The following is a 115343-nucleotide window of genomic DNA, read 5'->3' on the forward strand; positions in this document are numbered from 1 at the left end:
CATCACACCGAGGCAAAAATTACATCAACATAAATTAAATAATTCTACTGCCAACTGCTATTAAAAATGGGGTGATTACCCTTGCACCTAGGTTGACTAAAAAAAATGAAGCCAGCCGCGTTTTAATGGATTTGGACAATTCGATAAAAGTCACCTTAGATGCCTTGATTGGCATTGCGTATGTTGACGACAGGCAAGTTAAACACATCACGGCTGAGTATGGTCCACCCGAAAAGGATGGTGCTTTGCATGTAACGATCAAGGAGCTCGCATGACCTTTCTATTCGGCTTGATTATGGGCGCAGCAGCTGGGGCTTGTGTCACTGTGGTGGCTTTGTTTCTCAATGATTCAACAGGAAGGTGGGATTAATGCATTTCAAAAGTCCGGAACATGCAATCAGGGTTGCGTATTTCATCTTGGCCACACGAATTGAGCCCAGCACTTCCCTTCAAAAACTCATCAAGGAATACGAGGAAATGACCGGTGAACGAATCCCCCACTCCACCGATATGACACCACACGACTGGCGTGTACAGGTGGTTTGGATCATAAACCTAACCAAGCGGTTGATCGGGCACAAGATTGGTTTTCATGTTCTGCAGGGAATCCATGGCGATATTATGAATGCTGAGGTCCGGCAGAGTTTGTTTGAGGTTTCACATTGGCTGAACCCCGCCCGTGATTCCAGGGAGCGATTGATCACCGACCTGATCACGACACATATTTTGCGTGGCCGGCCAACGCAGCAGTTCATTGCTGATCAGTTTGGAGTAGACAGGCAGGTTATCAAGCGATTAGTACGTAAGTATCGGGACATGATCGAGATCGAGCAGGATCACGTTGAAAACATACTCTGGGATGAGTATAAAACGGCTGGTTTGATCGTAGGTACATGAAGGTACATGTATTGACATAGCGACCCAAACATAGTACATTTCAGCTATGTTTGACATTAGAGCGTCAATAGAAAACGAAGCCCGCATATCGCGGGCTTTTTTATTGCTTATTGAATTTAGAAGAATAGGCTAAGCCAATTGTATAGGCTAAGCCAATTGTCCCATTGTTCAGATAGTGTGATAAAAATTTCATATATCGTTAATGTAATTTTGATTTTTTTAAAAAAGAAAAAAACATAACGCACTAATTCCATTAATTTTTTCAAAATAACCATAAAGATAGAATTCCTCTTTTATTAGAATTGTTGTGTAGAGCAATATTGCTTCTACCTATTTATTTATATAAACGCTTAAAGTTCCTAAAATTTCACTATGACCGCCACAAAAGACAAGGCAACCGCCGCGTCAGGCGGCCTGACTCCAAAGCAAAAACGCTTTGTTGAGGAGTATTTAATTGACCTGAATGCAACGGCCGCATTCCGTCGTGCCGGTTATGTTGCAACTGGAAATGCAGCGGAAGTTAATGCCTCCCGCCTGCTAAGAAATGCTAAGGTTGCAACTGCAATTGCCCAGGCGCAGAGCAAGCGTTCAGTCCGCACTGAAATCACCCAGGATATGGTTCTGAAGGAATTGGCCAAGATCGGTTTTAGCGATATTCGAAAAGTCATTCGCTGGGGCAACACAACGGTTCGCAAAGCAGTCAACACGGAAGGTGAGGAAGTTGAAGAGCCTTACCATGGCATTGCGTTAATTGATTCCAGTGAAATTGATGATGCAACCGCAGCGGCCATTGCTGAGGTATCTGAAGGTCGTGAAGGTCTTAAAGTAAAATTGCATGACAAGAAAGGCGCATTGGTTGACATTGGGCGCCACCTTGGCATGTTTACGGATCGTGTTGATCACACCAGCAGTGACGGCAGCATGAGCCCGAAATCTTTTTCTGAAATGTATGGCGAGCCTAAACCCGAATCTTCTTGATTTTTGGTTCAAAGATGGGATTGCGTCCGATAAAAACTTCAGAAAGGCCAGGCACCGTGTTTTGTATGGTGGCCGAGCATCATCAAAATCTTGGGAATTTGCTGGGCAGGCAGCGGGTATTGCCAATCGATGCATGCTCAGAATGCTGTGTGTTCGCAGATATCAAAACAAAATCAAAGAATCGGTTTACACCCTGATTGCCTCACAAATTGAGAACTTCGGGTTTAAGGGTTTTGATATCCGGGCCAGTGATATTAAGCACAAAAATGGCAGTGAATTTGTTTTTTATGGCATCGAGCGCAACACCGATGAAATCAAGTCGTTTGAAGGCGCTGATATCCTTTGGATTGAAGAAGCCCACAACCTGACAAAAGAACAATGGGAAATTCTAAAACCCACGATCCGGAAAGAAGGATCTGAAATCTGGCTTAGCTTCAATCCGAAATTGGCATCAGATTTTGTGTATCAACGTTTTGTCGTTAACCCGCCTGCAAGCACCATTATTCGGCTCATTAACTACACTGAAAACCCCTTTATCTCAAAAACCGCACTGGCTGATATTGAGGATTTAAAACAGGAAGATTACGAAACCTATGAGCATGTTTATCTGGGTGTGCCAAAAACAGATGATGAATTTGCAATCATCAAGCGTAGCTGGGTTGAGGCAGCGGTTGATGCACACCTCAAGCTTGGCATTGATTTATCAGGGGCAAGAACCGTTGGTTATGACGTAGCGGACAGCGGCGAAGATAAAAATGCAACAACCGTCTTTGATGGCGCCATAGCGCGGGAAATTGACGAATGGAAAGCGCCAGAAGATGAACTGGTAACCTCAGCATTAAGGGCCTGGGGAAAAGTGGGAAATGGCCGGCTTGTGTACGACTCTATTGGTGTTGGTGCACATGTAGGCAGTACCCTCAAAGAGAAAAAAATTTATTCGAGATACTACAAGTTCAATGCAGCTGGTGCCGTTGTTAATCCGGATAAGGAATACGCCCCCAAAATCACCAACGCTGAAAAGTTTGAAAACCTTAAGGCGCAGGCCTGGCAGGATGTAGCCGACAGGCTTCGAAACACGTTCAATGCAGTGAATAAAGGGATGAAATACCCGGAGAGCGAGTTAATCAGCATATCGTCTGAAATAAAACTTCTTGAACGCCTTAAAACTGAGCTTTGCACACCCAATAAATCCATCTCAAAACGAGGCCTGGACATGGTTGAAAGCAAACAGGATTTACGAAAAAGAGAAATCAAGTCCCCAAACCTTGCTGATTCCTTTGTGATGGGAGCATGTCCGCATTTGGCTGTAGATAGCAAACTTGATAGATTCCTGACAATGGCAGAATAATGACAACACGATTCAATACCGATGGTTATCTGGAAGCCGTTATTGGCCAGCGCGGCCTGTCCGGCACCAACCCGATAAGTGCGACCATGCTCTACGCAAAAGGCGGCCTGTTTGGGGCGGTGGTTGATAAACCGGCCGAAACCGCCATGTCAAAAGGCATTAAGGTTCAAGGCGATACGGATAAGGTGATTGATGCTGAGCTTGACCGGCTGAAAGTAATTTCAGCGATTACCGAAGCGCTATGCTGGACCCGGCTATTTGGCGGTGCGGCCATTATTCCAATCATGGACGATGGCCTGTTAAACACCCCTATCAACTATGACAGTATCGGACAGATTGCCGAACTGAAGGTGTTTGATATTGAGCAAATCAGCGCACTGCCTGCCAAATACATGGATCCCAAAAAGGCTAATTTCGGCATGCCGATTTATTACGAGATCGATGTTGGTAACGGGGCCCGTTTTGTTTGCCACGAATCCCGCCTGATTGAAATTAGCGGCGATATCCTTCCTCGAAGCTACCGGCAATCATCTGCCCTGCTCCCATGGGCTGGCCGATCTGCGGTTGATGAAGCCTATCGGATGATCCTGGATTACCTTGAATCGCTGGCAATGGCCAAAAACATTCTGAAGCGCAAACAGCAAGGCGTACACCAAATGGTGGGGCTGGCTGAGGCAATCAAAGAGGGAATGGAGGCCACAGTACAAAAACGGGTCGGCTTGGTTGACCAGGCACGCGGTATCTTGAATACCGTTGTGGTTGATAAGGAAGATGCCTTTACAGTCCAGGATTCAAGCCTATCCGGCATCAAAGAAGTGATCCATGAATTCCAGGTGGCGCTATCTGCCAGCACCAGCATACCGGTTACCATTTTGTTTGGGCGTTCGCCTGGTGGGTTAAATGCAACTGGCGAAGCTGATTTTGATACCTATCACGATATGGTGGAAGGCATTCGCAAGAACAAGGCCCAGCCCGTCCTTGAGCGATTGATCTCACTGATCTTGGCGCAAAAGTCCCTCCCCCAGAAAAAACCGGATGACTGGTTCATTGTCTGGCCATCGCTTAAGCAGTTGTCGGAAAAAGAAACCGCAGAGGTTGAGAAAACCCGTGCGGCCACCCTTCTGGACAAGATAAATGCCCTGGACAGGGCCGTTGGTACCGGTGCCCTGTCTGAGCGCCAGGCATTGGAATACCTGGAATCGGAAGCACTGTTCGGGCTGGAACCACCAGGCCAATCAGGAGCCGGAGCAAGCAAGTATGCCAGCCAGACGTAATAAACCCGGCAAGCCACGCAAATGGCTGTACCCGCACGCTATTGAGCGCGAGTATGAGCGCCTTCTGAATGAATATGCCCTGCTCTTAACGCAGCTGGTGACTGAACATATTGTGTCGCAGGTTGAGCAATTTCGCATGGATGGCATTGAAGACATCCCGGAATCCACAGGCTGGTACGAAAGGATCCGGCAAGCGTTTATGACCACCTCCGTGCTTTTTATTCCAACCACGGAACGCATCATCAGACTGATTGCGGACGTAGCCAGGCAAGTATCCGCCTTCAATAAACGGCAGTTTCACCAGGTTATCCGTTCCGCCTATGGCGTGGACATTTTCAAGACCGAGCCCTGGTTAAAAGATGTACTGGATATTTATGAGGCAAACAACATCAAGTTGATCCGCTCCATCCCACAGCAGTATCTGGATAGCCTGAACGGAAAAGTAGTCAATGCCGTTCGTACCGGTATGCCGCCCAAAGATCTGGCCAAGTACATCAAGAAGACCTATAAGGTACCCGCCAACAGAGCCAAGCTTATTGCCCGTGACCAGATTGCAAAGCTGAACGGCCAACTGACCAAAGAGCGGCAAACCCGAATTGGGGTTACCGAATACCGGTGGAGAGGCATGCTTGATGAACGTGAACGTGATGAGCATGAAGAACGTGAAGGGCAGGTATTCAAATGGGACGATCCCCCGGAAGATGGGCACCCAGGCGAGCCCATTCAGTGCCGATGTTATGCCGAAGCCGTACTGCCTGGGTTGGATGACCTTGATGCGCTGATTGTTCATTAGGATACGTTATGAGTTCCACACTAACACAAGAAAATTTGAAGCAATTACTTCACTATGATCCAAAGAGCGGTGTCTTCATATGGACTAATGTTTCACTTAAAAAATCTTATTTAAAGGGATGTCGGGCGGGCCGCCTATGTAAGCGCACAGGATATCGTAGGGTTCAAATTAACAAAGCAAGTTATCAGGCACACCGTCTTGCTTGGTTATACGTATATGGTGAATGGCCAAAGCAACTTATTGACCACATTGACGGAAATAGAGACAACAATGCTATTGCCAATCTCCGTGATGTCTCGGCAAGGTGTAATCTGCAGAACCAGAAAAAAGCGCAAAACGATAGCAAAACAGGTTTTCTTGGTGTGCATAGAGGTAAAGGCAGGTCAAGATACTATGCAATGATTGCGATTAATCGGCGCAATATATATCTTGGGACTTTTGATTGCCCACAGGAAGCACACGAGGCATATTTAACAGCCAAACGCCAATTACATGAAGGATGCACAATCTAATGAACGTAAACCGATTTGATCGCATTCCCATACGCGCAATCACTACGCCAGAAGGTTTTATTGAAGACTCCCCGATTCTTTCCAGGACGGGGGTTTTTTTATACCGAGATGGTGCTGGGAGAGTGCGGCGTGAGTTTAGGCCTCCGGAAGAAGTGTTTTCGCAAGATCACTTAACCAGCCTGAAAGGAAAGCCAATAACCAATGGGCATCCTGGTGCTGTCACCGCACAAAATGCAAAAGCCCACACCGTTGGCACCGTGCTGACTCCCGGACGTCAAGACGGCGATGACCTACGTGCAGATATTGTCATTCATGACACGTCCCCAATCGCAGAGGGTAAAAAAGAACTTTCACTAGGGTATACCGTTGATTTAGATGAAACCCCTGGCGAATTTAACGGCGAACGTTATGACGCCATACAAAGAAACTTGCGCGTGAATCATCTCGCGCTTGTGGAACGAGGTAGAGCAGGCAATGCTCGCCTATCACTAGATGCGGCGGATGCCGTAACAACTGAGGAAACCACCATGCCAATGGAAAAAGTGCGCCTCGATTCAGGCATCAGTTATGACGCTGCCCCTGAAGTGGCACAAGAGTTAAACCGAGTACGTCAGGATGCGGCCACCGCACGTGCTGATGCAGATAAACAGGCCGCCCGTGCGGATGCTGCTGAAGCTGAAGTAAAACAGCTGAAAGAACAGGCCGAAAAAATGCGAGAAGATGCCATTGCAAACGTCCGTGCCCGCATGGATCTGGAGGCCAAGGCTGCCAGTCATGGCGTAGCCGTTAAGCAGGATCAGTCAGACCGTGACATTCAGGTAGCGGTCATTACGGCTATCCGCGGTGATGGCGTTGATTTGGCCAACAAGTCTGATGATTATGTCTTGGCCGCTTTTGATCTGGCCGTTGCAGATAAAAAAGTACGCCAGGATACCGTCGGGCAACAACGCACCAGCATGACACCCACATCACCGGCAGGCATTAACCAGGACGGCAAACCCCTTCCTTCTGCCGCTTCCAATGACGCCCGGGCCCGCATGATTGCAGCCCAACGCGGCGCCTAATCACCCAATATAAGGAATTTCTCATCATGTATGAAGATCAAATGGATATTGCCTTTGCCGGCATGAAAGCGGATGCCGGTGATGACCGGGTTGAATCGTTTCCGGTCGGAGCGGCCACATTGGCTTTTGGGGTTGTAACGGGAACAGACGCAAATGGCTTACTGGTTGCAGGCCCAGGCACCAAAGTACGCGGCATCACTCTTCACAGCCACGCTGTGCCTGGCGACACGTATGTAAAAACAGAATGCGCATCAGTGATGACCCGTGGCCTTGTCTGGGCACGCGTAACCACTTCTGGGGCAGTCACTGATGGCGGCGCCGTCAAATTTGCGGCAGATGGCACGGTTGCAAACGCAGGAGCCAATACGTTGAATAACGCAGTTTTCCGCAGTACAAAAGTAAGTACTGCGGCCTTTGGCGATATCGCTCTTGTCGAACTGCACAGCCCGTTCTCTGAAGTCACTGGCGCTTAAACCCGCTTCAACAATCAATCGCACATAACCCGCCAAGGCGGGTTTTTTATTTGCAAAAGGAAAAATCATGCCACATATGCACTACGATGAGGCGGACGCAATCGCTGTTGTCTCGTTTGCCCATAGTCAAAATGTCGCAATCCGGGAAGACCAGGGCGTTTTTGCTGCCCGTGAACTGGATTACGTTAAATCACGCACCTATGACCGTAAACTGCCACCAATGAACGGACTGGCACTGGTACCGCGTGCTTCTGACGCCCCCGAGTGGGCAGAAACCATTACCTACAAGTCCTATGACCATGTAGGTATCGCCAAAATCATTGCGAACTATGCCGACGACCTGCCCCGTGCTGATGTGTCCGGTAAGGAAACCACCGTTCCAGTTCGTACCATCGGTGACTCCTATGGTTACAACATCAACGAACTGAACGCATCCATTGCGCTGGGGGCCCGCTTGCCTGAACGCAAGGCATTTGCGGCCCGTCGTGCGGTAGAAGTTAAACTGAATCAGATCGCCATGGTGGGCGATGTGAATCATGGCCTGTATGGCATTACCAACCACCCTAATATCGGCTCAACAACGGGTGTTACCGGTGACTGGTCTGCAGTGGCCACTACAGCGGCACAAATCGTTGCTGACGTGGACATCATGTGGAATGCCGTACGCACCCAAAGCAAGGGTGTTCACACCCCTACCCGCCTGGCCATCCCCTCTTCTGCCTTTGCGGCCATGAACAGCAAGTATGTGGCTGATACGGGTGGAAAATCTGCCTATGACGTGGTACGTGCCAAATACCCCGGCTTGCAAATTATGGACTTGCCTGAGCTTGAATTGGTGGACGGTGACACATTATCCATTATTGGCGAGTTCAGCGAAGAAAACGCCAATCTGGAAGAAGTCATGCCGTTTAACCAGCTGCCAGCCCAGGCACGCAATCTGGAGCTGGTGGTGCCGTGTTATGCCCGATCAGGTGGTGTGTCCGTACATTACCCGCTTGCCTTTACAAAAGTAGTCGGCCTGTAAGGAGAACCCATGAAAGTCACCAACCCAAATCCTTGCCTGGTTAATGTCGCTGATGCAAATGGCAAATTTGTGCGCATTGGCCCTAACCAGACCGTTGATGTTGATGAAAAAGCCGTTGCGGCTCTTTTAAAGAATGGCACGCTGGTCATGGCTGAGTCGGCCAATGTTGACGAATCAGTGCCCGATAAACCGGCAACCAAAAGCACCACCCGCAAATAAGGGGATCCCAAATGCAAGATGAAACCAAAGTGGCTGCGCTTATATCGTTATTGAACTTCTTGGCGCCCGCCGTCAATGAAGCAACGGACGATGATAAGAAAATGGCGCTAAACCTTGCATTTGGATTCAGGCCCACCTGTTTGCCGGAAGATAAACAGGATGCCGCGCAGGTTTACTACGCAGGCGCTCTGCTCTATGGCATCCAGCAGCAGAAAAAAAGCAGCGCAAACGGTGGCATTACAACCGGTGTGCTTAAGCGGGAAAAAGAAGGCGACCTTGAACGCGAGTACGCGGTTGCGGCTGACCTGAACACCGGCCCGGGGCGGGATCCTTTTGGCTATATGGATCAATTCGAAAAGCTGGACAATATCTGTAAACGGATGGGGTCCATTACGGTCGGTAAACATACCGGCTGTTGCACCGGCCCGTGGGGATTGTAATGGCTGATATTAAAGTGACTGACCTCGGATTTGAAAAAATCATTGCCAATGACAGCAAACTGGCCGGCAACGGCGTGAAGTTTGGTATTCAGGCAGGGCAAGGTGATCAGGAAGAAGAAGGAGTTCATAAAGGTGCGGACATTTTGGATATTGCCATTTATAACGAGTTTGGTACCGAGCATATTCCCGCCCGCCCGTTTATGAAAGACTTTGCCAACAAAAACGAACATGTTTTGCTTAAGGCGATGGACAGGCAGGCCAAAAATGTATTTGCCGGAATGCCTGTTGCAACGGCATTGGCTGATTTGGGTGAGTTTGCCCAGAAGCACCAAAAAAACCATATAAGGAAAGCATCCCGCTGGGCCGAAGCCAATGCACCCTCCACGATCAGGCAAAAAGGATCCAGCAAGCCGCTGATTGATACGGGAGCGTTAGTCAATGCCGTTCGCTACGAGGTGCTGAAATGAGTTCATTTCGCAAGCCTCAGGCTTTCAAACGAAAATCCGCTGGCCAGTATGTAGACGGTGCCTGGCAAGAAGGCGCGGAATACGATTTGACGGGCATCACTGCCAGCATTCAGCCGGCCAAAAAAGAAGATTACGACCAGATGGAAGCCTTGCCGGAAGGTCGCCGTGTGGAAGCCATGGTCCGAATCTATACCAGTGCAGAACTGAACGTGGCAGGCAGTGATACCAGTAATGGCGACATTCTGCTCTGGCGCGGTAGCCGTTATTTGGTTCGCGATGTATCTACCTGGCAAAGCGATGTCATCAATCATTACCGATACCTGGCAGTAAGGATATAGCATGGATATTAGGAAGGAGTTTCAGAAGTTCTTTTCTGCGTTAACGAATGCCCAAGTCATTCTTGCTTATGAGAACGGTCCCCGCCCTGCTTTACCCTACATCATGCTGCATGTGGATCTGGCCAATCCTCTACCGGTGCACATCAGCAGGATCCAGCCGGATGGCCAAAGAAATATCCATGCTTACAGAAATGCCCGGCTACAGCTGCAGTGCTATGGCCCAGGCAGTTGGGAAATCATGGAAGCGCTTTCAATGGCCATCCATACCGAAGCGGCAAATACTTTGGCATCAGCAAAGAATATTGCCATTAACGGGCAGGCACAGCTACAAAACATACCCGTGCTTCGCTCTGCCACCGAATACGAGCCTCGCGCGGTGCTTGACATCGATGCGGCCTATACAGGCGGCATCACTGAAACGGTGGATTACTTTGATGAAGTTCGCGGCACCAGTGACTTTTCACTGAAGAATACGCCACAGGATCCACAGCCATTTATGGCCAAGACTGAATACTAAAACCATTTTTGTGCTGGCTAGGGTAACTCCCGAAAGCAAGCGTGTATACCTGAGCTTGTTTGCCATCACATCGTTTTTCTTGGCAGCCTTAAATCGGTAGGTACCGAGCCTGTGAAGGTGGATGAGCTTTGAAAAGTCCGGGGCTGCTCCATTGTGGGGCGGCCCTTTTCTTTTCGGAGATTGAAATGAATTCATTAACCATCTCAAGTATCTCAATTCGACAGGACGGCGCAGGACGGTTTTGCTTGAATGATCTTCATCGCGCTGCAGTAGAGCGTGGCAAAGCCACTGTTTCTCATCGTCCGGGTACTTTCATGAAGCGGCCCGAGACTGGACGACTGGTTGCTGCTCTGAAAAAGCGATGCACCCCGCAGTGCATCGACCCGGTGATGACTATCAAGGGTGGCCCGGCAGCGTCCCAAGGGACATTTGTATCGAAGCCGCTGGTGTACGCGTACGCCATGTGGATAGATGCCGACTTCCATCTGGACGTTATTGAAGCCTTCGATTCCATTCAGGTCAATACCATGGGCCTGTATCAGCAGCTGCAGGCGTTGATTGCCGAGGAAGTCTCTACGCAAGTTCGCGCATCCTTTGGTTCTCGCTTAATGCTTGAAAGAAAAAAAGCAATTCCTGAATTTAAGAAACGCAGAGAGCGAATAGAGACTGAATTACAGCCAGTACTTAATTTTCACTAACCCGCCCGCTTCGGCGGGTTTTTCATTTTAGGAGCCACCACAATGGCACAACTTGACCGCATCGTGAATGTGCAGGTTTCCCTGCGCACCACGGCAATCACCGAACGCAGTTTTTCAGACCTGCTAATTGTAGGCACACACACCCTGGCTGCCGGCCGTGTCCTGGTCATTACTGAAGCAGATGAACTGCTTGACCTTGGCTTGCCATCCACCAGCGCACTTTATAAAGCGTCAAGCGCTGTGTTTAAACAGATTCCGTCCATTAACCGTGTTTATATCGGCAAGCGTCAATTAAACACCGTCACCATCAACGTGACTTCGGCCGCTACCTCAACCTACCAGATTAATATCCTTTATCGAAACGAGGCCACAGGTGCTGTTCAAACAGGCCCAGCATCCTATATTGGCACCGATCTGGATAGTACCGAGGATATTGCTACCGGCCTTGTGTCCGCCATTAATGCCTTGAACATCGGCGTTACCGCCAGTGCCACCGGTTCCTCTATTGAAATTGATAACGATATCGCTGGGGCTGATCTTGGCGTCACCGTGGAAGGCAATCTTGCCATTGTTTACCAGGAAAGCACGGAAGCCATTCCTGAAACACTGGCCGCCATCAAACGCGAAAATCATGACTGGTATGGCATTGCACTAACCTCACACGAAGAAAGTGATGTCTTGGCCGCTGCCGAATGGGCAGAGACCAACGAAAGCATGTTCTTTACGTCCAGCAACCAGGCCAGCATTCTGGATAGTGCCGTTATGACCGACATCGGCTCAAAACTCAAGGCCAAACAATATTTCCGGACGGCCACTTGGTACCACTTGGCTGAAGATGAATACATTGAAGCGGCAGTCCCCGGGCATTGCTTCACGTTCTACCCTGGTGGTGAAACCTGGGCCAATAAACGCCTGGCAGGCATTACCAGCGATGCACTGGCTGAAGCACAATCCATTACCTGCAATACAAAGAACGTAAACACGTTTGAGCCCTTCCGGAATTTTGCCATTACACAGTACGGCAAGGTTGCGGCAGGCGAATGGATTGATGTGATCCGGTTCCGTGACTGGCTGGTAGAGCAGATAAAGATCAACGTGGTGTCCGCCATCATCAATGCCGATGGAAAAGTTCCCTATACCGATGATGGCATTCAAATCATCGTCAACGCCATGCGGGTACCGCTTGAGCTCGGTATTGACCGTGGCGGCATTGCTCCCGAAGAGCTTGATGAAACAGGCAGGGTCATCCCTTCATACACGATCAGCGCCCCCTTGGCCGCCAATATCCCGGCAAATGACAAAGCCAACCGCGTACTGCGTGATGTGAAGTTCACCGCTCGCCTGGCTGGGGCCATTCATGCGACGGAAATAAAAGGCTCATTATCTTACAACCTCTCGTAATTGATTAAAAAGGACATAGAGCATGAGAACTTATGCTGCCGCCGAGGTGAAAACCACCTTCGGCCCACACAGTGTCACTGGCACAAACGACGGTGATTTCATCAATATTGAACCCATTTCAGACGGTATCGTTTCTCAAGCCGGCGCCGATGGTGAAGTGGTCCGCTCCATGAGTGCCGATCAACGCTGTCGCGTCACCATCACGGTGCAACAAGGGTCACCCTCCAACGATTTCTTTTCAGGTGCCTATCACGCTGACCGCGTCTCCGGTGGCCGGGCTGTCTTGCCACTGATCATTCGTGACTTGCGCGGCACGACCGTATTTGCAGCCGCAAAGGCCTGGGTCACCAAGTTGCCCAACTCAGGGTTTGCCAAAGAAGCGGGTAGCCGCGAGTGGGTTCTGGAAACAGACCGGGCTGATTATCATGTAGGAGGTAATGAATAATGCGCACAACCGAATTTCAAATCAAAGACGTTACCTTTTATGTTGATAAATTCCGGGCACGCCAGGGCTTTATCATTCTGGGCGACCTGCAAAAAGAACTGATGCCAATTTTAGGCGGTTTTTTCAATCAGGAAGAAGGTGGTGATGAGTTGCAAGCCTTTGTGGCGGCATCATCCGGCATTGACAGCCGATTGCTTGAAAAGTGGATGGATATCCTGATTACACCCGATACGGTCAGTTATGAAAAGCCAGGGCAACGTCCGCAGAAAATCAGCAAACAGAACTTTGACGATGCCTTCGAAGACTTTACCGATATTGCCCAGCTGTTATTTGAAATCATCAAATTGAACTTTGCCGGCCCTTTAGTGCAATGGCTCGGCCATATTGGACCGGGCCTGAATATGAAGGCGGAAAACTTATTGGGCAATTTCGCGAAGAGTTAGAGATCGAGGCCATTGTTTTTCGTGCTGCCTCTTCCAAATACACCACCTTAGGCGAAATCAACCGGGGCGAAATCAGCATGGAAGACATTCTGATGATCAATGCCCTGCTTGACCATCAATATGCGGCAGAAACTGAAGCAATGAGGATTAATAAATAATGGCTACCATTCGTGAACTGGTTACCGTCCTGAAATATCACGTTGATAAGTCTGGGCTCAACCAGTATAAAACCCAGGCTGTTGCTGCTGCTCGCCAAGTAAAATCGGCTATTCGTACAGCATCCGCTGCAGGCAAAGGTGGTTTCCAAGGCTTGTTCCTGGGTATTCGTGATGCTGTCCGCGAGCAGCGCACATTTATACGTGATCAGGCCAAGCTTTTAAGGCAATCACGTGAAGTAGGCGGTCAATTCAGTGCTATGGCCGGTTATATCCGGGCCGCCTTTGCGGGAATTGGGCTGGCCAGCTTTACCAATGCCGCAGACGCGGTGGCCGGCTCCGAGGCACAAATTGATCTGTTTGCCCAAAATCCCGGCAATAAAAAGCAAATCCGTGACCAGATCTTCAAAAATTCTCAGGCCGCAGGATCTGATTATATTGCCGGCCTGGATATGTTCGGGTCTATCGCCCGTAACCGGTCTACGCTGGGGTTGAGCGATCAGGATGCGATCAAACTGGCAGACCTGACGGGTAAAGCGGTTGCACTTACCAGCAAAGGAGCCGCCCAGGACTCTGCTGCCATCCTGCAGTTTTCGCAAGCCTTGGGGGCTGGCCTGCTTCAAGGTGACGAGTTGAGTTCCATTCTCGAGAACTCTGGTGGCCTGGCACTTGCCATTGCCGATGCATTTGGCGTAAGCGTTACCCAATTAAAACAAATGGGTAAAGAAGGCAAGCTGACCTCCAAAGCGATGGCGCAAGGCCTTCTAAAGCAAGCCTCAAGCATCGAAGAACGATTTGCCAAAATCCCAAAAACATTTGGCAAGGGCTTCACGATCATTAAGAATAGCTTTTTAAAGCTTTCGGCAGACATCAATGAATCTACTGGAGCTGCAGAGGGGTTCTTTAAAGTCAGTCAGCTGATTGCCGAAAACATGACGCAGATTGTGAAGACGCTGGGTGCGTTAGGCGCGATATGGGCAGTCCACCGGACAAAAAATGCACTCATCGCCATGCGCACTGTTACCGATGAAATTGATGGCAAGATCGTCAAAACCATCATGAATTGGAGAACCTTTGCCCAAGTAACCGCAAAAAACCTGTTGCCACTTTTGAAGGTAGCAGCGGTTCTTACTGCTCTTTATTTAGTCGGTCAGGATATATACGGCTGGTTAAACGGAATGGACTCTGCCACAGAGAGTCTGATTGGGCCAGCATCCGAATGGAAATCGCAAATTGATGCTATAGCCGAAGTATTTGGCAAAATAAAAAAACTTATTACAGGCAATGCTAATGACCTTGGTGAATGGATAACTAAATGGGGGGTCATCTTAACTGCTGGTTATGGGCTATATATGATCCTAAGCCCAATCCGTCGACTGCTTTGGAATATTACCAAGGTTGTTATCCCCATGATGTGGCGTGCATTTGCAATGCATCCTATAGGTCGGATCATCATGTTAATTGGCCTGATAGCCAGTGCTGTTTGGTGGGTTTATGAAAACTGGGACCTAGTAAAACTAAAAATAGCAGAAGGCTGGGATTGGATTAAAAACAAGGTTAATGGAATATGGGACAGTGTCATTAAGTATTTTACTGACAAATGGGAGTCTGCCATTAACAAGGTGAAACAAGCCATGGCTTTCCTGAACCCCTTTGAAGATACAGAAGGAGGCCTGATCCCCACCGTTGCTGAAGGCGGCCAACGTAACCTGAGAATCCAACAAGCCAGGAATATGAAACGGGCAGGCAATGGGTCGGCTCCTGATGTCACCGTTAACCAAACAAACCATATCACCACTAATGGCACCCCGGAAGCGACCGGAAATGCCATTGGCCGTGCAACTGGCCGCGCACTTTCAAAAGGAAGCGGTTCTTTTGGTACCGTGGAGGCAGCGCCATGAGTTTTGTTTCACTTGTCTTCAATCTTGGGGTAACCCGCTCCATGATTGGGGCCATAGAACTGGACGCCATGACCAATGAGCGTATCGAACTGAAAAGCCAGGCCACCAAGTATTACGTGGAGGAAGGCGCCCCTATTTCGGATCACGTCATCATTGAAAATGAATCGCTGTCCATTAATGGCGTCATTTCCACGGCCAGCCTAACGCTTTTCGGGGAAGGCAAATCCAGGCTGATTGCCACAGTTGATGCTTTACGCCAGATTAAGGACGAACGCCTTCCGGTTGTTATTACGACTGGCCTGGGCATGTATAGCGATATGGTAATGGAAGGTTGCACCATTGACCGCGGTACCCCGTTACAGGAAATAACCCTCAGCTGTTCATTTGTCAAAATCCGTAAAGCACGGAAACGAACCACCGATGTGCCAGAAGTGACGGCTTCGGGTACCGCCAAGGGAAAGGCAGGCGCAACTAAAACCAAAGCAGGTAAGGTATCCAGCAAATCAGGTGTTGGTAATGATGCTGGGCAAAACGGAAATACCGAGATATCGGAAAGACAAAAAACCGACCTTAAGAAGATATTAACAAAATGAACATTATCCCCGTCATTGATGCCAACGACAGCCTGCTTGAGGCCGAACTGGATGGCCGCACTTATTTCCTGAATCTGAGCTGGAATAGCGAAGCCCGGTTATGGACGCTCTCCATTGAAAATGCAGATAATGAGTTAATCATATCCAGCATTTTATTGTCACCCAACACACCCCTGCTTAAGCCTTACCGCCATTTATCAGTACCAGCCGGAGAGATGGTGGCCATCCTGGAAAACAACAACACGATGATAGGCAGGCAGGACTTTGTTACCGGTATTGCCAAACTTGTTTATGTGAGTGTCGACGATGCGCTTTGATCGTGTTTACCGGCTGATCATTGGGCCATCAGGCAAAAAAGGCATTGAAATTGCCACGCCTTTCAGAATGACCTTTGATATCAGCAAGGACACCAAGGAAGAGCCCAATACAACCACCATACGCGTGTTTAACCTGAAAGAAGATACCCGTCGGGAGATTCAGCAGCCGGATAATGTGGCTGTTCTTTATGCCGGTTACGGGGAAGAGGATGGGCCTTTGCTTCTGGCCGCTGGCGCGGTGTCATTTGCCTACACCTACCAGGACGGCCCCGACATTGTGACCGAACTGGAAGTGAAGGACGGATATGTTGAGGCGCGCGATACGGTTGTCAGCCTGGGCTATGGGTCTGGCGCGAAGGCGCATGACATCATTCGGGATATTGCTGGCCAAATGGGCTTGCCGCTGGTAATGGAAGATTCCGTGCTTAACCGCCAGTGGAAAAACGGATTCAGCTTTTACGGTGCCGCCCGCACGGCTTTGCATAAAGTTGTCCAGGGTACCGGTCTTGAATGGTCGGTTCAAAACCAGCAATTGCAAATCGTTGACAAGCTGGGCGTAACCAAACGCCAGGCCATAGTGTTGGCATCCGATAGCGGCTTGATTGGCTATCCTGAGCGAACACAAAAAGGCGCCCGGGAGAAGGCCGAGGTCAAGGATGGCAAAAGCAGTCAGCGTAAAAAGCTGGTCAGTGCCGAGCAGCAAACCGATGGCTGGCGGGTACGCTCGCTTTTACTGCCGCAGGTTAACCCTGCCGACCTGATTAAGGTTGAAAGCAAGTTCCTGAACGGATACTTCCGGATTCAGTCCCTTCAGCATACCGGTGATACGGATGCGGGTGACTGGATGACCGATTTACAACTGATTGAGCGTTAACCATGAATGTGACCCAATTGCGTGAACTGATCGCCACCGAACTGAGCGATGTTCATACGAGTCTGCCAGGCATGGTGATTTCATATGACGGTAACCGGGCGGTCGTTAAACCTGCCCTGCCCAAGCAGCTGGCATCTGGTGATGTGCTGCAGGCGCCCCAGATTGTAAACGTACCGGTTTGCTTCCCGGTAGGCGATGCCGGCAAGGCACAGATCACCGTGCCACTCAAAGGCGGGGATCCTGTGTTGCTGCACTTTTCTGAACGCGCCTTGGAATCATGGCTGTCAGGATCCGATGATGCACCTGATGATCCGCGCCAGTTTGACCTGACCGATGCCTTTGCCAGCCCCGTGATGCGCTTTGCTACTGCGGATACTGAAAACGTCTGCATTATGTATGGTGCGGGAACCATTAAACTGGCTCCCTCTGGAGACCTTACCATCACGGTACCCACCATGGCGGTAACCGCAGACCAGACCACGTTTGACAGTCCGGTTACCGTTAACGGTCCATTGGTTTATACAAACGGCATTTCCGGCACCGGTGGTGCTGGGTCTACCATGACGATTACCGGCAATGTTGATATTGACGGTGAAGTAAACATCGATGGTGGCAGCCTGACCCACAACGGCAAAAACATCGGTTCCGATCATACGCATAATGGCGTTGTGGCCGGTGGTGATGAAACAGGAGAACCGGTATGAGCCTGGACTTGAAGCTGGACCCACGCACGCATGACCTATTCCTGAACCGGCATGCAGACATGCAATGGATTGATGGTGCGGAAAGAATTGCCCAACAAATTGAAGTCTCATTAAAAACGCTTTTGGGGGAATGGTTTCTGAATACGGATTTTGGTGTGCCCTATTTTGAAAACATCCTGGTTAAAAACCCCATTCGGTCCTCAATCGAATCCATCCTGCGCGCCAAGATCAAGGATGTGCCGGGGGTCAGAAATGTCACCCGCATGGAAGTCGACATTGACCGCAAAGCGCGTCTTTTGCGCGTAGATTTTGATGCAGACACGGTCGAGGGTCTGATTCGAATCACATTACCCATTTAATAAAAGGTTAAAAATGGCTTACGGTGTAACCAAAGACGGGTTTGTTCGCCCTCGCCTGCCTGAAATCCGGCAGATGATTATTGATAACCTGAAAGAGCGCCTGCGTGCAAAAAACTTAAGTGACGATATTGAAACACGCCCCGATAGCGTAACGGGGTTAATGATTGATACCTTTGCCGAGCGTGAAGCCGCCATTTGGGAAATGGGTGAAGGTGTTTACTTTGCCATGTACCCTGGCAGTGCCTACGGTGTCAGCCTTGATCGGGCGGCCTCGTTCACGGGCGTCAAGCGACTGCAGGCAGAACGCTCACGCGCATATGTTGTCGCTTATGGCACGATTGGCACCACCATTCCGGCAGGGTCACGCATAGCCCATGCATCCACACAAACCTTGTGGCAGACAAAGTTTTCCGCAATCATCAACCTGTTGAATGCCAGCGACTTAACCGTTGTGCCTGTTGTGCAAAATTCAGCACTCTACTCTGTGACCATCGATAACATTTCGTATGAATACACTTCTGGTGCCACTGCAACGCTAACCGATATTCTTGCCGGCCTGACGGCTGCAATGGGCACCAATGCCATTGTTACGAACAACGGTGCTTCGCTTCGGATAAGGCCCGTTAATGCACAAATTTTCAGCGTTATCCTGACAGATAACCTTGCCGTCAACCGCATTGGTTCAGCGATCCAGGCCGAATCAGTAGACGTGTCAACAGAAGGCGCCGCAGTCGGTACTCTAAACAACATTGTCACCCTGATTGATGGCTGGGAGTCGGTCACCAATATGGAAGAGGCTTCCCCGGGTCGACTGGCCGAAACGGACGACGAATTGCGTGCCCGATATGACCAGGGTGTTTTTCGGCTTGGCGCAGGCACTTTGCCCAGCATTGCCCCCAATATCCGTGAAAACGTGCCCAACGTGACGGCCGTCAAGGTCTTTGAAAACAATACCGATGCTGTTGATGCTTCTGGCAGACCGCCCCACTCATTGCATGTGGTTGTGGACGGTGGCATTGATCTGGATATTGCCAAGGAAATATATCGAATCAAGGCGGCTGGCATTGATACCCATGGCGCCATTGAAAAATCTTTTATCAGTGTCGAAGGTGAACAGACTATCCGATTTGATCGCCCCTATAAGGTTTACGTTTGGATTAAGGCCGTTGTGACCATTCAAACCGGTGAGGGTAACATTTTCCCGTTTGACGGGTTTCAGCGAATCACACAATCCCTGCTGATTACAGGCATCAACCATGATATTGGCCAGGATGTGATTTTGCAAAAATTCTATTCAGGGGTTTATCAAACAAACGGTATTGCCAGCATTGATTTAACAATGGCCCACTCTTCAGACCCTGACTTTATTCCTGCCCCAGAAGACTACACGGCCAACAACATTGTGATTGAGGAATATGAGGTTGCCGTGTTCAGCATGTCACGAATTGAGGTTAACTGATGGATCTGGAACAAAACCATGCCGATATTGCCTGGGGGCATTTCACGGGGCAATTTCAAAAAAGCCCACGGTTAGAGTCATTTGTTAAATCGCTGTATCAGCCCATTGGCCCGGAAATGCTGTTAACGGTATTCAATGACCGATGGCTGGACACGGCTGAAGGCGCCCAGCTGGACGGCATTGGCCAGATCGTGGGCATGCCCCGCAAAATAGACAATACTTTTCTGATCAAGTTCTTTGGCTTTGACTCCCAGCCCAATAGCGGCACCTTTGGGGAAGCCCGACTGCGCCGTGAAGGTGAAGCCACCATGGGCGGCTCGGCAGTCTTGATGGATCCGGAATACAGAAAAATCCTGTACTGGAAAATTGCCGTGAATAACGGCCGTGGCACTGCACCAGAAATTGCAGCGGCAGTTAAAGCCATCTTTGATGCAACCTGGTGTTCTATTGTTGATGCCGGAAATGCAAAAATCCAGATCGTGTTCAATGTTACGCCCAATACCAACCCTGCTTTCCTGGTCACGCCACTCATGTGGATCCCGAAGGCGGCCGGCATTGGTGTTGAGCTCTTAATCACAGACGAAGAAAAACCCTTCGGCTTTCGTCATCAAAATCTATACGGTTTTGGCGAAGGCGTCATTCTACAAGGATTCACCACCTATGGCTGATGTATCATTTTTTCCCAGTTTTACCTATAAATGGGCACAGACCGGACAATTGGTTCCAATGGATGATACCCAGTACAAACTGGGCTGGGCCTATATTGGTACCACACACCCATCTGTTGAGCAGTTCAACAAGGTCTTTCAGATTGCTGATGAGAAAAGCAATTTCCTTTATCGACAAATTAAAAATGCCGTGGAAAGCAAAGGTTTGTCGATGTCGGCAAACAATGACCTTTCACTTCGTGACGCCCTGAATGCCATGATGCCTATTGGCATGCCATTGCCTTGGCCAAATGCAAACCCGCCGGCTGGTTTTATTTTGATGTCTGGCCAAAGCATCAATGCATCACAATATCCGGTGCTATTCGGGCTTTATGGGGCAACCTTGCCGGATCTGCGAGAGCGCTTCATTCGCGGCGCCTCACCTTCCATTAGCCCGCTGACGTTGCAAGAGGATACGATTAAATCGCATAAACACGAGGCATCCACTGCTTCTGCCGGGAGTCATAACCACAGTGGGTCTACATCAAGTAATGGCCTGCATAATCACGCTGCACGCACAGGCGATGCGGGTATAAACCAAGGCAGCGGTAATTTCACCATTACGTATGACGGAGCACCAAGCGGTGGTGAACGCAGGGATACAACGGTATCAAGAACAGAATGGGCAGCGCACAGCCACGGTGTTTCCGTCGACAATGCCGGCAACCACAATCACACGCTAAGCATCAACAGTGCCGGAGCGCATAGCCACGAAGTAACCGTTAACGAAACCGGATCAACCGAGACGAGGCCCAAGGCAATCGCTTTTTATTATGTCTGCAGTGCCGGATAGACCCATTCAACCTCTTTAATGATTACCCATACTGCCCATTAAGGGCTGTTTTTTTATGGAAGCAAAAAATGACGTTCTTCAATGAATTTGGAAAAAAATGGGCCAGCGAAGGTAGTGTTGAGCCTATTTCTGAGACACAGAAAAAATCAGGTTGGGATTTCTTGGGATCCGTGCCCCCTATTTCCGGGCAGTTCAACCTGGTACAGCAAAATACAGATGAAAAGATTAACTATCTTTTTAATTTGATTAATTCTTTCGTGATCAGCCGAGGCGGTACGCTCAATGCCGTTAGCACCAATCCGTTACGAGACATCCTTAACAATCTGTTGATGGCCGTTCAAGGTGGCCACGTTGGCTATGCCACCAAAGATGGCATGCTGCTGGATACCACACAGGAAGAAAGAACCATTGCCGAGGTTTTAAGCGATCCGGTTGCTGAGAATAACGGATTTTACCTGTGGCTTTCTGGTGAGTGGGTTAAACAGATTGGGCCCTGGGGATTGGCCATGGCTGCCACAGATGCGTCCAGGATTGCGGCTGAAGAAGCTGCAGCGGATGCAGATGCTGCCAAAACTGAGGCGCAGACCGCTGCGGGGCTGGCTGTTGATGCGCAGGCCGATATTCAGACTAATTGGCAGGGGAAGCTTGATACAGCGGCACAGCAGGCGGAAACGGCAACGACACAGGCAGGGATTGCGACTGATAAAGCAGCTGAGGCTTCAGGAAGTGCCTTATCTGCGAATGCAGCAAAGACGGCGGCTGAAGCTGCCCGTGATGCTGCTTTCGTTAATGCTGATGTATATCCAACTGTTGCAGAGGGACGTGCTGCTGTGGCTGATGGTGAGCAGTATCAGGTTGTCTCGGCTGACGGAGTGGAGTTAATACGTTATCAAAGAGTGAATGCCGGTTGGAGCCAAGAAGTAGCAAGATTGCAAATCAAGTATGTTGACAGCTCTTTAAAGGCAGACCTTCAATCCCCTTTGGTTATTGACTTAGCGGCCAAAGAAATAAGCCTCCCAAGCGGGACGTCCTATATTTACACCGCAGTTGGGAGGTTGGCTGTTACTGGCCCCCTGGTTGTTAGCTATACATCAGAGAATCAGGCTTTCGTACTTTACAATAAAACAACACAAGAGCTTAGTTCTGTTCCTTTTTCGGGATTAGCTCCAGCTCTGAACAGTAAAAATTACTACTTACTTTTTCAACTTTCGGCAGACAGACAAGAGGTTTATGGTTTTACCGGTCAAGTGAATTTTGTGGGTGGGCCAGAGGTAGTGCAATCCGCAAAAACAAACTATTCTTTAGCTTTAACAGAAGCAAGCAATCTAAACTTCGATTTTATTAACAATAAAATTATTGTTTCTGGCAATATATGGATTCAATACGATGGCGGCCGAATTCAGGTTTCCTCGCAAGAAGTAGAATTGGATCCCGGTAGGGTCAAAAGTTTTTCTTATGTTTTGTTGGTTAATCCATCCAATGGAGAGTTGATAGTTAAGTCGATTGCTGCTCCATTTTCAGCTCCTAAAGATTATATTTTGATAGGGGCATACGATGAAACAAACATGGTTTTTTGGGGTTTGGATCATTTTAGTGTTAATGGTGAGCCACATAATCAGAACAACATTAATCCAGAAATTGAGATTAGTAACTTCTTGAGTAAGAAAGGTTTTGCTACCCTCATACCACGGCAACCAGGAAACATCAATTATTCATCAACAGATAATACTCTAACTTTTACTGGTACTGTTTATGTTCTAACAGAAAGAGGCCTTTATACTGTCAATACGCCAGTTACCTTTAATTTACCTGAAAACCGAGCTTATAGAATTGAGTTCAATGAAACAAGTAAAGACATTAGATGCGTGGATAATGTCCCTAGAGAAGATGGTTGGTTAATTTGCGGAGCGATCAATAAAACTTGGAGCGGAATAACGACAAATGCGTTCAGCGGTTATCTTGTCGATGGTGCTGCACCAGGCACTAGCACTAGCGCAAAGACCAACTACTCTTTAATGCTAACCAAGTCATCAACTCTTAATTTTGACTTCAATAATAATAAGATCGTAGTTAGCGGAAATTTATGGATTCAATACGATGGCGGCCGAATTCAGGTTGCAGCTCAAGAGATTGCATTAGATCCAGCTCGGAGTAAGTCATTTGCTCAGCTTTTATTAGTCAATCCGACTGACAGCACTATGTATGTAAAATCCCAAGCCGCGCCATACACTGTGCCAAAAGATCACTTGCAAGTGGGTGCATATTTTGAAAGAGACATGCTCTTTTTTGGTCTTGATCATTTTAGTGTTAATGGAGTCCCATTTCAGAAAGCAGGCGCGGTACGCCCTTGTTTTGGGTGGGATACTCAAAATTCAGTTGATCTAAATGTGTCAGATAGTTTTACGCCAAGTGATGATATACATCTAGGGAATCTAACAAGCACAATTGTTTATGACTGGTTTGATGAATTGATGGCACAGCATCCGGAGTATATTACCCGAACTTTTCATGGGAATGATGCAAGCGACTTGTATCCTATTTATTCATATCGATTTAAACCTAAAAAACCAAGCCTAGCATCGAATACTGAGGATACTAAAATACCTAAAACAATGCTGATTACACTACATAACGAGAAAATAAATCAAGTTGGTTTGTATATTCTCATGCGTGAAATTTGTAATAATTGGCAAAGCAGTGAAGCTTTAGAAAGTATGCGTCACGGCATGGAATTTGTCGTAATGCCTCTTGTGAATCCATGGGGCCTAAATCATGGTTCTAGAACAAACGTCAATCAGGTTGATATCAATCGTAATTTTCCTGTGGGCTGGATTCCGTTGGGAGAACCCGGTGATTACTTTTACTCCAGCACAGCAGCATTAACTGAACCTGAGGCTCAGTACGCATGGCAAGTGATTCAAGATGAAAAACCAGATATCTATATTGATATCCATTCTTATGGAAGTTGGAACAATGAAGGACGATCGATTTGGATTCCAACACTAAATGAAAAAGCTCGTGTTGCTGCAACAGCAGCTATCCTTAAAATCTACGCACAATACAAGAAAAAATATCCTTGGATTGTTGATGTAGATAAATTTGCGAATATCAGTAACGATGCAATTCTCGGTGGTGGTATTTCCGCCAAATCCGGTACTAGTTTCGGTGCTATAGGAGGAACATTTGAAACAGCGTGGAACTTGAAGAATGAGCCATCTGGCTTAACAGGCCATCCAACTGCAATCAACTTGACGGCCGATTTACTTGGTACTTATATTCTTCAATGCTTGGCTGTAATTATTGATAGTGATTAATAACTCGAAAAGCACATCCAACCCTGATCTTTAATTAGATCGGCGGTTTTTTTACGTCCAAAGGAAACGTATGGATCAAGAAACAAAAGTAGCAGCAACAAAAATGAGTATCGCAAGCCTTATGGCGCTGACATCAAAAATGACATTAAACGAATGGGTGGCACTGGCCACCCTTATTTATGTCCTGATGCAGGCCGGACTACTGGTGCCTAAATATTGGGCAATTTTTAAACGATTTTTCACACGGAATGAACAGCCATGCTCAAAAAACGATTAATTGCATTAATAGCAGCCGGTGCCGGTGCGGTAACCATTGCCACTGTTGCGGTCAGTGATTTTGAGGGGCGTAGCAATAAAGCATACCGTGATGTAGTCGGGATTCCGACTATCTGTGACGGCTATACGCATGGCGTCAAAATGGGCGACTACAAGACTGACGCTGAATGCGATGCCTTATTGCGCAAAGAATTACAGGCTTCATTTAGTGTCGTTGACTCTGCCGTCAAGGTATCGATATCAGAACCGACCAAGGCCGCACTGGCAAGCTTTGTTTACAACGTAGGAGCCGGTGCATTCAGATCATCCACGCTGCTTAAAAAACTCAATTCAGGTGACCGTATAGGCGCCTGCAATGAATTAAAGCGCTGGGTTTATGCTGGTGGGAAAAAATGGAACGGATTAATCAAGCGGCGTGACGCGGAGAACTGGTTATGTTTGCAATGAATAAGTATCTGGTTCTGGCTGCCGGTGTACTGACTTTGATCGTGACCGGCTGGGGGTACGGGCAGTATAAGTATGGCCAGGGCAAAACAGCCGCAAAACAGGAGCAGGAAGTTATCAACCTGCGAGCATACAAACAGGCTGCCGATGATCTCCTTGCCGCCAGCCAAGCCGCACAAGGCGCTATGGCAGCCACTCAGGCTAAATTCAACTCTTTTACTGAAGCATATCAAAATGAAATGCGTGCCAATCCTCTTGATTGCATCGGCACTGATGGCCGGTTGCGCTCCATCCTCGAACTTTACCCGTCCACCACTACCGGGCAACCTCGTTGAATGCATCGAGCCAAAGCCGCCAATTGATGCTGCTTATGATTCGGTGGCACTGGCTCTGGGGGATGCTGTTACCAGGTTCTATGAATGCAAGACAAAACACGATGCAGTCGTGTCTGGATGGTAAGTTAATTGGTTTGTTGTGAAATTGACACAAGAAAACCAATCCAACTCAAAATTACTTCATTATTTTGTTTGGAATATCTTGCCCTGACAAACCAGATTTTGAACTAAAAGCGAACGTCAAATTTATCGTTTATCCAGTACTGTATACACCACTGGATATTGGACACTGTCCAATATAACTGCCTTATTTATCAGTGATGACAATAAAAAAGCCGCTATAAAAGCGGCTAATTTATTGAATACAAAGCGTTTTATTGGTCCCCCCGACTGGACTCGAACCAGTGACCAAAGGATTATGAGTCCTCTGCTCTAACCAACTGAGCTACAGGGGGACAAGCAAAGGATTATGAGTCCTTTTAGCTTACTTTTGCATCAACTTCCCCGAATGACTTATCACATTCAGAAAAATCAGTATTAAACCACACTTATTACTGATTTTCAAGGAAGCTTTTAAGTTTATCAGCCCGACTTGGGTGACGCAACTTCCTTAAGGCTTTTGCCTCAATCTGACGAATACGCTCACGAGTAACGTCAAATTGCTTACCCACCTCTTCAAGCGTCTGATCTGAACTGATTCCAATACCAAAACGCATCCTTAACACTTTTGCTTCGCGTGGTGTCAACGAATCAAGAACTTCCTTAAAGGCATCGCGCATTGAACCATATAACGCTGAATCGGAAGGAGCCAAGGTTGCACCGTCCTCAATGAAATCACCCAGGTGAGAATCATCATCATCACCAATAGGCGTTTCCATGGAAATGGGCTCTTTGGCAATTTTAAGGATCTTGCGAATTTTATCCTCTGGCATATCCATTTTCTGGGCCAAGGTTGCCGGATCGGGTTCTACACCAGTCTCTTGCAAAATCTGACGATTGATACGATTCATTTTATTGATGGTTTCAATCATATGAACCGGGATACGGATCGTACGGGCCTGGTCTGCGATAGAACGGGTAATTGCCTGGCGAATCCACCATGTAGCATAGGTAGAAAACTTATAGCCACGGCGATACTCGAATTTATCAACGGCTTTCATAAGACCAATATTGCCCTCCTGGATAAGATCCAGGAATTGCAGGCCGCGGTTGGTATATTTCTTGGCAATTGAAATCACCAGACGCAAGTTGGCCTCGATCATTTCACGCTTGGCTTTCTTGGCCTTGGCTTCACCTGTAACCATGCGCTTGTTAACTTCTTTCAGATCCTTGATTGGCAGGATAACGGCCGTTTCAAGGTCGATAAGTTTTTGCTGGATCTCGTGGATATCAGGAATTGACCGCTCTAGCGTAGCTGCATAAGCAGGTTTTTTTGCCACTTCCTGGTGAACCCAATCAAGATTGGTTTCATTACCCGGAAACACCTTGATAAAATAAGCACGTGGCATACCTACACGATCAATACAAGTGTGCAAAATGGTGCGTTCAAGGGCGCGAACCTCTTCAACCTGCGTGCGCAGGGAGTCAGCCAAACGTTCTACCATTTTAGCGGTAAAGCGCACCCCGATCAGCTCATCAAGGATAGCCTGCTTGGCTTCCATATACGCGGGCGATTTGTAACCTCCCTCTTCGTAGATGGTTTTCATTTTGCCAAACCAGTGTTCAACGATGTCGAATTTGGCCAACGCCTCATCACGCAAAGTCTCAATCTGCCTGCTGCTCATACCACCCGCTGGCACGTCTTCCTCGTTTTCCTCGACCACCCCTGAGCCTGCGTACTCTTCACCATCCTCAGACAGCAAGCCATCAACGACCTCATCAATTTGAGCCTGGCCATCACGGACGCGCTGGATATGATTCAGGATTTCCTTGATCGTTGTGGGACAAGCGGCAATTGCCATGACCATATGCTTAAGGCCATCTTCAATTCGCTTGGCGATTTCAATCTCACCTTCTCTGGTCAGCAGCTCTACCGTTCCCATTTCCCGCATATACATACGAACAGGATCAGTCGTACGACCAAAGTCGGAGTCAACCGTAGTTAATGCCGCTTCCGCCTCATCTTCAACATCATCATCTGCTGAGGCCATGGTCGCGTTGTCGTTCAAGAGCAACGCCTCGGCATCTGGCGCCTGGTCATAGACAGAAATACCCATATCACCGAAGGTGCTGATAATGCCGTCGATTGCTTCGGCATCGACCAGATCATCGGGTAATTGGTCATTGATTTCACTGTAGGTCAGGTAGCCGCGATCCTTACCCAGCTTGATAAGTTGCTTGAGTCGGTTACGGCGAGCCTCAAGTTCTTCTGCAGAAAAAGGCCCACGCGCTCCACCCGTAACAACGTCTTTGGCGTCTTTACCACGTTTTCCACGTTTTACAGGCTTAAGCTCAGGAACATCTTCCGCTTCTTCATCACCCGTATCAAGAAAATCATCCTCGTCATTTTTGGGTTTTGATGGGCGCCCAGGCTTACGGCCACTTGAAGCCGATGCCTTGGTTCTTTTACCTGAGAGTTCGTCATCATCCAGAAAATCGTCATCAAAATCATTCAGCGAATCATCTGTGTCAAGATTTTTACTGGAAACACGAGTCTTTGTCGTTGTGTCTTTAATTGATTTAGCCACCGTATTACTTGCTGCCTTATTAACTACTTTTGAAGATAGGGATGCATCATCCTGAAGCCGCTGTTCTGATGGGACATTTGCCTGCTTCACGGACTTGGATGCTGAAGATTCTGGTTTGATTATGCTTTTTGTGTCAAGCTTTGCCTTGGTTGAACTCTTGCTTACCGTTTTTGTTGCTGTTTTTTTTACTGCTGTCTTGGTAGAAGTTGGCTTACTACTGTCTTTGATCATTTTAGATTCCGAAAGTGACAAAACAACCACAAAACAACACTAACTTATGAATTTTTTATAAAAAAAGCTATAAATTAGAATTGGCGAAAAAGCATGAACAACCGTATATTGTACATCATTTATCGTTTTACCACACGACCCAATAATAAAATACGTTTATTCAATGCCTTGTAACGTTGGCGTGCCAATTCGGAATTCAATCCTTCCCGAACCAGCTTAGCCTGTTCATTGCGTAAGGCCTCCATTTCAATGCGCTGTAAAGCGTCATTCCACTCATCAACCGGATGCGGCAACTCTTCCATATCCATGATTTCCACTGAAATGGAAGACAAAAAGGCATGCAGGTCTGAGCCTTCGTCAGCAGCCTGCAACAACGCTCCCATATGCCTTGCACCACTTGAAATAGCCAATGAAATAAACTCACGTACCAGTCCTAGATGGGGGCTATGACTTAAAACTTCAAGTTGCTGATCTGCAATTTGATCCACCAACGCAGGATGCATGGCCAATAATCGCAACAATCTTTTAGCCAAAGGCGTTACCTGCTTGCCAGAATTATTTTTGGCATTACTGGCAAAAGGCTTTGTTTTCTTAGGCTGCGCCAGAGAAAAGTCTTCAAATGGCACCGCATCATCAGTATGGAACCCATCAAAAACAAAGGGATCAAACGAAGGCAGGACTGAACCAGAAGGCATGACAGGATTATGCACAGCAGCCTGAGGCTGCATCACCAATGAAGTACGCGCTGCCACTTCTGCCTGGTAAAGCGCAAGATCTTTAAGCAACTCTTCGGAAGTGAGCGAAACAAGCCTGGCGAAATCATGCCCTATCTGGGTTTTAATACCAGACTCGGGGATTTGCACCATCAAAGGCCTTGCCTCATGCAAACATGCCGCCCTGCCCTCTGCCTCATTTAAGGGATGGCGCTCTGCCAGTGTTTGCAACATAAATGAAGACAAGGCCATGGATTCCTGCACTTTTTCCCGGAAAACATCAGCACCAAATTCTCGAATATAAGAATCAGGATCATGCTCAGCCGGCAAAAACAAAAACCGGATGGAAACGTCATCGCGCAACAACGGCAGACAGGTTTGCAGTGCTCGCCAGGCTGCCTTCTTGCCCGCATTATCACCATCAAAGCTGAAAACAATCCGATCACTTGCCCGAATCAGCTTCTGAATATGCTGAGGCGTAGTTGCCGTACCCAGGGTAGCCACCGCATTATGCATACCCTGCTCTGACAGGCCAACCACATCCATGTAACCCTCAACCACCAGAACAAATCCTTCCGCACGGATTCCCTGACGGTTTTCCCACAAGCCGTATAATTCCTGGCCCTTGGAAAAAACAGGCGTTTCAGGTGAATTAAGGTATTTGGGCTCACCCTTGCCAATGATACGCCCACCAAAGCCAATCAATTTCCCTTTTGCATTGAAAATAGGAAACATGATCCGCTCACGAAAGCGATCGTAACGACGTCCGTCTTCTGACTCAATAACGAGACCGGACTCAAGCAAAATCGGCGCTTCGTAATTGGCAAAAACCGCTTTAAGCCCCTGCCGGTTAGTACCGGACCATCCCAAGCCGAAACGCTTGGCCGTTTGACCGCTTAGACCACGTTGTTTTAAATAGGCAATAGCCTGGGGGCTGCTTTTTAGCTGAGACAAGTAAAAGCCATGCGCCTTCTCCAGCACTTGCTGATGCAGCATGGTTTCTGTCTGTTTTTGTTTGACTTGCTTTTGCTGGAAAGCCGTACGCTGTTCTTCGGGCACAACAAGGCCCACCGAACCTGCAAGGGATCGGACCGCTTCCGGAAAGCTGGCGCCGGTATGTTCAATAAGGAAAGAAATGGCGGTACCATGAGCCCCGCAACCAAAACAATGATAAAACTGCTTGGTGGGACTGACCGTAAATGAAGGAGATTTTTCGTTATGAAAGGGGCACAGACCAAGTAAATTGGCCCCGCCCTTTCTTAACTGAACATACTTGCCAACCACATCGACGATATCGACACGGGCCAGCAAATCCTGAATAAAACTTTCAGGAATCAATATAAGCGTGGAGGCAGTTGCTGACTACGAATGCGTTTGTAGTGACGCTTAACAGCAGCGGCGTGTTTACGCTTGCGCTCTGCTGTTGGTTTCTCGTAGAATTCGCGTGAACGCAATTCTGTCAATAAACCGGTTTTTTCAATAGTGCGCTTGAAGCGACGCAATGCAGCCTCGAATGGCTCATTCTCTTTTAATCTTACTTGTGGCATGTATATGAAAGCAATTAAGCTCAGTTAATGGTAAATAAAAATTAGCCCGGTAAATAAATAAAATCACATAACGCTTGTTGACCAGCTATGCCAAGTTTGGGATTTCGCTGTATCAACTTCACGCCATGGTTATGATCTTATCTATTCCCAACTAAAACCTTGCGTTTCATTAGCCTTGCCGTTTTCCGGCTAGACCAACTAAAAACTGAAGTAATCCAGGATTATAACATAAATTAGTTATTTTCCACACCTTTTCTAACCCAAGCTTCCAATTGGTGTGGCCTTAAACTGTCATAATCCTCGAAAGGCTGGTGAATCCAGGGGTTTGTAGGCAATTTATCAACATAGTAGTCGGGTTCAACCTTAGCGTGACCTTTCCACCACAAAACCGCCGAACGCAATTCGATAATGCTGGGAAACTGCTTTAGCAAATGCTCTTGCACCTTGCTAAAAGTAAGCCCCGTGTCCACCATATCATCCACCAGCAAAACACGCCCCTCAAGGGTGCCTTTCGTGATGGTGATAAATTGGGCGATATCCAGCTGCCCCTGAACCGTACCAGCAGCCTCGCGGTAACTGCTGGTGGCCAAAATACCCAAAGGAACATCAAACACACGGGAAAGCACATCACCCACGCGTACACCACCGCGAGCAAGACAAACAATACTATCAAATTTCCAGCCTGATTTGTATACAATCAGACCCAGCCTTTCAACCAGGTGATGATACTCATCCCAACTGACCCATAAATCGCTATCTGTACTTGCTGGCAATGACATATATTCACCTGTATTGGTTAGTCCTGGAATGGGTGACGACGAAGAATGGTTTCCATACGATCGGGACCGGTTGAAATCATATCAATAGGCACTTCGCAAATCTCAGCAACACGATCAAGGAAACGACGGGCATTTTCAGGCAACTGCCCGTACTCTTTGACACCAACTGTTGAGTCATTCCAGCCCGGCATCATTTCAATGACAGGCTCAGCCTTGGCAACTTTATGCGCTCCGTAAGGAAGGAGATCCACTCTTTGGCCATCAATATGATAGCCCACACACAAACCAATGCTTTCGATACCATCAAGAACATCAAGTTTGGTAACGCATAAACCGGATATACCGTTAACAATAACCGAACGCTTGAGGGCTGCCCCGTCAAACCAGCCACAACGGCGTGGACGACCGGTTACCGCACCAAATTCGTTACCGACTTTGGCAATGTGGGCACCTATCTCATTATTAAGTTCGGTTGGGAAAGGACCTGAACCCACACGGGTTGTGTATGCTTTGGTAATACCCAGAACATAATTCAGGCGTTGCGGACCCACACCCGCCCCCGCTGAGGCTGCACCAGCCAGACAGTTGCTGCTGGTAACAAAAGGATAAGTACCATGATCAATATCCAGCAAGGCACCTTGAGCACCTTCAAACAGCAGCCTTTGGCCTTCTTTTTGAGCCTGATACAGCAAAGCAGAAACATCCGCAACCATTGGCTCGATAATGGGAGCCAGGGCCATGGCCTGTGCCTTGACCTCATCAAAAGAGATCGGCTCCGCACCCAGATGCTGGGTCAGAATGAAGTTATGATATTCAAGCACCTCGTGCAATTTTGCATCGAACAGGGCAGGATTATAAAGATCCTGTACACGCAATGCACGACGGGCAACTTTGTCCTCATACGCAGGACCGATACCACGGCCGGTTGTGCCAATCTTGTTCTCGCCTTTTTTCGCTTCACGTGCCTGATCAACAGCAACGTGATAAGGCAGGATCAGGGGACATGCTTCTGAAATTTTCAGGCGTGAACGAACATCCAGACCTGCGCTTTCCAACTCTTCGATTTCTTTTAGCAAAGCCTCGGGAGACAGCACGACACCATTACCGATATAACACGTAACGCTGGGATGCATAATGCCGGATGGAATCAGACGCAAAACAGTTTTTTTACCATTAATCCACAAGGTATGACCTGCATTGTGACCACCCTGGAAACGCACAACGCCTTGCGCAGATTCGGCCAGCCAGTCAACAATTTTTCCCTTGCCTTCATCACCCCATTGGGTACCGATAACAACTACGTTCTTGCTCATATTAAATCATATAAATAAAAATACATCGTTCGTCACTTGCCGGCAAAAATGCCCCGGTCAAGACCTGATTTTACTGAATACTTTCCAGTACCCAGTCGCCCTCACTATAGACCAACTCACTTTCAAAAATGAATTCATCAATACTTTGCGTGCTATTTGGAAAAATCTGTACTACCACATGCCCCTGATTGCGCAATTCACGAATCCGATCAACCAGATTCACATCGAGCCCCCACGGTGCCTTGATGGCCCTTGAAGGCTGCGCAGGTGAAAGACCCGCTGAAACCTTGCGCAAGTCGAGACTGAAGCCGGTTGCAGGACGCGCCCTGCCAAAAACCTTACCTACGTTATCATAACGACCACCGCGCACGATGGCATCATGCCAGCCTGGTGCAAAAATAGCAAAACTGACGCCCGAGTGATAATCGTAACCACGAACATCAGCCAAATCAATACCCACACAAGCATTATCCAGAGCACCGACCAGCTCACGCAAAGACTCTAAAGCCTGACGAATACCCGGCAAATCAGGCAACCTTTCCTGGGCCTCATCGAGCACATTGATGGAGCCATACAGGCTTGGCAACAAGATCAGCGCATTGGCAATATCTTGTGGTACATCCTGACATCCATCAAGCAGTTCTTTCAGGCTTGGTACATCCTTGTCGTTAAGCAAAGAGAAGATCTCGCTGGCACGCTCGGCAAGTGATGGCACGGAATCCACCAGAACACGGGAAACATTGGGATGATTCAGATCTATGCGCGGCTTTTTGACACCAGCCATTTCAAGGCTTTCAAGGGCCAACTGAATAATTTGCAAATCCGCCTCGAAGCCGGCGTGACCATAAATTTCCGCCCCAATTTGCAGCAGTTCGCGATCAGACAGCAAACCGGATGGGCGCGCATGAATGACGCTGCCGCAATAACAAAGGCGTGTAACACCCTCACGATTCAGTAAATGCGCATCAATGCGGGTTACCTGCGGCGTCATGTCTGCCCGCAAACCCATGGTGCGGCCAGACAGCTGGTCTACCAATTTACAGGTACGCAATTGCAAATCAAGACCCTTTGCAGCCAAGAGTGAATCGGTATATTCAATTAACGGCGGCGCAACCATTTCAAAACCGTAGGTACGGTAAAGATCTAGTAATTTACGTCGCAGCTCTTCAATACGCCGCGCCTCTGCCGGGAGAATATCCGACAAGTGTTCGGGCAATAACCAGTTACTTGTTGTCATGGCAATTTATCAAATAAAAATGCGGCTCATTGCGTAAGCAATGCGAGCCGCATTTAGGAATAGTTTCTGAACTTACACGGCATTGTACAACTAATTAAGCATAAGTTCAGCAAATAAACCCGTTTTTCAATTTATTGTGTGCTGGTCGACACATTTCCATCTGCTTGCTTGAAGAAACGGAAGAAATCAGAGTTTGGATCAACAACCAATAAATCCTTTTTGGAGCCGAAAATGGATTTATAGGCATTCATGCTATTGAAAAAACTGTAGAAATCAGAATTCTTTCCATAAGCATCAGCGTAAATTCTGGCTGCCTCGGCATCCCCCTCACCACGAATGGCCTGGGCCTTGGCATTAGCCTGTGCAAGCTCTTCCTGAACCTTACGATCAGCCTCGGCACGAATTCTCTCGCTTTCCGCAGCACCATTGGCCCGCAAGCTGTTTGCCTCTTGCTTGCGCTCTGCCTGCATCCTTGAATACACGGAGTCAGACACCTCCTGCGAAAACTCAATACGTTTCAGGCGAACATCAACCACCTGAATCCCCAAAGGCTTGGCACGCTCTTCCACATTATTCAGGATCTCGGCCATTACCACATCACGCTCCTGAGATATAACAGCGCGAACCGTACGGGTGTTGACTGATGCGTTCAGGGCATCGCGAATTTGCGCGCCCAGACGATTCTGGGCCGCATAAGTGCTGTCACCAAAAGACACATAGAACTGCAACGGATTTGAAATACGCCACTTGATATAAGAATCGATGATCAGGTTTTTCTTTTCCGAAGTCTGAATTCTTTCGGTATCTCCGGACTCGATAGTCTGGATCCTTTTATCAAGATAAACCACATTTTCCAGTGGTGTTGGAAGCTTGAAATAAAGACCGGGTTCCTGGATGGTGCGTTGCCATTCACCCAACTTGAACACCAGTGCATAGTTTCGCTCGGAAACAATAAAAATGGATGACGACAACAAAAGAGCCGCCACAAAAAGCACGATACCTACGACAGTATTACGATTCATTTTACCTACCTCCTAGCGACGATCGAAGTTATCACGGGATAAACGATTCCGTGATGCTGCACTGACATCATTGCCAGAGACTGACGCGGGATTGCTGGAGGAAGTAACAGCACTGGATGGCACCGATGTTGCAGCTGGCGCCGATGTTGCACTGGATGTTTGCTCAATCAATTTGTCGATAGGCAGATACATCATATTATTGCCGCCCTCAGTGTCTACCATCACTTTGGAGGCATTTTTAAAGACATCTTCCAAGGTGGAAATATACATGCGTTCACGTGTAATTTCCGGTGCTTTCGCGTATTCCTTTTCTATGCTTTCAAAACGGGCTGCCTGACCCTGGGCCTGACCAACCACTGTTGCACGGTAACCTTCCGCATCTTGCAGCATACGTGAGGCCTGACCACGTGCCTCGGGTATAACCTTGCTGGCATAGGCGTTACCTTCGTTTTTCTGCCGTTCGTTATCCTGCCCTGCCTTGATGGCATCCTCGAATGCGGCCTGAACCTGCTCGGGAGGCTGCACGTTTTGAATCGCCACCGTGGTGACCTCTATGCCAGACTGGTAACGATCAAGAATTTGCTGCATTAACCTCATGACATCCATGGCGGCTGCTGTACGGCTTTCATACAGGATTTTATTCATTGACTGCTTGCCAACCACTTCACGCATGGCCGTTTCTGCCGCCTGACGCACCGATTCATCCGGAGAAACCAGACGGAAAATATAGTCAGCAGCAGGGCTGTATTCACCGGTCTCAAGTGGCATTTCCGCCTTGAGACGATACTGGACATCAAACTGCACATCAACGATATTTTCGTCTTCAGTCAGCATCAAGGCCTCGGGCAAAACCTTATTGCGTGAATTGTCGCGATAACCCACCGAGAAAGAACGGACACTCGCGATATCAACCAATTCAACGTTTTGCACAGGCCGGGGAATATGCCATTGGAAGCCAGGCTGAACCGTTTTAAGGTATTTTCCAAATTGCGTGACCACCCCTACCTGACCTTCCCGAACGATATAAAAACCGCTGGCCAGCCAAAGCAACAAGGCAACAATGACAATAAAAACAATACCAAATTTGGCCGCTTTGGGAGAAGGATTGAAGCCACCGGCACGAGGGGGCTTGCCAAAGCCTCCACCACCGCCTTTTTTATTACCAAACACGCTCTTGATCCGATTATTGAAATCCGCCCATACCTGATCAAGATCAGGTGGTCCGTCACCCTGATTGGTGGGACGTTTTGGCGGTTCATTCTGGCCTGAACCATTTTGATTACCACGACCCCAACCCGGATCGTTCAAGTTAAATATTTTTGAGACTCGCAACATTATTTCCTATTATTTCTTTGGCTTCAGCGATTGCCCCGCGCAATCCGTCCAAGCCGGTTCGATCTAATGCACTGACAAAAACGCGGACTATTCTGCCCTCTTCGTTTCGTTCAATTTTTGGTTCATAGCCCACAGCATCGATCTTATTGTAAACAAGAATACATGGTATGTCTTTAGCACCGATCTCTTCAAGCACTTTATTCACTTCCAGAATCTGCTCTTCACGTTGCGGACTGGAGGCATCAATAACATGCAATAGCAAATCAGCCTGAACCGTTTCTTCAAGGGTTGCCTTGAAAGCGGCAATCAGGGTGGTGGGCAGATCACGAATGAAACCTACCGTATCCGAAACAACCACCTGACCGGCGCCTTCAATCCATATCCTTCTTGTCGTTGTATCAAGGGTGGCAAACAATTGGTCTGCCGCATAGGCACCAGCACGGGTCAGGGCATTGAACAACGTTGACTTGCCCGCGTTGGTATACCCCACCAGGGAAACTGACATGGTCCCCCCCCTGGCCCTTGAACGACGCTGCGTGGTGCGTTGCCGCTCGACCTTGCTTAGCCGCTCCCGCAGTACCTTGACCTTGTCCCCAATCATCCGCTTGTCCATTTCAAGCTGGGCCTCACCCGGACCACGCATGCCTATACCCCCCCGCTGACGTTCCAGGTGGGTCCACATCCGTGTGAGCCGGGTCATGAGATGTTGTAATTGCGCCAGCTCCACCTGAAGTTTACCTTCATGGCTTTTGGCACGCAGGGCAAATATATCAAGAATAAGTGCCACCCGATCAACGACTCTTAAATTAAATGCCCGCTCGAGATTTCGCTGCTGGGCCGGGCTAAGCGCCTGATCGAACAAAATGATATCCACATCAGAAGACTGGGCCAGCTGAACAGCCTCTTCCAGTTTTCCTGAACCAATAAAATAAGCCGCATCGGGTTTGTCACGTTTGGCGACAACAGTGGCAACAACTTCTGCCCCTGCACCTTTAGCCAGCATTTCAAACTCTTCGGCATGTGCCTGATAATCGGGTTTACCGAAATTTACACTGATAATTAATGCGCGCATACACCCCTAAAAAGGAAAATGCCCGCACAGGCTAACCTGGCGGGCCATGTTTCCGCGAAAAGATTTTTATTCTTATTCAGCAGGAACATCAACCTGAAAACTGACAGCACGAGCTGGAACAACAGTGGAAATCGCGTGTTTGTAAACCATTTGGGTAACGGTGTTTCTTAGTAAAACCACATATTGGTCGAAAGATTCGATTTGTCCTTGTAATTTGATCCCGTTGACCAGATAAATTGATACGGGTACATGCTCTTTACGCAGTGCATTCAAGAAAGGATCTTGTAGTGATTGCCCTTTAGTGCTCATTGGCGAGGCTCCATTTTAATGTTATTAATAGGTGAATTTTATAAAAATAGTACTTTACCGACATTTTAAACAACTTACCACCTAATAAGTAAATTCCCATATTTTCGGTAATTTTTTTATTCAGAACCAATATTAGTTGAAGTTAATATTTCAGACAATGTTTTTATTAATACTTCACATTGTTTTCGGGTTCCTATGGTAATTCTCAGGTACTGGGAAATACGACTCTGGTCAAAATGACGAACCAAAACAAGATGCTGGCGCAACTGGGCACTTAATACCGCAGCATCAATCCGGGGATGCGAAACAAACACAAAATTGGTCTTTGAAGGCAAAACCACAAATCCCAAACCGGCAAGTTCCTGACTGACAAATTCACGTGAGGTGATGATCTCTTGCCGGGTTTGCTCAAAATAAGCATCGTCCTCAAAGGCGGCAATCGCCCCTACTTGGGCCAGTCTGTCCAGCGGGTAAGAGTTAAAACTGTTCTTAACCCTGACCAATGCCTGCAACAAATGGGGCTGCGCCATGGCAAACCCGACCCGCAAACCTGCCAATGAACGTGATTTTGACAAAGTTTGCAACACAATCAGGTTATCGTATTTTTCCAATAAGCTAACGGCTGAATCCGCACCGAAATCAACATAAGCTTCATCAATGGCCACCACAATATCAGGTTGCGCCTGCAATAACTGCTCTATTTGTTCCAGGCTGACTGCAATCCCCGTAGGTGCATTCGGATTGGGAAAAATAATACCGCAAACTTCTTCGGAAGAAGCATTGATATAGTCATTAATATCAATTTCAAATTGACTGTTTAATGCAACAGCTTCAAAATCGAGGTCATACAATTTGGCATACACCCGATAAAAACTGTAGGTTATATCCGGGAACAGGATTTTCTTGCCCTTGTGTTTGAACAAGGCATGAAACAAATGTGCCAGCACTTCATCTGAACCATTACCCGGAAAGACAAAGTCAGCAGGAATATCGTAGTAACGACCGATTACCTCACGCAATCTATCTGATTCGGGATCTGGATACAAACGCAGATTTTCCTCGACTTCCTGCCGAATCGCGTCAATAACTACCGGAGAGGGATCGAACGGTGATTCATTGGTATTGAGCTTGATGTACTCACCGTCTTTAGGCTGCTCTCCCGGAACATAAGGCTTCAGTTCCTGAACGAAATCACTCCAGAATTTACTCACGCTTTACTCCGCCTGTTTATATGGGTTTTTAGAAGACTTGAATTCTATTCGCAAAGGTGTTCCCGACAAATTGAAAGCCTTGCGCATTCTGGATTCCAGATAGCGCTTGTATGAATCGGGCACGGCATCAAGAGCATTACCATGAACAATGATAAGCGGCGGGTTTTGTCCACCCTGATGCGCATAACGCATTTTAGGCCTGAAAATCCCTTTGCGAGGGGGCTGCTGTTGCTCTACTGCCGCATGCAGTTCCCGGGTCAGTTTGGGTGTTGACAGCTTGATGAAAGCGGCCGCATGGGCCTCGTTGACCGATTTAAGGACCGCATTGACACCCTGCCCTTTAAGAGCAGAAATCGTATGCATTTTGGCAAACGACAAGAACCGCAATTTGCGCTCAAACTCCCGCTGTATCCATTCACGCTTGTCGGCATCAAGACCATCCCACTTGTTGATGGCCACCACCAGCGCACGACCCGATTCGAGAATGAAACCGGCAATATGGGCATCCTGTTCGGAAATTTCAGTCTGGGCATCAAGCATTAACAGAACGACGTTACTGGCTTCAATAGCCTGCAATGTTTTAATGACGGAAAATTTTTCAACCGACTCAAATACTTTGCCACGCTTACGCAAACCAGCCGTATCAATCAAGGTATATTTTTTGCCATTACGCTCAAAATCAATCTCAATGGCATCCCGTGTAGTACCCGGCATATCGAAAGCGATGACCCGTTCTTCACCCATCAATGTATTGATGAGGGTGGATTTACCTACATTGGGGCGACCGACAATGGCAAGCTTGATCCGATGATCGGTAAAGACTTCCTCTTCCTCGGTAGCAGACTCATCCTGCCCCAGTTCAGGCTCGGGAACCTCGACATCATCCTCTGCAGGAACGGCCTGAATATAAGGATTATCAAGCTGGGACAGCGCCTCTTCGATCAGGGCAACAACACCGTCACCGTGTGCCGATGAAATGGGATGAGGAGTCCCCAGGCCAAGCTCGTGGAACTCGGCACTGGCTTGTCCACTGTTCATACCCTCGGCTTTATTCACCGCAAGCACTACCTTGGGACCGGCACGACGCAACATGCGCGCTATTTCATGATCATGCGCATTGACACCGGCACGGGCATCCACCAGAAAAATAACCACGTCGGATTCGGCAATTGCCTGCTCGGTTTGACGTGCCATTTCCTTCAGAATACCAGTCTTGGCCACCGGCTCAAAACCCCCGGTATCAATGACAAGAAAAGGATAATCACCCACACGACCTTCACCATAATGACGATCACGGGTAAGGCCGGAATAATCGGCAACCAACGCAGCCCTTGAACGGGTCAAGCGATTGAAAAGCGTTGATTTGCCAACATTAGGTCGCCCCACCAGGGCAACAACGGGTTTAAACTGAATTCTGTTCACTTAACACCAAGCATGACTAAATTACCGGAACCATTTTGCACCAAAATGCCGATATTGGTTGCCGTCACGGGAGAAACGATGGACTGCCCGCTACCTGCGGAAACACGCCCAAGAAGGGTACCATCGGCGGCCGAATAGAAGTGTACATAGCCTTCGTAATCACCCGTGGCAACCACGTTGCCATAAACGACAGGATTGGTCAAACCGCGATTGGTTAATGTTTGATCTGTCCATAACTCCTGACCATTCGTAATATTATAGGCACGCACTTCACCATGCACACTGGCTGCATACAAAGAATTACCGGCAGCGCCTACACCCACAGCACTTGAAAACGGTTGGTTCCAGACTGGCTGTGCACCATTGGCAGAAATGGCATAGCATCCCACACGCCCCTGGTATGTGGCAATACACAAACCATTACCCGACAGCAAAGGTTGTCCCACCACATCAGTCACACTGTCAAGATCGGTTGGCCCCTGTATAGTCGCCGCCAGAATATCCCAACGAGGTGTACCGGTTTGCAAATCCAAAGAGACCAGTCTTCCGGTTGGAACACCCACCAGCACCTGATTGCCATCAATCAGCATACGTGAGTTTGCCTTGAGCGCCATTTCCGGATTCGTTCTGAGATAGCTCCATTGCAGCTCGCCATTTTGCGCATTGAAGGCCTGCACGCGATAGTCATCGGCACGCACAATCACCAAACCACCCCCAATAGCTGGAGGAGTTGAGGCAATGGTAGAGGCATTGGCTGTCCAGAGTTCTTTACCCGATGCATCCAGGGCAATGACTTTTCCTTTTGTGGTGGTCACAACTGCAATATTGCCATCGCTACCCACACCGGCAGCCAACTCCTCGTCCAGTTTTGTTCTCCACTGGATTGACCCATTGGAGAGGTTTGCCTTGACAACAGAGCCATCCGGAGTGGCCGCATAAACCGAATTCCCCACCAAGGCAGGCGCAAAACCATAACCACTGCCTGAGCCGACATTGGCCGACCAAACGGTAAAGCCAGTAACTTGTTGTTGATATTCCGTAAGCGCTACCGGCTCAAAACGCGACTCGTTGCTAAAGAGGGAGCACCCCCCTGTTGCAGCGACGGCAAGCGCAAGCATAGAACCTGACAAAATACGATGACACGTTTTTTTCATAAATTATTCCCCACCCAGCACACTTAATTTTAATTCAACTGCACGAACAAATTCGGCGGCCAGATCTGGCTGCTCAAGCGCGGCTTTCCATTGTTGTACAGCCTCTTTTGTTTTCCCCTGCGCCACCAGAACATCACCGGTACGATCCAGGAATACGGCCTTGAAAGCCTCTGGCGGATTGGCCAACTGCAATAAGGCAGCATCGTACTTTTCCTGATCTGCCAACAGGGATGCCATTCTTAAACGGGCAACCGGAACCAGATCCGGAAAGGTTTCGGCCTGCCCAATCAGCCATTCAAGCTGGGCTTGGGCAGCTTCAGGCTGCTTGTTATTTGCCAGAAAACTGGCTGCCAGCAACACCGCCCTGCCTGCATAAGGTGTTTTGGCATAATCTTTCTGTAAAATCGCACTGGCCTCATGCACCCGGGTCGCCGCTGCCTTGTCGTCATTGACCAATGCACTTTGTATAACCTCAAAATATCCCAAGGCCTGCCTGGACTGGTTCGATTGGTACCATTGCCAGCCATACCAGGCCAAAAAAGCCAGCATGATGACTGTAACCAGCGACATAATAGGCGTACCCCAACGATCCCACCAGGATCTCAGGGCATCAATTTTTTCCTGTTCTTCTAAGTCAAAAGCCATACTTCTGTTTAAACCCTATTTTTTAATTCATTAATGAATGCTGCCACAGGTACTGTCACCTGAGGTGCAATATTACCACCTTCAGCAGCGCGCAACGATTTAATGCCAATAGTACCGCTTTTCACTTCATCTTCACCCAGAATGGCAGCAAGCCGTGCCCCACTGTTATCCGCGCGTTTGAACTGTGCCTTGAAGGAGGCGGCACCGGCATGCACAATGACACGAATCCCCTCATCGCGGCATTGCTCGGCCAACACCTGGGCATGGCGTGAAGCCTCTGGTCCCTGGTGAATGAAATATACATCACATTCAGCCGGTTTAACCAGTTCTTTATCCTGTATCACCAGTGCCAGCAAACGCTCGATACCAATGCCAAAACCGATGGCAGGAGCAGGCTTGCCACCGAGCAAGGACAACAGGCCGTCATATCGACCACCACCGCATACGGTCCCCTGGGCGCCCAGACGATCGGTGACCCATTCAAAAACCGTCAGGTTATAGTAATCAAGACCACGCACCAGACGCGGATTAATAGTGTAAGCAATACCTGCCTCATCAAGGCGGGCCCGTATTTCATTGAAATGGGCCAAGGACTCTTCTTTCAAAAAATCAAACAGCTTGGGCGCATTATTGGCCATGTCCTGCATGACTGGATTCTTGGTATCGAGTACACGTAAAGGATTGCTGTACATGCGACGCAAACCGTCCTCATCCAGCAATTCCTTATGTTTTTCCAGGTGAGCAACCAAGGCCTCCCTGTGCGCCTGACGCTCTTCGGGCTGACCCAAAGAGTTCAATTCAAGACGAACATCGGTCAGGCCAAGGATTTTCCACAAACGGGCCAACATGATGATTTGCTCGGCATCAATATCGGGGCCTGCATAGCCCATAGCTTCTACGGAAACCTGGTGAAACTGGCGATAACGACCCTTTTGCGGACGCTCATGACGAAAAACCGGACCCATTGAAAAAAGGCGTTGGGGCGCATCATAAAGCAAGTTATGTTCAATCACCGCACGTACGATACCTGCCGTAAACTCGGGCCGCATCGTCAGCATTTCACCCACATCGGTTTTATCTTTTGACATGCTGAAGGTATACATTTCCTTCTCAACGATGTCGGTCACTTCACCAATTCCACGGGCAAACAAACGCGTTTGCTCAAGAATGGGGGTACGGATATTGTTATAACCATATTGAGCCAACCATTCACGAATGGTTGCTTCCAGTTTTTCCCAAAGCCAGCTTTCAGCCGGCAAAATATCATTCATTCCACGTATTGCAGAAACTTTTTGGAATGTTTTAGTCATACAAACGGATCTCTTTATTCAGATAATTTATTTTTTTTACTGTACGCTTTATGAACGGACACCGTAGCGACGTTCTACATAGTTACGGACAATTTCATGAAACTCGGCTGCAATATTATCACCCTTAAGGGTTACTGTGCGTTCTCCATCGATAAAAACCGGTGCGGAAGGCACTTCACCGGTACCGGGCAGACTGATGCCAATATCAGCATGACGACTTTCACCTGGGCCATTCACCACACACCCCATCACGGCCACGTTCATATTCTCAACTCCGGGATACCTGGTTTTCCAGACCGGCATTTGATCACGCAAATAAGACTGGATGCTATCGGCCAGTTCCTGGAATACCGTACTGCTGGTACGGCCACAACCGGGACATGCGACCACCATGGGCGTAAAAGCCCGCAACCCCAGACTTTGCAGTATTTCCTGGGCCACAACCACCTCTTTACAACGATCACCGCCCGGTTCTGGTGTTAGCGAAATACGAATGGTATCGCCAATTCCTTCCTGCATGAGCACGGCCAAAGCTGCTGTTGAGGCCACAATACCTTTGCTGCCCATACCGGCTTCCGTAAGACCCAGGTGCAAGGGGTAATTGCAACGCCCGGCCAGATTCCGGTAAACGGAAATCAGATCCTGAACATGACTGACCTTGCAGGAAAGGATAATCGCATCTCCAGGCATGCCCAGCTGCTCGGCCCGCTGTGCATTACTGATGGCCGAAACAACCAATGCCTCACGCATGAGGGATTGCGCATCCCATGGCTCGGGCTTGGCATTGTTCTCATCCATCATGCGGGCCATTAATTCGTGATCGAGGCTACCCCAGTTCACGCCGATACGAACCGGTTTTTCATATTTACAGGCAACTTCGATCATTTGGGCAAAATTATCATCGCGTTTTTTGCCGCCCCCCATATTACCGGGGTTGATGCGATACTTGGACAGCGCCTGTGCACACTCGGGATATTGGGTTAACAATTTATGGCCGTTGTAATGAAAATCCCCCACCAACGGCACCAGCACACCCATTTTATCAAGTTGTTCACGAATGGCTGGCACGGCCTGTGCTGCCTCGGGGGTGTTGACGGTAATACGCACCATCTCGGAACCCGCCAAGGCGAGTTCTTTAACCTGAATAGCTGTGGCAATGTGATCGGCCGTGTCGGTATTGGTCATTGACTGAACAACAATAGGCGCACTGGAGCCAATGGGCACAACCGTAGAACCCCAGGCAACATTAACCAGACGGGTCTGATGACGGACAGCGGGTCCGACAGGAAATGGATTTTGGCAAATGGACATGATTAACTAAATAAATTCCTGAGATTTTCCAAACCGATTTCTTCAAGCGTAAACCATTCACGGCTATATCCATAAACAGCGATAACAACCAGGATCAGGAAGATGATAAAGATCCATGTTCCCGTACCCGAACGCCTTGACTCATACCCTTCATGGGTGCTGAAATCGGTCGTTGACTGTAGGCTTGTCACTTCCTGCTTATTGACATTGGCACCACTTTGCCTTGCCAGAAGATCAAGCATTTGTTGCTCATCTTCCCCAAGAAAACGAGCATATTTGCGCACCAAACCTTTTAACACAAAACCTTGCGGCAACGCAGACCAGTTCTGCGCCTCTAGCGAAATGATTTGAGCCGATGAAAATTTAATCTGATTCGAAACATCGTTGACTGACAGCCCTTTTCTTTCTCTCCGTCCTTTTAACAACAAACCCAGGTTTTTATCTTCCAGGGAATCTGAACCGGACACATCACTCGCACCTGAATTCAATTGAGTCACTACTGCACCTCGATAATGGGAATGGATTTTCTGGCCTGCATAAGCGCGCTGATTTTGGTTTTATCCTTGACATCGCCAGCCAGCTGACCACAGGCAGCATCAATATCATCACCCCTGGTCTTACGCACGGTTGTAATGACCCCGGCATCCATCAAGATACTGGCGAATATACGCACCCGGGCAGATTTTGAGCGCTTCAGCCCCGATTCAGGAAACGGATTAAAAGGGATGAGATTCAATTTGCAACGAACCTGCCTGGTGATTTCAATCAACTGGCGCGCATGCTCATCAGTGTCATTGACACCATCAAGCATGACATACTCAAAAGTGATGAAATCACGAGGGGCAAATTCCAGATAACGGTTGCATGAAGCAATCAATTCGGCCAACGGGTATTTTTTGTTTAATGGTACCAATTGGTCACGCAAGGCATCATTGGGAGCATGAAGCGAAACCGCCAGTGCCACAGGACAGTCCTGGGACAAGCGATCCATCATGGGAACCACACCGGATGTTGATACGGTGACACGACGGCGTGACAAACCATAAGCATTGTCGTCAAGCATAATCTGAAGGGCCGGAACGACCTGATCATAATTAAGCAAAGGTTCTCCCATGCCCATCATGACAACATTGCTGATGACTCGTGAAATTTCTTCAGGGGCTTCTGCATTACCGATACGGGCAGACTGCAGGTCTTGCTGGATAACGCGGCGGGCGTGCCATAACTGGCCAATAATTTCTGCCGTGCTTAAGTTGCGGTTAAAACCCTGATGCCCGGTGGAACAAAACCGGCAGGCAACCGTACAACCAGCCTGACTTGAAATGCACAAGGTACCACGATCATCCTCAGGAATAAATACCGTTTCAATAGCATTATTATTACCCACATCGAACAACCATTTACGGGTGCCATCAGAGGATATTTTTTGCGTAATGACCGGTGGTGCCTGAACGCAACAGGAGCCGGCAAGCCGGGAACGGAAATCTTTGGCAAGATCACTCATTTGCCCGAACTCGCTGACTCCACGCTGGTGAACCCAGCGCTGAAGCTGCTTTGCACGAAAGGGCTTACTCCCCCACTGACCCACCAGGTCAATGAGGGCATCGGTCGGGACGCCCAGGAGATTAATGTGGTCGGTCATGGAGTAAGCCTTATTCAATATCAAAACTCTATATCTTAAAATTACCGATTACTTGCCAAAGAAATAGGCAATTTCAACAGCTGCTGTTTCAGGCGCGTCTGAACCATGAACCGCGTTTGCATCGATACTGTCGGCAAAGTCGGCACGAATGGTACCTGGCTCTGCTTTTTTAGGATCGGTAGCACCCATCAGGTCACGGTTTTTCTGGATGGCGTTTTCGCCTTCCAGGACCTGAATAAATACAGGACCGGAAATCATGAAGCCAACCAGATCATTGAAGAAAGGACGCTCTTTGTGAACAGCGTAAAAACCTTCGGCTTCTTCACGGGTCAATTGTTGCATACGTGCCTCAACAACTTTCAAACCTGCTTTTTCAAAGCGGGTAATGATCTCGCCAATCACGTTTTTTGCAACCGCATCGGGTTTGATAATAGACAATGTGCGTTCTACAGCCATTTAATACTCCAAAATTTCAATAAAAACAATAACTTCAAGTAAGTTTTACTCAACTTGGCATTTTAACATGCAAAAAGTACCTTCTACACCTTAAAATAAGGGTTTTCGCGAACAAAACAACCAAACCGTCGGAATCAGAATCAGAATGAACCAAGAATCTAACATTATTGACACCAAAGAGCTCTCCAAAAGCTTCGAGCCCAAAGAGCTGGAGGCCCGCTGGTATGAAGAGTGGAACAAACAAGGCATTTTCGCTGCAGGACAATATACAACAACCGCCTCGGAAGAATGTGGTCAGCCATTTACCATTCAATTCCCGCCACCAAACGTGACCGGCACCCTGCATATGGGCCACGCTTTCAACCAAACCATCATGGACGGCTTGGTTCGCTACCATCGCATGCTGGGCAATGATACCGTTTTTGTACCGGGCACCGACCATGCCGGTATTGCCACGCAAATCGTGGTTGAGCGCCAGCTGGATGCACAAAAGATTTCCCGTCACGACCTTGGTCGTGAAAAATTTCTTGAAAAGGTCTGGGAATGGAAAGAGCTTTCAGGCAATACCATTACCAGCCAGGTTCGCCGCCTGGGTGCCTCGGCCGATTGGCCACGCGAATATTTCACCATGGACGAACAAATGTCCAAAGGTGTGATTGAAACCTTTGTACGCCTGCATGAACAGGGCCTTATTTATCGTGGCAAACGTCTGGTCAACTGGGATCCGGTTCTGGGCACGGCAGTTTCCGACCTTGAAGTTGAAAGCTGCGAAGAACAAGGAAGTCTGTGGCATATTCGCTACCCGCTCAGCAAACCGTCCGGTGAACTTACCCATTTAACCGTGGCCACCACCCGTCCCGAAACCATGCTGGGTGACGTTGCGGTAATGGTACACCCCGAAGACGAACGCTACGCGCACCTGATTGGCCAAACCGTTATCCTGCCACTGGTCAATCGTGAAATCCCCATTATTGCCGATGACTATGTAGACCGGGAATTTGGCACCGGCGTGGTTAAAGTAACCCCTGCCCACGACTTCAATGACTATGCGGTCGGGCAACGCCACGGCCTGTCTTTTTCCAGTATTCTTACGCTTGATGCCAAAATTGTTGATGATGCGCCCGAAGCCTACCGTGGCATGGATCGCTTCGAAGCCCGCGAAAAAATCGTGGCTGACCTTCAGGCCCTGGATTTACTGGAAAGCGTCAAGCCCCATACCTTAATGGTGCCTCGTGGCGACCGCACCAAAACCGTTATCGAACCCATGCTGACCGACCAATGGTTTGTGGCCATGAGCAAGCCTGCGCCTGAAGGCACTTACAACCCCGGCAAAAGCATTACCGAAACCGCCCTGGACGTTGTGCGTTCGGGTGAAATCAAGTTTTACCCCGAAAACTGGACCAATACCTATTACCAGTGGCTGGAAAACATTCAGGATTGGTGCATTTCCCGTCAACTATGGTGGGGCCACCAAATTCCCGCCTGGTACAGCGAAGACGGGCAGATTTTTGTTGCCCGCAATGAAGAGGAAGCGATTCAGAAGGCTCGCGCAGCCGGTGTCAACGGCCCCTTGCGCCGTGATGAAGACGTCCTGGATACCTGGTTTTCTTCTGCACTGGTTCCCTTTACCACCATGGGCTGGCCCGAAGAAACTCCCGACTACAAGCGCTACCTGCCCTCCAGCGTACTGGTAACAGGTTTTGACATTATTTTCTTCTGGGTTGCCCGCATGATCATGATGAGCATGCACCTGACCGGCCAGATTCCGTTCAAGTTTGTTTATGTACACGGCCTTATCCTTGATGCCAACGGCCAGAAAATGAGCAAATCCAAAGGCAATACACTTGATCCGGTTGACCTGATTGACGGCATTGAGCTTGAACCCCTGGTAGCCAAGCGCACCAGTGGCCTGATGAACCCCAAACAAGCCGCGAAAATCGAAAAAGAAACCCGCAAGGAATTTCCTGACGGCATTGAGGCATACGGCGCCGATGCCCTGCGCTTTACCATGGCCGCTTACGCCACGCTTGGCCGCAACATGAACTTTGATCTCAAGCGCTGTGGAGGTTATCGCAATTTCTGCAACAAGCTATGGAATGCCTCCCGTTTTGTACTCATGAACGTGGAAGGTCATGATCTGTCTGGCAAGGACGGCGTTGAACTCTCTTTTGCCGATCACTGGATTCTTTCCCAGTTGCAAAGAACACTGGCCGAAGCAGAGAAAGGCTTCAAGGATTTCCGCTTCGACAACATCGCCAACGCCATTTACCACTTTGTCTGGGATGAATACTGCGACTGGTATGTGGAACTGGCCAAGGTCCAAATCCAGCAAGGCACACCCGCCCAACAATGCGGTACCCGTCAAACCCTGATCAACGTTCTGGAAACCATCTTGCGTCTGGCCCATCCCATTATTCCGTTCATTACCGAGGAGTTGTGGCAAAAAGTGGCCCTGATCGCTGGTAAACGCAAGGCGAATGAAACCACTTCCATCAGCATACAACCTTATCCCCTTCCAGACTCCCAACAGATTCACGAGCAAGCCGAAGCCTCATTGAAGCAATTAAAGGCACAGGTAGAAGCCGTTCGTGCCCTGCGTGGTGAAATGAACCTGTCTCCTGCACAGAAAGTACCCCTGTACGCCCAGGGAAATGCCTCTTTACTTGCCCGCAATGCTCCTTATTTGCAGGCACTGGGCAAATTAAGCCAGGTTGATATCGTTAATGAACTGCCCGATTTGGGAGCACCAGTACAAATTCTTGAAGACACTCACCTGATGCTCAACGTTGAGATTGATGTTGAAGCGGAGCTGGCGCGTCTGGACAAAGAGGCCAAACGTCTGGAAAACGAAATCGCAAAAGCCAATGGCAAATTGGGGAATGAGAAATTCGTGGCCCGCGCCCCTGCTGCTGTCATTGAGCAGGAAAAAGAAAGGCTGGCCAACTTTAGCGAACTGTTGACCAAAATCAACGAGCAAAAAAATCGTCTCGCAAAATAAAACCACACTCAATAGAATGCCCGTCAGGGCATTCTATCCTGACTTTTATATACCCTTAAACAAAAACCCCAGGAAACCGAAGGATGTCCGGTTTCCTGGGGCCAATTCAATAAAAAACAATAGCCTGTTAATGTTTACAGCTTATTAGTTTTGGCTTTTCGCAAATCTTTCCGCACTGGCCACGATTTCGGCTTTGGCGGCCTCAACACCGTCCCAACCTTTAACCTTGACCCACTTGCCTGGCTCCAGATCTTTGTAGTGCTCAAAGAAATGCTGGATACGCTTGAGTTCTTCTTCAGGCAAGTCTTCAGGAGACTTGATATTACGATAAACCGGATAGAGTTTGTCTACGGGAACAGCCAGCAATTTAGCATCACCACCGCCTTCATCATCCATGTGCAAAACGCCAATGGTACGGCATTTGATAACGGCACCTACCTGAATCGGGAAAGGCGTCATGACAAGCACGTCAACCGGATCACCATCATCAGAAATGGTTTGTGGGATATAGCCATAGTTGCATGGATAATGCATAGCCGTCATCATGAAGCGATCAACAAACACAGCGCCTGTGTCTTTATCCACTTCATATTTTACTGGGTCGGCATTCATTGGAATTTCAATAACCACGTTGAATTCATCTGGTAATTTTGAACCTGCTGGCACACGATCTAAACTCATAAAATGACCTTTAAAGATTAAAAGAAATATTAACTATTTTCTACCTTGTTTTTCGGCTTCATAACCCGGTATGGGTGCAGTATCAAAATACTCATCCGCCTGATAATCGTCATTGGCATCTGCCGAAACTTTTGTTGACATTAGACGATCATCCAGGTTATCAAGCTTTTTCCTGTCGGGCGGACCATCCGGATCTTCGGTAGTATCGGCCGCCGGTAGAATACTATCATTATTTAATACAGGTAATGCCGACGTAGCCGCTGAAGCAATACGCCAATGCTTAATGGCATCCTGGGCGCGCCCAAGACGGTCATACAACGTTCCCAGCAATGCATGGGTCTGGGCTTCTTCACGCGACACCCCAACCTCTTGGCCAGCCTCTGTGGCAGCCATTTCACTGCGAATAGCCAGACTGCGTGTGAGGTAGCGTTCAGCCTGCCCCCACAACTGCCCCTTCAGGCACAAATAACCAAGTGCCGTTAACAACTCAGGATTGTTCCCATCCTTTTTCAGCCAGCCCTGCGCCATCGCCAATCGTTCCTGAACCGACCCACCTGCAGTTTGCACATACATTTTAAGCAAGCGGGCATCTTTTGTAACAGCCCAGGCCTCTTCAAGCACCTTGCCTGCATTTTTATTATCACCACCGGCCTCAAAGCGTGCAGCGGCCGCCATTGCGACCAAGGGCATTGTTTTCTCATCACCACTCAGGCTTTTCCAGACATATTGCCACTCTTCAGGAGCTGCATGATTAATTCTGCCCGCTGCCGCATGCTCTATCAGCCTGAGTGCCTCAAAACGGTCAACCCGACCTTTTTTAAGCATAATCCGGGCCAGGGGCAACAGCTTTTCATTACTACCTGTTTGCTTGTAAGCACGTAACAACAGTTTCTGGATATGTTCCTGGTTACTGCCATTGGCCGTATCCAACGCCTCCAATAATGCCTGTGCCTGTCTGGACTCTCCCTGATCCAGCAGCAACTCGGCCTTGACCGTAGCAGTTGCTTCGGCAAGACGGGGAAAATGCCTGGACTTGTTTTCAGCCAGCAACAAGAGTTTATCGCGTTGCTCATGGTGTCCGGACATGTGAGCCGCCTTGGCCGCAGCCAGGCTGGCAATGGCCTGGCGCGAAGGATTATGGCTATGATTAAAGAGGCGGGTGAAATCTTTTTCAGCGGAGTCAGCCCGACCCTCAATCAACTCAAGCCACCCCTTTTCAAGCAGAGTGACATCTTTACTGGTATGGCGCCTAACCCGCCATTGCTTGAAACTGGTTGGTGAATTGCTTAAGGTGGCTATCAAGCGAACCAGCAAATAAACAAACACAAAAGCGATAATCAGCAGAAAAACGCCGGTAGTCAGGGAAACCGTACGACGCTCATCACCGGTTACAAGCATAAAATAGCCGCTTGAATCTTTGATAATCAGTGCAAAACCCACAGCAAGCGCGAGCAGCACAAGTAATTTTAAACCTGTCCTCATGGCTTACTCCTGCGGGTTGCCCAGATTGATGATCTGGTTTCTGGTTTCCTCAATGGCTTTCACACTATGAGTAATTTGTGGCAATTGAGGCCTCACAGGGGTTGCCAATAAGGTACGGGTCAACTCAAGTGCCTGACGTGTGGCGGGTGCATCCTGGTTATAGTATTTAAGCAAGCCTGCCTGTACTGACTCAAGAGAGCTGGTCCAGATTCCCTGCTGGGCATTCAGCAACCCCTGCTGTGCAAATCGCAAATCGAGCTTGAGATTGTTCTTAAGCGCGGCAGCCTGTCCTGCCGAAATCAGGGCAACCGTTGGATCATCAAGTTTTTCAACCCGAACCAGTCCTCCCAAATCTGATTTCAGCAGACCCAGAGCCTGTGAAGGCCAGGACTGGATCTCGTCCCAGGCTTTTTCATACCAGCTCAAATCCTGGCTGACACTGGTCTGAACCTCAGCCTCACTGGAAACAGCATGTGTTTGCACCGGCAAGACGGTTGACAAATGATCAACCCGATCGGGTGAAATGAGCGGTGCCTGATCGAGCAACTCGATTAACTTGCCCACTTCCTTGAAAAGCGTATCCGTATTCATGATTGGCGCTGATTTAAGCATCACGATATCGGAAGAAACGGCACCGGCAAGCCCAGCCAGAATGGGACTGTTTGCACGCAATATGGTTTGCTGCGCCATTTCCAATGCACGAATGGCATTGGGTAAGTTACCGGCAATGCTTAACTCGTTATCAGCCGATTGCACCAAGCGGGAAACATCATTGACAACGAACAGGCTAACATCAACGTCTGCCCGGTTCAGTCGTTGTTCCAGCAATTCGGCATACTGCGCCTGCATTTGCTGCAACTCGGTTTTCAGCTGATTAATCTGTTCAGTTTGCCGGTCAAGTTGTGCCTTAAGTCCGTCATCCTGCTCACTTTCATTGCCGGCCTTTGCATCTGCATGAACCACCTCCGTTTCATTGACCGCTGATACGGCCGTAGCGGCATCGCTTTGAGCTGCATGTTGCGCCGTTTCAGCCGAGGCACTTTCTTCTGCTGAATCAATGGATTTTACCTGCTGCGACGTACTTGACTCATTTGTTACCACCTCTTCAGCGCCTGACGGAGACTGAGGAGCAACACCATCTTGTGTGGACACAGATTCAGTCTGTGTCGCTACCACGGAATTGCTTACGCTATCAGCCTGCCCTGGACTTTTTTCTGCCTGGTTAGCGTCTGATTGCGCTTCGGGTGTTGACGCTGTGGAAACGGATCCAGACTGATCGGAAAGTGCTGCTGTACGCGAAGCGGAGTTACCTTTTGACCACTTGCTGCCGATTTGGGATTGCTGGGTCATGTAAACGGCCCCACCCACTACAGCCGCCAGCACAACGGCCGCCGTACCAAACACTTTTTTATTAATACCAGACTTTTGACCTGAGGTTGAAGCCGATGACGCAGACTTCTCAGCAGAGATAGATGGTTCATGCCCGACGTCGTCGGAGGCAACCACAGGCGTTACATTATCTGTCTGATTATTATGTTGATTTTCTTCTGGCGTATTCAATGCTTTAGGGTCTGAAGATTGAATACTTTCCTGTTTTTTTTCATCCATGCTTTTTGATCCCTTGCTGAGATTATGGTTTTTAGAATGTAAATGATGGCGTGCTTGCTTCTTTTTCATAATCGCATTGTAGTGGAAGATGACGGCAATTTTACTTAAGAAGTGGTTAACATCTCAAATATTGACTCATCACTTGGTTGACATATATTAATGACAACCCTCTTTTCAGGCAAATTTTCCTGAAACGCCCCCCCTTTTAAATGCGCCTGAATCCGAGCGCCAATTCTTGGATGAGTAACCAAAAAATGGTGTCTCAGGCAATATTGAACAAGCTGATATCGTTTTAGCTCATCAAATATGCTATCGACACTTTCCTTACTGGTTAACAACCAGCTTATTGGCTTACTGGATTGCAACAGCGATATCATTGCTTTACTTTCAGATGGCGTCCATACCCGGGGCTTTCTTTCATACACCGGCAAAAAATCAACCTGTACCTTAGCAGCCCGCAACTGTTCAGCAAGCCACTGACGACCGCTCTGACCACGAACCACCAGAACCCGGTTAAACTTCTCAAGACCTATTTTAAGCAATTCATCAAAAAAAGCTTCCGAATCCTGATTTTCAGCATTGGGAGCCGGATGAATGATTCGACTGGCAGAAACACCCAGCTTTTGCAAAACATTGGCCGTTGCCATGCCAACAGCACCTGCATAAAGACCCGCCGGCCAGGAGCGGTGATGTTGTGCCAGCATTTCAAAAAAGACCTGCACCGCATAGCCGCTAACAAAAAACACCAGATGATAGGCAGCAAGATTGGGAAGCTCCCCTGCCCTTAAAGACAAGGGAAAGCGTTCAATGGCGGGAAGTTCTGTAACCTGATAACCCGCCGCGGCAAGCAATGATTGTAATGATGCGTTTTTTCCTGCCGGGCGGGTAAGAATAATATGTCTGTTCATGTTTTCTTGCCAATCAAGAGTCAAGAAAACACAATTAATTATTCAACAATGCAGCTAAAATTTTATCAGCGCCAGCCTGATGTAACTCTTTGGCCACATCCAGTCCCAGCTGCCCTGCCAGCTCAATCGGACCCGTGCTTTGCGCACGCAATACCCGGGTACCATCCGGCAAAGCGACAAACGCCTGAATGGTAAGATTTTGGCCAGTGATAACGGCATGCGCAGCCAAAGGCACCTGGCAAGACCCCCCCAGGAATGATGAGACGGCCCTTTCTGCCGTTACACATGCCAGCGTTTCCGGACAAGACAGGGGTTGTAAAGCTGCCAGCACATCGGAACGGGATTCCAGAATCTCGATACCGAGCGCTCCCTGCCCGGCTGCCGGCAGACTATCCTCTATGGACAGAAAACTGCGGATTCTTTCAGGCAGACCAAGACGCTGCAAGCCAGCTGCCGCCAGGATAATTGCATCGTATTCGCCGTTATCCAGCTTGCCCAGACGAGTATCAAGATTGCCACGCAACGGCTTTACAACCAGATGCGGGAAATTGGCCCTGATTTGCGACTCACGACGCAGGCTGGAAGTGCCCACTACTGCACCTTCGGGCAAGTCGGCCAGCTTTGCATATTTATTGGATACAAATGCGTCACGTGGGTCTGCACGGTCCATGACAACCGCCAGCTGAAATGGCGAGCCAAGATCCATAGGTACATCTTTAAGGGAATGTACGGCCAGATCGGCCCGACCATCAAGCAAGGCAGTTTCAAGCTCCTTGACGAACAGCCCCTTGCCACCCACTTTTGACAGGGTGCGATCAAGAATCTGGTCGCCCCTGGTGGTCATAGTCAGTAGTTCAACACGGCAAGCGGGATACAATGCCTGCAACTTAGCCTGTACAAACTCGGCCTGCCATAAAGCCAGACGACTGGCACGAGTAGCGATAATCAATTTTTCAGGATGTACTGACATTGCTGATTCCTATTTAAAATAATTGGCAAGGACAGCAATAACAATACCGATAACCGCAAGGGCAAACAAAAGTTGCAACAGGGTAAATTTAGGTTTTTGTGACATGTTTTTAACTGACTATCCTTAAAATAAATACGTACTTATTCAGCCTTTTCAGATGATGCATCAGCCTTTCGCATGGCAATAAGCTTACCAACGATCATGACCAGCAATGCACAACCGATCTGGGCAGTATACTTGATTGTGGCCGAAGATTCGGCACCACCGAGGAAGGTATTTTGAATATACATATCACTCACAAACATGCCACCAGCCAACCAGCCCAGCAAGCCGGCACCAAACATAATAACCAGCGGGAATTTGTCAATAATTTTCAGGACGATTGTACTGCCCCAGATAATAACAGGCACACTGACCAGCAAACCGAAAATCACATAAGCGGTCTGGTGATCGGCATGAGCATTGGTGGCAGCACCGGCAATGGCAATGACGTTATCAAGACTCATGACAAAGTCTGCGATCAGAATGGTTTTAACCGCACCCCATACACTGCTGCTGGCCTGGATACCTTCACCGTGATCATCTTCGGGAATAAGCAGTTTGATACCGATCCACACTAGCAAAGCACCACCAACAAGCCTGAGAAATGGCACTTTCAACATTTCCATGGCAAATAAAATAAGGACCACACGCATGCCAATCGCGCCTACCGTACCCCAAAGAATACCTTTGATGCGCTGCGCCTTTTGCAGGTTTCGACAAGCCAGGGCGATAATAATGGCATTATCTCCGCCCAAAAGAATGTCGATCAGAATTATTTGGCCAATCGCGGACCAATGGATCTGTTGAAAAAACTCTAACATTTTTTTACCTATTGTCTTGTTAAGAACACAATTGATGGACGGCAAGAACGTGACGACCCGCCCAAAACAGCCTTAATGGCCAAATGCTGCCCCGTATTGAATCATGTATTGACTGCGTTTCCAAGGAAAACAGCAAATTATAATTCAGTTCAAGGTAGTTTTAATTTTGAATTGAAAAAGCCAACCTTATAAGCCCGGCAAACCAGCCTGTGTACAAACCGGATCTTCTCCTGCCAGGATGACAAGTACCTGCTTACTATAGCGGCCTTTACAGCAAGTAAAAAACCGCCCATCAAAAATATTGATCGTGGCGGTTTTTTGTTGCGCTAAGACATATTACAGAATGGATTTCAGCAATTTGCCCATTTCAGAAGGATTGCGGGTTGTACGAATGCCACAAGCTTCCATTACTTCAAGTTTGGCATCTGCCGTATCGGCACCACCGGAAATCAGGGCACCAGCGTGACCCATGCGTTTTCCTGGAGGCGCTGTAACGCCAGCAATAAAGCCAACGATTGGTTTATTCATATTGTCTTTGGCCCACAATGCAGCATTAACTTCATCGGGTCCACCAATTTCACCAATCATGATAACCGCTTCAGTTTCAGGGTCATCGTTAAACATTTTCAGGATATCGATGTGCTTCAGGCCATTGATGGGGTCACCACCAATACCGACCGCTGCAGACTGGCCCATACCCAATTCGGAAACCTGTGCAACGGCTTCATAGGTTAATGTACCGGAACGGCTAACAATACCGATTTTACCTTTACGGTGAATGTGGCCAGGCATAATACCAATCTTGATTTCATCAGGAATGGTCAAGCCCGGGCAGTTAGGGCCCAACAACAGGGTTTTCTTGTTTTCAGCGCGCATGCGGTTGCGTAGTTCAAGCATGTCACGAACAGGAATACCCTCGGTGATGCAAATAGCCAGATCCAGGTCGGCTTCGGCAGCCTCCCAGATGGCGGCGGCGGCACCTGCGGGTGGAACATAAATAACGGAAACAGTAGCGCCGGTTTCTTCCTTGGCTTCTTTAACGGAAGCGTAGATGGGAACACCCTCGAAATCTTCGCCGGCACGTTTGGGGTTTACACCAGCGACAAAGGCTTCTTTACCATTACCATATTCACGGCACATACGTGTGTGAAACTGACCGGTTTTACCTGTAATACCCTGGGTAATGACTTTTGTGTCTTTATTGATAAGAATAGACATTGATGAGTTCCTTACTTACTTGGCAGCTTCAACAACTTTGGTTGCTGCTTCGGCCATTGTGTCAGCACTGATAATAGGCAGACCTGAATCTTTCAGCATTTGCTTGCCCAGTTCCTCGTTGGTTCCTTTCATGCGAACAACCAGAGGCACATTCAGGTTTACCGCACGGCATGCGGCAATAACGCCTTCAGCGATCACATCACAACGCATGATACCGCCAAAGATATTAACCAGAATTGCTTTCACGCCTTCGTTTTTCAGCATGATCTTGAACGCTTCGGTTACTTTTTCTGCCGTAGCACCACCGCCCACGTCAAGGAAGTTTGCGGGTTCGCCACCAAACAGCTTGATGGTATCCATGGTCGCCATGGCCAGACCGGCACCGTTTACCAGGCAACCGATATTGCCGTCGAGCTGAATGTAAGCCAGATCAAACTTGCTGGCTTCGATTTCAGCCGGATCTTCCTCATCAAGATCGCGGTAAGCCACGATTTCAGGCTGACGAAACAAGGCGTTTGAATCGAAATTGAATTTGGCATCCAGGGCAATGATATCGCCTGAACCGGTCAGGATCAGGGGGTTGATTTCTGCCAGGGATGCATCGGTTTCGCAATACACTTTGTACAGTTTCTGGAACTCGGCTGCCGCTTTGCCCACAGACTCTTCTGGCACACCAATCCCACGCGCCAATTCTGCTGCTTCCTCATCGGTCAGACCGGTAGCGGGATCAACAAATACTTTCAGGATTTTCTCAGGCGTTTTCTCGGCAACTTCTTCAACATCCATGCCGCCTTCGCTGGAAGCCATTACACAAACACGTTGGGTAGCACGATCGGTAACGATACCCACGTAGTATTCTTTTTTAATGTCAGCCCCCTCTTCAATCAGAAGACGGTTGACTTTTTGACCTTCCGGGCCAGTCTGGTGTGTAACCAGTTGCATACCCAAAATTTCAGAAGATAACTGACGCACCTCATCGATGGAACGGGCCAGCTTAACGCCACCACCTTTACCACGGCCACCAGCGTGGATTTGAGCTTTCACAACCCAAACCGGGCCGCCCAGTGTTTCTGCCGCCTTAACAGCCTCGTCAACAGAGAATGCGGGAATACCGCGAGGTACGGTAACGCCAAACTTCCTTAGAAGTTCTTTACCTTGATACTCATGGATCTTCATGTATTACCTATATAGATGTAGGAAAAAATAAAATACCCCGCTTGCGCAGGGGACCACCATCAATTGATCTTGCCCGTTTCCCGATTTTCATTGACGTACCACTCGGGATAAAACTCTTTTACCACAGGTGAAGTTAAAGCCAGGGCATGACAACCTTCAAGCTGGAAAGGCTTTTTACCCGACTGTGCTTCTTTCCGATTACGGGACACCGACAGACTTTGAACAAAAACCGTGGGTAATAGTACAACAAGTTCGGACATATGAGTACAACCAGACGTTCGGGAAAAGCGTTCCTTGACCGCATTACGAAAATTTCTTAGTAAATGCAAGCCAATCAGGCCCTTGTAAGCCTTTTCAATTGCCGAACAGTTTTGCTCATAAGGTGCATCATCATAATGTGCCCGGGCATCACGCACTTCTCCATCTTCCGAGACCAGAAGGCAGATTGTCATGTTATGCACTGGAGAACCCGCCACTTTGATACTGCCATTGCGTTTGGGAAAATCGTAAGCCTTGACATCAAGCAGGGTTGCTTCCAGCTCCCACAAACCATCCTCCCTTAAAAAGGAATTCATTTCTATTTTTCGAGTGTGAATAGGTTTGCGGCTTACGGAGGAATCAAACGACATTATGGACGAATTCAAGAACAATTGATGAATGATTGCGGAAAGTATAACTTACCCGTAAATTATCATACATGAATTCTTAAATTCGTCGTTTATTTCTAGGGTTTACCCTAATTAAAACCAAATTAATAATCTATTGCAACCTTAATACCTTGGCAGCCTCAACCATTTTTTCCAGTGCCGCACGGGTTTCCGGCCAGTCCCTTGTCTTCAGGCCACAATCAGGGTTGACCCACAAACGCGCCCTGTCTATTTTTTCCGAGGCCTTTTGCATTAATTGAATCATCCAGTCCGTATCGGGAATATTGGGAGAATGAATATCATAAACACCCGGACCAATTTCATTGGGGTAATGAAACTGCTCAAAGGCAAGTAGCAACTCCATATTGGAACGGGAGGTTTCGATGGTGATCACATCGGCATCCATCGCCGCAATGGCTTCAATAATGTCATTAAATTCCGAATAACACATATGCGTATGGATTTGCGTCGCATCCCGAACACCAGAAACAGACAGCCGAAACGCATCAACCGCCCAAGCCAGGTAAGCCTGCCACTTGCACTTGCGCAATGGCAGCCCTTCGCGAAACGCGGGCTCATCAATCTGGATAATATGAATACCCGCCTTTTCAAGATCCAGGATTTCCTCACGTAATACCAAGGCCAGCTGGCGACATGTTTGTTCTCTTGGCTGATCATCACGCACAAATGACCATTGCAGCAACGTGACAGGACCAGTCAACATACCTTTCATGGGTTTGTTCGTTAGGGATTGAGCATAAGCCGTCCATTCAACCGTCATTGGCATAACCCGGGCCACATCACCATAAATAAGCGGTGGTTTTACACAGCGTGAACCATAACTTTGTACCCAGCCATTTTCGGTAAAGGCATAGCCGGCCAGAAGCTCACCAAAATACTCAACCATATCATTGCGTTCAGGCTCTCCATGAACCAGGACATCCAGCCCGACCTCTTCCTGGAAAGCCACCACTTTAGCAATCTCTTCCTTGATGGCTGCCTCATATTTTACATCGCTCAACCCACCCTGCTTCCAATCACGACGTAATGCCCTGATGTCTGCCGTTTGCGGAAAAGAACCGATCGTGGTGGTTGGGAACAAAGGCAAGCCCAATGCAGCCCGCTGTTTTTTCATGCGCTCATTAAAAGGCGTCCGGTCACGGCTAATTGACACGGATTGAGCCAGTTGCTGCTGCACCGCCGGGTTATGAATTCGCCTGGATGTTTTCCTGTTTTCAAGCGCCTGATGTTGCCTGGCCAGAAACGCTTCAATCGCGGGCGTTTGGCGCTTATCCAGAACCGCCGCCAGAGCGTTTAATTCTTCAAGTTTCTGGCGTGCAAAAGATAGCCAGGATTTCAGTTCGTCATCAAGCTTTTTTTCAGAAGCCAGATCCACCGGCACATGCAATAAAGAGCAAGACGGCGCCAGCCATAAATTTTCACCCAACTTTTCTTTTAGCGGCTGTAAACGGACTGCAGCGGCATCAAGATCAGTACGCCAGATATCACGGCCGCTGACAATCCCCGCCGACAGAACCTGCCCTGGCTGAAGAATATCCGCAATGGCTTGCAAATCGTCATTGCCACGGACCAGATCCACATGCAAACCGTCAACCGGCAAGTGGCCGGCCAGGGCCAGATTGTCATCCAGACTCTCAAAATAAGTGGCTAGCAGAATCCTCAGTTTTTGTTGCACCAATTTCGCATAAACGAGTTTGAAGGCATCTTTCCAGGCCTGAGGCAACTCCAGCGTCAGGATAGGCTCATCAATCTGCACCCATTCAACACCCTGCTCTTGCAAGCGTGTCAGCACTTTTTCGTAAACCTCCAGCAAAGCGGGAATCAAGGCCAGCTTGCGCTCATCACTGGCGCCATTGTTGAAGTCCTCTCCTTTGCTTAACCACAAATAGCTTAGCAAACCCGGAATAACCGGCTTGACCTGATGTCCTGCGGCAAGGGCCTCGTCAACCTGATCAAACAGGGAGCTGCGGGCAATGCGGAACGTCTGCCCTGCTTCCAGTTCGGGGACGATATAGTGATAGTTGGTATCAAACCACTTGGTCATTTCGCATGCTGCGGTGGGCTCTCCGGTAGGCGCTCTGCCCCGCGCCATTCTGAATAAAGTATCCAGCCCGGTTTCCTGCTGGGCATCTTGTGCAAAACGGGCAGGAACGGCACCAATCAATGTGCTCCACTCCAGAATCTGGTCATACCAGGAAAAATCGCCCACTGGCAATAAGGATACACCGGCATCCGCCTGCTGCTGCCAATGTTTTTTTCTTAGTCCAAACCCAACCGCCTCAAGTTCCTGGGCATTGATTTGTCCGCGCCAGTATTGTTCCAGCGCTTTTTTCAATTCCCTTTGGACACCAATCCTGGGGAAACCCAAGTTATGAATAATAGTCATATAAATCCTAAATAGCATGAATGTTTATCAAGTATCTGGATTTTGCCTTACAATTAACATGAATATATCTCTAAATTCTTAAAATAACATGAGAGTTTTTAATATTAATGCATAAGCAATTGATTTATTTACTTATTTTTAATTGCATAAACGAATAGTCTTGTTTGAAAAAATCGACACATGCTTGAAATAAAACATCTGGAAACGCTAACCGCAATTCGTAATTTTGGCAATCTCCAAGAGGCGGCTGACCATCTTTCAGTCACCCAATCCGCCCTGTCACACCAGTTGCGCGACCTTGAAAACAGGCTGGGCACAACGGTCCTGAACCGACGAACCCGGCCGGCCAGATTAACCACCGCCGGATTACGTATACTTGCGCTGGCCGATGATATTTTGCCAAAGGTAAAATCTACTGAAAGGGAATTGCAAAAACTGGCCGCAGGCAATACCGGCAGACTGCATCTGGCCATTGAATGCCATTCCTGCTTTGAGTGGCTTATGCCCGCTCTTGATGCATACAGGCAACAATGGCCCCACATTTCACTGGATTTGTCAGCGGCATTTTCTTTTGCCCCTTTTCCTGCCCTGCGGCGGGGTGACCTGGATCTGGTCATCACTTCAGACCCTGTGCGCTCGGAAAACATTGATTACCTCCCGCTTTTCAAGTATGAACTGGTGGTTGCCGTCTCTGCAGACAATCCGCTTTCAAAAAAGCGATACATCAGGCCACAAGACCTGGCCGACCAGATATTAATTACTTATCCGGTTGAAAAAAACCGGCTGGATATTTACCATACTTTTCTTGACCCCGCCGACGTAGAGCCCGCTGCCACCAGAACCGCAGAATTAACGCCTATGATTATCCAGCTGGTGAACAGTAACCGGGGCGTTGCCGCCCTACCTAACTGGACATTGAGCGATTATGTCAGGCAGGAATGGCTTAAGACTTGCCATTTAGGTGACCCACCAGGCATTTGGCAAACATTGTATGCCGCCGTACGCAGCGAAGACACTAATGCTGCTTATATCCAGGCTTTTTTAACATTAGCCAGGGAAATATGCTTTAAAAACCTATCAGGCATTAGAACCTAATAGATTCAGTTTGAAATTTTGTGGTCACAATGGTAAGTTATACCTATTATAAATAATAGAAAGATCTCTTGACGATGTAAAAGGTATCCATTTCCAGTATTACACAGTGCCTTTCATCTCTTTAGGCTCTGTGCTCTTTAATTCGTTGTTTTCTTTATCTACGCTAAAGGAAAGCTCATGAAACACCAGGAGTTAACAGAAGCAGCACATTCAAAAACAATCAATAACAAGTCATGCGAATACCTTAGTCAACTATTGGCCAGCGCAAACATAACCATAAACGGGAAAAATTCATGGGATATCCAGATTCATGACCCCAAAGCGGCCGACCTGATTCTGGCACAAGGTAGCAAAGGACTGGGCGAAAGCTATATGGCAGGCATGTGGGATTGCCAGCGAATTGACGAACTGATCTGTCTGATCCTGCATAGCAAACTGGATGCCAAAATAAAAAGCTTAAGTACCTTATGGTACAGTTTGCGTGCCCAAATCCTTAACCATCAAACCCGTACCCGCGCATGGGAAGTAGGCGAAACCCACTATGACATAGGCAATGATTTTTTTGCCAAAATGCTGGACCCCTACATGACTTATACCTGCGGCTACTGGGACAAGGCCAACAATCTGAACGACGCCCAATTGGCAAAACTGGATCTGGTTTGCCAAAAGCTGGATTTGAAACCCGGTATGCACGTTCTGGATATTGGTTGCGGATGGGGCAGTTTCATGCGCTATGCCGCAGAAAATTATGGTGTTACCTGTACAGGGGTCACCATTTCGAAAGAACAGGCGGAGTATGGCCAGCAATTATGCCAGGGATTGCCCGTTACGTTTCGGCTGGAAGACTACCGCGACCTGAATGAACAATATGATGCCATTGTCAGTCTGGGCATGTTCGAACATGTTGGACGTAAAAACTACCGTACCTATTTTGAGGTAGCCCGTCGCAACCTGAAAGAAGACGGTCTTTTTCTGCTGCATACCATTGGCGGGCAAATCCGGGACCATCACCCCGATCCATGGATTGACAAGTATATTTTCCCCAATGGAGAAGTGCCTGTGCTTGGACAGATCTCCGACTCACTGGAGTCCCTGTTCGTGATAGAAGATGTTCACAATTTTGGGGCGGATTACGATAAAACACTCATGGCATGGCATGCCAACTTCGAAAAACACTGGCATGAATTCAAAGACCAGTATTCCCAGCGTTTTTATCGCATGTGGCGTTATTATTTATTGGTTTGTGCCGGCTCATTCCGGGCACGTTCGAATCAATTATGGCAGATTGTGCTGTCACCGGAAGGCGTCAAAGGAGGTTACCGCCGACCCAGGTTATAAACCACCTGAGGCCGGCAATAACCGGTCACGCCCATTTCTCAGGACTCAAATACCGCGATGGATTCCACATGCGCGGTATGCGGGAACATATTGATAACCCCCGCTGATACCAGCCGGTAAGCACCATTTTCAACCAGCACGCCTGCATCCCTGGCCAGGGTGGCAGGGTTACAGGACACATAAACGATACGTTTGGGTCTTTCATGTGACTCAAGCTGCACCAGTGCCCTGGCAACCTCCAACGCCCCCTCGCGGGGTGGATCAATAAGCATACGGTCAAAATAACCCAAGTTACGCAACCATTGAACATCCACCTCAAACAGGTTAAGGGTTGAAAAACTGGTTTTACTTTCCAGACCATGGTCTTTTGCGGCTTCAAGCGCCCTGTCTGTCAAGGTTTTGCTACCCTCGATACCCACCACTTCTTTGGCTTGGGTTGCCAAAGGTAAGGTAAAGTTACCCAATCCGCAAAACAAATCAACCACCCTGTCCCGGGATTGCACATTTAGCAAATTAAGTGCCCTGGCAATAAGAGCCCTGTTAATCTGATGGTTAACCTGGGTAAAGTCGGTAGGCTTATAAGCCATACGCAGACCAAATTGCGGAAGGGTATAAGCCAATTTACCGGCATCTTTTTCATGTAAGGGCTTAACCGTTTCAGGCCCTTTCGATTGAACCCACCAGATAATATTATGTTTATCCGCAAACTCATCCAGCAAGGCTAAATCATTACCGTTGAACGGGTCCATGTGCCGTATGGTTAACACGGTCGTACCATCACCAATCGCCACTTCAATCTGAGGCACCCGCTCACGCACACTTAAACTGCCAACAAGCACGCGTAATGGTACCAGCAAATCAGAGACATGTTTCGGCAAAATATGGCATTCGGTCATATCCGCCACATAACCGCTTTTGCGCTCATGAAACCCAACCAGAACCGTGCTTTTTTTTCTGACATAACGCACCGATAAGCGCGCACGGTAACGATACCCCCAATCGGGCCCGTGCATGGGTGCCAGCACCTGTGGAATTTTAAGTTTTGAGATATGCTGGAAACAATCTTCCAGGGCACGTTGCTTGACAGCAACCTGCGTGGACGTATCAAGGTGCTGCATGGCACAGCCACCGCACATGCCAAAATTGGGACAACGGGGCTTGACCCTTAAGCTGGACGCTTTCAAGATCCGCTCCGTGCGCGCAATTTCATAAGAGGGTTTCTTTCTTAGAATAGTGGCCTCAACCACCTCGGTGGGAAGCGCCCCTTGGACAAAAATGGTTTTTCCTTCACGACGTGCGATGCCACGTGCCTCAAGATCCAATGATTCTATAGACAATACTTCAGACATGACTGTTCCAATCCAAACGAAGCACCTATTGTAAATTCAAGCATGACACAAATGGACAATGTCATGAAAATCATAAAAAAATCCCGGTTAAAGAACCGGGATAAGAGAGAGGATAGATACTAAGCGGTACAACTATTCAGTCAATCAGGCCTTTGTTTCAGCCTGTTCAGCTGGAGCCTGTTTGGCTCTGTTTTCCTTACGTTGCTCACGTTTTTCCTGACGATCTTTACGACGCTCCTGCATTTTCTGGGCTCGTTCCTGATAGTATTTACCTACCGTAGACTGCTGTTCAGGTGTGAAACTTTCCCACAAAACCAGCCATTGAGCCTGGTGCGCATCACGTTTTTCCTGCATGGCGGCACGCAATTCTTTCTCGGCTTCCAGCAAGGCTTTAGGATCAAGCTTGCCAGACTCTATTTGCTGCTTGCGAAGATCAGACACTTTCTTGAACGTATCGCGATGTTCGCCACGGGCCTGTTTTTTCGCATCCAGTGCAGCTTGCAACTTGGCTTTTTGATCATCATTGAGTTTCAGGTCATCAACCAGTTTCTGATCAACAGGACCAAAACCGGGAATAACAATAGCGGCTTTGGCATTCATTTTTTGGCCATCATATTTATGATGACCACGCTCACCTTTGAATTGAGCCTTACCATCGCCCATTCTTTGACTTACGCCAGGACGGGTATCATCACCCTGGGGCTGGGCGCTGGCAATTGAAAATGTTGAGCCGATCGCCAAGGCTGTAGTAGCCACAGCAAGTGATTTAACAACGAATGAAGAAAGTGACTTAGCCATAATGGTGCTCCTTTGTATTAACTGATAACGTGAAGCCATTGTGAGCCATAACCCGTTTCAAACAAATTACACTTCTGGCGGAATATTTTCAATTGATTACCGGGGAGACAGGCGTTTGATATAAACGCCTCCCATTGATAGCCTGTTTTTATATATTCCAGACCGCCAGATACTCCTGCCAATGCGGAGCATTGATTTCCTCAAGGGTCTGCCGAACCAGCTCCACTTCACGGTCATAAGCAATCTTGTCTATTTCGCCGCGCATAAAACGAAAACGGCAATAAACCAGCCAGGTATTCACAACATCGGTCTCGCAATAGGCGCGCACCTCATCGGCCTTACCCGCCTGCCAGGCTGGCCAAACCTGCCCGCCATCCATACCCAGCTTACCGGGGAAGCCGCAAAGCTTGGCCAATTGATCTAATGGTGCATTGGCACGACCATTATATTTAGCCAGTAAATCCATCAAGTCTATGTGACGGGTATGATAGCGACTAATGTAATTATTGTATTTGAAATCACGATCTTCCTCACCCATATCCCAATACCGATGTGCCTGAATCCCGTGAATCAGGCTACGGTAATGCAATACCGGCAAATCAAAGCCATTGCCATTCCAGCTCACCAGCCTGGGGGTATAGCGCTCGATGGTTTTGAAAAAGCCATTGATGAGAGTCGCCTCATCATCGTCTGGTTTTCCCAATGTTTTAACCCTGAACCCGCTATCATCCCGAAAAACACAGCCAATCACCGCAATTTTTTGCAGATGAAGGGGAAAAAAATCAGAACCGGTTTCCGCTATCCGGATATCCGTGGCACGCTCAATGACTTCAGCATCGGGCATATCCGGTTCCCAGCCATTCAGGCTACGGAGTCCCTGTGCATCGGGAATGGTTTCAAGGTCAAAAACAAGAGTGGGAAGCATAAGCAATTTTTATTTTGGCAAGTAAGACAAGGGGTTGACCGGCTGGCCATTGCGACGGATTTCAAAATGCAAGCGTGGAGAAGTGGTATCAGACTGCCCGACCTCAGCAATTTTTTCACCTTTGCTGACTCTTTGTTTGTCTTTAACCAGCAATTTGCTGTTATGTGCATAAGCGGTAATAAAACCGTTACCATGTGAAATCAGGATAAGATTACCCAAGCCACGCAGGCCATTACCCACATATGAAACCGTTCCCGAAGCGGCCGCATAAACCGGATCGCCCATATTACCCGCAATATCTATACCACGGGTTGAGCTGGAATAACCGGTGATAATATTTCCCTTAAGTGGCCAGGTCCAGGAAACCAGACCTGCATCACTGGCCGTCGGTGCCGATGTTGACACACTGCCTGCAGAAGAAGCCTTGGCAGTGCGGCCAGCGGTGCTGGCCACACTTGAAGATGAAAGACGCAAACGTTGTCCCACCTCGAGTTGAGAAGGATCTGAAATATTATTCAGGGATTTCAGTTGGGCAACAGTCACGTTATGCCTACGGGAAATACCGTAAAGCGTATCGCCTCTTTGCACCACATATTCCCCGGCAGAAGCACCACCGCCACCACCCAGACTGGACACTGGCGCCTTTCCCGTACCGCTACAGCCAGCAAGTACTGCTGCCATAAACACGGTACCCAATAATAATGACTTTCTTCTGAACGAATGCATATTCATAATATCCAGTTTGCCAATTAAATTTAAGGCAAAAATTCTCCAACTAAGATTGTATACCTGACCGTAACGGAACGAAGCGCACTGCCTCCAGTTCTGTTCGATCCCAAGAGTCTTGTCCGGTTCTTTCTATCAGAACCAGTCTTTGATTACTGGTGCCCTCAGGGGCAATCAACCTGCCCCCCACGCTAAGCTGGGATAACAATACACCCGGAATTTCCATACCGGCAGCCGCGATGACAATCGCATCGAAAGGGGCATATGAAGGCAATCCAAGCATCCCGTCTCCGAAGGTAAGACTGACTTTGGAAACCAGTCGCAAATCACGCAAGTGCTCGCGCGCCATATCATAAAGGCCTTTTATCCTTTCTATGCTGTAAACAGCAGGAAACAAGTGAGCCATTACCGCGGCCTGATAACCGCAACCCGTCCCGATTTCCATCACTTTTCTCGGGTTTCTGTCTTCACACACAATGGAAAGCATTCTGGAAATAATCCAGGGTTGGGAAATGGTTTGGGAAAACCCAATAGGCAAAGCGGCATCTTCATATGCCCTGCTGGCCAAGCCCTGATCAACGAATATATGCCGCGGCACCGCCTGCATTGCCGCCAGTACCCGCGTATCCGTGATACCTTTTTGCTTCAGGCGTGTAACCATCTGGTGTCGCAATCTTTCCGAATTCAATCCGAGATTCATGGGACCTCCTGCTGTACCACCAGCCACGCCTGGCTTGAGCTGACTGGCGAAACCACTTTGTCCATAAGAAAAAGACTGGGCACCTGACAAAATCCGTGTATTGCTATTCGCAGGGGTAATTTTAATTTGATTTACCGCTGACGAACCGAATGGCGACGTTTTTTTTCCATCCCTAACATTTTTATTACCATAAACTACAAGATCGTCTATGGGTTTACGCATAAACCCTCCAGCCACTCATGGGTAATGCTTAATTCGTCATAATGCGTCAAATCAAGTCGCAAAGGAGTTACTGATATTTTTCCCTGTTTGATAATGCCAAAATCGGTATCACTGCCTGCATCGGCCACTTCACCGGTAGGACCAATCCAGTAAATGGTTTCCCCACTGGGGTTGGTTGCTTCAATAACCGGTTGGGAAGGATGGCGTCGCCCCAAACGGGCAACGCAAATGTTTTCAGGCTCATGCTTTGGCAACGGCGGGATGTTCACGCTAAGCAGGCAAGGGGCCTGGCGAGGCTGCGCCAGCTGATGCCTGACAATATGAACCGCGATTTCAACGGCGGCTTCAATGTGGGGCCAATTACGCTCTGTCAGGGAAAAAGCAATGGAAGGAATACCAAACAAATAGCCTTCGGTGGCCGCTGCAACCGTGCCTGAATACAGTGTGTCTTCACCAAGATTGGCACCATTGTTAATACCGGACACAACCAGATCAGGTTTATGCTTGAGGATGCCTGTCAGGGCAATATGCACACAATCGGAAGGCGTGCCATTGACATAGTAATACCCGTTGGCTGCCTGCCGCACGGTTAACGGACGAGTTAACGTTAATGAGTTGGAAGCACCGCTATGATTGGTTTCTGGTGCAATGACTATGACTTCCGCGAACGATCGTAGCGCCTCTGCCAGTAACTCAATGCCTTTTGCGTTATATCCATCATCATTAGAGACTAAAATTCGCTTCATATATTCCAAACCAGAAAAAGAACCCAATAAATGATGGGTTGGAAAACCTCAACCCCAAAATAAAAGTTGATTTACTTATTATTTTTTATCATCAGCCCATGGCATTTTAAAACAATATACCCCGAATGAACTTGTTTGAATTACATCTTGCAGATATTATCCAAAAAAATCATACATCGACTTAAAAACAAAAATTTTCCTGTTTATAATCTGCTCTTGATAAAAAGAAGGAATCCTGATGAACTCTATACTGGCCAGCATTCTTGCCATTATTTTAGCTTACCTGGCAGGGTCAGTCCCATTCGCCATTATTACCAGTAAATTATTTGGCCTGAAAGACCCCAGAACATTTGGCTCCGGCAATCCCGGAGCCACCAATGTGCTCAGGACCGGCAACAAACTGGCTGCCGCACTCACCCTGGTTGGGGATGCTTTCAAGGGATGGCTGGCGGTATATCTTGCCATTAAGTTTGCCCCGGAACTGGGTCTTACCGTCACTGGCATTGCGCTGGTTGCACTGGCTGTTTTCCTTGGGCATTTATACTCTATCTTTCTTAAATTCAAAGGTGGAAAAGGTGTGGCAACCGCTATTGGCATCCTGCTTGCCATCCAGCCCTGGCTGGCGCTGGCCACCCTGGCCACCTGGCTTATTATTGCCGTGTTTTTCAGGTATTCTTCTTTGGCAGCCATTGTAGCCGCCATTTTTGCACCCTTTTACTATTATGCCGGCAATCAGATAGCCTGGTATCGCCTGCCTGAAATTTTTTGGGTGATTTGCATTATTTCACTCATACTTATTTACAAGCACAAGAAAAACATTGCCAACCTGCTGGCAGGAACGGAAACCCGGCTGGGCCAGAAAAACAAGCAAAAAACCTAAACCTCGGCAAGATCCCAACGGGGCCTTACGCCAAACGCGTAGGCGCTGTTATTCAAGTCAACCAGCCCCGCCTTCACCCGTTCGGACGCGGCATGTGCAATCATGGCGCCATTATCAGTACACAGAGCCAGTGGCGGGAAAAACACCTGCCCCCCCTGTTTGGCCATCTCGCTACGTAAATAACTGCGCAATTGGCTGTTTGCCCCTACGCCACCCGCCACCACCAGCCTTTTCAACCTGGTTTTCTTCATGGCCTTGATCACCTTATAACCCAGTACATCCACAATCGCCTGCTGCGCTGAAGCGGCCAGGTTTGCCCTATCCTGCTCACCCAAAGGACCGGCCTGCTCTATTTTTCGCAGTGTTGTCAGCACCGCTGTTTTCAGACCACTGAAACTGAAATCCAGATCAGGGCTATGCATCATGGGGCGCGGCAGGGCATACGCGGCCGGATCACCCTTTTCGGCCAGTTTGGATAACGCAGGACCACCAGGATAAGGTAGGCCCATGAGTTTGGCCGATTTATCAAAAGCCTCTCCGGCCGCATCATCAAGGGTTTCTCCCAGGAGCTCATACTGCCCAACCCCATTGACCCGCATAATTTGTGTATGCCCACCGGAAACCAGCAAGGCAACAAAAGGGAATTCAGGGACCTCTTCAGCCAGCATGGGCGAAAGCAAATGCCCTTCCAGGTGATGAATGGGGATCGCGGGCAAACTATGTGTCCAGGCAAAAGCCTGTGCCATCGATGCACCAACCAGCAAAGCACCGGCAAGACCCGGGCCCGCTGTATAGGCAACCGCATCAATATCCTTGATGGTCAAACCCGATTTTTCAAGAACCTCACGGGTTAACGGCAAGACACGCCGGATATGGTCACGTGAGGCCAGCTCGGGCACCACACCACCATAAGCCTGGTGCATGGCAATCTGGCTATGCAAGGCATGTGCCAGCAAACCTTTCTCTGTATTGACAATTGCCACACCTGTTTCATCACAGGAACTTTCAAAACCGATAATATTCATTATTTCAAATTAAAAACAGCCGTTGCAGGCCAAATGGATTGCTGGCAATCACTTTCTTGGCACACCTTCCCGGGTGTACGACAAAATTATTGTGTTGCTTATTAAAGACGCACGCACGCAAATACCCAAAGCAGACGCCTTTTTATTTATGAAGGATACACCGTGTACGTTAAAGTACTTATATTTTACACGTTGTTCTACATTAAATAGGAGTAATGCCCATGCTTGAGTCACTGTTTAAGTTACGGGAACATTCCACTGACGCCCGAACCGAGGTTTTGGCTGGTGTTACCACTTTTCTGACCATGGCCTATATTATCTTTGTCAACCCGGAGATCCTCGCGACGACCGGGATGGACAAAGGTGCCGTATTTGTCGCTACCTGTCTGGCTGCAGCCTTGGGATGCTTCATCATGGCATTTTTGGCCAACTGGCCTATCGGTATGGCACCCGGCATGGGACTGAATGCTTTTTTTGCCTTCGGGGTGGTCGGTGCCATGGGCTATACCTGGCAACAGGCACTGGGCGCCGTCTTCGTATCAGGCGTGATCTTCCTGATTCTTTCAGCCTCAGGCTTGCGAAAATGGCTGATTGAAGGCATTCCCAAGTCACTTAGGGCTGCCATTGTGGCAGGTATTGGCCTGTTTCTGGCCCTGATTGCCCTTAAATCAGCCGGTATTGTGGTGGGCAATGAGGCCACGCTGGTTTCCCAGGGAGACTTAAGTTCACCCACGGTATTGCTGGCCATTCTGGGTTTCTTTATTATTGCCGTGCTTGATGCCATGAAAATCAAGGGTGCCATTTTAATCGGCATTCTGGCCATTACCGTTTTATCGGCCCTGCTGGGTTATAGCCCCCCCATTTCAGATATTATTTCCATGCCACCCAGCGTTGCGCCCACCTTATTTCAGCTTGATCTTGCCGGTGTGCTGAATCATGGTTTCCTGAATGTTATTCTGGTATTTGTACTGGTAGAGGTTTTTGACGCTACCGGTACCCTGATTGGCGTGGCAAAACGGGCCAACCTGTTACCTGAAGGAAAACCCAACAAACTGGGCCGCGCCCTGTTTGCCGATAGCAGTGCCATTTTGGCGGGCTCATTAATTGGCACCAGCAGCACCACCGCCTTTGTGGAAAGTGCCGCAGGCGTGCAGGCAGGTGGCCGCACCGGGATGACGGCCCTGGTCATTGGCATTTTGTTCCTGCTGTGCCTGTTCTTTGCACCGCTGGCCAGCGTGGTACCTGCTTATGCTACCGCCCCCGCCCTGCTTTATGTTGCCGGCTTAATGGTCAGGGACCTGACTGAAATAGAATGGTCTGACGTTACCGAAGCCATTCCCGCTTCATTAACCGCGATTATCATGCCGTTTACCTATTCCATCGCTGAAGGTATCGCATTTGGTTTTATCAGCTACGTGATCATGAAAATAGGAACGGGCCGGATGAAAGAGCTGCATATTGCCAGCGTGATTGTTGCCATATTGTTTGTTATCCGGTTTGTATTGGAATAAACAAGCGTTTCAACAGATCCCAGGGTCTTATTCCAGACCAACGCCCCATTGAGTACAGCTTAAAAAGCCGACATTGCAAACCAGCAATGTCGGCTTAATCATTTAGCTATAGCAGCGATAAAAAAATTCAATTTTAATTAAGTGCCCCTGGCCCTCATTTACAGTTACTATACAGGTTTAACTTCATTCAGGATCATTCATCATGGCCATTAAAGAACTCACCCAGGCAACCTTTGAGGCTGCCATCAAAGACGACAACACCCTTATTATTGATTTCTGGGCACCCTGGTGTGGTCCTTGCCGTCAATTTGCACCGGTTTTTGAAAAAGCCGCAGAAAAATTCACGGATATTGACTTTGCCAAAATCAATACCGAAGAAGAACAGGAACTGGCGGGCGCACTAAGAATCCGTTCCATCCCCACTTTAATGGTTTTCCGTGAAAAAGTATTGATGTTTTCCCAGGCGGGCGCATTGTCAGCCAATCAACTGGATGAACTTCTCACCAAAATCCAGGAAATTGACATGGAAAAAGTGCATCAGGAAATTGCCACCGCACAGGCCAAGGCAGACGAGCAAAACAAGGCTTGATCACTCTGCATTAACGCTGCTCCTGGCAGGCATATAGCGTGCCTGCCTTCAGAGCAAGCGGCCGTGCTGCATCTTATAGCGGTCCGATTTCATCGGGCAAATACCACTGCCCCTTACCCTTGGTCAGGTTAATAAAAACCTGCTCAAGCGGTGATACCTGTTCAAGGGGTATTTCCAATGTCATGGTAATACCCGTGTCGGTATATATTTCATCAGTAACCCTGGCTTCAGTCTGGGCAATGCGTGACTTGACCAGGGCCATTTCCGAAAACAGACAAGAACAAATCACGGTTCTTGTTTCGATAATTTCAACCTGGGGTGCCTGACGCAAACATTTGGCTGCACACCCTCCATAGGCCCGGACCAAACCACCGGTACCCAGCTTAATACCGCCAAAATAACGTATCACCAATACCGCGACATTGGTCAGATCCTGCCCTTCTATAGCTTGCAAAATAGGCCGCCCAGCTGTTCCGCCAGGCTCACCATCGTCATTAAAACGATAATTTTGGCCTACTTTGAAAGCCCAGCAATTATGCGTTGCTTCGGGTTCATGCAAGCGGGAGAAAAAACCAAGCGCCTCTTCTGAAGAAGAAACCGGCATTGCATGCGCAATAAAACGGCTTTTTTTAATTTCTTCTTCAAACGAGAATGGCTCAGACAGTGTCCTCATTAATCCTCAATACCGCGTGAAGTCAGATAATCCTCATAACCACCCTGATAATCGACAATCTCACCATCAGGCATGATTTCAATAATACGGTTGGCCAGACCCGAAACAAATTCACGGTCATGCGACACAAAGATCAATGTACCCGCGTATTTTTCCAGTGCAAACTGCAACGATTCAATAGATTCCATATCCAGGTGGTTGGTAGGTTCGTCGAGCAACAACACGTTGTGCCGGCCAAGCATAAGACGGCCAAATGTCATGCGGTTTTTCTCGCCACCTGACAACACCTTGACCTGCTTGACGATATCATCGGCAGAAAACAGCAAACGTCCCAGTACCGAACGAATAGCCTGGTCTTCGTCACCCGGCTTGCGATACTGCCCCATCCAGTCAAACACATTAATATCGGCCTGGAAATAATCAGAAACGTCCTGGGCCATATAACCGATATCGGCATTTTCAGACCATTTGACCGTACCGCTATCCGGTTTCAGGTCGCCGGCAAACAATCTGAGCAACGTTGTTTTACCCACACCGTTGGCACCGATAATGGCAATTTTCTGACCCGCTTCGATCATGGCCGAAAAATTATTAATAACCGGCGCATCAAAGGCCTTGCTGACTTTTTCCACCGTTACCGCCAGACGATGCAGGACTTTTTCCTGCTCAAACCTGATGTAAGGGTTCTGACGTGAAGACGGCTTGACCTCAACAGCTTCAGACTTGATACGGTCAATTTGCTTCAGACGGGAAGTGGCCTGACGGGATTTGGATTTATTGGCAGCAAAACGGCGCACGAAGTCTTGCAGTTCGCTAACCCGCTCTTTGGCCTTGGCGTTGTCGCTGATCAGCCTTTCACGTGCCTGGGTGGAAGCCAGCATATAATCATCGTAATTGCCGGGATAAATGCGGATTTCGCCGTAATCCAGGTCGGCCATATGGGTACAGACCTGGTTCAGGAAGTGACGGTCGTGACTGATAATAATCATGGTGCTTTGATAACCGTTAAGCACCCCTTCAAGCCAGCGAATGGTATTGATATCCAGGTTATTGGTAGGCTCGTCAAGCAACAGGACATCAGGGTTGGAAAACAAGGCTTGTGCCAACAATACCCGCAGTTTCCAGCCCGGTGCGATTTCTTTCATGGGAAGGTTATGTTGTTCGACGGGAATTTCCAGTCCCAGCAACAGCTCTCCGGCACGGGCTTCAGCCGTGTAACCATCATATTCGGCAAACTTGGCTTCCAGCTCGGCGGCACGCATGTAATCGTCGTCGGTAGCCTCAAGATTGGCATAAATGGCATCACGCTCACTCATGGCTTCCCACATTTCAACGTGCCCCATCATGACTACATCCAGCACGCGAACTTCTTCGTAGGCAAACTGGTCCTGGCGCAACTTACCCAGGCGCACACCGGGATCCAGCGAAACATTACCCGAGGTTGGTTCAAGGTCACCACCAATAATTTTCATAAAAGTGGATTTACCGGAACCATTGGCACCAATCAGGCCATAACGGTTGCCTCCGCCGAATTTAACACTGACATTTTCAAACAGGGGTTTGGGACCGAATTGAATGGTAAGATTTGCTGTAGAGATCACGATAGTTTTTAATGGAAAAATTGCTTGCAAAGAAAAATGCCTTTTCCTGGTGGAAAAGACATTTCAAGATTGAATATGGCCGCTATTTTAACAAAATAACGGCCTTAATTATTGAAAATAATACCTTTTTTAATAATTCACCTGTTTTGTGCGAAACTACCCGTCATTCTTGACGGGAAGAATCGGTGATTATTTTTTCTTCTTTTTGCCGGATTTTTTATTGTTCTCGGGCTTGGGCTCTTCATGTATATGCAAGTGCACACCCTCATGAAAGTGATCATACCCCTCCAGGTCATCTATGGCTGCCTCTGCGTCATGAGTATGTTCATGCTCTTCCAGCACCAAATACGCCATTCCGTCTTCCGTGGCAATCCCCACCTTTTTGCCAATCGGCAAGGTCACCCTGACATCGCCATGGCCATAAGGCAGACCATACACAAGCGGTACATTCACCTGCTCTTTCAGCCACTTGATGACATGGGGCATATCGTAGCCGTTATCATTTTCAGCCAACTTGTAATCGGTAATGTGCCCCAACACAATGGCCTTTTGTTTGTGCAAAATACCGGCATGCAACAAATGCGTCAGCATCCGTTCAACCCGGTAGGGATGCTCACCCACATCCTCAAGAAACAAAATGCCATTTTTAATCTTGGGTAAATAGGGCGTGCCAACCAGTGATGCAATCATGGCCAGGTTACCTCCCCAAAGCGTTCCCCTGGCATCCACCGCATCCGAGTCTGGCGACTCAAAACTCAGGATTTCCAACTCACCGCGCATGCTTTCGACAAAAATCTCGGCAGTCAGGTCATCTATTTTTTTATTACCGAAGTCGGAGACTGCGGCTGGGCCGGTATAGCTGCTTAAGCCGGTTTTTGCCAATAATGCCAGGTTGAAAGCGGTGAAATCGCTATAACCGATATATTTTTTGGGGTTATTCTCGAGCAGTTTCCAATCAATCTGGTGCAGGATCCGGCTAATACCATATCCGCCACGGGTTGCCATCACTACCGTGCTGCTGTCTTTGGCCGCACGGGAAAACGCCTGGGCCCTTTGTTTGTCGGTACCGGCAAAACGCAAGTGCTTGGCATCTGCCGCCTTGTCTATCTTGACCTTGAAGCCCATTTTAGTCAGGCGCTTTTCAGCCAGAGCCAGCTTGGCCGGATCCGGCAAGGCACCTGAGGGGGAAAGCAGGTACAAACCAATCGGATCGTCGTAAACCGAGATGGGCACGGGGACGTCATCGGCCTCATCCAGCAAAATCTGCACATCGTTTAAACGCTCAATGTCTTCCTGGGTTTTGTCTTTCTTGTTGTGATGTTCTGCACTTGCGTTCATAATTTTGATCCTTTCCTGCGTTCCCTGAAAAAATGGCGCAGTTTTTCTGCGCATGCCCGCTCCAAAACACCCGACGTAATTCTTGTGTGATGATTGATTTTTTTATTGGCCTGAATGCACAACACACTGCCACAGGCTCCTGTTTTTGGATCCGATGCACCATAAACCACATGGGCAATCCTTGCATGCGTTAATGCCCCTATGCACATAACACAAGGTTCAAGTGTTACATAAACAGTCAGGTCGGGCAAACGATAATTCTTCTCGTGAGCCGCCGCCTGACGCAAGGCAACAATTTCCGCATGCGCAGTGGGATCTGAGTCAATAATGGTGCGATTGTAGCCCTTGCCAATCACTTCACCAGCACTATTAACCACCACTGCACCCACAGGCACTTCTGCGCACTCATAAGCCAGTTGCGCCTGCTGTAAAGCCATTTGCATGAACATTTCATGCCTGTCTGCCAGTGACACCTGGAGTTACTCCCACTCTATTATTAATAGCAGTCAAAATTCTATATTCTGCGTTCCCACACAGGAGCATGAAAACGAGTACGATAGCAGCCTAGATTCTATACTTTTCAAAAATTGATGGCACAAAAATGCCTGGACATCATGAAAATAGCAAGCTTGGGAGTTTGCAAATATCGGCATCAGTCTTTTCTATATATCGCCAGTCAAATAAAGTGAAAACCAAGGGTAAGTTAGGCTGGTATTTTCAATGGTTTTCCATATACTATGCCGAAACAACACTTCAAAAGGAAATCCATTATGAAAAAATATCTCATTGCCGGTTTATTAACTGTCAGCACAACTACGGTTTTTGCCGAAACATTCTCGGGCCCGCTGATTGCCGCGTTTTATATGGAAACCATGTCCACCCCCAAAGGCTGGGAACTTTCTTATAAAGGCAAGGAAGGCCCAGTACAGGTTTTTACCATGCGCAGAGACCTGGATGCCTACCCGCAAACCGCCATCATGTCACCCCTTGATCAAATGCAACGACTCATGTGCGGTGACGACTCTCTAAAAAACATGATGAAAAACGGGCTCAAAGTAAGAGTGGATGCAAAAGATAAAGTGGATGGCAAGATAAAAACAAGCAAAGGACCCATCCTGTCCTCATGCCCGAGTTATTAAAATCGGGATTTATAAGAATACGTGGTTGTCCCCACGCCGAGCATGGGGACAAGCTGACAACTGGCTCCCACGCTACGATTAACGCCCATGCTCTACGTGGGAGCCTGGTAGCCTCTCTGAATTAACCTGGTATGCCACAAAGTTCATTCTTCAGGACACTGAAAACATTAAAGTTCTTTACGTACAATATCCGCGCCAGCTGTTAAGGCATGCAACTTGCCTCTTGCGACCTCACGGGACAAAGGAGCCATTCCGCAATTGGTACAAGGATAAAGCTTGTCGGCATCCACAAACTGAAGGGCTTTTCGCAGGGTATTGGCAACCTCTTCGGGCGTTTCGATGGTATTGCTGGCCACATCAATGGCCCCCACCATCACTTTCTTGCCCCTGATAAGCTCGATGAGATCCATGGGAACGCGGGAGTTATGGCATTCCAGCGAGATGATATCCACTTTGGATTTTTGCAACTTTGGAAAAGATTCTTCATATTGGCGCCACTCTGAACCCAGCGTCTTTTTCCAGTCCGTATTGGCTTTAATCCCGTAACCATAGCAAATATGCACGGCAGTTTCACATTTCAGTCCTTCAATGGCCCTTTCAAGGGTGGCAATACCCCAATCATTCACATCATCAAAGAAAACATTAAATGCAGGCTCGTCAAACTGGATGATATCGACACCGGCAGCCTCTAATTCTTTGGCTTCCTGATTAAGGATTTTGGCAAACTCCCAGGCCAGTTTTTCGCGGCTTTTATAGTGATTGTCATACAGCGTGTCAATCATGGTCATGGGGCCCGGCAACGCCCACTTAATAGGCTGCCTGGTGTGCTGTCGTAAAAATTTGGCATCTTCAACAAAAACGGGTTTTGTGCGGGCCACCGCCCCCACCACCGTCGGCACACTCGCATCATAGCGATCACGAATTCTCACGGTCTCACGCTTCTCAAAATCAACGCCACTAAGGTGCTCAATAAACGTGGTCACAAAATGCTGGCGGGTTTGTTCACCATCACTAATAATATCAATACCGGCCATCTCTTGCTCCTGCAATGACAAACGCAGCGCATCCTGTTTGCCTTCCAGCAATTGCTCTTCCTGTAACCGCCAGGGAGACCAAAGCGTCTCGGGTTGCGCAAGCCAGGAAGGTTTAGGTAAACTGCCGGCTGTAGAAGTAGGTAATATTTTTTTCATCATAAATATCTTTTTTAATTAATTAAAGCGCGTAACCGGCCGCCCATTGCTCAAGCGTGGTTTTGTAGGGTTTCATGAAATGTTCTTCAGTCAGCCTGCCCTGCTCAATCGCCAATTGGCTGCGTTCTTCCCGGTCATACACAATTTGGGTTAATGAGTAATCGGAATTCGTTAAACGTGGTTGATAGCATTTGCCTGCCGAAGAATTAGCGTTATAAATTTCAGGCCGGTAAATTTTCTGGAACGCTTCCATCGTGCTGATGGTACCAATCAGCTCAAGATTCGTGTAATCATTCAGCAAATCACCACAAAAATAAAAGGCCAACGGTGCTACGCTGTTTTCAGGCATAAAGTAACGAACCCGCATCCCCATTTTTTCAAAATATTGATCGGTTGGAGAGTACTCATTCTGCCGATACTCAATACCCAAAACCGGATGACGGTTTTCAGTCCGGTAATAACGCTTGCTGCAAGCAACACTTAAGCAGATAACGGGCAGTTTGTTAAAGTTTTCCTTGTAAACATTCGAATTCAGGAAACATTGGAACAGCTTGCCATGCAAATCACCAAAATTTTCCGGGATGCTGAATTCTCTTTTATCCTTATTGTATGCAGGCAGCAACACGCTAAAATCATAGTCCCGCACGTAAGAAGAAAAATTGTTTCCCACGATACCGTCTATGCGTTTGTTATCTTTATGATCAACAATATTGGTTTTTAATATTTCAATCACAGGAAAGGGAACTCCCTTACCTTCAATATCCACATCAACTGAAATAATTTCAAGCTCAACCGAATAACGATCCCCTTCAGGATTATCCCAGTTGGCCAGCTCATTGAAGCGGTTATCAATCATCCTTAACGTGTTGCGCAAATTCTGTTGCCGGCTATCGCCCCTGGCTAAATTGGCAAAATTGGTGGTGATGCGTGTGTTTTCTGCAGGATGATAGTTTTCATCAAAACAAATACGCTTGATACTAAATGCAAATGCTTTACTCATTGTAATCCGTCACTCCAGTTTTAATAACTAGCATTGTAGGAAAGCACTTATATGAAGTAAAATGGTCTTATTTCATTAACCCATGAATATTAATCATAAATTATGTTGGAACGTATCCATCTGTCCATTGTGCAGCAAGTTGAAAAACAAGGCTCCATGACCGCAGCCGCAGATGTGCTGCACGTTACCCAGTCAGCCCTTAGCCACAGCATGAAAAAGCTGGAACAGCAGTTAGGCACTGATATATGGCGACGCGAAGGCCGCAGCCTGCAACTGACCCAGGCAGGACAATATCTGCTGGCCGTCGCCAATCGCGTGCTGCCGCAGCTGGATCTGGCTGAAGAACGGTTGCGCCAGTTCGCGCAAGGGGAACGGGGCTCGCTGCGGATTGGCATGGAATGCCATCCCTGCTATCAATGGCTGCTGAAAATCGTTTCGCCTTATCTGAGTGCCTGGCCCGATGTTGATGTCGATGTGAAACAGAAATTTCAGTTTGGCGGCATGGGGGCACTTTTTGGTTATGAAATTGATTTACTGGTCACCCCCGACCCGCTTTACAAACCCGGCCTGAAATTTGAACCCGTATTCGACTACGAACAGGTGCTGGTGGTTGCCAAAAACCATACACTTGCAAACGCTACCTATGTCAAGCCGCATCACCTTACCCAGGAAGTCTTAATCAGCTATCCGGTAGACGTTGAGCGCCTGGACATTTACAACCAGTTTCTGCTGCCGGCAGGCATCGCACCCAAGCGCCACAAAACCATTGAAACCACGGATATTATGTTGCAGATGGTAGCCAGTGGTCGCGGGGTAACCGCCTTGCCTCGCTGGCTGGTTGAGGAATACGCCGACAAACTGCCCATCGTCCCCATAAAATTGGGCCCCAATGGCATTGCCAAGCAGATTTTCGTGGGCTTGCGCGAAACCGATAGTACGATTGATTACATACAGGCCTTTGTCGCACTGGCCCGAGGCTCCTCTTTCTGAGCTTTGCCAGTTCTCCACGAAACAGCCCGCACAAAGCCGGACAGTCGCCCACGTGGCTCGGCTGGAAACACCAGCCTGCCGCGCTTTGACATGCAGCTCGCCAACCCGCAACTGCCTGGTCATACTGCCGCTTACCCTATCAGTACCCGATACTATTCCGGTACTACCGACTATTATCGTGATGCAAACGATAATCGAGTTAATGGCCTTATTGATTTATCAGTTTTTCGTAAACAGTGCCGTGCTCCAGCACTTTGCCGTTTTCATCCATGACACGCATGGCATCAGCCGAAATTTCGTCAATAACAACAACGTCATCCCCAACCAGACCGATTTCAATCTTCATGTCAACCAGGGTAAGGCCTTTGCTGCGTAAGTCGTCTTCAACGATACGGCACACGCGGCGGGTGAGTTCCTTGGCATGTTTGAGGTGAGCAGGACTGACAAGACCCAAGGCAACGAGGGTATCATCGTTAATCAGTGGATCACCGCGCTCATCGTCTTTGACAGTGATCTCAACCAGATAGTCCAGATTGGCATTCACATCAGCAATGTACTGCTGATAACGGCGCAGAAAGCTACCCCAGGGACGGGTACGGCAAACAAACTCAAGGCCACCAGCACCCTTGGCACTTTTACCCATTGGCTCGGCACGACGAACCTCCATGGTACCGTTTTCAAGGTCGACATTCACAAGGTGGGTGGGAATGTCGGCGGCGTGAAGGCGCTTGAAGAAGTAATCAGTCATGGCCAGGGATTTGCGTCCCTTGCCTTCGACCTTGCCAATAACCGTATTGGCACCCGGATCGATGACACCGTTATCGCCCGTCACGTCATCTTTAAAAACGAGAAGAATGTTGCCGTTTGACAAGGCATAGAGGTCTTTGGTTTTGCCGGAATAAATTTTTTCGCTGGTATTCATGTATTTACTCGTTGATGGTTTCAATATCTTGTTTTGGAACAGAGGCAGTACGCCCACCGGGCGACCCACCCCCGCAACTTATTCCCACTCAATCGTAGCAGGCGGTTTGCTGGACACGTCATAAACCACGCGATTGATACCACGCACTTCGTTAATGATGCGTCCGGACACCTTGGCCAGCAATGGATATGGCAACGGTGCCCAGTCTGCCGTCATGAAATCTGAAGTTTGTACTGCGCGCAAGGCCACAACATAATCATAGGTACGGCCATCGCCCATTACCCCAACCGATTTGACTGGCAGGAACACGGCAAAGGCCTGTGAAGTCAGGTCATACCAGCTACGACCCGTTTCAGGGTCTATGGTGTTACGCAATTCCTCAATAAAGATCGCATCGGCACGACGCAATAAATCAGCATATTCTTTTTTGACTGCACCCAAAATACGTACGCCCAGGCCTGGGCCGGGGAATGGATGCCGGTAAACCATATGATGCGGCAAGCCCAGGGCGATACCCAATTCACGCACTTCGTCTTTAAACAATTCGCGCAAAGGCTCCAGCAACTTCAGATTAAGGGTTTCTGGCAAGCCACCCACATTATGGTGAGATTTAATGGCAACCGCTTTACCGGTTTTAGAGGCAGCTGACTCAATCACATCGGGGTAAATGGTGCCCTGCGCCAGCCATTTGGCATCTTTGCGCTTGCCGGCTTCTTCCTGGAAGACCTCAACAAACTCACGGCCAATAATTTTACGTTTAGCTTCAGGGTCGGCAACCCCTTCCAGCTCACCCATGAATTTTGCTTCCGCATTGACATGAACGATATTCACACCCAGGTTTTCATGCAACACCTCCATGACCTGCTTGCCTTCATTCAGACGCAACAAACCATGATCGACAAACACGCAGGTTAATTTATCGCCAATTGCCTTATGAATAAGCGCTGCGGCAACCGAAGAGTCAACCCCGCCAGACAGACCCAGAATGACTTCATCATCACCCACCTGTTCACGAATGCGGGCAACCGCTTCAGTGACGTAATCGGGCATGTTCCAGTCGCCTTCACAACCGCAAATATCCACCACAAAACGACTGAGCAATGCCTGCCCTTTAATCGTATGGGTGACTTCAGGATGAAACTGAACCCCATAGAAATGACGTTGCTCATCGGCCATACCGGCAATGGGACAGGACGGCGTAGAGGCCATCAACTTGAACCCTTCGGGCAATTCGGTCACCTTGTCACCGTGACTCATCCATACTTTCAGCATGCCATGGCCTTCGGGCGTTTCAAAGTCCTGGATGCCTTTAAGCAGCGCAGTATGACCGTGAGCACGGACTTCGGCATAGCCGAATTCACGATGATCGGACCAGCTTACCTTGCCTCCGAGCTGCAGGGCCATGGCTTGCATGCCATAACAAATACCCAACACAGGCACACCCAACTCAAAAACCAGTGCAGGCACTTTCAATGAACTTTCATCGTACGCGGAAGAGTGACTGCCGGAAAGAATAATACCTTTAAGACCCTGTGACTGCTGTTCTTTAAGGAATTCTTCAGATACATCACCAGGATGAATTTCACAGTAAACACCCGCTTCACGAACACGGCGCGCAATAAGCTGCGTTACCTGAGAACCATAATCAAGAATTAAAATACGTTGATGCATATAAAGACCAATTAAATGTAGCAATTTGTGCAAAAAGCACAGACAGGATAAAGGGTAAATTATAATGTATTGTCCTGTACGAAATGAATGTATTTTGTCCTTCAAACACATTTATGTACGCCCTTTTCCGCTTCTTTTCCCAAAAAAAACAAATAAACAGCAGCAACAGGAGACAATATGACAAAATCTACCCCAACAACATTTGTATTGGTACATGGCGCCTGGCATGGTGGATGGGTGTGGCAAACACTGGCCGAACACTTGCGCGAGCAGGGTCATCGGGTATACACCCCCACGCTTACCGGTCTGGGCGAAAGATCCCACTTGCTAAGTGAAAGTATTACGCTTGAGACTTTCATTACCGATATCCTTAACGTGTTTAAATGGGAAAACATTAACGACGCGGTCTTGCTGGGGCACAGCTTTGGCAGTCTGGTGGCAAGCGGAGTGGCCGACAGGATTCCCGAACGCATCCGGCAATTGATTTTCCTGGATGGTTTCCTGCTTGAAAACGGCCAATCTGTTTTTGACACCCTGCCTGAAAAAGCGGTTGAAAAGCTGAAATATATTTCGCAAATCCAATGCAATGGCCTGGCCTTACCCTCACCAAGACCGGTATTGGGCGGCTATCCCGATGATGAAGAAACGACAGAACTCATTGCAAACCTGCTAACCCCCCACCCCATTGGCACCTACACCAGCAAGCTGGAACTGCATCATCCGCTGGGCAATTACCTGCCGGTTACGTATTACAAATGCACCAACCCACCCTATGATCCGGTTGCCCATTCACATGTACTGGCCAAAAAACAGCAAGGCTGGAGCATCGTAAAGCTGCCAACCCCTCACGCAGCGCCCTTTACCCACCCCCATTTGCTGGCTGATTTGCTACTTTCTTTTTAAGCCAGAGCCAAACCCCTTGGGGTAGAGTCATCCTGACACGACATATTCACCCGCCAACACAGGCATTTACACGCCACCATAAAAAAACCCTTCCGGATTTTGTCGGAAGGGTTTTTTGTCTTGACGACCTAACCTGCCTTAAGCAGTATTAAACACGCTTAGTCAGCACGATAGTTAGGTGCTTCTTTGGTGATTTGCACATCATGCACGTGAGATTCGCGAACACCGGCAGAGGTGATTTCAACGAACTCGGGCTTGGTGCGCATCTCGTCGATAGAAGCACAACCGCAGTACCCCATGGAAGCGCGAATACCACCCACCAATTGGTAGATAATGGCCAACACACTGCCTTTGTAAGGAACACGGCCCTCAATGCCTTCAGGAACCAGTTTGTCGGTATTGCTGGAGGCTTCCTGGAAATAGCGGTCGGCAGAACCTTTTTCCATGGCACCCAAACTGCCCATGCCACGATAGGACTTGTAAGAGCGACCCTGGAACAGAACCACCTCACCGGGAGCTTCTTCAGTACCGGCAAACATACCACCCATCATGCAGGCATAGGCACCCGCAACCAGGGCTTTGGAAACGTCTCCGGAATAACGGATACCACCGTCGGCAATCAAAGGAACACCAGTGCCGTCAAGTGCCTTGGCCACCTCTGAAATGGCGGTAATTTGCGGAACACCGACACCAGCCACAACACGGGTGGTACAAATTGAACCGGGACCAATACCCACTTTCACGCCATCGGCACCTGCCTCGACCAGGGCTTTAGCCGCTGCTGCCGTAGCAATATTGCCACCAATAACATCAATTTTGGGGTAATTTTGCTTGACCCAACGAACACGATCCAGCACACCTTGAGAATGGCCATGAGCGGTATCCACGATGATCACGTCAACACCAGCGGCAGCCAGTTTGGCTACGCGCTCTTCGGTACCCTCACCCACACCTACGGCAGCACCAACACGCAACTGACCCTGTGCATCTTTACAGGCAAAAGGATGTTCGGTGTTTTTGACAATATCCTTGACGGTCGCCAAACCACGCAATTCAAAATTGTCGTTAACAATAAGCACGCGTTCCAGACGATGTTTATGCATCAGGGTTTGTGCTTCTTCAAGCGTACTGCCTTCATGCATGGTCACCAAACGCTCTTGCGGTGTCATGACATTTTTGATGGGCTCGTCGTAGCGGTCTTCAAAACGCAGGTCGCGGTTGGTGACAATACCCACCAGCTTGCCATTTTCAACCACTGGCAGACCTGAAATACCATTTTGTTTTTGCAATTCGATGGCATCACGAACGTTCATGGAAGGCGTGACAGTAATGGGATCGATAACAATACCAAACTCATGACGTTTGACACGGGCCACTTCACGGGCCTGCTCGTCGGCCGTCATGTTTTTATGAATAATACCAATACCGCCTTCCTGCGCCATAGCTATTGCCAGGCGTGACTCGGTAACCGTATCCATGGCTGCAGACACCAGCGGGATATTCAGGCTGATATTACGGGTTAATTTGGTTTTTAGAGAGGTGTCGCGTGGCAACACATTGGAATACGCAGGTACCAATAAGACATCGTCAAAGGTAAGCGCTTTTTGAACTAAACGCATGAAAGACTCCGGGCGCAAAACGAGATTATACGCTTAAGGGATAATGCACTCAAGCCATTGAGCACATTGCCATAAAAAAACCCATTTACCAACCCGCAATTGACTTGCAAATTGGGCAAATGGGCATTCATTTCAACCATTACCGTCGGGTACTAGCCTAAAGCCACCCTGGCGTTCATGAACATGCGCATCCAGGGCGTGTAATCACCGCCTTCATCCTTGACACCCCAGGACTCGGGAGCCCAGGACATCATGACATTACGGGTAACCCGCTCGGGATGTGGCATCATAATACTAAAACGGCCGTCTGCCGTGGTAACACCCGCCAGACCATAAGGACTGCCATTGGGGTTCGCAGGGTAAGTTTCAGTAATCTGGCCATAGTTATTCACATAACGTACGCTCGCCAGCACTTTTTCCTTGTTACCCTGTTCGGCAAAGTTGGCATAACCCTCTCCGTGTGCAACGGCAATCGGTAATTGCGTGCCTTCCATGTCTTTAAAGAAAATGGATGGCGAGCTGGCAATTTCAACCATGGTCAAACGGGCTTCGTATTTGGCAGACTGGTTATACGTGAACTTGGGCCAGTACTCGGCACCCGGAATCATGGAAGACAGGGTTGCCATCATTTGACAACCATTACATACACCCAGAGCAAAAACGTCTGGACGGGCAAAGTACGCCGCAAACTGCTCAGAAAGCTGATCATTGAAGCGGATTGTACGGGCCCAACCCTCACCGGCACCAAGAACGTCACCGTAACTGAAACCACCCACAGCCACCAGGCCCTGCATATCAGACAGATTGGCTTTACCGCTGAGAAGATCAGTCATGTGAATGTCGTAGGCATCAAATCCGGCCTTGGTAAAGGCCCAGGCCATTTCCACATGACTGTTACAACCCTGTTCACGCAATACCGCCAACTTGGGACGCGCACCCGTATTAATGAAAGGCGCGGCAATATTTTCCTGGGGATTAAAATCCACTTTCGGCGTAAAGCCAGGATCGGTCTTGTCATCCCAGGTACTTAATTCGGCCACGGCGCAAACCGGATTGTCACGACGCTTCATGATCTGGTAACTGATTTCACTCCATTCCTTACCCAGCACCGCACGATCAAAACCGAATATACGCTTGCCATCACGGTAAAACTCAATTTCATCATGGGTATTCAGACTGCCAATAACATGCGAACACAAGGAAAGGCCAGCACCGCGCAATACCTGCAATACAGCATCACGATCGGAAGCTCGCACCTGAATGACAGCACCGGCCTCTTCATTGAATAAAGCTTTGATAGTGCTTTCATCACGCTGCACGGCAACCTGTTCTGGACGAATCTTGTAATCTCCCCAGTCGGCCACATTCTGGTCAAAGGTCAGCATATCCAGATTGATGGAGACACCGGTATGCCCGGCAAAAGCCATTTCACTGACGGTTGCCAGCAAACCGCCATCAGAACGGTCATGGTAGGCAAGAATGGAACCGTCTTGCGCCAGCGCACGTATGGTCACAAAAAACTTGCGCAGCAATTCCGGATCTTCAAGATCGGGAACTTCATTGCCATACTGATTGATGACATTCGACAGCACGGAACCGCCCAGACGGTTTTTACCCAAACCGAGGTCAATAAGAATCAGGGAAGTATTACCCTGATCGGTCACCAGTTGCGGGGTCAGGGTTTGACGCGCATCATTAACCGGTGCAAAAGCGGTCACTACCAGGGAGACAGGTGAAATGACCTCTTTCTTTTCATTGTTCTCTTCCCAGCTGGTACGCATGGACAGGGAATCCTTACCGACCGGAATGGCAAGACCGACTTGCTGGCACAATTGACTGACCGCCTGTACCGTATCATACAAGGCGGCATCCTGACCTTCCGACCCACAAGCGGCCATCCAGTTGGCGGACAGCTTAATGTCTTCAATTTTGGCAACATCGGCAGCGGCCAGATTGGTAAGGGCCTCAGCAATCGACATCCGTCCTGAAGCGGGCGCATTAATGATGGCCAGCGGAGAACGCTCGCCCAGTGCCATGGCCTCACCACGATACCCTTCGTAATCAGCCAGTGTAACCGCACAATCAGCCACAGGCACTTGCCACGGCCCAACCATCTGGTCACGGGCGTTTAACCCACCCACCGAACGGTCTCCAATGGTGATCAGGAAGGTTTTATTGGCCACGGTAGGATGACGCATGACCTGGCGGGCAACGGTATCAAAGTCAAGACCGGTAACATCTATAGGCGCTTCGCTTAACTGAACCCGGGTGACATCACGGAACATGCGTGGCGGTTTGCCAAGGATCACATCAATAGGTACATCGACCGGGCGCAGTTCGGTGGCGGGATCCAGTGAGGTGGTACCTGCCTCGCCAGGCAGCCCTTCCCCATTAGTGACACGCAACACACGCTCTTCAGTGGCGACACCCACCACCGCATATGGACAACGCTCACGCTTGGCAAGCGCGTCAAAACGCGGCAAGTCTTCAGGCAGGATGGAAAGTACATAGCGCTCCTGGGCCTCGTTGCTCCAGATTTCAGCGGCAGACATGCCCGACTCTTCAAGGTTGACCCGTTTCAAGTCAAAAATCGCTCCCCGGCCGGCATCATTGACCAGTTCAGGGAAAGCATTGGACAAACCGCCCGCACCCACGTCATGAATGGCGATAATGGGGTTGTTATCCAAAAGCTGCCAGCAGGCATCAATCACTTCCTGGGCACGACGCTCCAGTTCAGGGTTGCCGCGCTGCACGGAATCAAAATCAAGCTGGGCCGAATTGGCACCCACACCCATACTGGAGGCGGCACTGCCGCCCATACCAATACGCATGCCCGGGCCACCCAGCTGAACCAGCAAAGCACCCGGAGGTATTTCATCTTTATGGGTTTGACTGGCATCGATGGCACCCATACCACCAGCCAGCATAATGGGCTTGTGATAACCCCATTTTTTTCCGGCAACGGTTTGTTCATAAACCCGAAAATAACCCAGCAAGTTGGGCCGGCCAAATTCATTGTTAAAGGCAGCACCCCCAATAGGACCATCTATCATGATATCCAGCGGTGTCGCGATACGGTCCGGCGCACCATGAGAGTCTTTTTCCCAAGCCTCGGGGGCATCATCAAACTGAAGATTGGAAACCGTAAAGCCGGTAAGCCCCGCCTTGGGTTTTGAACCACGTCCGGTGGCGCCCTCATCACGGATTTCACCGCCCGCCCCGGTAGCAGCACCAGGAAACGGCGCAATAGCGGTTGGGTGGTTATGGGTTTCCACTTTCATGAGAACATGGGTAAGACGTTCATGTGAAGCGTATTTGCCTGGACCGGCTTCGGCAATATCAGGATAGAAACGCTGGGCAACCCCGCCTTCCATAATGGCCGAGTTGTCTGAATAGGCAACCACCGTACCCAGGGGCTGGGCCGCATGGGTTTCACGAATCATGCCAAACAGTGTATTTTCTTTATTTTCACCATTGATTTTCCACTTGGCATTGAATATCTTGTGACGACAATGCTCACTGTTGGCCTGGGCAAACATCATCAACTCAACATCGGTGGGATCACGTCCAAGCGTGTTAAAGGCATCAACCAGATAATCAATTTCATCTTCGGACAAAGCCAGACCCAATTCGGTATTGGCCGCCTCAAGCGCCGCTTTACCCTGTGCCAGCACCGACACGGTTTGCAAAGGCTTGCCTTCAAGCGTCTTAAACAATTCCTGCCCGTCAAAATCGACATCGACCACGGTTTCAGTCATGCGGTCGTGCAGCATGCCTGCAATGCTGGCAAGCTGCGCTTCGGTAAAATGTTTGCTACCCAACAAGCCTTTTTCAGGAATCAACAGGTATTCAATACCGCGCTCAATTCTTTTAATGCCAGACAAACCGCAGTTATGGGCGATATCAGTCGCCTTGCTGGCCCAGGGAGAAATGGTTCCCAGACGAGGCAAGACACGTAAACTGACTGTTTTTTTATCCTGAATGTCTTCAGCATTAACAGGGCGACCATAATCAAGCAATTGCTTCAGACGCTGCTGTTCAGCTTCGGTAAGGGTTTGCTCGCTAAGCACATGGTGCTCATAGCGGGCAACTACATTGGCAACGGGAATACCCGCCGATTTCATTTTGGCAAGAAGACGTTCGCGTTTAAACGCAGACAACACTGAAGAACCGGGAATAAATTGGTAAATAGACACGTTTTTGTTCACAAAAAAACAAGCTGGATGGAAAGCCTCCATTTTAGCCTGCCTTGGCGATTGGCTCTCGGAAAAAACCTTAATAGACAAAAATATTGGCCGGCTCTCTCAGGATTGCCACGCCCCAATTATTTTGATACAAATAATTACAATATGACAGGAGCACAAGACCACATGCCACCCATAAAAAAAGTCTTATAAATCAAACCAGTCCAACATTCCGAATATCTTCATAATGAATTTAAAAAGCATCCATAACTATTTAATATATATACTTTTTTTATATTCAATTCTATAATTGAAAATGAAAAAAACCCTATTCTAATTATATTTATCCTTGACTATGCGAAAATACCTGAACAAAACCTTGTCAGCGTGCTTAAGTGCATTTTGCGCCTTCAGCATGCAGCTGGCACCCGTGGTTCATGCCCAAACACCCAACAAACCCATTTCGGGCCCAAATGTAACCGGCTCGGCCGATGCTGGCGCTTCCCTGAAATCGGAAGTGGCCTTTGTGGTTGACCTCAACTCGAACGAGGTGCTGTTTTCCAAAAACAGCGACACCATACGCCCCATTGCCTCCATCAGCAAACTCATGACCGCCTTGGTCATTGCCAAAGCACATTTGCCCATGGATGAACAAATTCAAATTACGGATGCCGATGTCGACCGCTTCAAGTACTCCAGCTCACGACTAAGTATCGGTACCACACTGACTCGCCGTGAACTGCTCCATCTGGCCCTCATGTCCTCTGAAAACAGGGCCGCCCATGCTTTGGGTCGCACTTACCCGGGTGGCATGGAAGCCTTTGTGCGCGAAATGAATGCACAGGCCCGCGCTCTTGGCATGACCAGAAGCCGCTTCGTAGAACCCACCGGCCTGTCCCCCATGAATGTTTCCTCTCCCCGTGATCTGGTCAAGCTAATTCAGGCCACATCAGAACAACCGCTTATTCGTCAACTTTCCACCAGTGATGAATATGAAGTGGTCACCAGTAATGGAAAAGTACAAAAATACAAAAACACCAACCGTCTTGTCAGAAATTCCAACTGGACAATTCAGATTTCAAAAACCGGTTATATTAAAGAAGCCGGTGATTGCCTGGTCATGAAAACACAAATGGATGGTCGTCCGGTTGCCGTTGTATTGCTGAATTCCCAGGGCCGCCTTACCCGTTTTGCCGATGCCATCCGGGTTCGCCATCTGGTACAAAGCGATTACCCCACATTGCTTTGACATCCTCCCCTCCCTCTCGCTAACGCTCGGCCCCAAGGGGCCAAGGAAGGGGATTCCTGCCGTGTTTAGCCCACAGAGGCTAACTCACCTCGGTGGGTTCCTGCTGCTGGCGACCTGACTGCATCGCTCACTTCACAGGCGAACCGGGCGTGTCCCGCCCTTAAAATATTAATCGCACCGATCTTGTCGGCATGATCTTCAAAACTGCATTGAACACAATGAAACCGGGCTTGTGTCTGGCGATTGTCTTTTGATACATGGCCACAAGCCGGGCAAGTCTGGCTGGTATGCTGCGGTGGTACCGCAATCAGCCAGCCCCCATTCCATGCGGTTTTATATTCAAGCTGTCGCCTGAACTCGCCCCACCCTTGATCCAGGATGGAACGGTTCAGGCCCGACTTGGCCTTCACGTTGCAACCGGGCCGCTCACGGGTACCGGATGCCGACCTGGACATATTCCGTATCGGCAAATCTTCAATCACGATCATGGCGTGGTTTTGGCTGATCTGGCTTGAAGCCTTATGCAGAAAGTCCTTGCGCGCGTTGGCAATACCGGTATGTAGCTTCTGGATTTTGGCCCTGGCCTTTTTCCAGTTACTGCTGAATGTCACTTTACGGCTCATGGCCCGTTGATAGCGGGCAAGCCGTACCTGATGCTGCTTGAAACGGTTGAGCGGTGCAATATAACTGCCATCGCTCAAGGTGGCAAAACGGGCAATACCCATATCAATGCCAATGGCAGTGGTCGCTTTAGGCAGGGGCTGGTCTACTTCCCGCTCCGTCTGGATACTCACAAACCATTTACCTGCCGACTGGCTGACGGTGACATTTTTGACCTGGCCCTGAACGTTCCGGCTGTTGCGATAACGTACCCAGCCCAGTTTGGGCAGGAAGATGCGGTTATTGCCTTGCTCCAGCTGAATACCTTGCGGATAACGGAAACTGTCAGCACGGCCTTTTTTCCTGAAGCGCGGAAATTCGGCCCGCTTTTCAAAGAAATTTTTGTAGGCCCGTTCCAGGTCCTTCAAGGCCTGTTGCAACGCCTGGCTGGGGGTGTTATTCAACCAATCGGTTTCCGCTTGTTTTTTCCATGCAGTCAGTACCTTGCACAACCCGGCATAACCCAGTTTCTTTTCTCCCGCTTTATACCGTTCCTGCTGCAAGTGCAATGCCTGGTTATACACATACCGACAGGAACCGGCAAAGCTGCGCATGGCGCGCTGCTGTTGGCCATTGGGCATCAGTTCGAATCGGTAGGCTTGAAGGCGTTGCATAGGGTTTAGTATAGTTGAAACAGAAAAGCGTGCAAGAAAATGGTGTCCTTTGGATCCCGTGCTATCCATCCCCACCATGAATGATGGGGCTTTCCGCACTTAGTGGTAAGTCCACATAAACCGGCAAGTCCAAATAAAAAAATCCCCGGCATAAACCGGGGATTTTTTTTATTGATCCGATCTTAATTTTTATTGACCAGGCCTTAATTTATATCAATAAATTTTTATCAATGAATTTTATCATCTGCCTCTGGACCGGTCGGACGCAATTCGTATTCGCCACTATCGGCTTCTTGCCAGAACCTTAAAGGCACACAAGTCAGCAGCCGCTCTATCATTCTCTTGCTCAGTACCGGATCCAGTGAATTTTTGGTTTTATTGGCAATATCCACCGTTGCATCACCCTGTATTTGATCAATATGAAGGTGGGTATCACGGGCAAAATGAATGTTGATTTTCTCGTCTTCATCAGCATGCAATAAATGAATTGTCTGCTCTAGGGAAAGGGACTCAGGCAATTGTACATACCGCCCGCCAAAAGTGATAACCCGCCCCGCCGGAACCTGTTCGGCTTTGGTCAATTCAAGCACCACGCTCGCGGCATAGCCCACCCCAATCAGGGCGGTTGCCTCTACGGGAAGCCCAAATTCTTGCCTTTTTTCATTGAGATAAGCAAGATATTGTTCATCACTTTGCATAACCATCTGCGCCAGTTCCGCCTCTGACAGGGCTATATGCTGCAACAGCTTTGCCTCCCAGGAATCAGGCTTATTGGCCTGAACCGGATAATGACAAACCGCGACCACAGCCGCATTTTCAAAATGCTGGCATATTTGCTGCACCAGCACATCAAGATTCTCTTTTTGTCGTATATCATCAAAAAAAATAACGAATAATTGCCTGATGTCCTTATTTCCGGGAACAAGTATTCTTTCAGTTACCAGCGCTGTCATGTTGATGCCTATAAAAAACTGCGTAATAATATAACCCTATCTTAACATTCCCCTGGAATTTTCATGTCTGATTCTTTAAAACAAACCATCTCGGCAGAAATTAAAAATGCAATGCGCGCCAAACAATCCGAGCGCCTGGGTACCCTGCGTTTATTGCAGGCTGCCATCAAGCAAAAAGAAGTCGATGAACGCAAAGAACTGTCCAACGACGAAATTCTGGCCATTATCGAAAAGCAAATCAAACAAAGAAAAGAATCCATTTCCGCTTACGAAAAAGCCGGACGCACCGAAACCGCCGAGGCAGAAAAAGCGGAAATGCAAGTGCTTAGTGAGTTCCTGCCCGAGCAGGCCAGTCCGGAAGAAATCATTGCCGTCATTACTGCCGCCATCGAAGAAGTCGCCGCGCAAGGCGTCAGTGGTGCGCCTGCCATGGGCAAGGCCATGGCCATCATCAAACAAAAACTGGCCGGCCGCGCCGACATGTCCGAGCTGTCCAAACAACTCAAAGCTCGTATCATGTAATTCAAACCACCCGCCAGCCAGGCCTGGCTTGACTCACAACAAGCATAAGCCTGACAGGCTCACCCGCGCCACACAGAACAACCATGACGTAGCGCGGGTTAGCCCATTATCACCCCCTCTACAGCAGGGACAATTGCTGACCGCCTTGCCCGTCTTCAAGAAAATGGCTGACACCGATACCCGCCAGACGAAACTGATAACGCCTGAGATCTTCATCCACCCTCTCCAACAAAGATTGACCCGCCTGAAGCAAGTGAGCCTGACTGTGCAGCGGAACAGAAAAGGTCTTTGAACGGGTAATTATGCGAAACGTGTTTGTTTTAAGCTTTAATGTCACTGTATAGCCAAACTTTTTCTTTTTAAGCAACTGCCCCCATAACCTGGTGCACAATGCGGCCAGAAAGGTCTCTACCTGCCCAAACGCAATATCGTCTTCAAAGGTGGTTTCTGTTGAGATTTGCCGGGCTGGCTGATTGGATTCCACCGGCCGGTCATCAACCCCTCGTGCCAGTTGATACAGGCGATAGCCGAATTTGCCAAAATGATAGGCCAACTCAGCATCATTAAAGCGTAAAAGATCACTAACCGTAAACAAGCCCAATTGATGAAACCTGGCCAGGGTCACTTTGCCCACACCGGGAATCTTCTGCAATGGCAGCGGTGCCAGAAAAGCCTGTACTTTGGAAGGGGAAATAACAAAAATACCATTGGGTTTATGCCAATCTGAAGCAATTTTTGCCAAAAACTTGTTAGGTGCCACACCCGCCGAAGCCGTTAATCCAGTCAGCGAAAAAATATCCGCCCGAATGGCATTGGCGACCTCGGTGGCAGAAGGCAGATTCTTGAGGTTTGAGGTGACGTCCAGATAAGCCTCATCCAGTGACAAAGGTTCTATCTTGTGGGTATAACATTCAAACACCGACCTTACCTGCCGGGAAACCGAGCGGTAAAGATCAAAATTGGGCGGAATGTAAATGGCCTGCGGACATAATTGCCTGGCCCTGGCCACTGACATGGCCGAACGCAAACCGTATTTCCTGGCCTCATACGACGCGGCACAAATCACCGAGCGGGCACTATCCCAGGCAACCACAACCGGCTTGCCTTGCAACGATGGATTCTCTCTAAGCTCGACAGAAGCATAGAAGGCATCCATGTCAACATGAATAATCTTGCGCGTCATCAAAAAAGCAAACCTTAAATTGGATTACAATAGGCAGTCATGCATTAAGCACCCATCAAACACCTCTTACACGTTCATTATAAATCATGAAAAACAAATTGCTTCTACTGGCTGTTACCGCCCTACTTGCCGCTTGCGCCAGCAAGGGTGCCTATGACGGTGCCCCTTCGATGCCTGCCGATGTACCCCCCCCAACCAATTTAATGGCTCCCCAATAATAACAACAGCGCTACCCCATGGAACTGCAAAGCACTTTAATCCGCCCCCTCGAACATGGTATAGAAATCCAGTGTGAAGTGGAAAATCTGTCATTGAATGTTTATTTCATCCTGGGTGAAACCGATTTCGAAGAAATTACCACCCTGGTCCCCAAAGAGCGTTTTGAACAGGGCAATGATATTCACGTTGCTTCACTGGACGAATCACTGGACATTGAAGACGAAATGGAATCCGTGCTGGTCAACATGCAATCGGAAGATACGGTTATTTTCTTTTGCTCAGATGAAAACAGCTTTCACACCGGGCTGGATTTCCTGAACTATCACGATTCACGCACTTTTATCAAACCCAATTAAACGACATAAAGTCGTTTTCAGTCTCTGTTTAAACGAAACCCATGGAAGGTCTTTCCACATCGGCAAAGGCCCCGGACACCAGGAAGATAATATCCTGCCCACTTGCGGGTCTTTATCTTTCTGCACTTCTATCGCATAACCATTCTCTAACAGTTCAAGTACAAACGCTGAAGGATGATCAGGCTCATACATCAGGTAAACATGCTTTCTGGCCCGGGTTAATGCCACATAAAACAAACGCCGCTCTTCTGCCTGCGAAAAATCTTCCGCTTCAGGCAACAAAGATTCTTGCAATAAGTTGGACACTTTACCCGATGGAAACCCGAACTCACCATTATTCAAACCCAGCACAATAACATAATCGGCCTCTTGTCCTTTTGCCGCATGCACCGTTACCCCCCTCAAATGCAATCCCGAAAACTGCTGTTCCCAAGCTTGCAAGGCAGAAGCCGGCAACAATAAATGCCTGAAACGGGCCAGGATCAATACGGTTTTCTCTGGCTGATCACCGTGCTTCAGGACAATCTCCCGCAAGACACCCGCCACCCCTTGTTTTTCATCCAACACACTCACAGCCGGCCCGGTCTGCTGCACACCGGCAATCAGACACTTACGGGTTTGTGAGGGATTTTCCAGTACAAAGCGGCTGGCCACATCCGAAATCCGGTTATTGAACCGGAATGTATGACGCAGCGCCACACACCTTGCCTTACCAAACCAGGTCTCAAACTTAGAGGTATACGCTATATCACTGCCAGCAAAGCGATAAATGGCCTGCCAGTCATCGCCCACACAAAAAAGCCGTATCTGTGGATTTTGCACTCTTAGCGCCTTAATCAACGCATAGCGCTGGGCAGACAAATCCTGAAACTCATCGATCAGTATATCGCTCCATGGAGCGATATACTTACCCTCCTGAACGTAACGGATCGCCCTGTCAATCATCATGGCATAGTCAATTTTTCCAGAGTCCAGAATATATTGTTCATGTGACTGGGCCAGGGGAATTAACAAGTCCAGCAAAATCCGCTGATAGCGGTGCTGAAAATCGGTTTTATTTTCCAGCAAGGTCCGCATGACTGACAAATTTTGATGCCCTGACCGGGCCGCCAGCAGCGCCGACTTCAGCAAATGCACCAAATGACGTAAACGGGAAGGTGAGCGAAACAACTTGTCTGAAATGGGCAAACACTCCGGCCCAAGACCCAAGGCCTGCTGAATCATGCCAACAAACGGATTAATACCTGAAGCGTCTATTTTCTGCTCGTAAAACTCAAGCAGAAAAGTACCATGCTGGCAATGAATCTCCCGCACCCTGGTGCGGTATTTTTCCACCAACGGATCATGCATGACCCATGATTCAGGCAGATCATGAATTTCCACATAGCAATCATAAGTACTTAAGTAAAAGCAGCAGCAATAAGGTTCATAAGCACGCAAATAAATATCCCTGAAATAATGCGCTCGATAAACATAAGGGATACCCAGCACGACCAGCGCATTGGCAAACAACATTTCACTCACATTTCTGGTGTAATCATCGTTATACGACCTGAAAACATGCTGCTCCAGGTAAGCCCGATATTTTTTTTCCGCTTTAAAACAGGACCGAAAACGAGGTTGGGTTTCATAGGCATCAAACCATGACAAGACAAGATGTCCATACCGGGCCGAACCATTAAGTAATTGAAAAAACTCCCTGTCAAGATAGGCCTGCAGGCAAGTGTCATCATTTAACTCGGACAAGGCAATCGAGGTTTGCTCAACCTCCCGGACAATACTTAAGCCCAAAGCATGAAATGTTCTGGCTTGAACAGTCCCGCCCCCTTGCTTCTGCCGTGAAGCAATACGACTATCCATTTCATGAGCAGCCTCTCGGGCAAACGCCAGCAACAGAATCTGCTCTGGCCTGGCCTTGCCACTGGCCTGTAAATAAGCGGCACGACCTGCCAGCGTACTGGTTTTTCCGGTTCCGGCACCGGCCAAAACCAGGGTATTTCTGGCACTGGATACACATGCAGTACGCTGTTCATGCGTAAGGGGTTGTCGCTCTATCCTGTCAAACAGGCTTTTATAAGCCTTCAATTCCTGTAATTCACCATCACTGCCAGATTCACTCATCGCTGCTCCGCCTAAAAAGCAACCTTATTCTAATAAAAGAAATTCACATAAAATGAAGTAATGGCCAAATACATCCAGGGGCCAAATACATCCAGGACAACAGAAGCGAAAATAAAAATGCCCGCCTTTAAGGCGGGCATATGGACTGCCTGGAGTTTCTGACTAAAAAGCCAGACCGGGCGAGTACCGAAGTCTTGAAACTTACTTAGGCGAAGACATATCCTGGACCGGAGCAGTACCTTGCGGTGCGGCGGGCACAACCGTGGTAGAGGTCTCTTGAACCCTCTCTGTACGGCCATCAGGATATACAATTGTTTTTACCGTTGTATCAGCCTGATAGGAACCCACTGGAAGTTGTGCGCCTGCATTAAGTTGCTGGGCCTGCTCGGGGGTGAGCACGACCGTTGATTCTCTAATGCGTAAAGTGGGCTCTACATACATATCCTGGGATTTGGCCCAAGCAGAGCGCGTATCTCTTTCCTGAGCCTGAACCGCCTGAACCATTGCTGAAGCAGTGAGTGCGACCAAAGCAGGGATAATATATTTTCTCATGATTGAAATCCTTGAAATAGGCGATTGAAATCCTTGAAATAGGCGTTACCCGTTTCCATATTGCTCATTGTAAACCTTGCAATCACAATTTCATCTTTTACCAAATTAGGGAAATTGCATTGCAAGTGCACACATTAGAAAATTACATTACTTTTAAACAGTAAGAAATTTTCTTCAGCTACTGGAATACTATATCCTTTATTTCAATAAAAGTAAAAAATTTCTCTTATTTTCGTTACAATAACTACTGTCCCCAGGAGATAAAATCCATGAAAAAAATACTGTTTGCTATTTTTCCCCTCGTGTTGGCAGGCTGCGCATCCAGCGGCATAGACGTTGTTGACAGAAACAATTTTGGTGTTAAATGTTCTGCAGATGCCAATACGCCACCCAATTGGGAAATGTGCATGAAAACAGCACAGGCCACCTGCGGGGTGCAATCGGTTGTCAACGCATCACAACATGCACCCACCGGTTCGGGCAATCCGGACGATGCCTATTTCATGACATTTCAGTGTCACTGATTACGCGCAACCATTCAGTCTTGAACACCCAACCGCCACAAACGGGTCACTTCCGCCTTTCTGGCGGCATGCAACCCGTCTGTGGCATCGGTCACTTTAGCATGATGCGGTTTTATATCAAGCCGTTCCAGCACGGTTAATCCCGCCTGGCGTATCCAGTCAGGCAAGTCTTCAGGGCTTCGCAAACCAAGGTGCTCGGCAAAATCAGACATAATCAGCCAGCCCTGGCCATTCCGGTTTAAATGAGCGGGTAGATGCTGCAAAAAACCCTTCAGCATTGCACTACCGGGATCATACACCGCCTGCTCCAGCGGTGAGGATGGTTTTGCAGGAAGCCAGGGTGGATTACAAACGATCAAATCCGCCTTGCCTTCAGGAAAAAAACTGCGCTGCTCTACCGTTATCACGTCCTCATGGCCCAGATTGGCAATATTGAAACGGGCACATTCAACCGCCCTTTCCTGCAAATCAGTCGCCACAATATGCGGTACTCCCCGTTTGGCCAGAATAATTGACAAAACACCGGTACCGGTACCAATATCAAACGCGGTCTGGCAGCCTTCAGGCAAGGGGGCCTGGTCGAGCAACTGCAAATATTCACCCCGTACCGGTGAAAACACCCCATAAAACGGATGGATTTTGCCACCTGCCTGGGGCACCGGCACGCCGTTGCGGCGCCACTCATAAGCACCAATCACCCCCAACAACTCTCTGAGTGAAACTACAAAAGCACCGGTATGGTCATACACTTGTTCACAGGCTTGTTGCACATCAGGAGCGCGACGAAGCGCGATATGAAAGCCAGGCTCAATTCGAATAAGCAGCATACCCAACAGACGGGCACGTTGAGCCTTCCCCAAACGGTACAAATTGAAAGCATCACGACTGTTTTCCCTGGTGGCGGTTTTTTCTTTTTTTCTGGCCGTTTTCTTATCAAGACGCCGTGCCATGGCCTGCAACAGCTGACGGGCATTCTGATAATCACCCTGCCACAGTAAACCGACCCCTTCATGCGCCAGCCTAAGTGCCTCATCGGCAGTCAAAGTATCATTCACAGGCACAATACGCCTGGGTGGCCTGGCACCGCTTTCAGAATGCCACTGGACAGCATGATTTATTTCGTTTTCCTGCCAGGAAAGGGTTTGCGGCATAATTTCAACAGTCATTCTCTAAACACGCGACAACAAAAAAGCCATATAGGCAAAATAAAGCAAAACAAAAAACGCGCCCTCTTTACGGGACACCATGGATTTGCTTCTAAGAATGGGGATACACAACAAGGCAACCGCAATCATTAATGGAAAATCAATCCAGAGAAGATCGTGACCTATAGTGATTCCACCCGGCACGACAAGCGCAGTCACACCCAGGATAAACAAAATATTGTAAATACTGCTGCCAATCAGATTGCCAATCGCCACATCCCGATCATTCTTGATGGTGGATAAAATAGTAGTAACAAGCTCGGGAGAAGAGGTTCCAATAGCCACAATGGTTAAACCGATAATCGCATTGGAAACCCCGAAATGCTCGGCAATGGTGACCGCACTATCAACCAGCAGATCCGCTCCCAACACAGATAAAGCCATACCCGCACACAACACAATCAGGTTCCAGGTTTTGGTGGCGGCTGTCCAGGTCGTAATGGTTTTTTCGGCACCAAACTCCTGGACAAACTCATGCTGCACGGCAATAGACTCTTTATGACTCATGCGAATCAACACAAGCGTGTAAACAATGGCCATCAAAAACAGAATTCCGCCATCAAGCCGACTAATGACCCCATCCATAGACAGAAAAAGCAAAAATACGGAACAAAACACAACGACAGGCAAATCCAGCTTCAGGCTTTGTTGTTGAATGGGCAATGCTCGAATGGCAGCACTCAAGCCCAGGATAAAAAGAATATTAACCAGATTGGTGCCGATAATATTCCCAATGGCCATTTCCCCTTGACCACTCAAACCGGCCGTGATCCCCACTGCCAGCTCAGGAGTACTGGTACCAATGGAAACAATCGTCAAGCCAATAATAATCGGCTTGATATGCAGCATGACGGCAATACGTGCTGCACTTCTGAGAATCATCTCGGCGCCAAGGATAATAATCACCAGGCCGGCTACAAAAATAACGGCGGGATGGAATTCCAATTACTTCTCCAGCTGTCTCAATACAAATTTGCGGATTTCACCAAACCACAAAACGCTACTGCCCATCAAAATGCACATTCCCCATTGCTCCAGACTGAGCGGAACAGTATTGAATGCCACATTGAGAAAGTCCACATGAACCACGGCAACCTGCAACAAAGCCGACAGACCCACCGCCCACAAAAGCCACCGGTTAACAAACATATTCGTGAACGCGCTGCTTAATTCCGAGCGGGCATTGAAACAATTGAATAGCTGCGCAAAAACAAGCACCGTAAAACCTGCTGTACGGGCCAGCTCAAGACTTTCATTACCCTGCAGCATGCCGCCTGGCAAATAAAAATCAATGGTCATCAAGGTGGCGAGGCTCATCACCAGACCGACCAGTAATACACCCAGCCACATCCTGCCATCAATGGTGCTTTCTGTTTGCCGACGCGGCTTGCGTGCCATCACATCTTCGGTCTGCGGGTCCAGTCCCATGGCCAGCGCAGGCCCCGAGTCGGTCACCAGATTGATCCACAAAATCTGGGTCGCCATCAGGGGCACAACAACCCCGCCACTTTCCGAATACAAACCAAGCAGGCCCGCACCCACCACCCCCAAAAACACGGTCAGCACCTCGCCCATGTTGGAAGACAGCAAATAACGCAGGAACTTGCGGATATTATCAAAAATATTACGACCTTCACGCACCGCAGATACAATGGTGGCAAAGTTATCATCGGCCAGAATCATCTTGCCGGCCTCTTTGGTGACTTCAGTACCGGTAATCCCCATGGCCACACCAATGTCAGCCGTTTTCAGGGCCGGCGCATCGTTAACGCCATCACCGGTCATGGCCACAATATGTCCCCTCTTTTGCAGTGCATCCACAATACGTTGCTTGTGAGTTGGTGCCACCCTGGCAAAAACGGATACGTTGTCCACCGCCTGCAGGAAAGCCTGCTCATCAAGGCGATCAAGCTCTTCACCGGTAAGCGCACCCTCATCTTCGGCAATAATGCCCAAATCCTGTGCGATGCGGGCTGCCGTGCGCGGGTGATCCCCCGTAATCATAATGACCCTGATTCCTGCCCGATGGGCTTCCTGAATGGCAGGTCCCACTTCTTCACGCGGAGGATCTATAATCCCGACCGTACCGACAAAGATCATGTTTTGCTCAAGCGCTTCCAACTGATCAAGATCCTCATGACTGCCAATGGGACGATATGCAACGGAAAGCGTCCGATAAGCGGCCCCGGACAAACGATCCACATCAGCCAAGGCCTTGGCCCTCAGCTCATCGGTAAAAGCCACCACATCCATCCCCAAGCGGCATTTCGTGCAGCGCTGCATAAGAACGTCCGGTGCCCCCTTGCTGATCAAGACCAGCATATCATCATGCTCATGATCTTTTTCAATGGTCGACATCATTTTCCGGTCGGAGCTAAAAGGAATTTCCAACACCCTTTCAAAACGCTGCTTACGGCGTTCTGCCACATTCAGTTTCTGTTCGGCCACCAGAAAAGCGGCTTCGGTCGGATCTCCCCGGATCTCCCACTCTCCGTCCTTGTTCAGGCGCAAATCCGCGTTATTGGCCAGGCTGCCACCGCTCAGCAAAGCCACCTGTTCGGCATGTAACTGCCCTGACTCCAAGGGCTTACCATCAACACTGACACTCCCTTCCGGTATATAGCCAACCCCGCTTAAGTCGGTATAACCCGAACTGGTATACGCCTGCCCAATCATCATTTCCGAACGGGTTAGTGTTCCCGTTTTATCGGTACAAATCACCGAAGCTGAACCCAATGTTTCAACAGAAGAGAGTTTTTTAACAATTGCATTTCGCTTGGCCATTTTCTGGACACCCAAGGCCAACACCACCGACAAAATGGCGGGCAAACCCTCGGGCACGGCCGCCACCGCCAGCGAAACCCCCAGCAACAGAACATTAATGACATCTGAAAGACTATTTATTTCCGACAGCAGCAATACCGTGACCACCACGACCAGGGCAATTGCACTCACGGCCTTGCCAAGCATACGGCCAATATGCCCGATTTCCTTTTGCAAAGGGGTTTGCCCTTCAACGGTTTGATCCAGCATTTGCGCAATGGATCCCATTTCCGTATCCATGCCGGTTGCTGTCACGACCGCTTTGCCGGTGCCCTGCACTACCGCGGTTCCCTTGAAAATCATGTTCAGGCGGTCACCTAACGGCAAAACCCGCTCCAGGCGAGCCGCATCTTTCATGACGGCCTCGCTTTCACCCGTCAGGGACGCTTCCTGGATTTTCAGGGCCGACGCACGAAGGAGCCGGGCATCAGCCCCGACGGCATCCCCCTCTTCCAGCATGAGAATATCTCCGACCACCAGACTGGTACTGGGTACACGGCTCACCACGCCATCACGCAATACGGCAGACGTGACTTCGGTCATTTTTGCCAGTGCCGCCACCGCGTTTTGCGCCTTGTTCTCTTGCACATAACCCAAAATGGCATTACCCACCACAATCAATAAAATCACCAGCGCATCAATGGGCCAGCCTACCCAACCCTCTACGGCCCAGGCAATCACGGAAATCAAAATGGCAATCAGCAACAAATAAACCAATGGATCCTGAAACTGCCTCAAAAACCGTTTCCAGCCAGGAACCGGCACGGCAGCCCGCAGCACATTGGGACCATCCTTTTGCAATCGCTGGCTTGCCTGTGAACTGCTCAAACCGGTTTCAGGATGAGTACCCACCTCCTGTACAACCGCCTCGGGGCTTTGTACGGAAGGATCTGTCTCGCCACGCTGCTTTGCCATTTCCCTGCTTTCCTTTGAAGATTACTTTTCCTGCAGTTTCCAATACATGAAACTATGTGATTTTGAAAACAAACGCCTAAAAACAAATAGCACGGCCAACACACAACCGATGGCCGATGCTGCACTAAGAAAAAACATGACAATAATCTGGTAACGGATCGCCTGCTCGGGATCCTGACCTGCCAGAATCTGCCCGGTCATCATGCCGGGAAGACTCACCAGCCCAATAACCATCATGCTGTTAATCGTTGGCATCATGCCTGCCATCACTGCATTTTGTGCCGGCTCCTTATAAGCCTCCCAGCGGGTCGCCCCCAGGGAAAGCATCATTTCCACCTGTTCACGTTTCTGAATCAATTCATGCGTAATGCGATCCAAGCCCAATGACACGCCTGTAAGCGTATTGCCCAGAATCATGCCCATAATGGGAATCACGTACTGGGGCTTGTACCAAGGTTGTACCTGCAACACGAGCACCAACCCCAACAAGGCTATCAGCCAGGAAGACACCCATACCGAGACCAGTGCATCCACTCTCATGCCGCCGTATTGAACACGATTGCGATTATGCGCAGCCATACCGGCGATCAACGTCATGATGCCAATAATAAACAGCACCACATACCATTGATCCAGACTGAACACCCATTTCAGGATATAACCAATCAGCAACAGCTGAACAACCATCCTGACCGCAGCCACCAACAGGCTCTTTTCAAGCTTGAGCTTTAAAAAAAAGGAAATCAAACCATTGGCCAGCACCAGCAAAGAGGCCAAAGCAATATCCAGATAAGAAATTTCGATATAAGAAGGCATTATGCAACACCTGTCGTTAATACACCGGCATTCATATGCCAGACTTGCCGCCCAACCCGTTTTTTTTGCTGCTCATCATGACTGATCCATACATAAGCCCTGGTTTCATCATGCAGTTGCATCCATTTATTGATTAATAACTCCACCTGCATGGCCATGTCCACATCCAGGGCAGAAGTGGGTTCATCAAGCAGCAAAATCACCGGATCCAGTTGCAAAACCCGTAACAGACAAACCAGCTGCCTTTCCCCACCTGATAAGTCAGCCGCATTTTTTTGCAAAAACGTGTCCGGTTTATCGATCACGGCTAAAAATCGGGCGATTTTTTCTGGATCGAAACGACGTTCCCGATTGATACGCAAGGCAAATGGGAAGACCAGATTTTCCTGTACCGTTCCCCGTAACAAGACGGGGCGTTGCCGGATATAAGCCACCCTTGAACGATAATGTGGAATATCCACCGGTTTTACAAGCTGTCCGTTAAAAGTAATACTGCCCTGATCAGGTTGGTCAAGCAGGGCCAGCATACGACAAAACACGCTCTTGCCCGACCCTGAGCTTCCGGACAGGACAATACGGTCACCCGGGTAAATCAAACAGGAAGCGAATTTCACCAGCATGACCTTGTTAATCGGGTCTGTCCGGCACAGATTATCGGCTTTGAGCAAGGCCGTTTCATTACCCATCATGACTGTCCAAGAGAATGGTGACAGGACCATCGTTGATGAGGGCCACTTTCATATCGGCACCAAAAATACCGCTTGGAACCGTCTTACCCAATGCCTTTTCAAGCGCCTGCACAAAACCATCAAAAAAAGGCAAGGCCATTTCCGGACGGGCCGCCTTGATATAAGAAGGACGATTGCCCTTGCGCGTATCCGCCAACAGGGTAAACTGGCTAACGGCCAGAATCTCAAACCCCTTGTCCAGAATAGAAAGATTCATGACGCCCTGCGCATCATCAAAAATACGCAATTGCGTCATTTTACGCACCAGATAATCGATATCTTTTTGCGTATCCTCCGGGCTTATCCCCACCAGCGCCAGCATTCCCGGGCCAATGCTTGCGACCAACTGCCCATCAACCGTGACACTGGCCTGTTGTACCCGCTGAACAACCACCTTCATTTGTCGGCCACCCGATATACCCATTGAATGATGTCATGATTGATCCGGCTTGATGCCTGCCCGAAAGCCTGAACGACCTCGGGGACCTGACTTCCATCAACCGGTTCGGCAACACTGAAATGCCGACTGTCAATTACCCGGCCACTTTGGCTGTTGACAAGACTCGCCTCAAAGGAAATGACAACAGTGGGTTGCTCATTACGATAAACAACCTGAAAATCCACCAGATCTCCTCGCAATTGATAATCAGCGAACAGGTTTTCCCTTTCATTATCAACGGCTTTCAGGTCGCTGATTCTACGCATATCCCGGATAAGCCTGTTACGGAAAACAACCGGTGCGAAATCATTCCAGCGACTTCCCTCATAAACACTAAGACGATTGCCGTCCGGTGCAACGGCAATACGGTTGGAATCAAGAAAACTGCCGGCATAAGGAGTAAAAACACTTAAGGTCTTGGCTGACAAACCTGAAAAAGACGGTACAACTGTCTCATGGGCAGCTGGCAACTGATAAACGATGAGTGGGTCTGATTCGGGAAGAATTGAACATGCGCCGAGTAATGAAACCAGCGATACTGCCAGGATGCACCTGAATTTCCTTCTCATGGCTTGAACTCCTTGATTTGATTGCCGTTTAGCAGATACCCGGACGGATCTTCCCTGAGTTGCCGAAGAATGCCTTGTAAATCACCGAAAGCATTCCTGAATTCAAGCAAAGCCGGGCCAATACCCTTTAACCCCTGAATACCCTGACCAATGGCTCCCTGATTGTTTTTAACCAGCTTCTGAACATTGGCGCCCGCGTTTTCCACTGACTTCATGGCTTGGCTGGCATTTTGCAAGAGCTTGGCACCCTGCTCGTTAAGCAAATCATTGCTACTGCTGGCCAGATCACCAATAAACCTCATGGCACCATTCACCTGTTTGACCATTGCCGTCAACTCGACCAGGAAACTATCCACATTGTTTTCCTGGGCAGACAGAAAATTGCTGATTTCCTCAATGTTATCCAGCGTACTGTCAATTTTTTCGGCATTTTCATCAGACAAAATATTTTTGGCATTCACAATCAGTTCGGTCAGGTTATACATTAATGATTCACCATTACTCAATAGCGCCATTAAAGCCGAGGGAGTTGCTACAATAACCGGGTCTTCATCACCCACTCCCACCAATTCAGGGCTGTCTGGCGAACCACCACTCAACTCAATGACTGAAAGGCCGGTAATACCCGTCAGACTTAATTTGGCCGTCACATCCTGTTTTATGGGTACATTTGCCTGAATCCTGACCCGGGCAAGTACCTTGCCTGGATCATTGGGACTCAAAGACAAAGACACCACATCGCCCACCTTGATGCCGCTGTACTGCACGGCACTACCTTTGGACAAGCCGCTTACCGCTTGATTAAATTCAATGATGTAATAACGTGCATTATTATCAGCACTGGATTTACCCAACCAAAGGGCAAATAACAAAGCTGCCGCCGTACAGACAACGGTAAAAATGCCAATCAGCACGTGATGCGCCTTGGGTTCCATTTTTTCTACTCCCGGGACAACGTGTGTCCTGCTTGATAGGCCGCCCTTCCTCGGGGACCATGAAAATATTCCTGAATCCAGGGATTATCAATTTGCTCTATTTTTTCCAATACATCGACGGCCAATACTTTCTTTTCAGACAAAACGGCAACCCGGTCACAAGCGGTATACAAGGTATCCAAATCATGGGTCACCAAAAAAATAGTGAGCCCCAGGGCATTACGCAAGGTCATGATAAGCTGATCAAAACTGGCCGCACCAATAGGATCAAGCCCCGCCGTTGGCTCATCCAGAAAAAGAATGGCCGGATCCAGTGCCAGGGCCCTTGCCAAAGCGGCACGCTTGACCATCCCCCCTGACAGACTGGCCGGGTAATCATAAGCGGCTTTGGCCGGCAAACCGGCCAGCGCGATTTTCAAACGGGCAATTTCCTCGGCATCGGCCCGTTTCAGGCCCGCCTGCTCGATTAAGGGAAAAGCGACATTCTCAAGTACCGTCAGGGATGAGTATAAAGCACCACGCTGAAACAGCACGCCAAATTTTCTCTCAAGCGCGGAGCGGTCACGATCGGGAAGCTGAAGCAGGTTTTGCCCAAAAACCCTTACTGAGCCAGACGCAGGCCGAAGCAACCCAACGATAGATCGCAGCAGCACCGACTTGCCGGTCCCCGAGCCGCCCACAACCCCCATGATTTCTCCTTGGTAAACATCAAGGTCAAGGTCTTTATGGACAACGTGGGTACCAAAGCTGTTTACCAGATCCCTGACCTCGATGACAGGCACAGGATTTTCATTCCATTTACCTACCATCCCATCTCCATGAAAAACAAGGCAGCCAAGGCATCAAGCAAAATAACCAGAAAAATACATTGCACCACGCTGGAAGTGGTGTGCTCCCCCACTGATTGGGCGCTGCCATCAACCTTGAAACCTTCATGACACCCAACCACGGCAATGACAAAAGCGAAAATCGGTGCTTTGACCATACCAATCCAGAAATGACGGACCGGCACATTCTCACTGATAATATCCATAAACATAACCGGGGAAATTTCAAGGCTTACGATACAAACCACCAGGCCACCCAACATGCCAGACAGCATGCCCAGGAAAGTAAGGATGGGCAGGGAAATCAGCAAGGCCAGCACACGCGGAATTACCAACAGATAGACCGGATTCAGGCCAGATGCCCTGAGCGCGTCAATTTCCTCATTGACCTTCATGGAGCCCAACTGCGCCGTAAAGGCACTGGCCGTTCTGCCGGCCATTAAAATGGCGGTCAGTAAAATGGCAAACTCACGCAAGTTGGAAAAGGCCACCAAATGCACCGTATAAACGGAAGCACCGAAATCGGCCAAGACGGTGGCACCTAAAAAAGCAATGACAGCCCCCACCATAAAGGTGAGCAGCATGACAATGGGAACGGCATTTAATCCACTGGTTTGCACCTGTGCAACCACCGAAGTAAAACGCCATTGACGGGGATGCCACACAAGACGAAACAGGGATTCAAGGATCAGCCCGGAAAACCCCAGCAATGAAATAAATTGCCGCCACACCGTGGTAACGGAGTACCCTATTTGCCCGAAAATTTGACTGATTGGGCCGGCTTCAGGCTTTTTCGGGACCCCGTCCGTTAACTCAAGCGCCTGCGCAACCGTTTGGAGCAACGCTTTCTTTTCTGCCGGTAAAGGACTGTCTGCCTGCAACAGCAGGCGCGTATTGTCCTGTCCCAGCAATTGAATCAGCCTGGATGCACCAACGGTATCAAGCATGCCAAGGCGACTGCCATCCAGACTGATTTTTTCAGGTACAGGCTGTTTTTTATACCGCTTCGTGAATTTTTCCAATGCGACAAAGTTATCCAGTATCCAGTCACCCTGAATACAAAGATAATAACCATCGGCCCGCTGTTCTGTAACCAGAAAATCAGCTTGCATGGCATTCACATAGAAAATAATAGTAACGCATTTTATCGTTCACTCACCAAATGGTAATTGCTCAGATCTTACTATAATTCATTTCTAAAAGCCCAGATCCGAGCCTGCCCCCAGCAAAGTTGCAACACCCAGTGAGGCAAAAATACAGGCTGCAATTGTATGAACCAGCTTCATGGGAATGCGGTCGGCCAGCTTATCGCCTATAAATACCGCCGGAACATTGGCAATCATCATACCCAATGTGGTACCAATAACAACCATTAATAACGTTGTAAAGTGCGCACCAAGCGCGGGTGATGAATAGTGGGCAGCCATGGCAACCGTGGCAATCTGGGTTTTGTCACCCATCTCGGCCAGGAAGAAAGTAACAAGAGTGGCACCAAAAACGCCAAACTTCCCGGCAATCGTGGTTTCTTCTTCTTCGATTTTATCGGGGATCAGGGTCCAGATGGCCATGGCAATAAAAGAAAGACCCAGTACCCAACGCAAAATCTCCGGGCTGACGGCTGCTGTAATCCAGCCCCCCAGTGCACCGGCCAAACCATGATTGACAACGGTGGCAACAAGAATTCCAAGAATAATGGGCAGGGGTTTTTTAAAGCGGGCAGCAAGAATAAATGCCAGTAATTGGGTTTTATCACCCATTTCGGCCAGGGCCACCACGCCAGTAGAGACAAGAAGTGCTTCCATAAATACACCTTGGCCGGAAAGAGACGAATGACTACCGCACTTTTCCGGCCAATGTAGAAAGCGCAATAATCAAAGGTCTTGCCAAGTTTTTTGAGAACCGTTTACGCCATGGTGAATACCAAGCATGTTGACGCAAACCCCTGGAAACAGAGAGGCTACTCCCCAATGAAGTAAACGGATTCTAGCACGTTCATGGAATAATTAAAGCCTGTTTTGGCGATAAGACCACACTATTGCCATCTTTTTAAGTGGAAACTGCCAGACCTTTCTCGTCAAACAGACCCTCGAATAAAATCGAGCTTAAATAACGCTCGCCTGAATCAGGCAGGATAGCCACAATGACTTTACCGGCATTCTCAGGCAGTTTGGCCAGACGAATCGCGGCGGCAACGGCAGCCCCGCTTGAAATGCCTGAAATAATCCCTTCCTCACGGGCAAGACGCAAGGCGTATTCCACCGCGTCCTCATTGCTGACCTGCTCTACACTGTCAATTAAGGAAAGATCAAGCACTTCCGGGATGAAACCTGCACCAATGCCCTGAATTTTATGAGGGCCAGGCTTGATTTCCTGACCGCTACGGGCCTGTGTAATCACTGGACTGCCAGTAGGCTCAACCGCAACTGCCTGGATTTTTTTGCCTTGGGTATTTTTAATATAACGGGTGGTACCGGTTATGGTACCACCGGTACCAACACCGGAAACCAGGATATCAATCGCACCATCCGTATCATTCCAGATTTCAGGACCCGTAGTGGTTTCATGAATGGCAGGGTTGGCAGGATTTTTAAATTGGTGAAGCAAGACATATTTAGCCGGATCTGAAGCAACAATTTCCTCGGCTTTGGCAATCGCACCACTCATGCCTTTGGCCCCTTCTGTCAGGACCAGCTTGGCACCAAATGCCGCCAGCAGTTTACGACGCTCAAGACTCATGGTGTCGGGCATGGTCAGGGTAATGGGAATGCCTTTAGCGGCGGCGACAAATGCCAGCGCGATCCCTGTGTTGCCACTGGTCGGCTCAACAATTTCTTTTCCGGCCGTCAAAACCCCTTTCTGCTCTGCATCAGCAACCATGGCGGCACCAATCCGGCATTTGACCGAATAGGCGGGATTACGCCCTTCTATTTTCACCAAAACCGTTGCGCCAGCACCATCGGTAACACGATTCAACTTAACCAAAGGTGTGCGCCCTATTGCCTGCGCGTTATCAGAAAACCATTTAGCCATACAGATACCCAAAAAAATTGCTGAAAAATTTCAGTTTGAAGATTAAATTTCAAAAAAGTATAGGCTGATTCTTTAAAAAAAAGAACAACTAATTTATTAATTTTATATTACTAAAATTTATATAAAACACATAAAAAATAATGTACAAACAAGACAGGCACAACATCAAGGAGGAAAAATTGGATCTGGAACTTTCAAACAAACAGGTACTTGTCACGGGTGGTTCAAAAGGCATCGGATTGGCCAGCGCCATTGCCCTGGCCAAAGAGGGTGCCCATATTCATCTGGTTTCAGGCAATGCCCAAACCCTGGCAAAAGCAGCCGATGAATTAAAAACACAAACAGGTACAACAGCACAAACCACGGCCCTGGATTTATCCCTGCAGGAAAACCGCGAACAACTGGCTCCGGTTCTGAAAAACACCGACATCCTGGTTAACAATGCCGGTGCCATTCCCGGTGGTGGCTTCAAGGAAGTTGACTTTGCACGCTGGAGCAAAGCATGGGATCTGAAAGTACATGGTTATATAGAATTGACCCGACTGGCCTTGGATTTCATGATGGCAAGAAAATCAGGGGTCATCATTAATGTGATTGGAGCCGCTGGCAGCAATCCTCGCTATGAATATCTGGCGGGTTCTACCGGCAACGCAGCACTTATAGCCTTCACCAAGGCTGTAGGCGGCTACAGCAGTACAGCCGGCGTACGCGTGCTGGGTCTTAACCCGGGACCGACCAAAACCGATCGCCTGCTAACCCTTTACAAATCGCGGGCACAAGCCAAATTCAATGACTCCGAACGCTGGCAGGAACTGCTTGAGCACCTGCCTTTTGGCCGCCCTGCCGAAGCGGAAGAAATCGCTGACATCGTCACTTTTCTGGCTTCGGCAAGAGCATCCTACCTAACTGGCTTGGTGATTGAAGCCGATGGTGGTGCCGGCTTTCTGAAATAAACAGGCGGTTTCCAAGTCATTCAAAGCGCTGGAATGAAAACCGGCGCTTTTTTCTTTAAAACCAATTGCATTAGCAGGCCACCATAAACCGGCAATTTCGTTATAAAAAGACAAAACGCTTATTAAACGATCAAAACTTATTAAAACCAAAATAAATATTTATTTATCAATGGCTTATAAAAATATTTCAATCTTATGAAATAGTTATCCACAATGATCTCAACAAAATTTGTGGACAGATTCAGCCATGTGGACAAATTTCCCCGACTTTAAACCGCCTTACCCTTGAGCAACGCAGTTGTGATTTCAGCCACATGCTTACCCTGGTAATGTGCACCATCCAGTTCATTTTGACTGGGTTTTCTGGCACCATCACCCCCTGCAATAGTGGTGGCCCCATAAGGACTGCCACCGGTAACCTCGTCAAGTATCATTTGTCCCTGGAATGAATAAGGCAAGCCAACCACAATAAAACCGTGGTGCAATAGAACAATCTGGGTCGACAAAATCGTGCTTTCCTGGCCACCATGCTGGGTGGCGGTAGAGGTAAAGACGCTGCCCACTTTACCAATTAAAGCCCCGGACGCCCATAAACTGCCGGTTTGATCCAGAAAATTTTTCATTTGGGCTGCCATATTGCCAAAACGGGTTGGCGTGCCAAAAATAATGGCATCGTACTCAACCAATTCTGCCGTGGTGGCAATGGGGGCCTGTTGGTCCAGCTTGAAATGGGCATTGCGGGCAACCTCTTCAGGAACCAGCTCAGGTACCCGTTTAACCACGACCTCGGTACCGGCTACCGCCCGCGCACCTTCGGCAACCGCTTGCGCCATGGTTTCTATATGACCGTAAGAAGAATAATAAAGTACTAAAATCTTTGCCATGATGATTCCTTCTGTTAAAAACTGCATGAACCACAAAGAAACGTACTGACACAGACAGTATATTACAAAACCGCCCAAATAATACATGGGTAACGCGGCCTAATCCGTTAGGCCACCGGGTGCTCATTCTTGGGAGAATCGTACAAGGCCTGATGCAAATTCTCACGGGCAATATCCGCCCAGGCTTCTACATCAAACTGTAATTCAAGCGTGGCACAGGTAGGCATATAGGCAACTCTATCTGTAAATAAATGGACAAAATCCGTTATCTCAGGGTTGTGACCTACCAGCATGACATAAGACAAACCATCATCAAAATCTTTCACGACCTCAAGAATATCGCCAGGCTGACAGGCATACAAACGGTCATTCACGGTAATATTCCTGTGCTTGTAGCCCAACGATTTGCCCAGGGCTTTTGCCGTTTCCGCAGTACGCACCGCCGGACTGGTTAACACCAGGTCAGGTTTGACCCCACGACTGGCCAAACGTTTCCCCATTTTCTCTACATCATGCTTTCCCCTGCCCGCCAATGGACGGATACGATCCGGCAGGGTAGGATCGCTCCAGCTTGACTTTGCATGACGAACCAATAATAAGGTTTTCATTTTTTTATCCTTAATGTTAAATCCTGCTCAACATTATCATGCCATTGTTTCAGGCAGAGGGATGAACTCAGTATTGTCATCGGGCGGAAGTGAAAATTTCCCGGCCTTCCAATCCGCCTTTGCCTGTTCTATCCGTTCTTTCCGGGAAGATATAAAATTCCACCACATATGCCGTGGCCCCAACGGCTCGCCCCCAAGAAGCATTAGACGGGTGTTTTCCTGCGCCATCACATCAGGCAAGCTGTCCCTGGCAAAAACCAGCATTTGCCCAGCCACATAAATTTGCCCCTGTATCTGCAGTTTGCCACTATTAATATAGAGCGCTCTTTCAGGATAAGCCCGAGGCAACGGTACCCGCATGCCCATGCTTACTTCCATATGCAGGTAAAATAACGGAGAGTGAACCGTTACCGGGCTTTCCAGCCCAAAAGCGCTACCGGCAATAAGTCGGGCCCACAGGCCTTCCTCCCTCATGACCGGCAACTCAAACGCATTGTAATGAACAAAGGAAGGTTTGGTTTCTTCATACTCTTCGGGCAAGGCAACCCAGGCCTGGATACCATCAAGACGCCCTCCGGTAGCACGCATGCCGTCAAAACGCTCTGAAT

The 115343-nt window shown here is 48.6% G+C and carries 113 protein-coding genes, 1 tRNA gene and 1 riboswitch (1 of these 115 running past the window's edge); of the genes, 47 read left to right on the forward strand and 67 right to left on the reverse strand.

The features are described from left to right. The first annotated feature begins 71 nt into the window (after positions 1-71). From HCX92_RS15060 to HCX92_RS09625, 32 genes are all read left to right on the forward strand, one after another. Positions 72-275, forward strand: coding sequence for a RusA family crossover junction endodeoxyribonuclease (locus HCX92_RS15060; protein ID WP_371808408.1), 204 nt, complete (start codon positions 72-74; stop codon positions 273-275). A 94-nt stretch (positions 276-369) separates the two neighbouring features. Beyond that, positions 370-897, forward strand: coding sequence for a hypothetical protein (locus HCX92_RS09475; RefSeq protein ID WP_169294723.1), 528 nt, complete (start codon positions 370-372; stop codon positions 895-897). Positions 898-1269: 372 nt separating this feature from the next. Further along, positions 1270-1875 carry a terminase small subunit gene (locus HCX92_RS09480; RefSeq protein WP_169294724.1) on the forward strand — a complete coding sequence of 202 codons (606 nt, stop codon included), beginning with the start codon at positions 1270-1272 and terminating at the stop codon, positions 1873-1875. Next, positions 1847-3223: a PBSX family phage terminase large subunit gene (locus tag HCX92_RS09485; protein ID WP_169294725.1), complete on the forward strand. Its 1377-nt coding sequence runs from the start codon at positions 1847-1849 to the stop codon at positions 3221-3223. The genes HCX92_RS09480 and HCX92_RS09485 overlap by 29 nt, the downstream gene beginning before the upstream one ends. Then, positions 3223-4497, forward strand: coding sequence for a DUF1073 domain-containing protein (locus HCX92_RS09490; RefSeq protein WP_169294726.1), 1275 nt, complete (start codon positions 3223-3225; stop codon positions 4495-4497). Before HCX92_RS09485 ends, HCX92_RS09490 begins: the two co-directional genes overlap by 1 nt. Continuing rightward, positions 4481-5290 carry a phage minor head protein gene (locus HCX92_RS09495; RefSeq protein ID WP_169294727.1) on the forward strand — a complete coding sequence of 270 codons (810 nt, stop codon included), beginning with the start codon at positions 4481-4483 and terminating at the stop codon, positions 5288-5290. Before HCX92_RS09490 ends, HCX92_RS09495 begins: the two co-directional genes overlap by 17 nt. A gap of 8 nt (positions 5291-5298) precedes the next feature. Further along, the gene (locus HCX92_RS09500) at positions 5299-5802 is read left to right on the forward strand and encodes an HNH endonuclease (RefSeq protein ID WP_169294728.1); all 504 of its coding nucleotides are present in this window, start codon (positions 5299-5301) and stop codon (positions 5800-5802) included. Further along, positions 5802-6866 carry a DUF2213 domain-containing protein gene (locus HCX92_RS09505; protein ID WP_169294729.1) on the forward strand — a complete coding sequence of 355 codons (1065 nt, stop codon included), beginning with the start codon at positions 5802-5804 and terminating at the stop codon, positions 6864-6866. The genes HCX92_RS09500 and HCX92_RS09505 overlap by 1 nt, the downstream gene beginning before the upstream one ends. A 26-nt stretch (positions 6867-6892) precedes the next feature. Further along, positions 6893-7339, forward strand: coding sequence for a hypothetical protein (locus tag HCX92_RS09510; protein ID WP_169294730.1), 447 nt, complete (start codon positions 6893-6895; stop codon positions 7337-7339). Positions 7340-7406: 67 nt separating this feature from the next. Continuing rightward, positions 7407-8363 carry a DUF2184 domain-containing protein gene (locus HCX92_RS09515; RefSeq protein ID WP_169294731.1) on the forward strand — a complete coding sequence of 319 codons (957 nt, stop codon included), beginning with the start codon at positions 7407-7409 and terminating at the stop codon, positions 8361-8363. 9 nt (positions 8364-8372) lie between these two features. Beyond that, on the forward strand, positions 8373-8582 hold the full coding sequence (locus tag HCX92_RS09520; protein WP_169294721.1) for a hypothetical protein: 210 nt from the start codon (positions 8373-8375) through the stop codon (positions 8580-8582). 11 nt (positions 8583-8593) lie between these two features. Continuing rightward, positions 8594-9022, forward strand: a complete 429-nt coding sequence (locus HCX92_RS09525) for a DUF4054 domain-containing protein (protein ID WP_169294732.1) — start codon at positions 8594-8596, stop codon at positions 9020-9022. Further along, entirely contained in the window at positions 9022-9489 is a 468-nt protein-coding gene (locus tag HCX92_RS09530) for a hypothetical protein (protein ID WP_169294733.1), read from the forward strand. The genes HCX92_RS09525 and HCX92_RS09530 overlap by 1 nt, the downstream gene beginning before the upstream one ends. After that, entirely contained in the window at positions 9486-9827 is a 342-nt protein-coding gene (locus HCX92_RS09535; protein WP_169294734.1) for a hypothetical protein, read from the forward strand. The genes HCX92_RS09530 and HCX92_RS09535 overlap by 4 nt, the downstream gene beginning before the upstream one ends. Before the next feature lies 1 nt (position 9828). Beyond that, positions 9829-10344 (forward strand): hypothetical protein, encoded by a 516-nt coding sequence (locus HCX92_RS09540; RefSeq protein ID WP_169294735.1) that lies wholly within the window; start codon positions 9829-9831, stop codon positions 10342-10344. A gap of 185 nt (positions 10345-10529) precedes the next feature. Beyond that, positions 10530-11042, forward strand: a complete 513-nt coding sequence (locus tag HCX92_RS09545) for a KilA-N domain-containing protein (RefSeq protein WP_169294736.1) — start codon at positions 10530-10532, stop codon at positions 11040-11042. Between the two features lie 42 nt (positions 11043-11084). Beyond that, the gene (locus HCX92_RS09550; protein ID WP_169294737.1) at positions 11085-12443 is read left to right on the forward strand and encodes a DUF3383 family protein; all 1359 of its coding nucleotides are present in this window, start codon (positions 11085-11087) and stop codon (positions 12441-12443) included. Positions 12444-12465: 22 nt separating this feature from the next. Then, entirely contained in the window at positions 12466-12888 is a 423-nt protein-coding gene (locus HCX92_RS09555; RefSeq protein WP_169294738.1) for a phage protein, read from the forward strand. Next, positions 12888-13331: a phage tail assembly chaperone gene (locus HCX92_RS09560; protein WP_169294739.1), complete on the forward strand. Its 444-nt coding sequence runs from the start codon at positions 12888-12890 to the stop codon at positions 13329-13331. The genes HCX92_RS09555 and HCX92_RS09560 overlap by 1 nt, the downstream gene beginning before the upstream one ends. 415 nt (positions 13332-13746) lie before the next feature. Next, complete coding sequence (locus HCX92_RS09565; RefSeq protein WP_248290042.1) at positions 13747-15387, forward strand: tape measure protein; 1641 nt, start codon at positions 13747-13749, stop codon at positions 15385-15387. Next, a complete protein-coding gene (locus tag HCX92_RS09570) occupies positions 15384-15980 on the forward strand; it encodes a phage baseplate protein (RefSeq protein ID WP_169294741.1) in 597 nt (198 codons plus the stop codon). Before HCX92_RS09565 ends, HCX92_RS09570 begins: the two co-directional genes overlap by 4 nt. Then, positions 15977-16297 carry a hypothetical protein gene (locus HCX92_RS09575; RefSeq protein WP_169294742.1) on the forward strand — a complete coding sequence of 107 codons (321 nt, stop codon included), beginning with the start codon at positions 15977-15979 and terminating at the stop codon, positions 16295-16297. Before HCX92_RS09570 ends, HCX92_RS09575 begins: the two co-directional genes overlap by 4 nt. Beyond that, positions 16287-17171, forward strand: coding sequence for a hypothetical protein (locus HCX92_RS09580; RefSeq protein ID WP_169294743.1), 885 nt, complete (start codon positions 16287-16289; stop codon positions 17169-17171). Before HCX92_RS09575 ends, HCX92_RS09580 begins: the two co-directional genes overlap by 11 nt. A gap of 2 nt (positions 17172-17173) precedes the next feature. Further along, positions 17174-17875, forward strand: a complete 702-nt coding sequence (locus HCX92_RS09585; RefSeq protein ID WP_169294744.1) for a Gp138 family membrane-puncturing spike protein — start codon at positions 17174-17176, stop codon at positions 17873-17875. Then, positions 17872-18234, forward strand: a complete 363-nt coding sequence (locus HCX92_RS09590) for a hypothetical protein (protein ID WP_169294745.1) — start codon at positions 17872-17874, stop codon at positions 18232-18234. The genes HCX92_RS09585 and HCX92_RS09590 overlap by 4 nt, the downstream gene beginning before the upstream one ends. 13 nt (positions 18235-18247) lie before the next feature. Further along, positions 18248-19693 (forward strand): baseplate J/gp47 family protein, encoded by a 1446-nt coding sequence (locus HCX92_RS09595; protein ID WP_169294746.1) that lies wholly within the window; start codon positions 18248-18250, stop codon positions 19691-19693. Then, a complete protein-coding gene (locus HCX92_RS09600; protein ID WP_169294747.1) occupies positions 19693-20361 on the forward strand; it encodes a DUF2612 domain-containing protein in 669 nt (222 codons plus the stop codon). The genes HCX92_RS09595 and HCX92_RS09600 overlap by 1 nt, the downstream gene beginning before the upstream one ends. Beyond that, positions 20354-21193 (forward strand): tail fiber protein, encoded by an 840-nt coding sequence (locus HCX92_RS09605; RefSeq protein WP_169294748.1) that lies wholly within the window; start codon positions 20354-20356, stop codon positions 21191-21193. The genes HCX92_RS09600 and HCX92_RS09605 overlap by 8 nt, the downstream gene beginning before the upstream one ends. A gap of 68 nt (positions 21194-21261) precedes the next feature. Further along, entirely contained in the window at positions 21262-24507 is a 3246-nt protein-coding gene (locus tag HCX92_RS09610; protein WP_169294749.1) for a DUF2817 domain-containing protein, read from the forward strand. 70 nt (positions 24508-24577) lie between these two features. Beyond that, positions 24578-24784 carry a hypothetical protein gene (locus tag HCX92_RS09615; protein ID WP_169294750.1) on the forward strand — a complete coding sequence of 69 codons (207 nt, stop codon included), beginning with the start codon at positions 24578-24580 and terminating at the stop codon, positions 24782-24784. Further along, complete coding sequence (locus HCX92_RS09620; protein WP_169294751.1) at positions 24766-25230, forward strand: lysozyme; 465 nt, start codon at positions 24766-24768, stop codon at positions 25228-25230. The genes HCX92_RS09615 and HCX92_RS09620 overlap by 19 nt, the downstream gene beginning before the upstream one ends. Continuing rightward, on the forward strand, positions 25218-25562 hold the full coding sequence (locus HCX92_RS09625) for a hypothetical protein (protein WP_169294752.1): 345 nt from the start codon (positions 25218-25220) through the stop codon (positions 25560-25562). The genes HCX92_RS09620 and HCX92_RS09625 overlap by 13 nt, the downstream gene beginning before the upstream one ends. 378 nt (positions 25563-25940) lie before the next feature. Here HCX92_RS09625 and HCX92_RS09630 read toward each other — a convergent pair. From HCX92_RS09630 to ndk, 20 genes are all read right to left on the reverse strand, one after another. Next, positions 25941-26017 (reverse strand) — tRNA-Ile (locus tag HCX92_RS09630). A gap of 96 nt (positions 26018-26113) precedes the next feature. Next, entirely contained in the window at positions 26114-28480 is a 2367-nt protein-coding gene (rpoD, locus tag HCX92_RS09635; RefSeq protein WP_169294753.1) for an RNA polymerase sigma factor RpoD, read from the reverse strand. A gap of 119 nt (positions 28481-28599) precedes the next feature. Next, positions 28600-30531: a DNA primase gene (gene dnaG / locus HCX92_RS09640; protein ID WP_169294754.1), complete on the reverse strand. Its 1932-nt coding sequence runs from the start codon at positions 30529-30531 to the stop codon at positions 28600-28602. After that, positions 30528-30740, reverse strand: a complete 213-nt coding sequence (rpsU, locus tag HCX92_RS09645) for a 30S ribosomal protein S21 (RefSeq protein WP_169294755.1) — start codon at positions 30738-30740, stop codon at positions 30528-30530. The genes dnaG and rpsU overlap by 4 nt, the downstream gene beginning before the upstream one ends. Positions 30741-30973: 233 nt before the next feature. Further along, positions 30974-31519 (reverse strand): phosphoribosyltransferase, encoded by a 546-nt coding sequence (locus tag HCX92_RS09650; RefSeq protein WP_169294756.1) that lies wholly within the window; start codon positions 31517-31519, stop codon positions 30974-30976. Between the two features lie 17 nt (positions 31520-31536). Then, the gene (locus tag HCX92_RS09655) at positions 31537-32832 is read right to left on the reverse strand and encodes an adenylosuccinate synthase (RefSeq protein WP_169294757.1); all 1296 of its coding nucleotides are present in this window, start codon (positions 32830-32832) and stop codon (positions 31537-31539) included. 70 nt (positions 32833-32902) lie between these two features. Beyond that, a complete protein-coding gene (locus tag HCX92_RS09660; RefSeq protein WP_169294758.1) occupies positions 32903-34069 on the reverse strand; it encodes an ATP phosphoribosyltransferase regulatory subunit in 1167 nt (388 codons plus the stop codon). A 131-nt stretch (positions 34070-34200) separates the two neighbouring features. Next, entirely contained in the window at positions 34201-35091 is an 891-nt protein-coding gene (hflC, locus tag HCX92_RS09665) for a protease modulator HflC (protein ID WP_169294759.1), read from the reverse strand. A gap of 12 nt (positions 35092-35103) precedes the next feature. Next, complete coding sequence (gene hflK / locus HCX92_RS09670) at positions 35104-36426, reverse strand: FtsH protease activity modulator HflK (protein WP_169294760.1); 1323 nt, start codon at positions 36424-36426, stop codon at positions 35104-35106. Next, positions 36401-37498 carry a GTPase HflX gene (gene hflX, locus HCX92_RS09675; RefSeq protein ID WP_169294761.1) on the reverse strand — a complete coding sequence of 366 codons (1098 nt, stop codon included), beginning with the start codon at positions 37496-37498 and terminating at the stop codon, positions 36401-36403. The genes hflK and hflX overlap by 26 nt, the downstream gene beginning before the upstream one ends. Before the next feature lie 72 nt (positions 37499-37570). After that, entirely contained in the window at positions 37571-37807 is a 237-nt protein-coding gene (gene hfq, locus HCX92_RS09680; RefSeq protein ID WP_169294762.1) for an RNA chaperone Hfq, read from the reverse strand. Positions 37808-37923: 116 nt separating this feature from the next. Then, positions 37924-39018, reverse strand: a complete 1095-nt coding sequence (gene hisC, locus HCX92_RS09685) for a histidinol-phosphate transaminase (RefSeq protein WP_169294763.1) — start codon at positions 39016-39018, stop codon at positions 37924-37926. 3 nt (positions 39019-39021) lie between these two features. Then, positions 39022-40431, reverse strand: coding sequence for a ribosome biogenesis GTPase Der (gene der / locus HCX92_RS09690; protein ID WP_169294868.1), 1410 nt, complete (start codon positions 40429-40431; stop codon positions 39022-39024). A gap of 5 nt (positions 40432-40436) precedes the next feature. After that, on the reverse strand, positions 40437-41594 hold the full coding sequence (gene bamB, locus HCX92_RS09695; protein WP_169294764.1) for an outer membrane protein assembly factor BamB: 1158 nt from the start codon (positions 41592-41594) through the stop codon (positions 40437-40439). A gap of 3 nt (positions 41595-41597) precedes the next feature. Further along, the gene (locus tag HCX92_RS09700) at positions 41598-42239 is read right to left on the reverse strand and encodes a tetratricopeptide repeat protein (protein ID WP_169294765.1); all 642 of its coding nucleotides are present in this window, start codon (positions 42237-42239) and stop codon (positions 41598-41600) included. A gap of 8 nt (positions 42240-42247) precedes the next feature. Then, the gene (gene hisS, locus HCX92_RS09705) at positions 42248-43549 is read right to left on the reverse strand and encodes a histidine--tRNA ligase (protein WP_169294766.1); all 1302 of its coding nucleotides are present in this window, start codon (positions 43547-43549) and stop codon (positions 42248-42250) included. Between the two features lie 48 nt (positions 43550-43597). Then, positions 43598-44860: a flavodoxin-dependent (E)-4-hydroxy-3-methylbut-2-enyl-diphosphate synthase gene (gene ispG, locus HCX92_RS09710; protein ID WP_169294767.1), complete on the reverse strand. Its 1263-nt coding sequence runs from the start codon at positions 44858-44860 to the stop codon at positions 43598-43600. A gap of 2 nt (positions 44861-44862) precedes the next feature. Then, positions 44863-45357, reverse strand: a complete 495-nt coding sequence (locus tag HCX92_RS09715; protein ID WP_169294768.1) for a helix-turn-helix domain-containing protein — start codon at positions 45355-45357, stop codon at positions 44863-44865. Then, entirely contained in the window at positions 45357-46502 is a 1146-nt protein-coding gene (gene rlmN, locus HCX92_RS09720) for a 23S rRNA (adenine(2503)-C(2))-methyltransferase RlmN (RefSeq protein ID WP_169294769.1), read from the reverse strand. Before rlmN ends, HCX92_RS09715 begins: the two co-directional genes overlap by 1 nt. Positions 46503-46550: 48 nt before the next feature. After that, positions 46551-46958: a nucleoside-diphosphate kinase gene (gene ndk / locus HCX92_RS09725; protein ID WP_169294770.1), complete on the reverse strand. Its 408-nt coding sequence runs from the start codon at positions 46956-46958 to the stop codon at positions 46551-46553. A gap of 145 nt (positions 46959-47103) precedes the next feature. Between ndk and HCX92_RS09730 the strand changes: the two genes are divergently transcribed. Further along, positions 47104-49956: a valine--tRNA ligase gene (locus HCX92_RS09730; RefSeq protein WP_169294771.1), complete on the forward strand. Its 2853-nt coding sequence runs from the start codon at positions 47104-47106 to the stop codon at positions 49954-49956. A gap of 144 nt (positions 49957-50100) precedes the next feature. On the opposite strand, the gene ppa is transcribed toward HCX92_RS09730, so the two are convergent. The 10 genes from ppa to metE form a co-directional block, all read right to left on the reverse strand. Further along, positions 50101-50637, reverse strand: coding sequence for an inorganic diphosphatase (ppa, locus tag HCX92_RS09735; protein WP_169294772.1), 537 nt, complete (start codon positions 50635-50637; stop codon positions 50101-50103). 33 nt (positions 50638-50670) lie between these two features. Beyond that, complete coding sequence (locus HCX92_RS09740) at positions 50671-52119, reverse strand: heme biosynthesis HemY N-terminal domain-containing protein (protein WP_169294773.1); 1449 nt, start codon at positions 52117-52119, stop codon at positions 50671-50673. 3 nt (positions 52120-52122) lie between these two features. Next, positions 52123-53727, reverse strand: coding sequence for a uroporphyrinogen-III C-methyltransferase (locus HCX92_RS09745; protein WP_169294774.1), 1605 nt, complete (start codon positions 53725-53727; stop codon positions 52123-52125). Between the two features lie 104 nt (positions 53728-53831). After that, a complete protein-coding gene (locus HCX92_RS09750; protein WP_169294775.1) occupies positions 53832-54659 on the reverse strand; it encodes a uroporphyrinogen-III synthase in 828 nt (275 codons plus the stop codon). 10 nt (positions 54660-54669) lie between these two features. Then, entirely contained in the window at positions 54670-55605 is a 936-nt protein-coding gene (hemC, locus tag HCX92_RS09755; protein WP_169294776.1) for a hydroxymethylbilane synthase, read from the reverse strand. A gap of 140 nt (positions 55606-55745) precedes the next feature. Next, positions 55746-56468, reverse strand: a complete 723-nt coding sequence (locus tag HCX92_RS09760; RefSeq protein WP_169294777.1) for a TerC family protein — start codon at positions 56466-56468, stop codon at positions 55746-55748. 336 nt (positions 56469-56804) lie between these two features. After that, positions 56805-57686 carry a succinate--CoA ligase subunit alpha gene (gene sucD, locus HCX92_RS09765; protein ID WP_169294778.1) on the reverse strand — a complete coding sequence of 294 codons (882 nt, stop codon included), beginning with the start codon at positions 57684-57686 and terminating at the stop codon, positions 56805-56807. 15 nt (positions 57687-57701) lie between these two features. Then, positions 57702-58862 carry an ADP-forming succinate--CoA ligase subunit beta gene (sucC, locus tag HCX92_RS09770; RefSeq protein ID WP_169294779.1) on the reverse strand — a complete coding sequence of 387 codons (1161 nt, stop codon included), beginning with the start codon at positions 58860-58862 and terminating at the stop codon, positions 57702-57704. 59 nt (positions 58863-58921) lie between these two features. Further along, a complete protein-coding gene (locus HCX92_RS09775) occupies positions 58922-59491 on the reverse strand; it encodes a DUF2889 domain-containing protein (RefSeq protein WP_169294780.1) in 570 nt (189 codons plus the stop codon). Between the two features lie 130 nt (positions 59492-59621). Next, positions 59622-61916: a 5-methyltetrahydropteroyltriglutamate--homocysteine S-methyltransferase gene (metE, locus tag HCX92_RS09780; RefSeq protein WP_169294781.1), complete on the reverse strand. Its 2295-nt coding sequence runs from the start codon at positions 61914-61916 to the stop codon at positions 59622-59624. Positions 61917-62096: 180 nt separating this feature from the next. Here metE and HCX92_RS09785 point away from each other — a divergent pair, with 180 nt between their 5' ends. Continuing rightward, positions 62097-63011, forward strand: coding sequence for a LysR family transcriptional regulator (locus HCX92_RS09785; protein ID WP_169294782.1), 915 nt, complete (start codon positions 62097-62099; stop codon positions 63009-63011). Positions 63012-63188: 177 nt separating this feature from the next. Next, positions 63189-64349, forward strand: a complete 1161-nt coding sequence (gene cfa, locus HCX92_RS09790; RefSeq protein ID WP_169294783.1) for a cyclopropane fatty acyl phospholipid synthase — start codon at positions 63189-63191, stop codon at positions 64347-64349. Between the two features lie 38 nt (positions 64350-64387). On the opposite strand, the gene rlmD is transcribed toward cfa, so the two are convergent. From rlmD to surE, 6 genes are all read right to left on the reverse strand, one after another. Next, positions 64388-65698 (reverse strand): 23S rRNA (uracil(1939)-C(5))-methyltransferase RlmD, encoded by a 1311-nt coding sequence (gene rlmD / locus HCX92_RS09795; RefSeq protein WP_169294784.1) that lies wholly within the window; start codon positions 65696-65698, stop codon positions 64388-64390. 144 nt (positions 65699-65842) lie between these two features. Continuing rightward, the gene (locus HCX92_RS09800) at positions 65843-66496 is read right to left on the reverse strand and encodes a Spy/CpxP family protein refolding chaperone (RefSeq protein ID WP_169294785.1); all 654 of its coding nucleotides are present in this window, start codon (positions 66494-66496) and stop codon (positions 65843-65845) included. Positions 66497-66644: 148 nt separating this feature from the next. Further along, positions 66645-67421, reverse strand: a complete 777-nt coding sequence (locus HCX92_RS09805; RefSeq protein WP_169294786.1) for a 3'-5' exonuclease — start codon at positions 67419-67421, stop codon at positions 66645-66647. Between the two features lie 9 nt (positions 67422-67430). After that, positions 67431-68102, reverse strand: coding sequence for a peptidoglycan DD-metalloendopeptidase family protein (locus HCX92_RS09810; RefSeq protein ID WP_246587166.1), 672 nt, complete (start codon positions 68100-68102; stop codon positions 67431-67433). Between the two features lie 94 nt (positions 68103-68196). Continuing rightward, complete coding sequence (locus HCX92_RS09815) at positions 68197-68847, reverse strand: protein-L-isoaspartate(D-aspartate) O-methyltransferase (RefSeq protein ID WP_246587201.1); 651 nt, start codon at positions 68845-68847, stop codon at positions 68197-68199. Between the two features lie 206 nt (positions 68848-69053). Further along, positions 69054-69815 (reverse strand): 5'/3'-nucleotidase SurE, encoded by a 762-nt coding sequence (gene surE, locus HCX92_RS09820; RefSeq protein ID WP_169294789.1) that lies wholly within the window; start codon positions 69813-69815, stop codon positions 69054-69056. A gap of 238 nt (positions 69816-70053) precedes the next feature. Between surE and plsY the strand changes: the two genes are divergently transcribed. Continuing rightward, positions 70054-70695: a glycerol-3-phosphate 1-O-acyltransferase PlsY gene (plsY, locus tag HCX92_RS09825; RefSeq protein ID WP_169294790.1), complete on the forward strand. Its 642-nt coding sequence runs from the start codon at positions 70054-70056 to the stop codon at positions 70693-70695. Here plsY and tsaD read toward each other — a convergent pair. Continuing rightward, on the reverse strand, positions 70692-71720 hold the full coding sequence (gene tsaD / locus HCX92_RS09830) for a tRNA (adenosine(37)-N6)-threonylcarbamoyltransferase complex transferase subunit TsaD (protein WP_169294791.1): 1029 nt from the start codon (positions 71718-71720) through the stop codon (positions 70692-70694). The genes plsY and tsaD overlap by 4 nt on opposite strands. 221 nt (positions 71721-71941) lie before the next feature. Between tsaD and HCX92_RS09835 the strand changes: the two genes are divergently transcribed. Both HCX92_RS09835 and trxA read left to right on the forward strand, forming a co-directional pair. Further along, a complete protein-coding gene (locus HCX92_RS09835) occupies positions 71942-73231 on the forward strand; it encodes an NCS2 family permease (RefSeq protein WP_169294792.1) in 1290 nt (429 codons plus the stop codon). A gap of 202 nt (positions 73232-73433) precedes the next feature. After that, positions 73434-73820: a thioredoxin gene (gene trxA / locus HCX92_RS09840; RefSeq protein ID WP_169294793.1), complete on the forward strand. Its 387-nt coding sequence runs from the start codon at positions 73434-73436 to the stop codon at positions 73818-73820. Between the two features lie 73 nt (positions 73821-73893). Here the strand turns inward: trxA and HCX92_RS09845 are convergent, their stop codons facing one another. From HCX92_RS09845 to tadA, 4 genes are all read right to left on the reverse strand, one after another. Continuing rightward, a complete protein-coding gene (locus HCX92_RS09845) occupies positions 73894-74493 on the reverse strand; it encodes a YigZ family protein (RefSeq protein WP_169294794.1) in 600 nt (199 codons plus the stop codon). Then, positions 74493-76094: an ABC-F family ATPase gene (locus HCX92_RS09850; RefSeq protein ID WP_169294795.1), complete on the reverse strand. Its 1602-nt coding sequence runs from the start codon at positions 76092-76094 to the stop codon at positions 74493-74495. Before HCX92_RS09850 ends, HCX92_RS09845 begins: the two co-directional genes overlap by 1 nt. Before the next feature lie 189 nt (positions 76095-76283). Continuing rightward, positions 76284-77432, reverse strand: a complete 1149-nt coding sequence (locus HCX92_RS09855; RefSeq protein ID WP_169294796.1) for an LD-carboxypeptidase — start codon at positions 77430-77432, stop codon at positions 76284-76286. Further along, positions 77429-77881 (reverse strand): tRNA adenosine(34) deaminase TadA, encoded by a 453-nt coding sequence (gene tadA, locus HCX92_RS09860; RefSeq protein WP_256368586.1) that lies wholly within the window; start codon positions 77879-77881, stop codon positions 77429-77431. Before tadA ends, HCX92_RS09855 begins: the two co-directional genes overlap by 4 nt. Positions 77882-78202: 321 nt before the next feature. Between tadA and HCX92_RS09865 the strand changes: the two genes are divergently transcribed. Beyond that, positions 78203-78571 carry a hypothetical protein gene (locus HCX92_RS09865; RefSeq protein WP_169294798.1) on the forward strand — a complete coding sequence of 123 codons (369 nt, stop codon included), beginning with the start codon at positions 78203-78205 and terminating at the stop codon, positions 78569-78571. A 167-nt stretch (positions 78572-78738) separates the two neighbouring features. On the opposite strand, the gene HCX92_RS09870 is transcribed toward HCX92_RS09865, so the two are convergent. Continuing rightward, positions 78739-79761: a methionine synthase gene (locus HCX92_RS09870; protein ID WP_211182361.1), complete on the reverse strand. Its 1023-nt coding sequence runs from the start codon at positions 79759-79761 to the stop codon at positions 78739-78741. A gap of 22 nt (positions 79762-79783) precedes the next feature. Then, positions 79784-80761 (reverse strand): DUF1852 domain-containing protein, encoded by a 978-nt coding sequence (locus tag HCX92_RS09875; RefSeq protein WP_169294800.1) that lies wholly within the window; start codon positions 80759-80761, stop codon positions 79784-79786. Positions 80762-80863: 102 nt separating this feature from the next. On the opposite strand from HCX92_RS09875, the gene HCX92_RS09880 reads away from it, so the two are divergent. Further along, complete coding sequence (locus HCX92_RS09880) at positions 80864-81751, forward strand: LysR family transcriptional regulator (RefSeq protein WP_169294801.1); 888 nt, start codon at positions 80864-80866, stop codon at positions 81749-81751. Between the two features lie 208 nt (positions 81752-81959). Here HCX92_RS09880 and HCX92_RS09885 read toward each other — a convergent pair whose 3' ends face one another. Together HCX92_RS09885 and guaA are read right to left on the reverse strand one after the other, a co-directional pair. After that, the gene (locus tag HCX92_RS09885; protein WP_169294802.1) at positions 81960-82673 is read right to left on the reverse strand and encodes a phosphoribosylaminoimidazolesuccinocarboxamide synthase; all 714 of its coding nucleotides are present in this window, start codon (positions 82671-82673) and stop codon (positions 81960-81962) included. 78 nt (positions 82674-82751) lie between these two features. Continuing rightward, complete coding sequence (gene guaA / locus HCX92_RS09890) at positions 82752-84344, reverse strand: glutamine-hydrolyzing GMP synthase (RefSeq protein WP_169294803.1); 1593 nt, start codon at positions 84342-84344, stop codon at positions 82752-82754. A 177-nt stretch (positions 84345-84521) separates the two neighbouring features. On the opposite strand from guaA, the gene HCX92_RS09895 reads away from it, so the two are divergent. Further along, positions 84522-85247, forward strand: a complete 726-nt coding sequence (locus HCX92_RS09895; RefSeq protein WP_169294804.1) for an alpha/beta fold hydrolase — start codon at positions 84522-84524, stop codon at positions 85245-85247. A gap of 158 nt (positions 85248-85405) precedes the next feature. Here the strand turns inward: HCX92_RS09895 and guaB are convergent, their stop codons facing one another. Both guaB and purL read right to left on the reverse strand, forming a co-directional pair. Continuing rightward, positions 85406-86866, reverse strand: a complete 1461-nt coding sequence (gene guaB, locus HCX92_RS09900; RefSeq protein WP_169294805.1) for an IMP dehydrogenase — start codon at positions 86864-86866, stop codon at positions 85406-85408. Positions 86867-87018: 152 nt separating this feature from the next. Further along, positions 87019-91062 carry a phosphoribosylformylglycinamidine synthase gene (purL, locus tag HCX92_RS09905; protein WP_169294806.1) on the reverse strand — a complete coding sequence of 1348 codons (4044 nt, stop codon included), beginning with the start codon at positions 91060-91062 and terminating at the stop codon, positions 87019-87021. A gap of 403 nt (positions 91063-91465) precedes the next feature. Between purL and pbpG the strand changes: the two genes are divergently transcribed. Beyond that, a complete protein-coding gene (gene pbpG, locus HCX92_RS09910) occupies positions 91466-92299 on the forward strand; it encodes a D-alanyl-D-alanine endopeptidase (protein WP_248290040.1) in 834 nt (277 codons plus the stop codon). 65 nt (positions 92300-92364) lie between these two features. Here the strand turns inward: pbpG and HCX92_RS09915 are convergent, their stop codons facing one another. Both HCX92_RS09915 and HCX92_RS09920 read right to left on the reverse strand, forming a co-directional pair. Further along, entirely contained in the window at positions 92365-93573 is a 1209-nt protein-coding gene (locus tag HCX92_RS09915; RefSeq protein WP_169294807.1) for an RNA-guided endonuclease TnpB family protein, read from the reverse strand. 227 nt (positions 93574-93800) lie between these two features. Beyond that, positions 93801-94526: a hypothetical protein gene (locus HCX92_RS09920; RefSeq protein ID WP_169294808.1), complete on the reverse strand. Its 726-nt coding sequence runs from the start codon at positions 94524-94526 to the stop codon at positions 93801-93803. A 63-nt stretch (positions 94527-94589) separates the two neighbouring features. On the opposite strand from HCX92_RS09920, the gene HCX92_RS09925 reads away from it, so the two are divergent. Then, the gene (locus tag HCX92_RS09925; RefSeq protein WP_169294809.1) at positions 94590-95048 is read left to right on the forward strand and encodes a GatB/YqeY domain-containing protein; all 459 of its coding nucleotides are present in this window, start codon (positions 94590-94592) and stop codon (positions 95046-95048) included. 118 nt (positions 95049-95166) lie between these two features. Here the strand turns inward: HCX92_RS09925 and dinB are convergent, their stop codons facing one another. Then, positions 95167-96231, reverse strand: coding sequence for a DNA polymerase IV (gene dinB, locus HCX92_RS09930; RefSeq protein ID WP_211182352.1), 1065 nt, complete (start codon positions 96229-96231; stop codon positions 95167-95169). Between the two features lie 86 nt (positions 96232-96317). On the opposite strand from dinB, the gene HCX92_RS14990 reads away from it, so the two are divergent. Together HCX92_RS14990 and HCX92_RS09935 are read left to right on the forward strand one after the other, a co-directional pair. Further along, positions 96318-96449 carry a hypothetical protein gene (locus HCX92_RS14990; RefSeq protein ID WP_256368584.1) on the forward strand — a complete coding sequence of 44 codons (132 nt, stop codon included), beginning with the start codon at positions 96318-96320 and terminating at the stop codon, positions 96447-96449. Between the two features lie 18 nt (positions 96450-96467). Beyond that, positions 96468-96806 carry a hypothetical protein gene (locus HCX92_RS09935; RefSeq protein ID WP_169294811.1) on the forward strand — a complete coding sequence of 113 codons (339 nt, stop codon included), beginning with the start codon at positions 96468-96470 and terminating at the stop codon, positions 96804-96806. Here HCX92_RS09935 and HCX92_RS09940 read toward each other — a convergent pair. Together HCX92_RS09940 and HCX92_RS09945 are read right to left on the reverse strand one after the other, a co-directional pair. After that, positions 96780-98927, reverse strand: a complete 2148-nt coding sequence (locus HCX92_RS09940) for a UvrD-helicase domain-containing protein (RefSeq protein ID WP_169294812.1) — start codon at positions 98925-98927, stop codon at positions 96780-96782. The two genes, HCX92_RS09935 and HCX92_RS09940, sit on opposite strands and share 27 nt — an antisense overlap. 201 nt (positions 98928-99128) lie before the next feature. Next, positions 99129-99479 (reverse strand): hypothetical protein, encoded by a 351-nt coding sequence (locus HCX92_RS09945; RefSeq protein ID WP_169294813.1) that lies wholly within the window; start codon positions 99477-99479, stop codon positions 99129-99131. Positions 99480-99748: 269 nt separating this feature from the next. Here HCX92_RS09945 and HCX92_RS09950 point away from each other — a divergent pair, with 269 nt between their 5' ends. Further along, positions 99749-100003 (forward strand): hypothetical protein, encoded by a 255-nt coding sequence (locus HCX92_RS09950; RefSeq protein WP_169294814.1) that lies wholly within the window; start codon positions 99749-99751, stop codon positions 100001-100003. A 14-nt stretch (positions 100004-100017) separates the two neighbouring features. Here the strand turns inward: HCX92_RS09950 and HCX92_RS09955 are convergent, their stop codons facing one another. From HCX92_RS09955 to cysK, 12 genes are all read right to left on the reverse strand, one after another. After that, entirely contained in the window at positions 100018-101169 is a 1152-nt protein-coding gene (locus HCX92_RS09955) for a class I SAM-dependent methyltransferase (protein ID WP_169294815.1), read from the reverse strand. A gap of 3 nt (positions 101170-101172) precedes the next feature. Next, positions 101173-102153: a calcium/sodium antiporter gene (locus HCX92_RS09960; protein WP_211182353.1), complete on the reverse strand. Its 981-nt coding sequence runs from the start codon at positions 102151-102153 to the stop codon at positions 101173-101175. Beyond that, the gene (locus tag HCX92_RS09965; RefSeq protein WP_169294816.1) at positions 102154-104946 is read right to left on the reverse strand and encodes a cation-translocating P-type ATPase; all 2793 of its coding nucleotides are present in this window, start codon (positions 104944-104946) and stop codon (positions 102154-102156) included. A gap of 21 nt (positions 104947-104967) precedes the next feature. Beyond that, positions 104968-105762, reverse strand: a complete 795-nt coding sequence (gene fetB, locus HCX92_RS09970) for an iron export ABC transporter permease subunit FetB (RefSeq protein ID WP_169294817.1) — start codon at positions 105760-105762, stop codon at positions 104968-104970. Continuing rightward, positions 105762-106451: an ATP-binding cassette domain-containing protein gene (locus HCX92_RS09975; protein ID WP_169294818.1), complete on the reverse strand. Its 690-nt coding sequence runs from the start codon at positions 106449-106451 to the stop codon at positions 105762-105764. The genes fetB and HCX92_RS09975 overlap by 1 nt, the downstream gene beginning before the upstream one ends. Next, positions 106441-106890: a D-aminoacyl-tRNA deacylase gene (gene dtd / locus HCX92_RS09980; RefSeq protein WP_169294819.1), complete on the reverse strand. Its 450-nt coding sequence runs from the start codon at positions 106888-106890 to the stop codon at positions 106441-106443. The genes HCX92_RS09975 and dtd overlap by 11 nt, the downstream gene beginning before the upstream one ends. Next, a complete protein-coding gene (locus HCX92_RS09985; RefSeq protein ID WP_169294820.1) occupies positions 106887-107498 on the reverse strand; it encodes an ABC-type transport auxiliary lipoprotein family protein in 612 nt (203 codons plus the stop codon). The genes dtd and HCX92_RS09985 overlap by 4 nt, the downstream gene beginning before the upstream one ends. Continuing rightward, positions 107495-108433 (reverse strand): MlaD family protein, encoded by a 939-nt coding sequence (locus tag HCX92_RS09990; RefSeq protein WP_169294821.1) that lies wholly within the window; start codon positions 108431-108433, stop codon positions 107495-107497. Before HCX92_RS09990 ends, HCX92_RS09985 begins: the two co-directional genes overlap by 4 nt. Before the next feature lie 5 nt (positions 108434-108438). Continuing rightward, on the reverse strand, positions 108439-109242 hold the full coding sequence (locus tag HCX92_RS09995; RefSeq protein WP_169294822.1) for an ABC transporter ATP-binding protein: 804 nt from the start codon (positions 109240-109242) through the stop codon (positions 108439-108441). Further along, positions 109236-110372 (reverse strand): ABC transporter permease, encoded by a 1137-nt coding sequence (locus tag HCX92_RS10000; protein WP_169294823.1) that lies wholly within the window; start codon positions 110370-110372, stop codon positions 109236-109238. Before HCX92_RS10000 ends, HCX92_RS09995 begins: the two co-directional genes overlap by 7 nt. Positions 110373-110456: 84 nt before the next feature. Further along, positions 110457-111062 (reverse strand): TMEM165/GDT1 family protein, encoded by a 606-nt coding sequence (locus HCX92_RS10005; protein ID WP_169294824.1) that lies wholly within the window; start codon positions 111060-111062, stop codon positions 110457-110459. A gap of 1 nt (position 111063) precedes the next feature. Then, positions 111064-111240, reverse strand: a riboswitch (yybP-ykoY riboswitch). Between the two features lie 66 nt (positions 111241-111306). Further along, on the reverse strand, positions 111307-112290 hold the full coding sequence (cysK, locus tag HCX92_RS10010; protein WP_169294825.1) for a cysteine synthase A: 984 nt from the start codon (positions 112288-112290) through the stop codon (positions 111307-111309). A gap of 179 nt (positions 112291-112469) precedes the next feature. Here cysK and HCX92_RS10015 point away from each other — a divergent pair, with 179 nt between their 5' ends. Next, positions 112470-113243 carry a short-chain dehydrogenase/reductase gene (locus HCX92_RS10015; protein ID WP_169294826.1) on the forward strand — a complete coding sequence of 258 codons (774 nt, stop codon included), beginning with the start codon at positions 112470-112472 and terminating at the stop codon, positions 113241-113243. Positions 113244-113512: 269 nt separating this feature from the next. Here the strand turns inward: HCX92_RS10015 and wrbA are convergent, their stop codons facing one another. From wrbA to HCX92_RS10030, 3 genes are all read right to left on the reverse strand, one after another. Beyond that, positions 113513-114127, reverse strand: coding sequence for an NAD(P)H:quinone oxidoreductase (gene wrbA, locus HCX92_RS10020; protein WP_169294827.1), 615 nt, complete (start codon positions 114125-114127; stop codon positions 113513-113515). Positions 114128-114234: 107 nt separating this feature from the next. Continuing rightward, a complete protein-coding gene (locus HCX92_RS10025; RefSeq protein ID WP_169294828.1) occupies positions 114235-114735 on the reverse strand; it encodes a histidine phosphatase family protein in 501 nt (166 codons plus the stop codon). A gap of 36 nt (positions 114736-114771) precedes the next feature. After that, positions 114772-115343 carry the 3' portion of a pirin family protein gene (locus HCX92_RS10030; protein ID WP_169294829.1) on the reverse strand. It continues 304 nt past the right edge of the window, so 572 of the gene's 876 nt are visible here — the last part of the coding sequence; its start codon lies beyond the right edge, outside the window; the stop codon is at positions 114772-114774.

Origin of the sequence: Advenella sp. EE-W14, assembly GCF_012923605.1 — a bacterium.
GTDB lineage: Bacteria > Pseudomonadota > Gammaproteobacteria > Burkholderiales > Burkholderiaceae_B > Advenella > Advenella alkanexedens.

Excerpts from the sequence above, each read along its gene's own strand:
- HCX92_RS09475 (WP_169294723.1), top strand. The coding sequence starts at position 370 with ATGCATTTCAAAAGTCCGGAACATGCAATCAGGGTTGCGTATTTCATC.
- HCX92_RS09480 (WP_169294724.1), top strand. The coding sequence starts at position 1,270 with ATGACCGCCACAAAAGACAAGGCAACCGCCGCGTCAGGCGGCCTGACT.
- HCX92_RS09485 (WP_169294725.1), top strand. The coding sequence starts at position 1,847 with ATGGCGAGCCTAAACCCGAATCTTCTTGATTTTTGGTTCAAAGATGGG.
- HCX92_RS09490 (WP_169294726.1), top strand. The coding sequence starts at position 3,223 with ATGACAACACGATTCAATACCGATGGTTATCTGGAAGCCGTTATTGGC.
- HCX92_RS09495 (WP_169294727.1), top strand. The coding sequence starts at position 4,481 with ATGCCAGCCAGACGTAATAAACCCGGCAAGCCACGCAAATGGCTGTAC.
- HCX92_RS09500 (WP_169294728.1), top strand. The coding sequence starts at position 5,299 with ATGAGTTCCACACTAACACAAGAAAATTTGAAGCAATTACTTCACTAT.
- HCX92_RS09505 (WP_169294729.1), top strand. The coding sequence starts at position 5,802 with ATGAACGTAAACCGATTTGATCGCATTCCCATACGCGCAATCACTACG.
- HCX92_RS09510 (WP_169294730.1), top strand. The coding sequence starts at position 6,893 with ATGTATGAAGATCAAATGGATATTGCCTTTGCCGGCATGAAAGCGGAT.
- HCX92_RS09515 (WP_169294731.1), top strand. The coding sequence starts at position 7,407 with ATGCCACATATGCACTACGATGAGGCGGACGCAATCGCTGTTGTCTCG.
- HCX92_RS09520 (WP_169294721.1), top strand. The coding sequence starts at position 8,373 with ATGAAAGTCACCAACCCAAATCCTTGCCTGGTTAATGTCGCTGATGCA.
- HCX92_RS09525 (WP_169294732.1), top strand. The coding sequence starts at position 8,594 with ATGCAAGATGAAACCAAAGTGGCTGCGCTTATATCGTTATTGAACTTC.
- HCX92_RS09530 (WP_169294733.1), top strand. The coding sequence starts at position 9,022 with ATGGCTGATATTAAAGTGACTGACCTCGGATTTGAAAAAATCATTGCC.
- HCX92_RS09535 (WP_169294734.1), top strand. The coding sequence starts at position 9,486 with ATGAGTTCATTTCGCAAGCCTCAGGCTTTCAAACGAAAATCCGCTGGC.
- HCX92_RS09540 (WP_169294735.1), top strand. The coding sequence starts at position 9,829 with ATGGATATTAGGAAGGAGTTTCAGAAGTTCTTTTCTGCGTTAACGAAT.
- HCX92_RS09545 (WP_169294736.1), top strand. The coding sequence starts at position 10,530 with ATGAATTCATTAACCATCTCAAGTATCTCAATTCGACAGGACGGCGCA.
- HCX92_RS09550 (WP_169294737.1), top strand. The coding sequence starts at position 11,085 with ATGGCACAACTTGACCGCATCGTGAATGTGCAGGTTTCCCTGCGCACC.
- HCX92_RS09555 (WP_169294738.1), top strand. The coding sequence starts at position 12,466 with ATGAGAACTTATGCTGCCGCCGAGGTGAAAACCACCTTCGGCCCACAC.
- HCX92_RS09560 (WP_169294739.1), top strand. The coding sequence starts at position 12,888 with ATGCGCACAACCGAATTTCAAATCAAAGACGTTACCTTTTATGTTGAT.
- HCX92_RS09565 (WP_248290042.1), top strand. The coding sequence starts at position 13,747 with ATGGCCGGTTATATCCGGGCCGCCTTTGCGGGAATTGGGCTGGCCAGC.
- HCX92_RS09570 (WP_169294741.1), top strand. The coding sequence starts at position 15,384 with ATGAGTTTTGTTTCACTTGTCTTCAATCTTGGGGTAACCCGCTCCATG.
- HCX92_RS09575 (WP_169294742.1), top strand. The coding sequence starts at position 15,977 with ATGAACATTATCCCCGTCATTGATGCCAACGACAGCCTGCTTGAGGCC.
- HCX92_RS09580 (WP_169294743.1), top strand. The coding sequence starts at position 16,287 with ATGCGCTTTGATCGTGTTTACCGGCTGATCATTGGGCCATCAGGCAAA.
- HCX92_RS09585 (WP_169294744.1), top strand. The coding sequence starts at position 17,174 with ATGAATGTGACCCAATTGCGTGAACTGATCGCCACCGAACTGAGCGAT.
- HCX92_RS09590 (WP_169294745.1), top strand. The coding sequence starts at position 17,872 with ATGAGCCTGGACTTGAAGCTGGACCCACGCACGCATGACCTATTCCTG.
- HCX92_RS09595 (WP_169294746.1), top strand. The coding sequence starts at position 18,248 with ATGGCTTACGGTGTAACCAAAGACGGGTTTGTTCGCCCTCGCCTGCCT.
- HCX92_RS09600 (WP_169294747.1), top strand. The coding sequence starts at position 19,693 with ATGGATCTGGAACAAAACCATGCCGATATTGCCTGGGGGCATTTCACG.
- HCX92_RS09605 (WP_169294748.1), top strand. The coding sequence starts at position 20,354 with ATGGCTGATGTATCATTTTTTCCCAGTTTTACCTATAAATGGGCACAG.
- HCX92_RS09610 (WP_169294749.1), top strand. The coding sequence starts at position 21,262 with ATGACGTTCTTCAATGAATTTGGAAAAAAATGGGCCAGCGAAGGTAGT.
- HCX92_RS09615 (WP_169294750.1), top strand. The coding sequence starts at position 24,578 with ATGGATCAAGAAACAAAAGTAGCAGCAACAAAAATGAGTATCGCAAGC.
- HCX92_RS09620 (WP_169294751.1), top strand. The coding sequence starts at position 24,766 with ATGCTCAAAAAACGATTAATTGCATTAATAGCAGCCGGTGCCGGTGCG.
- HCX92_RS09625 (WP_169294752.1), top strand. The coding sequence starts at position 25,218 with ATGTTTGCAATGAATAAGTATCTGGTTCTGGCTGCCGGTGTACTGACT.
- rpoD (WP_169294753.1), bottom strand. The coding sequence starts at position 28,480 with ATGATCAAAGACAGTAGTAAGCCAACTTCTACCAAGACAGCAGTAAAA.
- rpsU (WP_169294755.1), bottom strand. The coding sequence starts at position 30,740 with ATGCCACAAGTAAGATTAAAAGAGAATGAGCCATTCGAGGCTGCATTG.
- HCX92_RS09650 (WP_169294756.1), bottom strand. The coding sequence starts at position 31,519 with ATGTCATTGCCAGCAAGTACAGATAGCGATTTATGGGTCAGTTGGGAT.
- HCX92_RS09655 (WP_169294757.1), bottom strand. The coding sequence starts at position 32,832 with ATGAGCAAGAACGTAGTTGTTATCGGTACCCAATGGGGTGATGAAGGC.
- HCX92_RS09660 (WP_169294758.1), bottom strand. The coding sequence starts at position 34,069 with ATGACAACAAGTAACTGGTTATTGCCCGAACACTTGTCGGATATTCTC.
- hflC (WP_169294759.1), bottom strand. The coding sequence starts at position 35,091 with ATGAATCGTAATACTGTCGTAGGTATCGTGCTTTTTGTGGCGGCTCTT.
- hflK (WP_169294760.1), bottom strand. The coding sequence starts at position 36,426 with ATGTTGCGAGTCTCAAAAATATTTAACTTGAACGATCCGGGTTGGGGT.
- hflX (WP_169294761.1), bottom strand. The coding sequence starts at position 37,498 with ATGCGCGCATTAATTATCAGTGTAAATTTCGGTAAACCCGATTATCAG.
- hfq (WP_169294762.1), bottom strand. The coding sequence starts at position 37,807 with ATGAGCACTAAAGGGCAATCACTACAAGATCCTTTCTTGAATGCACTG.
- bamB (WP_169294764.1), bottom strand. The coding sequence starts at position 41,594 with ATGAAAAAAACGTGTCATCGTATTTTGTCAGGTTCTATGCTTGCGCTT.
- HCX92_RS09700 (WP_169294765.1), bottom strand. The coding sequence starts at position 42,239 with ATGGCTTTTGACTTAGAAGAACAGGAAAAAATTGATGCCCTGAGATCC.
- hisS (WP_169294766.1), bottom strand. The coding sequence starts at position 43,549 with ATGACTAAAACATTCCAAAAAGTTTCTGCAATACGTGGAATGAATGAT.
- ispG (WP_169294767.1), bottom strand. The coding sequence starts at position 44,860 with ATGTCCATTTGCCAAAATCCATTTCCTGTCGGACCCGCTGTCCGTCAT.
- rlmN (WP_169294769.1), bottom strand. The coding sequence starts at position 46,502 with ATGACCGACCACATTAATCTCCTGGGCGTCCCGACCGATGCCCTCATT.
- ndk (WP_169294770.1), bottom strand. The coding sequence starts at position 46,958 with ATGGCTGTAGAACGCACATTGTCTATTATCAAACCCGATGCGGTTGCA.
- HCX92_RS09730 (WP_169294771.1), top strand. The coding sequence starts at position 47,104 with ATGAACCAAGAATCTAACATTATTGACACCAAAGAGCTCTCCAAAAGC.
- ppa (WP_169294772.1), bottom strand. The coding sequence starts at position 50,637 with ATGAGTTTAGATCGTGTGCCAGCAGGTTCAAAATTACCAGATGAATTC.
- HCX92_RS09740 (WP_169294773.1), bottom strand. The coding sequence starts at position 52,119 with ATGAGGACAGGTTTAAAATTACTTGTGCTGCTCGCGCTTGCTGTGGGT.
- HCX92_RS09745 (WP_169294774.1), bottom strand. The coding sequence starts at position 53,727 with ATGGATGAAAAAAAACAGGAAAGTATTCAATCTTCAGACCCTAAAGCA.
- hemC (WP_169294776.1), bottom strand. The coding sequence starts at position 55,605 with ATGTCAGTACATCCTGAAAAATTGATTATCGCTACTCGTGCCAGTCGT.
- HCX92_RS09760 (WP_169294777.1), bottom strand. The coding sequence starts at position 56,468 with ATGTTAGAGTTTTTTCAACAGATCCATTGGTCCGCGATTGGCCAAATA.
- sucD (WP_169294778.1), bottom strand. The coding sequence starts at position 57,686 with ATGTCTATTCTTATCAATAAAGACACAAAAGTCATTACCCAGGGTATT.
- sucC (WP_169294779.1), bottom strand. The coding sequence starts at position 58,862 with ATGAAGATCCATGAGTATCAAGGTAAAGAACTTCTAAGGAAGTTTGGC.
- HCX92_RS09775 (WP_169294780.1), bottom strand. The coding sequence starts at position 59,491 with ATGTCGTTTGATTCCTCCGTAAGCCGCAAACCTATTCACACTCGAAAA.
- metE (WP_169294781.1), bottom strand. The coding sequence starts at position 61,916 with ATGACTATTATTCATAACTTGGGTTTCCCCAGGATTGGTGTCCAAAGG.
- HCX92_RS09785 (WP_169294782.1), top strand. The coding sequence starts at position 62,097 with ATGCTTGAAATAAAACATCTGGAAACGCTAACCGCAATTCGTAATTTT.
- cfa (WP_169294783.1), top strand. The coding sequence starts at position 63,189 with ATGAAACACCAGGAGTTAACAGAAGCAGCACATTCAAAAACAATCAAT.
- rlmD (WP_169294784.1), bottom strand. The coding sequence starts at position 65,698 with ATGTCTGAAGTATTGTCTATAGAATCATTGGATCTTGAGGCACGTGGC.
- HCX92_RS09800 (WP_169294785.1), bottom strand. The coding sequence starts at position 66,496 with ATGGCTAAGTCACTTTCTTCATTCGTTGTTAAATCACTTGCTGTGGCT.
- HCX92_RS09805 (WP_169294786.1), bottom strand. The coding sequence starts at position 67,421 with ATGCTTCCCACTCTTGTTTTTGACCTTGAAACCATTCCCGATGCACAG.
- HCX92_RS09810 (WP_246587166.1), bottom strand. The coding sequence starts at position 68,102 with ATGGCAGCAGTACTTGCTGGCTGTAGCGGTACGGGAAAGGCGCCAGTG.
- HCX92_RS09815 (WP_246587201.1), bottom strand. The coding sequence starts at position 68,847 with ATGAATCTCGGATTGAATTCGGAAAGATTGCGACACCAGATGGTTACA.
- surE (WP_169294789.1), bottom strand. The coding sequence starts at position 69,815 with ATGAAGCGAATTTTAGTCTCTAATGATGATGGATATAACGCAAAAGGC.
- plsY (WP_169294790.1), top strand. The coding sequence starts at position 70,054 with ATGAACTCTATACTGGCCAGCATTCTTGCCATTATTTTAGCTTACCTG.
- tsaD (WP_169294791.1), bottom strand. The coding sequence starts at position 71,720 with ATGAATATTATCGGTTTTGAAAGTTCCTGTGATGAAACAGGTGTGGCA.
- HCX92_RS09835 (WP_169294792.1), top strand. The coding sequence starts at position 71,942 with ATGCTTGAGTCACTGTTTAAGTTACGGGAACATTCCACTGACGCCCGA.
- trxA (WP_169294793.1), top strand. The coding sequence starts at position 73,434 with ATGGCCATTAAAGAACTCACCCAGGCAACCTTTGAGGCTGCCATCAAA.
- HCX92_RS09845 (WP_169294794.1), bottom strand. The coding sequence starts at position 74,493 with ATGAGGACACTGTCTGAGCCATTCTCGTTTGAAGAAGAAATTAAAAAA.
- HCX92_RS09855 (WP_169294796.1), bottom strand. The coding sequence starts at position 77,432 with ATGAACGCAAGTGCAGAACATCACAACAAGAAAGACAAAACCCAGGAA.
- tadA (WP_256368586.1), bottom strand. The coding sequence starts at position 77,881 with ATGTTCATGCAAATGGCTTTACAGCAGGCGCAACTGGCTTATGAGTGC.
- HCX92_RS09865 (WP_169294798.1), top strand. The coding sequence starts at position 78,203 with ATGAAAAAATATCTCATTGCCGGTTTATTAACTGTCAGCACAACTACG.
- HCX92_RS09870 (WP_211182361.1), bottom strand. The coding sequence starts at position 79,761 with ATGAAAAAAATATTACCTACTTCTACAGCCGGCAGTTTACCTAAACCT.
- HCX92_RS09875 (WP_169294800.1), bottom strand. The coding sequence starts at position 80,761 with ATGAGTAAAGCATTTGCATTTAGTATCAAGCGTATTTGTTTTGATGAA.
- HCX92_RS09880 (WP_169294801.1), top strand. The coding sequence starts at position 80,864 with ATGTTGGAACGTATCCATCTGTCCATTGTGCAGCAAGTTGAAAAACAA.
- HCX92_RS09885 (WP_169294802.1), bottom strand. The coding sequence starts at position 82,673 with ATGAATACCAGCGAAAAAATTTATTCCGGCAAAACCAAAGACCTCTAT.
- guaA (WP_169294803.1), bottom strand. The coding sequence starts at position 84,344 with ATGCATCAACGTATTTTAATTCTTGATTATGGTTCTCAGGTAACGCAG.
- HCX92_RS09895 (WP_169294804.1), top strand. The coding sequence starts at position 84,522 with ATGACAAAATCTACCCCAACAACATTTGTATTGGTACATGGCGCCTGG.
- guaB (WP_169294805.1), bottom strand. The coding sequence starts at position 86,866 with ATGCGTTTAGTTCAAAAAGCGCTTACCTTTGACGATGTCTTATTGGTA.
- pbpG (WP_248290040.1), top strand. The coding sequence starts at position 91,466 with ATGCAGCTGGCACCCGTGGTTCATGCCCAAACACCCAACAAACCCATT.
- HCX92_RS09915 (WP_169294807.1), bottom strand. The coding sequence starts at position 93,573 with ATGCAACGCCTTCAAGCCTACCGATTCGAACTGATGCCCAATGGCCAA.
- HCX92_RS09920 (WP_169294808.1), bottom strand. The coding sequence starts at position 94,526 with ATGACAGCGCTGGTAACTGAAAGAATACTTGTTCCCGGAAATAAGGAC.
- HCX92_RS09925 (WP_169294809.1), top strand. The coding sequence starts at position 94,590 with ATGTCTGATTCTTTAAAACAAACCATCTCGGCAGAAATTAAAAATGCA.
- dinB (WP_211182352.1), bottom strand. The coding sequence starts at position 96,231 with ATGACGCGCAAGATTATTCATGTTGACATGGATGCCTTCTATGCTTCT.
- HCX92_RS14990 (WP_256368584.1), top strand. The coding sequence starts at position 96,318 with ATGAAAAACAAATTGCTTCTACTGGCTGTTACCGCCCTACTTGCCGCT.
- HCX92_RS09935 (WP_169294811.1), top strand. The coding sequence starts at position 96,468 with ATGGAACTGCAAAGCACTTTAATCCGCCCCCTCGAACATGGTATAGAA.
- HCX92_RS09940 (WP_169294812.1), bottom strand. The coding sequence starts at position 98,927 with ATGAGTGAATCTGGCAGTGATGGTGAATTACAGGAATTGAAGGCTTAT.
- HCX92_RS09945 (WP_169294813.1), bottom strand. The coding sequence starts at position 99,479 with ATGAGAAAATATATTATCCCTGCTTTGGTCGCACTCACTGCTTCAGCA.
- HCX92_RS09950 (WP_169294814.1), top strand. The coding sequence starts at position 99,749 with ATGAAAAAAATACTGTTTGCTATTTTTCCCCTCGTGTTGGCAGGCTGC.
- HCX92_RS09955 (WP_169294815.1), bottom strand. The coding sequence starts at position 101,169 with ATGACTGTTGAAATTATGCCGCAAACCCTTTCCTGGCAGGAAAACGAA.
- HCX92_RS09965 (WP_169294816.1), bottom strand. The coding sequence starts at position 104,946 with ATGGCAAAGCAGCGTGGCGAGACAGATCCTTCCGTACAAAGCCCCGAG.
- fetB (WP_169294817.1), bottom strand. The coding sequence starts at position 105,762 with ATGCCTTCTTATATCGAAATTTCTTATCTGGATATTGCTTTGGCCTCT.
- HCX92_RS09975 (WP_169294818.1), bottom strand. The coding sequence starts at position 106,451 with ATGATGGGTAATGAAACGGCCTTGCTCAAAGCCGATAATCTGTGCCGG.
- dtd (WP_169294819.1), bottom strand. The coding sequence starts at position 106,890 with ATGAAGGTGGTTGTTCAGCGGGTACAACAGGCCAGTGTCACGGTTGAT.
- HCX92_RS09985 (WP_169294820.1), bottom strand. The coding sequence starts at position 107,498 with ATGAGAAGGAAATTCAGGTGCATCCTGGCAGTATCGCTGGTTTCATTA.
- HCX92_RS09990 (WP_169294821.1), bottom strand. The coding sequence starts at position 108,433 with ATGGAACCCAAGGCGCATCACGTGCTGATTGGCATTTTTACCGTTGTC.
- HCX92_RS09995 (WP_169294822.1), bottom strand. The coding sequence starts at position 109,242 with ATGGTAGGTAAATGGAATGAAAATCCTGTGCCTGTCATCGAGGTCAGG.
- HCX92_RS10000 (WP_169294823.1), bottom strand. The coding sequence starts at position 110,372 with ATGCAAGCTGATTTTCTGGTTACAGAACAGCGGGCCGATGGTTATTAT.
- HCX92_RS10005 (WP_169294824.1), bottom strand. The coding sequence starts at position 111,062 with ATGGAAGCACTTCTTGTCTCTACTGGCGTGGTGGCCCTGGCCGAAATG.
- cysK (WP_169294825.1), bottom strand. The coding sequence starts at position 112,290 with ATGGCTAAATGGTTTTCTGATAACGCGCAGGCAATAGGGCGCACACCT.
- wrbA (WP_169294827.1), bottom strand. The coding sequence starts at position 114,127 with ATGGCAAAGATTTTAGTACTTTATTATTCTTCTTACGGTCATATAGAA.
- HCX92_RS10025 (WP_169294828.1), bottom strand. The coding sequence starts at position 114,735 with ATGAAAACCTTATTATTGGTTCGTCATGCAAAGTCAAGCTGGAGCGAT.